The 115343-nt window shown below is 62.8% G+C and carries 80 protein-coding genes and 1 CRISPR repeat array (1 of these 81 running past the window's edge); of the genes, 55 read left to right on the top strand and 25 right to left on the bottom strand.

The window, feature by feature from the left end:
• A partial coding sequence (locus VNN55_01770) for a redoxin domain-containing protein (GenBank protein ID HWO56271.1) occupies positions 1 to 610 on the top strand: 610 nt, incomplete at its 5' end.
• Here VNN55_01770 and VNN55_01775 read toward each other — a convergent pair.
• Positions 597 to 1853: an alginate export family protein gene (locus tag VNN55_01775; GenBank protein HWO56272.1), complete on the bottom strand. Its 1257-nt coding sequence runs from the start codon at positions 1851 to 1853 to the stop codon at positions 597 to 599. The genes VNN55_01770 and VNN55_01775 overlap by 14 nt on opposite strands.
• A 355-nt stretch (positions 1854 to 2208) precedes the next feature.
• On the opposite strand from VNN55_01775, the gene VNN55_01780 reads away from it, so the two are divergent.
• Complete coding sequence (locus VNN55_01780) at positions 2209 to 2907, top strand: peroxiredoxin (GenBank protein ID HWO56273.1); 699 nt, start codon at positions 2209 to 2211, stop codon at positions 2905 to 2907.
• A 38-nt stretch (positions 2908 to 2945) separates the two neighbouring features.
• Here VNN55_01780 and VNN55_01785 read toward each other — a convergent pair whose 3' ends face one another.
• A complete protein-coding gene (locus VNN55_01785) occupies positions 2946 to 4478 on the bottom strand; it encodes a glycosyltransferase family 39 protein (GenBank protein HWO56274.1) in 1533 nt (510 codons plus the stop codon).
• A 14-nt stretch (positions 4479 to 4492) separates the two neighbouring features.
• Complete coding sequence (locus tag VNN55_01790) at positions 4493 to 4972, bottom strand: GNAT family N-acetyltransferase (GenBank protein ID HWO56275.1); 480 nt, start codon at positions 4970 to 4972, stop codon at positions 4493 to 4495.
• Positions 4973 to 5223: 251 nt separating this feature from the next.
• On the opposite strand from VNN55_01790, the gene ndhC reads away from it, so the two are divergent.
• From ndhC to VNN55_01825, 7 genes are all read left to right on the top strand, one after another.
• The gene (gene ndhC, locus VNN55_01795; protein HWO56276.1) at positions 5224 to 5580 is read left to right on the top strand and encodes an NADH-quinone oxidoreductase subunit A; all 357 of its coding nucleotides are present in this window, start codon (positions 5224 to 5226) and stop codon (positions 5578 to 5580) included.
• Between the two features lie 15 nt (positions 5581 to 5595).
• Complete coding sequence (gene nuoH, locus VNN55_01800; GenBank protein HWO56277.1) at positions 5596 to 6636, top strand: NADH-quinone oxidoreductase subunit NuoH; 1041 nt, start codon at positions 5596 to 5598, stop codon at positions 6634 to 6636.
• A gap of 3 nt (positions 6637 to 6639) precedes the next feature.
• Positions 6640 to 7197: an NADH-quinone oxidoreductase subunit J gene (locus tag VNN55_01805; GenBank protein ID HWO56278.1), complete on the top strand. Its 558-nt coding sequence runs from the start codon at positions 6640 to 6642 to the stop codon at positions 7195 to 7197.
• A 15-nt stretch (positions 7198 to 7212) separates the two neighbouring features.
• Complete coding sequence (gene nuoK, locus VNN55_01810) at positions 7213 to 7527, top strand: NADH-quinone oxidoreductase subunit NuoK (GenBank protein ID HWO56279.1); 315 nt, start codon at positions 7213 to 7215, stop codon at positions 7525 to 7527.
• A gap of 20 nt (positions 7528 to 7547) precedes the next feature.
• Positions 7548 to 9464, top strand: a complete 1917-nt coding sequence (gene nuoL, locus VNN55_01815; GenBank protein HWO56280.1) for an NADH-quinone oxidoreductase subunit L — start codon at positions 7548 to 7550, stop codon at positions 9462 to 9464.
• 70 nt (positions 9465 to 9534) lie between these two features.
• Positions 9535 to 11007 carry an NADH-quinone oxidoreductase subunit M gene (locus tag VNN55_01820; GenBank protein ID HWO56281.1) on the top strand — a complete coding sequence of 491 codons (1473 nt, stop codon included), beginning with the start codon at positions 9535 to 9537 and terminating at the stop codon, positions 11005 to 11007.
• A gap of 101 nt (positions 11008 to 11108) precedes the next feature.
• Positions 11109 to 12587 (top strand): NADH-quinone oxidoreductase subunit N, encoded by a 1479-nt coding sequence (locus tag VNN55_01825; GenBank protein HWO56282.1) that lies wholly within the window; start codon positions 11109 to 11111, stop codon positions 12585 to 12587.
• A 230-nt stretch (positions 12588 to 12817) separates the two neighbouring features.
• Here the strand turns inward: VNN55_01825 and VNN55_01830 are convergent, their stop codons facing one another.
• Together VNN55_01830 and htpX are read right to left on the bottom strand one after the other, a co-directional pair.
• Positions 12818 to 14188: a hemolysin family protein gene (locus VNN55_01830; protein ID HWO56283.1), complete on the bottom strand. Its 1371-nt coding sequence runs from the start codon at positions 14186 to 14188 to the stop codon at positions 12818 to 12820.
• Between the two features lie 104 nt (positions 14189 to 14292).
• Positions 14293 to 15147 carry a zinc metalloprotease HtpX gene (gene htpX / locus VNN55_01835; GenBank protein ID HWO56284.1) on the bottom strand — a complete coding sequence of 285 codons (855 nt, stop codon included), beginning with the start codon at positions 15145 to 15147 and terminating at the stop codon, positions 14293 to 14295.
• A gap of 342 nt (positions 15148 to 15489) precedes the next feature.
• Here htpX and amrB point away from each other — a divergent pair, with 342 nt between their 5' ends.
• Genes amrB through VNN55_01850 form a run of 3 tightly spaced genes read left to right on the top strand, consistent with a single transcriptional unit; the run spans position 15490 to position 18490 of the window.
• Positions 15490 to 16977, top strand: coding sequence for an AmmeMemoRadiSam system protein B (gene amrB / locus VNN55_01840; protein ID HWO56285.1), 1488 nt, complete (start codon positions 15490 to 15492; stop codon positions 16975 to 16977).
• Positions 16978 to 16983: 6 nt separating this feature from the next.
• Complete coding sequence (locus tag VNN55_01845; protein ID HWO56286.1) at positions 16984 to 17607, top strand: hypothetical protein; 624 nt, start codon at positions 16984 to 16986, stop codon at positions 17605 to 17607.
• A 4-nt stretch (positions 17608 to 17611) separates the two neighbouring features.
• Positions 17612 to 18490 carry a DNA-processing protein DprA gene (locus tag VNN55_01850; GenBank protein ID HWO56287.1) on the top strand — a complete coding sequence of 293 codons (879 nt, stop codon included), beginning with the start codon at positions 17612 to 17614 and terminating at the stop codon, positions 18488 to 18490.
• Between the two features lie 6 nt (positions 18491 to 18496).
• Here VNN55_01850 and VNN55_01855 read toward each other — a convergent pair whose 3' ends face one another.
• Complete coding sequence (locus VNN55_01855) at positions 18497 to 20542, bottom strand: VCBS repeat-containing protein (GenBank protein ID HWO56288.1); 2046 nt, start codon at positions 20540 to 20542, stop codon at positions 18497 to 18499.
• 229 nt (positions 20543 to 20771) lie between these two features.
• On the opposite strand from VNN55_01855, the gene VNN55_01860 reads away from it, so the two are divergent.
• The 5 genes from VNN55_01860 to VNN55_01880 are packed head-to-tail and all read left to right on the top strand — an operon-like array spanning position 20772 to position 25432.
• Complete coding sequence (locus VNN55_01860; protein HWO56289.1) at positions 20772 to 22103, top strand: cytochrome ubiquinol oxidase subunit I; 1332 nt, start codon at positions 20772 to 20774, stop codon at positions 22101 to 22103.
• Entirely contained in the window at positions 22100 to 23104 is a 1005-nt protein-coding gene (locus tag VNN55_01865) for a hypothetical protein (protein HWO56290.1), read from the top strand. Before VNN55_01860 ends, VNN55_01865 begins: the two co-directional genes overlap by 4 nt.
• A gap of 39 nt (positions 23105 to 23143) precedes the next feature.
• Positions 23144 to 23788: a YigZ family protein gene (locus VNN55_01870; protein HWO56291.1), complete on the top strand. Its 645-nt coding sequence runs from the start codon at positions 23144 to 23146 to the stop codon at positions 23786 to 23788.
• Entirely contained in the window at positions 23785 to 24429 is a 645-nt protein-coding gene (locus VNN55_01875) for a phosphatase PAP2 family protein (protein HWO56292.1), read from the top strand. Before VNN55_01870 ends, VNN55_01875 begins: the two co-directional genes overlap by 4 nt.
• Positions 24386 to 25432 carry an SDR family NAD(P)-dependent oxidoreductase gene (locus VNN55_01880; protein ID HWO56293.1) on the top strand — a complete coding sequence of 349 codons (1047 nt, stop codon included), beginning with the start codon at positions 24386 to 24388 and terminating at the stop codon, positions 25430 to 25432. Before VNN55_01875 ends, VNN55_01880 begins: the two co-directional genes overlap by 44 nt.
• 16 nt (positions 25433 to 25448) lie before the next feature.
• On the opposite strand, the gene VNN55_01885 is transcribed toward VNN55_01880, so the two are convergent.
• Entirely contained in the window at positions 25449 to 26633 is a 1185-nt protein-coding gene (locus VNN55_01885) for a DUF819 family protein (GenBank protein ID HWO56294.1), read from the bottom strand.
• A gap of 239 nt (positions 26634 to 26872) precedes the next feature.
• Here VNN55_01885 and VNN55_01890 point away from each other — a divergent pair, with 239 nt between their 5' ends.
• From VNN55_01890 to dnaN, 4 genes are all read left to right on the top strand, one after another.
• The gene (locus VNN55_01890) at positions 26873 to 27574 is read left to right on the top strand and encodes a metal-dependent transcriptional regulator (GenBank protein ID HWO56295.1); all 702 of its coding nucleotides are present in this window, start codon (positions 26873 to 26875) and stop codon (positions 27572 to 27574) included.
• Positions 27575 to 27579: 5 nt separating this feature from the next.
• A complete protein-coding gene (locus VNN55_01895; protein HWO56296.1) occupies positions 27580 to 29487 on the top strand; it encodes a heavy metal translocating P-type ATPase in 1908 nt (635 codons plus the stop codon).
• Positions 29488 to 29943: 456 nt separating this feature from the next.
• A complete protein-coding gene (gene dnaA, locus VNN55_01900; GenBank protein HWO56297.1) occupies positions 29944 to 31362 on the top strand; it encodes a chromosomal replication initiator protein DnaA in 1419 nt (472 codons plus the stop codon).
• A gap of 273 nt (positions 31363 to 31635) precedes the next feature.
• On the top strand, positions 31636 to 32751 hold the full coding sequence (dnaN, locus tag VNN55_01905; GenBank protein HWO56298.1) for a DNA polymerase III subunit beta: 1116 nt from the start codon (positions 31636 to 31638) through the stop codon (positions 32749 to 32751).
• A gap of 75 nt (positions 32752 to 32826) precedes the next feature.
• Positions 32827 to 33852: direct repeats of the CRISPR family, unit length 36 nt; unit sequence GCTGGGGATTGACGACAATCGTCGCTTGAGTACATT.
• 51 nt (positions 33853 to 33903) lie between these two features.
• On the opposite strand, the gene cas2 is transcribed toward dnaN, so the two are convergent.
• The 3 genes from cas2 to cas9 are packed head-to-tail and all read right to left on the bottom strand — an operon-like array spanning position 33904 to position 38243.
• Positions 33904 to 34248 carry a CRISPR-associated endonuclease Cas2 gene (gene cas2 / locus VNN55_01910; GenBank protein HWO56299.1) on the bottom strand — a complete coding sequence of 115 codons (345 nt, stop codon included), beginning with the start codon at positions 34246 to 34248 and terminating at the stop codon, positions 33904 to 33906.
• Between the two features lie 23 nt (positions 34249 to 34271).
• Positions 34272 to 35162: a type II CRISPR-associated endonuclease Cas1 gene (cas1, locus tag VNN55_01915; protein HWO56300.1), complete on the bottom strand. Its 891-nt coding sequence runs from the start codon at positions 35160 to 35162 to the stop codon at positions 34272 to 34274.
• Between the two features lie 45 nt (positions 35163 to 35207).
• Complete coding sequence (cas9, locus tag VNN55_01920; GenBank protein HWO56301.1) at positions 35208 to 38243, bottom strand: type II CRISPR RNA-guided endonuclease Cas9; 3036 nt, start codon at positions 38241 to 38243, stop codon at positions 35208 to 35210.
• Between the two features lie 329 nt (positions 38244 to 38572).
• On the opposite strand from cas9, the gene VNN55_01925 reads away from it, so the two are divergent.
• The 3 genes from VNN55_01925 (at position 38573) to VNN55_01935 (ending at position 42621) form a co-directional block, all read left to right on the top strand.
• Positions 38573 to 38869, top strand: a complete 297-nt coding sequence (locus VNN55_01925) for a DUF721 domain-containing protein (GenBank protein HWO56302.1) — start codon at positions 38573 to 38575, stop codon at positions 38867 to 38869.
• Between the two features lie 337 nt (positions 38870 to 39206).
• A complete protein-coding gene (gene gyrB, locus VNN55_01930; protein HWO56303.1) occupies positions 39207 to 41150 on the top strand; it encodes a DNA topoisomerase (ATP-hydrolyzing) subunit B in 1944 nt (647 codons plus the stop codon).
• 163 nt (positions 41151 to 41313) lie between these two features.
• Positions 41314 to 42621, top strand: a complete 1308-nt coding sequence (locus tag VNN55_01935) for a YihY/virulence factor BrkB family protein (GenBank protein HWO56304.1) — start codon at positions 41314 to 41316, stop codon at positions 42619 to 42621.
• A 230-nt stretch (positions 42622 to 42851) separates the two neighbouring features.
• Here VNN55_01935 and VNN55_01940 read toward each other — a convergent pair whose 3' ends face one another.
• The gene (locus VNN55_01940; GenBank protein ID HWO56305.1) at positions 42852 to 43877 is read right to left on the bottom strand and encodes a hypothetical protein; all 1026 of its coding nucleotides are present in this window, start codon (positions 43875 to 43877) and stop codon (positions 42852 to 42854) included.
• Positions 43843 to 44451: an RNA polymerase sigma factor gene (locus tag VNN55_01945; GenBank protein HWO56306.1), complete on the bottom strand. Its 609-nt coding sequence runs from the start codon at positions 44449 to 44451 to the stop codon at positions 43843 to 43845. Before VNN55_01945 ends, VNN55_01940 begins: the two co-directional genes overlap by 35 nt.
• 820 nt (positions 44452 to 45271) lie before the next feature.
• Between VNN55_01945 and VNN55_01950 the strand changes: the two genes are divergently transcribed.
• Complete coding sequence (locus VNN55_01950; protein HWO56307.1) at positions 45272 to 45541, top strand: thermonuclease family protein; 270 nt, start codon at positions 45272 to 45274, stop codon at positions 45539 to 45541.
• Positions 45542 to 45605: 64 nt separating this feature from the next.
• On the opposite strand, the gene VNN55_01955 is transcribed toward VNN55_01950, so the two are convergent.
• From VNN55_01955 to VNN55_01980, 6 genes are all read right to left on the bottom strand, one after another.
• Positions 45606 to 46097, bottom strand: coding sequence for a hypothetical protein (locus tag VNN55_01955; GenBank protein HWO56308.1), 492 nt, complete (start codon positions 46095 to 46097; stop codon positions 45606 to 45608).
• A 268-nt stretch (positions 46098 to 46365) separates the two neighbouring features.
• Positions 46366 to 46527 carry a hypothetical protein gene (locus VNN55_01960; GenBank protein ID HWO56309.1) on the bottom strand — a complete coding sequence of 54 codons (162 nt, stop codon included), beginning with the start codon at positions 46525 to 46527 and terminating at the stop codon, positions 46366 to 46368.
• A 242-nt stretch (positions 46528 to 46769) separates the two neighbouring features.
• The gene (gene lon / locus VNN55_01965) at positions 46770 to 49175 is read right to left on the bottom strand and encodes an endopeptidase La (GenBank protein ID HWO56310.1); all 2406 of its coding nucleotides are present in this window, start codon (positions 49173 to 49175) and stop codon (positions 46770 to 46772) included.
• 121 nt (positions 49176 to 49296) lie between these two features.
• Positions 49297 to 51318: a tetratricopeptide repeat protein gene (locus VNN55_01970; protein HWO56311.1), complete on the bottom strand. Its 2022-nt coding sequence runs from the start codon at positions 51316 to 51318 to the stop codon at positions 49297 to 49299.
• Between the two features lie 20 nt (positions 51319 to 51338).
• The gene (locus VNN55_01975) at positions 51339 to 52388 is read right to left on the bottom strand and encodes a DUF933 domain-containing protein (protein ID HWO56312.1); all 1050 of its coding nucleotides are present in this window, start codon (positions 52386 to 52388) and stop codon (positions 51339 to 51341) included.
• Positions 52389 to 52394: 6 nt separating this feature from the next.
• The gene (locus tag VNN55_01980) at positions 52395 to 52799 is read right to left on the bottom strand and encodes a hypothetical protein (protein ID HWO56313.1); all 405 of its coding nucleotides are present in this window, start codon (positions 52797 to 52799) and stop codon (positions 52395 to 52397) included.
• Between the two features lie 140 nt (positions 52800 to 52939).
• Here VNN55_01980 and VNN55_01985 point away from each other — a divergent pair, with 140 nt between their 5' ends.
• From VNN55_01985 to mnmE, 7 genes are all read left to right on the top strand, one after another.
• The gene (locus VNN55_01985; protein ID HWO56314.1) at positions 52940 to 54277 is read left to right on the top strand and encodes a TIGR00366 family protein; all 1338 of its coding nucleotides are present in this window, start codon (positions 52940 to 52942) and stop codon (positions 54275 to 54277) included.
• A 59-nt stretch (positions 54278 to 54336) separates the two neighbouring features.
• On the top strand, positions 54337 to 55083 hold the full coding sequence (locus tag VNN55_01990; protein ID HWO56315.1) for a hypothetical protein: 747 nt from the start codon (positions 54337 to 54339) through the stop codon (positions 55081 to 55083).
• A gap of 181 nt (positions 55084 to 55264) precedes the next feature.
• Positions 55265 to 55414 (top strand): 50S ribosomal protein L34, encoded by a 150-nt coding sequence (gene rpmH / locus VNN55_01995; protein ID HWO56316.1) that lies wholly within the window; start codon positions 55265 to 55267, stop codon positions 55412 to 55414.
• Positions 55414 to 55836, top strand: coding sequence for a ribonuclease P protein component (gene rnpA, locus VNN55_02000; GenBank protein HWO56317.1), 423 nt, complete (start codon positions 55414 to 55416; stop codon positions 55834 to 55836). The genes rpmH and rnpA overlap by 1 nt, the downstream gene beginning before the upstream one ends.
• Before the next feature lies 1 nt (position 55837).
• A complete protein-coding gene (gene yidD / locus VNN55_02005) occupies positions 55838 to 56092 on the top strand; it encodes a membrane protein insertion efficiency factor YidD (protein HWO56318.1) in 255 nt (84 codons plus the stop codon).
• A gap of 15 nt (positions 56093 to 56107) precedes the next feature.
• Positions 56108 to 57874: a membrane protein insertase YidC gene (yidC, locus tag VNN55_02010; protein HWO56319.1), complete on the top strand. Its 1767-nt coding sequence runs from the start codon at positions 56108 to 56110 to the stop codon at positions 57872 to 57874.
• A 206-nt stretch (positions 57875 to 58080) separates the two neighbouring features.
• The gene (gene mnmE, locus VNN55_02015; protein HWO56320.1) at positions 58081 to 59505 is read left to right on the top strand and encodes a tRNA uridine-5-carboxymethylaminomethyl(34) synthesis GTPase MnmE; all 1425 of its coding nucleotides are present in this window, start codon (positions 58081 to 58083) and stop codon (positions 59503 to 59505) included.
• A 2-nt stretch (positions 59506 to 59507) separates the two neighbouring features.
• On the opposite strand, the gene VNN55_02020 is transcribed toward mnmE, so the two are convergent.
• On the bottom strand, positions 59508 to 60971 hold the full coding sequence (locus VNN55_02020) for a hypothetical protein (protein ID HWO56321.1): 1464 nt from the start codon (positions 60969 to 60971) through the stop codon (positions 59508 to 59510).
• A gap of 31 nt (positions 60972 to 61002) precedes the next feature.
• Positions 61003 to 62676 carry a hypothetical protein gene (locus VNN55_02025; protein ID HWO56322.1) on the bottom strand — a complete coding sequence of 558 codons (1674 nt, stop codon included), beginning with the start codon at positions 62674 to 62676 and terminating at the stop codon, positions 61003 to 61005.
• A gap of 142 nt (positions 62677 to 62818) precedes the next feature.
• On the opposite strand from VNN55_02025, the gene VNN55_02030 reads away from it, so the two are divergent.
• From VNN55_02030 to VNN55_02060, 7 genes are all read left to right on the top strand, one after another.
• The gene (locus tag VNN55_02030) at positions 62819 to 63388 is read left to right on the top strand and encodes a GNAT family N-acetyltransferase (protein ID HWO56323.1); all 570 of its coding nucleotides are present in this window, start codon (positions 62819 to 62821) and stop codon (positions 63386 to 63388) included.
• 172 nt (positions 63389 to 63560) lie between these two features.
• Positions 63561 to 66317: a hypothetical protein gene (locus tag VNN55_02035; protein HWO56324.1), complete on the top strand. Its 2757-nt coding sequence runs from the start codon at positions 63561 to 63563 to the stop codon at positions 66315 to 66317.
• Between the two features lie 244 nt (positions 66318 to 66561).
• Positions 66562 to 68682: a hypothetical protein gene (locus VNN55_02040; protein ID HWO56325.1), complete on the top strand. Its 2121-nt coding sequence runs from the start codon at positions 66562 to 66564 to the stop codon at positions 68680 to 68682.
• A 173-nt stretch (positions 68683 to 68855) separates the two neighbouring features.
• Positions 68856 to 70715, top strand: coding sequence for a tRNA uridine-5-carboxymethylaminomethyl(34) synthesis enzyme MnmG (gene mnmG, locus VNN55_02045; protein HWO56326.1), 1860 nt, complete (start codon positions 68856 to 68858; stop codon positions 70713 to 70715).
• Between the two features lie 109 nt (positions 70716 to 70824).
• Positions 70825 to 71463 (top strand): 16S rRNA (guanine(527)-N(7))-methyltransferase RsmG, encoded by a 639-nt coding sequence (rsmG, locus tag VNN55_02050; protein HWO56327.1) that lies wholly within the window; start codon positions 70825 to 70827, stop codon positions 71461 to 71463.
• A 58-nt stretch (positions 71464 to 71521) separates the two neighbouring features.
• Positions 71522 to 72286, top strand: coding sequence for an AAA family ATPase (locus VNN55_02055; protein HWO56328.1), 765 nt, complete (start codon positions 71522 to 71524; stop codon positions 72284 to 72286).
• A complete protein-coding gene (locus VNN55_02060; GenBank protein HWO56329.1) occupies positions 72283 to 73128 on the top strand; it encodes a ParB/RepB/Spo0J family partition protein in 846 nt (281 codons plus the stop codon). The genes VNN55_02055 and VNN55_02060 overlap by 4 nt, the downstream gene beginning before the upstream one ends.
• 102 nt (positions 73129 to 73230) lie before the next feature.
• Here the strand turns inward: VNN55_02060 and VNN55_02065 are convergent, their stop codons facing one another.
• A complete protein-coding gene (locus VNN55_02065) occupies positions 73231 to 74082 on the bottom strand; it encodes a hypothetical protein (GenBank protein ID HWO56330.1) in 852 nt (283 codons plus the stop codon).
• A 117-nt stretch (positions 74083 to 74199) separates the two neighbouring features.
• On the bottom strand, positions 74200 to 75396 hold the full coding sequence (locus VNN55_02070; protein ID HWO56331.1) for a class I SAM-dependent rRNA methyltransferase: 1197 nt from the start codon (positions 75394 to 75396) through the stop codon (positions 74200 to 74202).
• A 68-nt stretch (positions 75397 to 75464) separates the two neighbouring features.
• Here VNN55_02070 and VNN55_02075 point away from each other — a divergent pair, with 68 nt between their 5' ends.
• Entirely contained in the window at positions 75465 to 76121 is a 657-nt protein-coding gene (locus VNN55_02075; protein ID HWO56332.1) for an MBL fold metallo-hydrolase, read from the top strand.
• Here the strand turns inward: VNN55_02075 and VNN55_02080 are convergent.
• The gene (locus VNN55_02080) at positions 76111 to 77760 is read right to left on the bottom strand and encodes an SBBP repeat-containing protein (GenBank protein ID HWO56333.1); all 1650 of its coding nucleotides are present in this window, start codon (positions 77758 to 77760) and stop codon (positions 76111 to 76113) included. The genes VNN55_02075 and VNN55_02080 overlap by 11 nt on opposite strands.
• 576 nt (positions 77761 to 78336) lie before the next feature.
• Here VNN55_02080 and VNN55_02085 point away from each other — a divergent pair.
• The 10 genes from VNN55_02085 to VNN55_02130 all read left to right on the top strand — a co-directional run bounded on the left by VNN55_02085 (position 78337) and on the right by VNN55_02130 (position 103791).
• Positions 78337 to 78903: a sigma-70 family RNA polymerase sigma factor gene (locus tag VNN55_02085; GenBank protein HWO56334.1), complete on the top strand. Its 567-nt coding sequence runs from the start codon at positions 78337 to 78339 to the stop codon at positions 78901 to 78903.
• A gap of 182 nt (positions 78904 to 79085) precedes the next feature.
• Positions 79086 to 79967: a zf-HC2 domain-containing protein gene (locus VNN55_02090; protein ID HWO56335.1), complete on the top strand. Its 882-nt coding sequence runs from the start codon at positions 79086 to 79088 to the stop codon at positions 79965 to 79967.
• Between the two features lie 1068 nt (positions 79968 to 81035).
• Complete coding sequence (locus tag VNN55_02095) at positions 81036 to 91196, top strand: VWA domain-containing protein (GenBank protein ID HWO56336.1); 10161 nt, start codon at positions 81036 to 81038, stop codon at positions 91194 to 91196.
• Between the two features lie 98 nt (positions 91197 to 91294).
• Positions 91295 to 92185, top strand: coding sequence for a hypothetical protein (locus VNN55_02100; GenBank protein HWO56337.1), 891 nt, complete (start codon positions 91295 to 91297; stop codon positions 92183 to 92185).
• A 178-nt stretch (positions 92186 to 92363) separates the two neighbouring features.
• Positions 92364 to 93782, top strand: a complete 1419-nt coding sequence (locus tag VNN55_02105; protein ID HWO56338.1) for an aminotransferase class V-fold PLP-dependent enzyme — start codon at positions 92364 to 92366, stop codon at positions 93780 to 93782.
• A gap of 222 nt (positions 93783 to 94004) precedes the next feature.
• On the top strand, positions 94005 to 94874 hold the full coding sequence (locus VNN55_02110; protein HWO56339.1) for a DUF3473 domain-containing protein: 870 nt from the start codon (positions 94005 to 94007) through the stop codon (positions 94872 to 94874).
• Between the two features lie 2 nt (positions 94875 to 94876).
• Positions 94877 to 95647 (top strand): methyltransferase domain-containing protein, encoded by a 771-nt coding sequence (locus tag VNN55_02115; GenBank protein ID HWO56340.1) that lies wholly within the window; start codon positions 94877 to 94879, stop codon positions 95645 to 95647.
• Between the two features lie 8 nt (positions 95648 to 95655).
• Positions 95656 to 96333, top strand: a complete 678-nt coding sequence (locus VNN55_02120; protein ID HWO56341.1) for a class I SAM-dependent methyltransferase — start codon at positions 95656 to 95658, stop codon at positions 96331 to 96333.
• A gap of 623 nt (positions 96334 to 96956) precedes the next feature.
• Positions 96957 to 100142 (top strand): hypothetical protein, encoded by a 3186-nt coding sequence (locus tag VNN55_02125; GenBank protein HWO56342.1) that lies wholly within the window; start codon positions 96957 to 96959, stop codon positions 100140 to 100142.
• A gap of 487 nt (positions 100143 to 100629) precedes the next feature.
• Positions 100630 to 103791 (top strand): hypothetical protein, encoded by a 3162-nt coding sequence (locus tag VNN55_02130; GenBank protein ID HWO56343.1) that lies wholly within the window; start codon positions 100630 to 100632, stop codon positions 103789 to 103791.
• 582 nt (positions 103792 to 104373) lie between these two features.
• Here VNN55_02130 and VNN55_02135 read toward each other — a convergent pair.
• Both VNN55_02135 and VNN55_02140 read right to left on the bottom strand, forming a co-directional pair.
• Entirely contained in the window at positions 104374 to 104724 is a 351-nt protein-coding gene (locus tag VNN55_02135; GenBank protein HWO56344.1) for a carboxymuconolactone decarboxylase family protein, read from the bottom strand.
• 1901 nt (positions 104725 to 106625) lie between these two features.
• Positions 106626 to 108143: a carboxypeptidase M32 gene (locus tag VNN55_02140; protein ID HWO56345.1), complete on the bottom strand. Its 1518-nt coding sequence runs from the start codon at positions 108141 to 108143 to the stop codon at positions 106626 to 106628.
• Between the two features lie 297 nt (positions 108144 to 108440).
• On the opposite strand from VNN55_02140, the gene malQ reads away from it, so the two are divergent.
• The 5 genes from malQ to VNN55_02165 all read left to right on the top strand — a co-directional run.
• The gene (gene malQ / locus VNN55_02145) at positions 108441 to 110579 is read left to right on the top strand and encodes a 4-alpha-glucanotransferase (GenBank protein HWO56346.1); all 2139 of its coding nucleotides are present in this window, start codon (positions 108441 to 108443) and stop codon (positions 110577 to 110579) included.
• 85 nt (positions 110580 to 110664) lie between these two features.
• On the top strand, positions 110665 to 112542 hold the full coding sequence (glgB, locus tag VNN55_02150) for a 1,4-alpha-glucan branching protein GlgB (GenBank protein ID HWO56347.1): 1878 nt from the start codon (positions 110665 to 110667) through the stop codon (positions 112540 to 112542).
• A gap of 19 nt (positions 112543 to 112561) precedes the next feature.
• A complete protein-coding gene (locus VNN55_02155; protein HWO56348.1) occupies positions 112562 to 114076 on the top strand; it encodes a DUF3536 domain-containing protein in 1515 nt (504 codons plus the stop codon).
• 129 nt (positions 114077 to 114205) lie between these two features.
• A complete protein-coding gene (locus VNN55_02160) occupies positions 114206 to 114820 on the top strand; it encodes a DUF1579 domain-containing protein (GenBank protein ID HWO56349.1) in 615 nt (204 codons plus the stop codon).
• A 53-nt stretch (positions 114821 to 114873) separates the two neighbouring features.
• Positions 114874 to 115343, top strand: partial view of a DUF1579 domain-containing protein gene (locus VNN55_02165; GenBank protein ID HWO56350.1) — the 5' portion only. 136 nt of this gene lie beyond the right edge of the window; 470 of the gene's 606 nt are visible here — the first part of the coding sequence; it begins with the start codon at positions 114874 to 114876; the stop codon falls past the right edge of the window.

Consider the following 115343-nt stretch of genomic DNA (forward strand, 5'->3'; position numbering starts at 1 on the left):
CGTTCCCGCCGAACCTTTTGGCTTTGCGATGAATCGTTACCTGCTCAACATCCTGCTCGTGCTGGCGGTGGTCGCCGCCGCCGGCAGCGGTCTTTATCTCGGCCTGGGCATGCGCGAGAAATTCCAGACGCCGACGCCGGTCTATGAGTCTTACACGCCCAATCCACTGATGGCGGAAGGCGAGGAATTCCCCGACGTGCCGGTCATGCGCGCCGACAGCAGCGTGCGTCCAACCTCGGACCTGTTGGCCGGGGGCGGTGTGGTGATCTTCATGGAGTTGGGTTGCCCGCCGTGCAGCGTCATGGCCCTGCAATGGAACGAGGCCTTGCGGGGCTGGAGCGATCCGCCGCCGGTCTTCGGCATCGCGGCCGCGTCGCTGGAACGCATCGCCGCCTACCGCGACAAACTGGGGCTCGCCTTCCCGGTGTACAGCGACACCGGCGACGTCTACGCCACCGCTTACCAGGTGGTCGATTATCCGATGCGGTTGGTCATCGACGCCGATCGGATCATCCGCGCGCGCTCCTATGACGCGCGCGCGCCGATCGACACCGCGCAGGTGTCCGCGCTGGTCCGCGGCGACACCACCATTGCCGTCACGGAATATTGAAATCGAGCATCGTCCACAGCCAGTGCCCGGCGTCGTCGGCGGTCACGGTTGATTTGAGTTCCTTGAGCGTCTCTGACGGCAGCACCAGCGAGTAGCCGCATTGGACGTTGAGCGCGTGGCGCAGGGGGATCGACACCATCGCGTCGGCCTCAAAGCCGAGTTTCGCGCTCTCAAATTCACCGCGTCGGGCCAACCAGAAGTAGTGCAGATCGATCTGCGCGCTCGCGGACCGCGGCGCATCCATGGTCAACTTCAGCGCCAGATCCTGCAGACCCAGCCCGCGCGTGTCGCCCGGAATGCTGATGAAATAGTCGGCCCAGCCGTAGAAGCGGTGGAAGGTGCCATAGAGCGGGTTAAACGCCGCGAAGCGGTCATCGTGCCGCTGGTCGTCGCCGGAGATATGGTCGTACCAGCCGGTCACGCGGACCGCGCCCAGGTCGCGTCCGACGCTCGCGCCGAACATGAATGCGTCGATGTCGTGGCGGGATCCGGTCGGGACATCCACCGAGGGTCCGATCTCATACTTGCCGGTCTGGTAGTATCCTTCACCACGCCAGTCGAGCCCGAGCAGACGTTGCTTGACATAGAGACCGCCGGTCCAGCGGTTCGGCGGCAGGCCGTTGACGCGGTATCGATCCGCGTCGGGCAACGCGGCTCGGTCGTAGGAATCGAATATGATCAGGATGTTGCCGCCGCCATCCTGCCATGTCTGCTCCACACGGCCAAACAGCAGGTCCTGGTAGTTTTGATCACCAGGGTACGCGCTCCAGACTGTCGGCTCGCCCTTTTCGTGGTGCGCCCAGGCCAGATGCGCCGAGCGGGCCCCTTTGCGCCACATCAGACGGATCGCATTGTGCGCGCGGCCTGGTTGATTCCAGTTGCCGTTGCCCAGCAGACGGTCCTCATCATACTGGATCTCCTGACGACCGATGCGCAGCGTCCACTGCGCGTTCGGCAGCCAATCGAGATAGCCCTGATGCAGGTCGAACTTGTCGGCGGTGGCGTCGGCGGAGGTGCTGGTCTCATCTCCCCAGGTGCGCACATCCTGCAGTTGGAGGAAGGCCTTGATCTTCGGATCGCCATTGTAAAGCACTCCCACCCGCGCGCGTTGCGAGAAGAAGATGACGCCGCCGGCCTGTTCGGACAGCAACGTACGGTAGCCATGACGGAATTCCATCCGCGGGCGCAGTTGGGCGGAGAGTTTCCAATCGCTCGATTGCGCCGCCGCCGTCGCGGGAAGCATCGCACGACTCAGGATCATGGCTGTCAGGGTGAAAGGCACAAGGTGTCGCATCGCATCCTCCCGGGGTTGAGCCCGTAATACTGCGCGTCGCGACAAGAAAGGCACAAGCCAGTTTGCGTCCGCGGTGTCAAAAGTCGACAGGGTACATCCGGATTCACCGACCGGTCGCCATCCCCGACCGCGCACGGCAATGTGTTGCCGGCCAACGACATCCGTGACAGGCGCCGCCGCCGGGCTGGCCGGCGACTGACGAATCCAATTTTGACAAAAATTGTATATATTGCCCCTGCAGGGTTCAGGCAGACTGTGTCGTTGTAGACTGACTTCTAACTGTCTCATGAAGTAAGGAGAAACTATGCCTGGAGCATTTGGCGCCGCCACGTATGGCACGCAGACATTGCGCATCGGCGATGTCGCCCCCGATTTCGAAGCCGAGACCACCGAAGGACGGATCCGGTTCCATGAGTGGATCGGCAATTCCTGGGCGGTCCTGTTTTCGCATCCGAAGGACTTCACGCCGGTTTGCACCACGGAGTTGGGCTACATGGCCAAGCTCAAACCGGAGTTCGACAAACGCAACACCAAGATCATCGGACTGAGTGTCGACCGCGTCGACGACCACGCCAAGTGGGCGCGCGACATCGCCGAGACGCAGGGCCATGCCCCGAACTACCCGATGATCGGCGACAGCGACCTGACCGTCTCCAAGCTGTACGGCATGTTGCCGGCAGATCTGGAGGGGTCGTGCGTGGGACGCACCGCCGCCGACAACCAGACGGTCCGCAACGTGTTCGTCATCGGCCCGGATAAGAAGATCAAGCTGCTGATTGCCTATCCGATGACCACCGGACGCAATTTCGACGAAGTGTTGCGTGTGCTCGACTCGCTGCAATTGACCGCCAAGCACAAGGTCTCCACGCCGGTCAACTGGCAGCCGGGCGACGATGTGATCATCGCCGGGTCGGTCTCTGACGACGAGGCGCGCACGATCTACCCGCAGGGGTGGAAAGCGCCGCGGCCCTACCTACGCATCGTGCCGCAGCCGCAGCAGTAGCGCGTACGCCGCAACAACGCACACCCATCCGTGATTCCTCACTCCGCCGCTCCCTGGCGGAGTGAGGAATCTTGTTTTCGCCGGCCGGTGATCCGGCAGAGCCACGATTCGCGCGAGTGGGTGTATTTCGGATTGAGCCAGAGTAACGCGCGTTCGACCAGGGTCGGGCCGGTGTGCCGAACAATCGTCAATGGGACACCGTAACGCTGGGTCAACCGCGCGTCGCCTTGGGAGGAACGGCCGAAATAGATCACATAGCTCCACTGCTCGGACGCCGTCAACAGACTGTCGACTTGGTCGATGTTCACCGCCTGGACAACGGCGGGCATCTCCCGCACGCCCCCGCCGTCGAGATAGAAAAGCGGTAGGTCGGTCCGACGGCCCCGCTCGCTGACATCCACGATGACACCCGTGGCATCGCCTTGCTCGTAGGCGCCGATCAGCGGCTCGATCTTACCGCGCTGGCCGTAGTGCGTCAGCGCCCCGACCAGCAGCACCGTGTTCACCGCCCAGAACCATCGCCAGCCGTGGTTGATCCAACGGGCCCAGGCCGGGCTGTGCTCACGCTCCCAGTGCCAGAGCGCGATTACAAACATCAGCGCCAGCTCGGGGAAGATCGGCAGCAGGAATCGCTCCTGCTTGCCGGGCACCAGGGAGTGCACGACAAAGAACGGGAGCGTTGCCCAGGCCAGAATCCCCAGCCGCCGCCAGTAGCGGACGCCAGCATAAAGACACAGCAGCGAGAACGGCGGAATGAAGATCCCCAGCACCAACAGCAGGTAGCGGTACCAGGGACCGACGACATAGTCATAGGCGTGGATGGCGTTGTGTTCGATGTAGCGCCACAGCGAGCCGAGAAAGACCCCATGGGTCTGCCAGTCCCACCAACCCTCCGCAAGCAACGGGACGATCGCCGCGCCCGTGAGGATGAAAAGCCCTCGCCATTGCCGACGCACGATCAAGTAGACCCCGACGCCGGCGGCGGCGCTGGCCACCTGCCAGCGAATCAGAAACGCCAGACCGAACGCCAGACCGGCCCAGAGCCAGTGTCGCGGGGCGAAACGGGCCTCCTGCACCGCGGCGACGGTCTCATCCAATCCCCAGAGCAGGAATGGAATCGCGACCGCCTCGATGAGGTTGCGCACCGCGACATAGGGCATGACCGCGTGCGCGGCCACCATCAACCCCGCGGTGAACGCCACCCTCTTGTCGGCCAGCCGCAGTCCCAGCCGATAGGTGAGCGCGATGGTCCACAGCGAGAACAACGCATGCAGCAGTCGATTGACCAGCATGACGCTGTCGGGGTGAGTGATGCCGACCAGATGGCAGCCGGCGATCTGCAGATAGTTGAGCCCGGGATAGAGCAGCGAACGGTAGAACTGTCGGTCGCCTGAGAGGTAATCGTTCTCGCCGCGCAGCCATGCGGCCGCCAGTTCGATCACCTGATTATGATCGTCGGTGGCCATGTAGCCGCGCGCCAGGACGGCGGCCACCAGACGCAGGAGCAACCCGATGGCCAAAAGCAGCCGGAGCGGATGCTCCTCGATCTCCCGTCGCAGGCGGGATCGCATCGCCGGAGGACCTGTCACACCGCGGCCGGGGTCGGCGGCCGGACCATTTCCACGTGCGGGATACCGTCTTCGTCGAACGGATCGCCGACCGGCTCGAAGCCGAACTCGCTATAGAAACGGACCAAATAGACCTGCGCCGAAATCCGGATCGGTTCACCGGGAAAGAGATTGACCGTCTGCCGGATGGCCTCGCGCATCAGTTCCCGCCCCATGCCGGTGCCGCGCACCTTGGGATGGGTGACCACACGGCCGATGGCCGGCTCGGTGTAGCGCACGCCGGGCGGCACAATGCGGCTGTAGGCGGTCAGGGTGGCATGCTCATCCCGGCCCAACAGATGCCAGCTGCTGGGGTCGATGCCATCCACATCCAAGTAAGGGCAGTTCTGTTCGACGATGAAGACCCGCTGGCGCAACTCCAGCAGGTCATAGAGATCATCGAGGCGCAATTCCGGATAGGGCACAAGGTGCCAGCGCAATTGGGCAGGTGTGGTCATACGCTTAGTCTAAGCGGTGGGGACATGTCGCGCCACATTCTATATATGTGGTGGCCGTCGCTGTCAAAACCGCGGCGCGGCGCGGTTTGTGCCACGCAACTCCATGACATCGTTGCCATTAAACCTGACACGCGCGGGGCAATTCCGCTTGACAGGCCTTCGGCGAATTGGGTAATCTCAACGACTCAATGCCGAGCGCCGGTGCGTTGCGTCGGGCGGCGGTATTGGGACCTTCAACGGTGGATGGGGTCATGGTTTCGCAGTTTGCGGCGGTCGCCATTTTCCTCGCGGTCGGTGTGGGGTTCGTCCTCATCACCTTCCTGTTGTCCCGGTTGATCCGTCCCTCGGCCCCCAACCCGGTCAAGCTGTCCACCTACGAGTGCGGCGAATCCACCATCGGCCCGTCGTGGATTCAGTTCAACGTCCGCTTCTACATCTTCTGCCTGATCTTCGTCATCTTCGACGTGGAAGTGGTCTTTCTGTTCCCGTGGGCGCTGGTCTTCCAGCCATTGGGGATGGTTGGCTTCATGGAGATGGTGGTCTTTATCGCGATTTTGATGTTCGGGCTCTTTTACGCTTGGCGCAAGGGACTGCTGCGCTGGTACTAAGCGGCCGTATCACCCATGCTGGAACTGGATAAACTTATCAAGGTCATCGGTGATCTGATCGCCACAGCGGTGACCGCTATGGGGTTGGGTCCGGCGTGGGTGACCACCGTGCAGCTGGTCATCGCCGCCTTGGCGGTGGTGCTTTTCGTCTCGCTGGTCGTGCTCTTCCTCGTTTGGTGGGAACGGAAAGTGTCGGCGCACATCCAGATGCGTCTGGGGCCGATGCGGGTGGGTCCGCATGGGTTGTTGCAGACGGTCGCCGACGCGATAAAATTACTGCAGAAGGAAGACATCACCCCGGCCAACGTCGACCGCGGCATCTACTTTTGGGCGCCGGTGGTCACCTTCGTCACCGCCCTGGCCGTTTATGTCGCCATCCCTTTCGGCAAGGGGCTGTTGATTTCCGACCTGAACATCGGCATCCTCTACATCCTCTCGATCACCACCTTCACCGTCATCGGCCTGCTGATGGCCGGCTGGTCGTCCAACAACAAGTACTCGCTTTTGGGCGGGTTCCGTTCGGCGGCGCAGGTGGTCTCCTACGAGGTGCCGATGGCGCTGGCGGTCTTGGGCGTGATCCTGTTTACCCAGACGCTGTCGATGGGCGAGATCGTTTCGCAGCAGTCGAAGTTCTATGAGTGGTACATCTGGCGACAGCCGATCGGCTTTCTGATCTACCTCGTGGCCGCCACCGCCGAGTGCAACCGGACCCCGTTCGATCTGCCCGAGGCCGACTCGGAGCTGGTCGCCGGCTTCGTCACCGAGTATTCGGGAATGAAGTTCGCGATGTTCTTCCTCGCCGAGTTCCTCAACATGTTCACGGTGGCCGCGATCGCGACGACGCTGTTCTTCGGCGGCTGGAACGGTCCCTTCCTGCCGTCGTGGATGTGGTTTATGATCAAGACCCTGATCGGCGTGTTCGTGCTGATGTGGTTCCGCTGGACTTATCCCCGGCTCCGCGTCGATCAGCTGATGGGCTTTGCCTGGAAGTTCCTGCTGCCGCTGGCGTTTCTGAACCTGTTGGTCACGGGATTCATCATCCTGCTGGTGAAATAGCCGATGGACGCCGTCACGCTCACATTCTTCTGCCTGGCCTTCATGACCATCGTGTCGTCGTTGATGGTGGTCAGCTCGAAGAACATCTTCCATTCGGCGATCTATCTGATTCTGGCGTTCTTCGGCGTGGCCGGTCTCTTTGTCCTCCTCGAGGCGCCCTTTCTCGCCGCCGCGCAGGTGCTCATCTATGTGGGCGCCATCGCCATCCTGCTCATCTTCGGCGTGATGCTGACCGCGCGCATCGCCGATGCCCGGCTGCGGCACGTCAACGAACAGGTCCCGACCGGGCTGGCGATCTCGCTGGGGCTTTTGGTCATCATGCTCTACTCGTTGTGGAACACGCCGATTCCGGTGAGTTCCGGCGCCCCGACCGGCGTCGCCGGCCACACACTCGGCCGGTTGTTTCTGACCACCTTCGTCCTGCCCTTTGAAATCGTCTCGGTGCTGTTGCTGGCGGCGTTGATCGCCGCGCTGGTCATCGCCAAGAAGGATGGCCCGTATCAACCGTCGGACGAGTCGGCGCCGGCGGAGAAACCGGATCTGGAGAAGGTGGCGCGTTAGGCGCGGACGGACCTCATGGCACCCATCGGCCTCCATCATTTTCTCGCGTTGTCAGCGGTGGTCTTCTGCATCGGCGTCTACGGGATGCTCACCCGCCGCAACGCCATCGGCGTTTTGATGGCGGTCGAGTTGATGTTCAACGCCGTCAACATCGCGCTGGTCGCCTTCGGGCGCTATGTCACGCCGGAGACGGTCACCGGGCAGGTGGTCGCGGCCTTCACCATCGCCGTCGCCGCCGCCGAAACCACCGTCGCGCTGGCCATCGTCCTGCTCATCTACCAGCACCACCGCGGGATCGATATCGACAAGATCAATTTCATGAAGTGGTGATCGCACCCAAGTAGCGTCGCATGTTAGAGAACGCCTGGCTCATACCGGTCTTCCCGCTCGTTGCGATGGCGGCCATCATGCTGGTCACCCACCGCAGCCGCATGCTGTCGGCCGGGCTGTCGATCGGCGCGATGGCGATCGCCTTTGTCTGGTCGTGGGCCATCGCCGTCACGGTCTGGAACAACCCGCAAACCCTGCGTTTCGCCTTCGACTGGCTCAACCTGGGCCCGTCGATGCACATCGTGCTCGGCATTCAGATCGACGGCCTCACCGCGATGATGTTGATCGTGGTCTCGACCGTCGCGCTGATGGTCAACATCTATTCGCTGGGGTACATGCACGGCGACCCGAAGTTCGCCCGCTTCTACGGTTTCCTGTCGCTGTTCGGCATGGCGATGCTCACCCTGGTATTGGCCGACAACTTCTTCCTGATGTTTGTCTCCTGGGAACTGGTCGGACTGGCGTCGTACCTGCTGATCGGTTTCTGGTTTGAGAAGAAGTCGGCCTCCGACGCCGGCAAGAAGGCGTTCATCACCACCCGGTTGGGCGACCTCGGTTTTATCATCGGCCTGCTGATGCTTTATAACGCGGTCGGCTCGTTCACCTTCGCCGACGTCAACAACGCGGTGCAGGCGGGCGCCCTGGCCGGCGGCTACCTGACCGTCGCCGCCCTCTGTCTGTTTGCCGGCGCGGTGGGCAAATCGGCGCAGGTGCCATTGCATGTCTGGCTCCCCGACGCGATGGAAGGCCCGACACCGGTGTCGGCGTTGATCCATGCCGCCACCATGGTGGTGGCCGGCGTGTACCTCGTGGCGCGTTCGCTCACGCTCTTTGCCGCCGCGCCCGACGCCGCGATGACCGTCGCCTGGATCGGCATGATCACCTCGCTTATGGCGGCGACCATCGGCCTGGTGCAAAACGACATCAAGCGCGTCCTGGCCTACTCGACCGTCTCGCAACTGGGCTATATGATCATGGCCCTGGGGCTGGGCGGTTTCACCGCCTCGATGTTCCATCTGATGACCCACGCCTTCTTCAAGGCGCTGCTGTTCCTCGGCGCCGGATCGGTCATCCACGCGGTGCACACCAACGACATTCAGGAAATGGGCGGGCTGCACGCCAAGATGAAGAAGACTTCCTGGACCTTCCTCATTGCGGCGTTGGCGATCGCCGGTGTGCCGCCGCTGTCGGGATTCTGGTCGAAGGACGAAATCGTGGCGGCCACCGCCGGGCATCCGGTCTTCACCGTGCTCACGCTCCTGGTCGCTTTCATGACCGCGTTCTACATGTTCCGTCTCTATTTCCTGACCTTCACCGGCCGTCCGCGCGACCAGCACAAGTTCGATCACGCTCATGAGTCGCCGGGCGTGATGACCGGCCCGCTCATCTTCCTGGCGGTGCTGTCGGTGATTTCGGGGTTTGTCGGGATGCCGTGGCTGCATTACAATTTCGCCGCCGTGGTCTTTCGCGGCGAGCCGCACCACGCCGAGTTCCATCTGTCGACCGCGGTGATCGCCACGCTCGTCGGGCTCTCCGGCATCGGGCTGGCGTACCTGATGTACTTCAAGCGCTCAATCGATCCGGACAGGATCGCCGCCTCGTTCCAGGGCCTCTATCGCACGCTGTTCAACAAGTATTACTTCGACGAGGCCTACGACGCGCTCTTCATCCGGCCCTACTATAAGATCTGCAACGGCTGGTTTGTGTTCGATCAGAAGATTATCGATGGGTTGGTCAACGGCTTGGGCGATCTCGGCTTGCTCTGGTCGAGGATCAACACCTGGTTTGACACCTATATCGTCGACGGCGCGGTCAACGGCGCCGGCATTGTCACGCGCGGCTTTGGCCTGACCATTCGCCATCTGCAGACCGGGCGGGTGCAGAACTACGCGTTCATCGTCTTTGCGGCGCTGGTGATTATCTGGCTGCTCCAATAGGAAGAAGACGGCGCGGCCCCCGGGGGGACGCGCCCCCGACAGACTGGACATAGCGAAGGACGGTTGCGACATGATATCGGGCATTCTCTCGTGGATGATCTTCATTCCGCTCATCGGCATGGCGGTGATCATGTTCCTGCCCAAGGACAATCACCGCGCCATCCGCGGCGTGACGATGGCCGCCACCATCATTCCGCTGTTGCTGTCGTTGATGATGTTGTTCTCCTACGACCCCAGCACGCATGAGTTCCAGTTTGTCGAAAAGGCCGCCTGGATCCCGGCGCTCAACGTCAACTACCACCTCGGCGTCGACGGGCTCTCGGTGCCGATGGTCGTCCTGACCACGCTGTTGTGCTTTCTGGCCGCGCTCGTCTCGTTTAACATCACCAACCGCGTCAAAGAGTATTTCGCCTTCTACCTGCTTTTGGAAGCGGGCATGATCGGCGTCTTTTGCGCCCTCGACTTCTTCCTCTTTTATGTGTTCTGGGAGATCATGCTGGTGCCGATGTACTTTCTGATCGGCATCTGGGGCGGGCCGCGCAAGGAGTACGCGGCCATCAAGTTCTTCCTCTACACGCTCTTCGGCTCGATCTTCATGCTGGTCGCCATCCTGGCGCTCTATTTCACCTCGACGCCGCATACGCTCTCGATCGCCGAGCACATCCAGCGCGCGCCGGCGATGACGCACGGCTTCCAGATTTTCGCCTTCGTCTTCTTCTTTATCGCCTTTGCGATCAAGATTCCCACGCTGCCGTTCCACACCTGGTTGCCCGATGCGCATGTCGAGGCCCCGACGGCGGTTTCGGTCTTGCTGGCCGGCGTGCTGCTGAAGATGGGGACCTATGGCCTTCTGCGGATATCGTTCCCGATGTTCCCCGAGGCGACCAAGTACTTCGCCTGGCCGATGGCGATCCTCGGCGTGGCCGGGATCATCTATGGCGCCTTTGTCTGCATGGCGCAGAAGGATTTGAAGAAGCTGGTCGCCTACTCTTCAGTCTCGCACATGGGCTACTGCCTGTTGGGCATGGCCGCGGTCGGATCGGTGGCCGGCATCTCCGGCTGCATGTTCCAGATGGTCTCCCACGGGCTGATCACGGGGGCGCTGTTTATCCTGGTGGGCGTGATTTACGACCGCGCCCACACGCGCGACATCGACGCCTATGGCGGCATGTGGCTGAAGGTCCCGGTCTATTCCGGCGTGATGATCCTGTTTGTCCTCGGCTCGCTCGGGTTGCCGGGGCTGTCGGGATTTGTGAGCGAGTTCATGGTCTTTCTGGGCGCCTTCCCGTATTTCAACGTGACGGTGGCCCTGGGCGTGATCGGCGTGCTTCTGACCGCCGCCTACTTCCTGCGCATGATCCAGCGCATGTTCCTGGGCACGATCGCCGGACACACCGAGCATCTGACCGAGATCAATGCCCGCGAACTGTGGAGCGTGATTCCGCTGGCGGCGCTGATGATCGCGCTGGGCGTCTATCCGGCGCTGCTGTCGGATTACATCAAGGCCACGATCGAAAACCTTGTGCGCGTGATCGGCGCATGAACAAAACGGGGAGCAACTGAAGCTCTATTTCCCCTCTCCCCTGCAAGGGGAGGGGGTAGGGTGAGGGGAAACCCGACACACGACAAGTCAGCGACTCAGCGATGAACCTTAACTTCGACTTCGCCAGCTTCTACGCCGACTGGGCGGTCATCCTGCCCGAGTGCTTCTTGTTTATCTGGGGCGCGTTGATCCTTGCCTGGGCGACCGGCAAGCGCGATGAGGCGCCGGGCGGGTCGGGTGTCTTTGCCATCGCCACACTGCTGGGCGTTTTAGCCACCGCGGTCTGGGTGGCGATCACCCCCGACGGCGCCGCGTTTGGCGGGACCTTTGTCTTCGACCGCATGTCGGTGGTCTTCAAGGAGATTGTGCTCGGCGCGGTCCTGCTGGCGGTCATTTCCTCGATCGGCACGGTGGGCCGTCTCCGCGCGCATCGCGGCGAATACTACGGCCTCATCCTGATGTCCGCCGTCGGCATGATGCTGATGGTCTCGGCCACCGAACTGCTGACGCTTTATGTCTCGCTCGAACTGTCGACCATCGTCCTCTATGCCCTGGCCGCCTTTGACAAGACCAACCGCCGCTCCGGCGAGGCGGGTCTGAAGTATGTAATCCTCGGCGGGATTTCGTCGGCGATCCTGCTGTATGGCATCGCGCTGCTTTATGGCCTCACGCAGAGCACCGATCTGCAGACGATCAAGACGGCGGTCTGGGGGATGTACATGGATGGCCCCTTCCCGCCCGGGATGACGCTGGCGTTGATCTTCATTCTGGCGGGATTCGGCTTCAAGTTGGCGCTGGCGCCGTTCCACATGTGGGTGCCGGATGTGTACGAGGGCGCGCCGACGCCGATCACCGCCTATTTGTCGGTGGCCTCCAAGGCCGCGGCCCTGGCCGCCTTTGTGCGCGTCTTCTTTGTCGGGCTCGAATCGGCCGAGGGGATCTGGGGACATGCGATCGCCGCGCTGGCGGCGCTGGCGATGATCGTCGGCAACGTCACCGCGATCGTGCAGACCAACATCAAGCGCATGCTCGCCTACTCGTCGGTGGCGCAGATCGGCTATGTGATGGTCGGCGCGGTGGCGCTGGACGCCTACGGCGCGACCGCCATGGCCTATTACATGCTCGCGTATCTGTTCACCAACATGGGCGCCTTCATCTGCGTGATCGCCTTCTCCGAGCGCACCGGCTCCGACGAGATCATGGACTACTCCGGTCTGGCGCGCCGTTCGCCGATGCTGGCCGCCTTCTTCACGCTCTTCCTCATCTCTCTCACCGGGATTCCCCCAACCGCGGGCTTCCTGGCCAAGTACTATGTCTTCCTCGCCGGCATCAATGCCGGTTACATGTGGCTGGTGATCGTCGGCCTGCTCACGTCGGTCATCGCGCTGTACTATTACGCGACGGTGATCCGCCGGATGTACTTTCCCTCCGATCTGGGCGACATGCCCTTCCCGGTCTCGCGCAGTCTGGTGACCGCGTTGACGATCGCGGCCTTGGGTGTTCTCTACTTCGGCATTTTCCCGGGCGCGTTTGTCGCGTTCGTGCAGGACGCCGCCCGTCAGTTGCTCGCCGCCTTGTAATCCGCGAACGGACATAATTCCGGGCACACACTGCTGCAGGTCAGGAGCGCCGCTCCTGCGAGCAAATGCGATCCTGTAGAAGTGTCCGCGGCGCAGCGCCCCTGATCTACAAACTTGTGGTCGCAACGACAGTGCTTGAAAGCAGGCTCGGCGGTGGCCTCGCCCTCCCGTGTCAGATCACGTCCGTTGGGCAAATCGCAGAGTGTGTAGCCGGCGCCCCTCCGCTCCGGTCAATCCGGCGACGGGGACAACTTTCGTGCGCGCAGCAGGATGATCCGCCGCCCCCTGAGCGTGGCGACATCAAGGCGCACGCCGGCGATCTCGATGTGGTCGCCCTTGCGGGGCAGACGGTCGATGGTGGTGGTGAACAGCCCGGCGAGGGTGTCGGCGATGTCGGTGGGCAGGTGGACGCCGTATTCCTCGTTGAAGTCGATGATCGGCATGCCGCCGGCGGCCAGCGCGGTGCCGTCGGGCAGAAGCCGGAACTCCGCCTGCTCGTCGGCGTCGTACTCGTCGCGGATGTCGCCGACAATCTCCTCGATCACATCTTCCAGCGTGATCAGCCCGGCCGTGCCGCCGAACTCGTCGAGGACCACCGCCATGTGGCGGCGCCCCTTCTGGAACTTGGCGAGCACCTGCGAGATCGGCATCGAATCGGGCACGAACATCACCGGACGGATGAGGTCGCGCAGGATGACCGGCGTGCCTTCCGCCAGCAGGTGGATCACGTCCTTGGTGTAGATCACGCCGACGATCCGGTCGATCGTGCCGTCATAGACCGGAAAGCGCGAATACCCCTCCTCGCGGATGGTCTGCAGCACATCCTCGATGGCCGCGTCGGCGGCGATCCCGACCACATCGGGACGCGGGGTCATGACCTGCCGCGCGGTGGTGTCGGAGAAGTCGAGCGCCTGGTGGATCAACTCGCGCTCGACATCGTCGATGGTGCCGTGCAGCGATCCCTCGACCGCCAGCATGCGGATCTCCTGATCGGAGACCGGCTGCTCGTGTTCGGAGGGATGCACGCCCAGCAGGCGGGCGATGAAGCGCGACACGTTGGTCAGGATCGCGACCAGGGGCTTGTTGATCGCGGCAAACCAGGTGATCGGACGCGCCGCCACCAACGCGATCCGGTCCGGACGCGCCAGCGCCAGATACTTGGGCACCAATTCGCCGAAGACAAGCGACGCGAAGGCGATGATGATCACGACCACGGCGATCGCGATCTGCACCGCCCAGCGTTGCGCAAACAGCCAGGGCAGGGCGGCGATCCGGGGCGTGAGCGCCTCGACCACGGTCGCTCCCGAAACCACCGAGGCCAGCGTGCCGACCACGGTCACCCCCACCTGCACCGTGGCCAGAAACGACTCCGGCTTTTCCTTGAGCGCCTTGACCGCGCGTCCGGCCGCGCCGCGGGTGCGCGCCAGCTCGTTGACCCGCGAACGGCGCACCGCGATCAACGCCGCCTCGGCGCCCGCAAAGAAGCCGTTGAGCACGATCAGCACGGCAATGAGCAGGACCTCGACGCCAATCTGGGTCAGCATAAACGGGTCACCGGCGGTAATGTCGTAAGAGGCACGATTGCTCGCCAGCGCATTCATGGGTTCGGTGCGGCCCCGGCGCGCCGGATATCCGTCTGTGCCGCGCGCAAAAACGCAGGAGCCCGCAAAGCCGGGCTCCTGCGCTATGGATTAGTCGAAAGGGATTAGACCTGGTACACCAACGCTTCGAGCCGGGCGATCCGTTCCTCGACCGGCGGATGGGTCGAGAACAGACTCATCATCGAGCGCCCGGAGAGCGGATTGACGATGAACATGTGCGCGGTGGCCGGGTTGGCGTCCATCGGACGGCGCTCGGCGCCGGCGTGGAGCTTGCGCAGCGCGTTGGCCAGCGAGAGCGGTTTGCCGGAAATCTGCGCGCCGGTGGCGTCGGCGGCATACTCGCGCGTGCGCGAAATCGCCATCTGCACAAACATCGCCGCGATCGGCGCGACAATCGCCATCACCAGCAGGCCAATGATCCCGCCGCCGTTGTCACGGTCGTCGCGTCCGCCCATCCCGCCAAAGATCGCGCCCCACTTGGCCATGCTGGCCAGCATGCCGATCGCCCCGGCGATCGTGGCGGCGATGGTCTGCGTGAGGATGTCGCGGTTTTTGATGTGCGCCAGCTCGTGCGCGGTCACGCCCTCCAGCTCATCCTCGGAGAGCATGTCGAGAATGCCCTGTGTGTAGGCGATCACGCCGTTGGAGGGGTTGCGTCCGGTGGCAAAAGCGTTCGGCGAACCGCTGGGAATGATATACACCTTCGGCATCGGCAACCCCGCCTGGGTCGCCAGACGACGGACCATCGAGTACAGACGCGGCGCGTCGGTCTCCTGCACCTCCTGCGCCCGGTACATCGACAGCACGATCTTGTGCGAGAACCAATACGAGATGAAGTTCATGATCACCGCGAATCCAAAGGCGATGATCATACCGCCCTGTCCGCCAAGCAGATAGCCGATGGCGACAAACAACACCGTCAGCGCGGTCAGAAGCATCAATGTTTTCATGCCATTCACTGCTATCATCCTCCCGTTGTGTCCGGCGTAGTCCCTAACGGATATGGCGCTCCGCGGTTCCCGCCGGTCGATCTGCTGTTCCGAACCAACCGCCGCCCTGCCGGCGGACACGTCATCCTGATGCGTGATGTCACGTGGTTCGGTTCGCAGAATGATACGCAATCCGTCGTGTGGAGTTGACGAAATCGGAAAGCCCCATGCCGATTTCAGCGGCACGTGCAATCTGTTGTGGCACAGCGGCTTATTGACGCGCTCCCTGTCGGCGGCCCCACCCGGTGCCGTTCGCGTTGGCGGCATTCTCTGCGTATATTCTCTGCCCGGTTCACTGAAGAAGGCAGGACTATGCGAGTCGTATCCGATCCGAAACGTGTGCGCAACTTCCGGGTGGCCGGCGAGGATGGCTTTTATCCCGACAACCCGGTGATCCTGACACAGAAGATCGCCCACTATTTCAGCGAGGCCAAACGCGAGACTTTCCCCGGACCGATTGCCGCCCTGGTTTGCCCGCATGCGGGGTATGATTACTCCGGCGCGATTGCCGCCGCCGGCTACAAGCAACTGCAGGGATTGTCCTACAGCACCGTGGTGGTGATCTCGCCGTCGCATCGCGCTTTCTTCCGCGGCTGTTCGGTCTACTCCGGCGGCGCCTACCGCACACCGCTGGGTGAAATACCCCTCGATCTGGAGTTCTGCGCCCGGTTGACCGAGACCGATCCGCTGGTCGCGCTATCCGATATTGGCCACGAGGCGGTCGGCGGCGGGTATGAGCATGCGCTCGAGGTGCATCTGCCGTTCCTGCAGGTGGTCCTCGGGCAATTCTCGCTGGTTCCCATCGTCATGGGCGATCAGGAATACCAGACCGCGAAGCGGCTCGGCGAATTGATCGGCGCGCACGCGAAGTTGGGCAAGACCCTCGTGGTCGCCTCCTCCGATCTCGCGCACGGGCACGATTACGCGACCACGCGCCGTCTGGACGCCACCGCCGCCGAAGCAATCCGCGCCTTTGCGCCGGACAAGTTCTATGATCTCTTCGCGGACGGCGCCTGTGAGGCCTGCGGCGGCGGGCCGATCGTCGCGGCGATGATCGCCGCGCGCGCCATGGGCGCCGACAGCGCCAAGGTGCTGGCGCAGGCCAATTCGGGGGATGTCACCGGCGAGAAACGCGGCTACATCGTCGGCTACCTCTCGGCGGTCTTCTACCGCGGCGACGGCGGGTCGGGACGGGAGTATGTCTTGTCAGCGGACGAACCGGAGACGCACGACATCACCGATCATCGCACCATCGACGCCGATCAGACGCTAAGCGCCGGCGAACGCGAACTGTTGCGCAACACCGCGCGGCGGTCGTTGGAGCACGCGGTCAAGGGAGCGCACGTGACGTGTCCGGAGGCCGCCACGCCCCGTCTGCGCGAAAAACGCGGCGTCTTTGTCACGCTCAAGCGGCGCGGCGAACTGCGCGGCTGCGTCGGCTATGTCCGTCCCTTCAAACCGCTCATCGAAGCAGTCTGGGAGATGGCCGAGTCGGCGGCGCTGCGCGACGGCCGCTTCAGGCCGGTCGAGCCCAAGGAAGTCGACGAGCTCGAAATCGAGATCACCGTCCTTTCACCCCTGAAACGCATCTCCGACCCCAACCAAGTGTTGGTGGGACGTCATGGCCTTCTGGTCTCGCGCGGACATCTCTCCGGCGTGCTTTTGCCGCAGGTTCCGGTCGAGCATGACTGGGATCGCGAGACATTCCTGGCGGAGGCCTGCCTCAAGGCCGGGCTGGATCCCGATGCCTGGCGCGATCCAGCCACCACGCTTGAGGTCTTCTCGGCTGAAATCTTTTAGGGCCCTGTGAATCTGCGGACGCTTCTCTACCGGCATGTGCTCGGTCAGGTCCCCGATCCGGAAACCTGGCCGCCGCCGCCTGATGTCTCTTCTCTTCCATTGCCCTCTGGCCGGGAGCGCACCGACGAGACCTTGCGCGGCTGGGCGATGTCGCCGGAATTTGCGCCCGGCTGGCCGAAGCGACGCACCGCGATCGGCGCGCAGGCCTATCGCTTCACGACCAATGGCGAGTACGACTGCGGTTGGCGGCTTTGCGATCTGGCAACGCGGTTTCTCGCAACCACACTACCGGAAAAGTGCGATCTGGTGATTCCGGTTCCGCCGCCGCCGATCTTCACACCGGTGGAGCCGATCGAGTGGCTGGGGCAGCGATTGGCAAAGTCGCTGGCGGCGACCTTTCGCCCCGATTTGGTCGCGCTGTCGGCGCCGTTGGCCGACCACGCCGACCGCTTGCGCCATCCCCCTCTGCCATGGGGTGACCTGTTCCGGCTAACCCGTCCCGAATCGGTGTTCCATCGGCGGGTGCTTCTGATCGACTGGCGTTGGGAACGGGGGCGGTCGCTGAAAGCGATCGAGAAGTTATTGCGCCATGCCGGGGCCGAGGTGGTATGCTTCAGTTGGCTGGAGTGATTCGATGACGACCGTCACGCGCGATTTGTCCATCCTCTATGCCCTCACCACCGAGGCCCGTCTCGGCGCCAAGGCGGTGGCGGCGTTGATCGCGCATTTCGGCGAGCCCGAGGCGATCTGGGAGGCGGGGACGGCGCAGATCGCCGAGGTCGCCCATGTCGCCGACGAGGACCTCGAGCGTCTCGAGGGCGCGCGCAACCTGACCGACGCGTTGACCGAAGACCTGGAACTGATGATCCAGCAGGGAACGCGTCCGATTCCGATCACCAGCGCCGACTACCCGCACCGCCTCCTCAATCTCGATGACCCGCCGACCATCCTCTATGTGCGCGGGGAGTTGCCCGCGGCCGACACGCGTTGTGTCGCGGTGGTCGGCACGCATCAGGCCGACAACGAGGGCATCGCCGACGCGGTCGCCTGGGGCAAGGGGCTGGCCGAGCGCGGTGTGACGGTCATCTCGGGCCTGGCGCGCGGCATCGACGGCGGCGCGCACACCGGCGCGCTGGCCGGCGGCGGCAAGACCTGCGCCGTGCTCGGCGCCGGGTTCGACAACATCTACCCGCCCGAGCATCGTGCCCTCGCCGAATCGATCGAACAATCGGGCGCGCTCATCGCCGAATACTCGCCGCGCACCCCGCTCACCAAACCGCGCCTGGTCTTCCGCAACCGGCTGATCGTCGCGCTCTCCGATGCGGTGATCGTCGTGCGGCTGCATGCCGACACGCGCGGTTCAATGGAGGCGATCCGTCGCGCCCGCGACCTGGCCGTGCCCACCTTCCTGGTCGCCGTCGATACCGAGAAGCCGTCGATCGATGCGGTCGCCGAAGGGGCCATCCCGATTCCCCGCGCGCCGGACTTCGATCTGGTGCTCAATTATCTCTGAGTTGGATCAACGCGGACATTGATTGCCCGCCGCGCAGGGATCGCAGGGCGGCGGTCCGCCGCGGAAGGCGGCGTTGACGATCACCACCACATCCAGGACGCTGACCACGCAATCGCAGGTGTGGTCCAGGCGGCTGGTGTGCGGGCAGCATTCGGCGTCGGCGACATCGTTCCCGCCGCGAAATGCCACATTCACCGTCATCACCACATCGACCACCGACGGCACACCATCGCCGTTGGGATCGCCATGGGTTTTGCAGAGACAGCCGTCCAGCTGCCGTCGGTAGAAATTGATTCCACCGTCTTCCTCGCCGACAAACGCGTCGCGCAAGAGGTCGCCGTCAATGTCGGCGAAACACACCCGCAGCCGGTGGCCGTCGTCGTCCCACGGCAACGTGTCGGATTGCGCAATCAAGGTCAGTGAGTCGGGGAATGTTCCCGATGGTGCGGTGTTGCGATACAGAACCGTGCCAAACGACCGTCCGCCGACCAGCAGGTCCCTGGACCCATCGCAGTCCCAATCGTAGACCACCGGCAGCGTGATGTCGCGCGGCTGGCGTTTGATCAGGCGGTTGGTGACCAGTGACAGCGCCGGAGAGCCCGGCGACCCGACGTTTTCGTAGAGCAGGACATTCGCCGAACCGTTGAAGTCCCACTCGCCGACCACCAGGTCGGTCAGGCCATCGCCATCCCAATCCACCGGACAGACCGACGCCTGCAAGTCGACCTGGATGCCTCCGAGTTGGCCGGTGACTTTCACCGGGGCGAAGTTGGCCGGTCCGCCGTCGTTGCGCCAGTACTCGATCGTGCCGGCTTCGTTGCCGATCAGCAGATCGAGGTCGCCATCGCTGTCCCAATCGACCAGCGCCGGCGCCGCGGTCAGACCGACATCGATGCCTTTGTAGAAATGGCCGGAGAGCAGGAAGCTGGGGCTGCCGGTTGAGCCGACATTCTCAAAGTGCGACAGACGTCCATCGCCGCGTCCGATCAATAAATCGAGATCGCCGTCGCCGTCCAGGTCCCCCGCCGCCGGAATGGCGTAGCTGCCGACATCGATGTTGGCAATCAGGTTGGAATCTTCGACGGCATAGACCGGCAACGTCGGTGTCCCGGTGTTGCGCAGGAGGAGGAGGTTGTTGAGGTCGTTGCCGTTGGCGGCGCCGACCAGCATATCGAGGTCACCGTCATCGTCCAGATCGGCAAACGCCGTGTGGTTGAGCCCGAAGGTGTTGACCGGCAGATACGCTTCGCTCTGCTCGGTCAAATCGGAGACCGATGCGGTCCCCAGGTTGGCGAACAGGTAGGCGTTGTTGTTGTTGATGTCGCCCCAGAACAAGTCCTGATCCCCGTCGGCGTCGTGGTCGGCAAAGGTGATCGTCGAAAAGCCATGCTGCGGCTCGGTCACCGACTGCGCCAGTGCCCCGGGGAAGGCGTAGACGCTGTCGTAGAAGAATGACCCCAGGACATACACCGGATCGGTCGAGTCGCCGTCGTTGCGGTACTGCCATAACTCGCCGGTCACCGAACCGAGGAAGAAGTCGTAGTCGTTGTCGTTGTCGAGATCGGCGAAATCGCCAGTGTTGTTCAATCCGGTCTCGAAGTCGCCGAACATATCCTTGACGAGTTCGAAAACGATGTTGCCGCCGCTGGAGAGGTTCTGGTAGTAGGCGGTCATCCCGTTGCCGGCGTCGCAGAACAAATCGAGATCGCCATCGGCATCGATGTCGCAGAATCGGTGCCAGGTTCGGGTGTTGACGCCGCCGATCCGTTCGGTCACCGGCGTCCAGACGGGAACGGCTTCAGTCCCCGCGTTGCGCAGGTAGGCCACCTTGCCGCGGGTCTCACCGAGCATCAGGTCGGTGCGTCCGTCACCGTCGAAATCCACCAGCGACGGTTTCGGGCTGTTGACCCCGCCCCAGAACGGCAACGCCAGCGTATCCCCGCCGGCCACCACCGGCCAGGGGGCATACTCCTTTACAAAGCCCGCCCCCGACACCGGGATCGGGCGCAGGATTAGCAGCGAGGCAATGAGAGCAAGGATTCGTTGTCGCATGAGCAACCGCGCGGCGGGTACGCGCCGATAATCTAACGCTTTACTCCCGTATGTCAATGTGCCCCAAACCGCCCCGGTCTTCCCTCTCCGGTAGTATCGGCGGCGCGTCCCGCCCATCCAGCGTGTTGGTGAAGCAGGAAACTTGGCCGCGAACCGCGCTTTTGACACACAAAAAAGTCATCCTCGTGTTCTGAGACTGTAGTTTTGTGGAACACTGGACGGAGAGGCCATGGATTACCCCATCCTCGACACCGGCCCGCTGGGGCCCTCGACCTTGATCGCCGCCGTGGCGATCATCCATGTGCTGATCGCGCAGTTTGCCGTCGGCGCCGGCATCGCCACGCCGTGGCTGGAAGCGCGGGCGCTGCGGCGCAACGATTCGGTGCTGCTCAACTTCCTGTCCCGCTATGCCCGCTTCCTGATCCTGCTGTCGTTTGTCGGCGGCGCGGTCACCGGCGTCGGCATCTGGTTTGTCGTCGGGCTGATCTCGCCGGAGACTATCTCGCTTCTGTTGCGGCAGTTTGTCTGGGGTTGGGCGACCGAGTGGGTCTTCTTCCTGGTTGAGATCGTCTCCGGCTATGTCTACTACTTCTACTGGGGCCGGATGGACCCGAAGACGCATGTGAAGGTGGGCTGGGTCTATGCCGCCTCGGCATGGGGATCGCTTTTCATCATCAACGGCATCCTCACCTTCATGCTCACGCCCGGCGACTGGCTGGCCAACGGCTCCTTCTGGAGCGGGTGGCTCAACCCGACATCGTGGCCGTCGCTGGTTCTGCGCACCATTTCCAGTCTCTCTCTGGCCGGGTTGTTCATCGCCGTGGTCGCCAATCTGCAGAAGGACATGACCGGCGAGGACCGGCGCCACATCATCAATGAGGGGTCGGTCTTCCTCGTGCCGCTGGCGCTGATGATCCCGGTGTCGCTGTGGTACTTCGCCGCCGCTCCGGCCACATCGTCGCAACTGGTGGTCGGCGGCGCGGTGGCCATGTCGCTCTTTTTCGCCTTTGGCATCATCGCCTCCACGTTGATCGGCGTCTACGCCTATTGGGGCCTGCTGAAGAACAGACGCTCGGTGCATCTGGAAACCGCGCTTCTGCTCACCGGTATCGCGCTCATCGCCACCGGCTCGATGGAATATGTGCGCGAGGGCATCCGCAAACCGTACACGGTCTACCATTACCTCTACGCCAACGGTCTGACCACCGAGCGGATCGCCGCGATCAATCAGCATGGCTTTTTCGCCGCCCCGCCGGTGATTGCGCAGGGGAAAAACCCCGACGCGCTCACCCCAATCGAGCGCGGCCGCATCATCTACGACGTCCAATGCCAGCGTTGCCATGCGGTCGACGGCTACAACGCGATCCGTCCGCTGGTCGCTAACTGGACGGTCGAAATGATTCGCGACAACACGCGCCAACTGCACCGTCTGCGCGGGTACATGCCCCCCTTTGCCGGCACCGAGCGGGACCTCGAGGATCTGGTGGCTTTCCTCGCTTCGTTGCGATCCGACGAATGGGAGCAGATTCACCGCCCGCCGAATCCGGAGGGACAGCGATGATCGGCGGACACGATCCGATGGCGATGCCGGCCCCGCCCCAGATGCTGTTGTTTCTCCTGGGATTGACCTTCGTGCTGCATCTGGCGATGCTCGGCCTCCTGTTCGCTTCGCTGTGGGCGCGCGCCGGCGCCGAATGGGGACGCGCGGCGGGTTATGACACCCAGCGCGTGCACCGCGCCGGCGTGGTCGGCATGTCGATGACCATCACCATGGGTGTGCCGCCGCTGTTGTTCGTGCAGGTGCTTTACGGAAAACATTTCTACGCCTCTTCCATCAGCATTGGCTTCCCCTGGCTGGCAATTGTCGGCTACCTCCTAGTGGGCTTTTATGCGATGTACTGGGCGCAGTGGGCGTGGATGCGTCATCAGGGACCATCGTGGGCGGGCAAGTTGTCCTGGCTTCTGACCGTCCTGTGCGTGATCGCCATCGGCTTTACCTATTCATGGAATCATCTGAAGTCGCTGTCGGCGACGCCCTGGACCAATGTTGTCTTCCACCCCGATGCGCTGCTGCGTTTGAGCGGCTACTTCGGCGCCGCGTCGATCGGCTCGGCCGCCTGGGCCTCATGGGTGGGAGGCAATTGGCGCGTCGATCACCGTCTGCCGCGCGGGACCGGAATCGCGGCGTTGGTCGGCGGCGCGGGGCTTCTGATCTGGACGCTGATTTCCGACTACGCGTCATCCGGCACCACTGTCGTCGATCGTCCCCTGCAAATGATCGCGGCGCTCACTTCACTGTTGGCCGGCGCGTTGGTGCTGGCCAACCGCGGCGGAGGCCTGACCCGCTGGCTGCTGACCATCGCGGCGCCGCTGGGCATGCTCGGTCTATTGGTTCAGCGCGAGACCTGGCGTCTGGCCGCCCTCGGACCCCTCCACTCTCCGTTTGCCGAAACCGTGCGCACGCAATGGAGCGCGGTGGCCCTCTTTGCCGCGACCTTCATCGTCGGCCTCGGCGTGCTGCTCTGGCTGGTCCTGCAGATTCGCCGCCTGCGGACGCGATAGGCCGCTGACGATCCCGTTCGGCGGTGTTATCATGGGACTGTGGCCAGCGCATCCCATGACAGCGGCGACCGTCTGCGCACACCGGCCGCGCCGGCGACGGCGTCGATTCTGGTCCTCGGCTCCAAATTCCTCGCCGTGCTTGCCCCCGCCGCTTCCGAGGAGGAGGCGATGGGGGCGCTGAAAGAACGCTCGCGCCGCTACCCCGACGCGTCGCATCATTGCTGGGGACTGCGGGTGGGGCGTCCCGCCGCCCTCGTCGAGCGCTCCAGCGACGCGGGCGAACCAAACGGCACCGCCGGGCGTCCCATCCTCGATGCCTTGCGTCACGCGCAGTTGGAGAATGCCGTCTGCGTCGTGACCCGTTACTTTGGCGGGACGAAGCTGGGAACCGGCGGACTGGCGCGCGCCTATGGCGACGCCGCCAACGCCGCGATTGCCGCCGCCACGATGATCGAACAACAGGTGATGCGGGTGGTCCGCATCGATTTTGAGCACGAGCGGACCGGCGCGGTCTACCGGGCGCTGGAAGAATTCGGCGTGATCCTGCGCGAAGGGCGTTATGATGAACGCGCCCATGGCGTTCTGCACGTGCCGGTGTCGAAGGCCCACGCCCTGCGCGCGCGAATCGCCGAACTGGCCCACTCCGGCATCGGCTGGCAGGAAGGGGAGTTGATCCTGGTATGATCGAGACGCTTCAGCAAATTGATGTCCGGCTGCTGCATGCGCTCAACAGCGGCGTGGCCAACACCGTCTTCGATTGGCTCATGCCCTGGGCCACCGAACTGCGCCACTGGGCGCCCTTCATTATCGGAGGGCTGTTGGCGCTGGCCATCTTCGGCGGCGGCAAGGGACGCGGCGCGGTGCTGATGGCGATCATCCTGATCACCGCCACCGATCAACTCTCCTCGCACCTGATCAAGCCGCTGGTCGCGCGTCCCCGGCCCTGCCACGATGTCGAAGGGTTGCGCGTGATCTACCGTTGCGGCCGGACTTTCGCCTTCCCTTCCGGCCACGCCAGCAACTCGATGGCGGCGGCCATCTTTTTCGGCCTCTTGTACCGGCGCTGGCTGTGGCCGTTGGTCGGCCTGTCGGCGCTGGTCTCGTACTCGCGGATTTACCTGGGAATCCACTATCCGTCCGACATACTTGGCGGCTGGATTCTCGGCGGCGGGTTGGCGGTGGCGGCGTATTGCCTGTACCAAAAGCCGGTCCGCGTCTGGCTGAATCGCTATCGCCTCTTTCGGCAGACACTGACCGTTCCCGGTGGAGAGGAAACTCCGGTTGAACCGATTCACCGGAAGCGGCCGGCTGCCGACATGGAATGATATGGGGTACTTTTCCGACCGTCCGGTTCTCGTCACCGGCGCCGCCGGCTTCATCGGCTCGCACCTGACGCAACGTCTCGCGCAGGAAGGCGCCAAAGTCCGCGCGTTGCTGCGCTACGATTCGCAGAACCGGATCGGCCATCTGGCGGAACTGATCGAGTCCGAGCGCGGTCGTGTCGAGATCATCCGCGGCGACCTGAAGGACCCCGAGGCCGTGGCGCAGGCGGTCGCCGGCTGCGACACGGTCTTCCATCTCGGCGCCCTCATTGCGATTCCGTTTTCGTACCAGAATCCGACCGATTACGTGCAGACCAACACGCTGGGCACCTTGCATGTCCTCAACGCCTGCCGTCGCCAGGGCGTGCGCCGGCTCGTTCACACCTCGACGTCGGAAGTCTACGGCACCGCGCGACGTGTCCCGATCACGCTGGACCACCCGCGTCAGGCGCAGTCCCCCTACTCGGCCTCGAAGATCGCCGCCGACGCGCTGGCGGTCTCCTACGCCTGCTCCTTCGATCTGCCCGTGGTGATTCTGCGGCCGTTCAACACCTACGGTCCGCGGCAATCGCCGCGCGCGGTCATCCCGACGATCGTGCGTCAGGCGCTGGCCGGCGAGGTCGTGCGTCTGGGGGCCACCCATCCTACCCGCGACTTCCTATTTGTCGGCGACACGGTGGCCGGCTTCCTCGCCGCGGCCGCCGCGGATCTGGCGCCGGGCACAGAGCTGCAGATCGGCACCGGTGTCGAGACCGGTATCGCCGATGTGGTCGCGCTGGTTGGCCGATTGCTGAACAAGTCGCTGCGCATCACGACCGAGGAGAAACGTCTGCGGCCGGAGGCCTCGGAGGTCGAGCGGCTGGTGTGCGATTTCACGGTCGCGCGCGCGGCGACCGGCTGGGAACCGCGTGTGGCGCTCGCCGACGGCCTGGCACAAGTCATCGCATGGATGCGCGCGCATCAGAGCGACACATCCGCTCCCGCGATTCATCAATACACGGTTTGATGTCGCGTCGGCGCGGTCAGGCAATCGCCTGCAACAGCCCGGCGCAGACCAGGCCGCCGTAGATTCCGAGGATATTCCCCAGCACGCCCAACAGCAGTCCCACCGGCGCCAGCGACGGCTGGTAGAGCGAGGCGACAATCGGCGCCGAGACCACGCCGCCGATGTTGGCCTGCGATCCGGTGGCGATCAGGAACATTGGCGCCTTCAGCAGACGGCCGCCGAGGAAGATGACCGCGCCATGGATGGCCACCCAGACACAGCCAAGCAGGAGGAACAACGGCGCCTGCACCACGGCGCGCAGATCGGCCTGCGCGCCGATCGTGGTCAACAGCAGGTAGAGAAAGAAGTTGCCGATGTGCGAGGCGCCCACCGACTCCAGTCGCGCCAGACGGGTCAATGAGAGCAGGATGCCCGCGGTCGAGGAGACAATGATCGCCCAGCCGAAGGCATTGATGATTTTCCCGATCGGAGGCAGCCATGCGCCCAGTTTGAGCGAGGCCAGACCGATGGCGAACCCCAGCGACAGGATGATCGCCAAGTCGACAAACTCGATGGGACGGCGCTGCGACGACTGGAAATCCGCCAGCCGCTGGTTGAGTTGATCGACAATGGTGCGGTCCACCCGGAAGCGGCGGTCGATCCGGTCCTGAAAGGCGGACGCGGTCATCACCAGTCCCATCCAGCCATAACCCACGATCGTGTCGACCACAATCATGATTCCGAAAATTCCCTCGGGGCAATTGATCGATTCCTTGATCGCCACCATGTTCGAGGAGCCGCCGATCCACGATCCCGACAGCGCCGCCATGCCCATCCAGGTGTCATCTAGCAGCCAGGCCTTGAACAACAGCAAGGCGATCGGCGCGCCGATGATCACGCCGGCCGTCCCGAAAAGAAACGTGCCAATCGCCTTGGGCCCCAGACGCGCCAGCGATTTCAAATCCACCGACAGCAGCAACAGGACCAGCGCGGTCGGCAACAGCAGGTTCTTGACCCAATCGTACAGCGGCGATGATTTCGGAAAGAGCCCCAACGAGGTGCCCAGCATCGGCAGGAAGTAGAGCCAGATGATCGGCGGCAGATAGTTGAACAGCCGCCCCAGCGGCGTATGGGCTTTGATCGCGTAGATGCCGCCGACAATCAGCATGAACACAGCCAGCAGAACCGGCCAGTCGGTGATCAGCGCCGGGTGAGTTTCCATGCGACAATTAAGAGAGATTCTGTCGCCATGCCCACGGGAATCGCGCCAAGGAGACGATAATACCTTGGTGTAATCCAACTTAAACCACAGATTAGAAACTTTTTCCGGCCCATTTCCGGCATTGCCCGTACAACATCAGGTGAGAAAACAAGTTATAATATTGGTCATTGAGGACAAACTTACGAACGGACAAAGCGTATTCCTATCAGCGTAGTTAATTACAATGAAAGGATGGTTTAGTGGAAGTTAAATTGTCGCCGACGCTGCGAGGGTACGTGACGGCCATCTATAAGCTGCAGCGGAAGACCGGCTGGGCCTCGACTGGTGAAGTCGCCCGCCATCTCGGCGTGACCGACGCGGCCGTCACCCAAATGGTGCGGCGCATGGGACACAGCCACCTGGTGCGTCATCGCGCCTACCGCGGCGTCTGCCTGACCGAAAAAGGTCAGCGGATTGCCATTGAAATGATCCGTCACCACCGCCTGTTGGAAACCTTCTTCTACAAGATCGTCGGGATGCCCTGGGACCAGGTCCACGCCGAAGCGGAGCGGCTGCAGGCCTACATCTCGCCGGAATTGGAAAGCCGCATCGATGCCCTGCTGGGCTTTCCGCAGTTTGATCCGCATGGCAGCCCGATTCCCTCGGCCGACGGCGTCATGCCCGAGGTGACCTACCACCCGTTGCATGACGTGGCGGCGGTCGGGGAGCGGTTCATCTTCGCCCGCGTCTCGGACCTCGACCCGCGTTTGTTGCGCTACCTCGATTCACTGCCGCTTAAACTGGGCACGGAGCTGACGGTCGAGGAGATGATGCCGTTTGACGGGCCGATCACGGTCTCCGACGGCGCGCGTCGCTTCGCGCTCAGCCGCGAAGTGGCGCGGCACTTGTTTGTCGTCAACGCCAAACCCGAGCCGGCCGCGGCGCCCACATCGACCGCGTGACCGTCATGGCGACCCGCGCAACATCGCTGCGCCAACTGTGGACGCGGCACCATCTGGTCTTCTGGACCGCGCTGGGCGGCGCGCTCATCCTCTCGGGGTGGATGGTCGAGGACGCCGGCCGGCGCGATCTGGGGCATGTGCTGTTTGCGCTGGGCTACCTGGCCGGGGGCTGGATGGCGGCCAAGGAGAGTTTCGATGGCCTGCGCGAGTACCGTCTCGACGTCAACCTGCTGATGACGCTGGCGGCGGTCGGAGCGGCCATCATCGGACGCTGGGCCGAAGGCGGCACGCTGATCTTCCTGTTCTCCCTGTCCAACACCCTGGAGCATTACGCCCTCGAGCGGACCAAGGACGCGGTGCGTTCGCTGATGGACCTGCGGCCGGCAGAAGCGCGGCTGTGGCGCGACGGCGCCACACGCCAGGTGCCGGTCGAAGACCTGGAAGTTGGCGATCTGATCCTGGTCAAGCCCGGCGAGAAGATCCCCGCCGACGGCACGATCGTCGAAGGACGCACCTCACTGGACCGTTCGACCTTCACCGGCGAATCGCTGCCGGTCGATGCGGACATCGATGACACCGTTCTGGCCGGCTCGCTGAACCTCACCGGACAGATCAAGGTCCGTGTGAGCGCGCGCGCCGCCGACACCGCGCTGGCCGCGATTATCCACCGTGTCGAACAGGCGCAGTCGGGACGGGTCCCGACCAATTCATTCGTGCAGTGGTTCGGCCAACGCTACACCATCGGTGTCCTGGCGGGAGCGCTGCTGCTGACGCTGGTCACCGCGGCGGTCTCGGATTTGAGTTGGCGGGCCAACCTCTATCGGTCTTTGACGCTTCTGGTGGTGGCGTCGCCCTGCGCGCTGATCATCAGCACTCCGGCGGCGGTGCTGTCGGCGATCGGACGCGCAGCCCGCAAGGGCGTGTTGTTCAAGGGGGGCGCGCACCTGCTCAACCTGGGGAGCATTCGGGCGGTCGCCTTTGACAAGACCGGCACGCTGACCCAGGGACGCGCGGTGGTCACCGATGTCATCCCGCTTAATGGCACCACTTCGGGGGTGCTGGTCACGTTGGCGGCTTCTATAGAGGCCGGTTCGACTCATCCGCTGGCGCAGGCCATCGTCAATGCCGCCCACCAGGAGGGGCTGGTAATCCCGCCGGTCGACAATGCCGAATCGCTGGCCGGTCTGGGCGCCATCGGCGTGGTGCGGCTCAACGGTACACCGCAACGAGTCCTGGTCGGCAATCGACGGCTCTTGGTAGCCAATGAGTTGGCGCCCGATGAACAGGCCGAAGCCGAGATGCTACGGTTGGAAGAAAACGGCAAGACCGCCATCCTGGTGGCGACCAATCGGGTTCTGGGGATCATCGCGTTGGCCGACATCCCACGGCCGACCTCGGAGGCGATCGCCCGGCAATTACATGAGACCGGCGTGGAGTCGGTCGGTATCCTCACCGGCGACAACCACCGTGTCGCTATGGCGATGGCCCAACGACTCGGCATCGATGAGGTGCGGGCGGAGCTGATGCCCGCCGAGAAAGCAGACGCCGTCGCCGGATTGCTCGCCAGTCACCGCACAGTCGCCGTTGTCGGCGATGGAGTTAACGATGCGCCCGCGCTGGCGACCGCCACGGTCGGCATCGCCATGGGCGGGGCGAAAAATGATGTCGTGCTTGAATCCGCCGATGTGGTGTTGATGGGCGATGATCTCTCACGCCTTCCCTTTGCGATTCGACTCTCAAAGAGCACCAAGCGTGTGATCATCCAGAACCTGACTTTCGCCTTGATCGTCATCACCGCACTCCTGACTGGCACTCTCCTGGGCCAGATCCCGCTGACTCTGGGCGTTGTGGGCCACGAAGGCTCGACGCTGCTGGTGGTGCTCAACAGTCTGCGGCTTTTGTGGTACGAGTGAGCGACCGCGCATCCATCGACCAATAAACTGATTAGCACGGTGGCGGTTTTTGAACGCGCCGATGGAATCGCTGCGACCACCGGCGTTCGGCGCAGTTAAAGTAGATTGTTAGCCGCGCAACTTGTTGATAACAAAGCCCACGTCCGTCACGCGAAAATCCCCCAACAAAACCGCTTGACTTGCCCTGCCCGTCGGAGCCAATCTCTGCTCGTCGAACTTGTTGTCCTGTAATGCGTTATCGGAATGTGGGTAAGGTGGACGACGGATTGGAGCATCTTGTCTTTCAACAACCTAGGACGATCCGTTGATGTGAACAGTGTGTTGGTAAGCAAGGCAGTGCTCGCAAGTAATCGTTTGGACTAATTAGAGTTACAAATCTCACGCCCATGTGGACAAGCATGTGGGCAAATCTGGGGCTGTCTGAAGTCTGAAGATGGCCAGGGGCCGACGCACTCTATGGAACAAGCGAAAGATGACATCTGGCAGGCCTGCCTGAATTACATCGGCAACCGCCTGCCCGCCGAGAATTTCCTCACCTGGCTGGCGCCGACGCATGTCGTTGACGTGCAAGAAGGTCTGCTGATCATCGGCGCTCCGAACAAGTTCGTCGTCGATTGGATCCGCTCCCACTACGCATCGCTGATTGATGAGGCGATCTGCGTGACACTGGGACGGCCGGCGACACACCGGCTGGAAGTGCACTCCAACGGCAACGGCAGCGGGCACAAGGCAATCCTCGAGGCGCTCGAGGACGAAGCGACGCCGTCGAACGGCAACGGCGACCACGGGCCCATCGGAGAGCAGGAGCGCAATCGGCAGACCGCCGATGCCCGCGGGCGGGCGCAGTTGAATCCGAAGTTCACCTTCGACAACTTTGTCGTCGGCGACTCCAACCACCTCGCCCATGGCGCGGCGCAGGCGGTCGCCGAAATGCCCGGCTCTACCAAGTTCAATCCGCTCTTTATCTACGGATCGGTGGGCCTGGGCAAGACCCACCTGGCGCAGGCGATCGGCAACATGGTGCTGGAGAACAACCCCGACGCCAATGTCATCTATGTGACTTCGGAAAAGTTCACCAACGAGTTCATCGATTCGCTCTCGCGCAAGACCACCAGCGCCTTCGCCTCGCATTACCGCTCGGTCGATGTGCTCATCATCGATGACATCCAGTTCTTCTCCGGCAAGGAGTCGACCCAGGAGCAGTTCTTCCACACGTTCAACACCTTGCACCAGAACGGGAAGCAGATCGTGCTCACCGCCGACCGTGCGCCGCGCGACATCAAGGGGCTGGAGGCACGCCTCCTCTCCCGCTTCCAGTGGGGGCTGACCGCCGACATTCGGCCGCCGGATTTCGAGACCCGGATGGCAATCCTCAAAAAGAAGCTGGAAGGGGAGGATATCATCCTGCCGCCTGATGTGTTGGCGTTCATCGCCCGCGGCGCCCATTCCAGCATCAGGGAACTGGAAGGCGCGCTGGTCCGTCTGATTGCCGTCAGCTCGTTGAACAAGACCCCGATCAGTCTGGAGCTGGCCCAACAGGTGCTGCGCGATACCTTCTCACCGACCCGCAAGCCGATCACCGTGGCCGCGATTAACATCGTGGTGGGAAACACCTTCGGCATTCCGGAGTCGGTCCTCCTGTCAAAACGGCGGACCCAGGATGTCGCGATGGCGCGTCAGGTGGCCATGTACCTCGCCCGGACGCTGACCAGCATGTCGCTGAAGACGATCGGCGCTGAGTATGGCGGTCGCGATCATTCAACCGTGATTCATGCCGTCAATGTCGTGCGCGATCAACTGAAAGTTGATCCGGATTTGAAACTGCGGGTAGATCAGGCCATCAGCGCACTGTTTGCCGGCAACAGCAACAATTAGGGACCTGTCGATGGGTTGTGGAAGAGGGAGGGATAAGATACGGACTTCTTGTGGGTGAATGGCTGTTGTCCAGATCGGGTGATGGCATATGTGGAACAGAAACCGTACTACCCACATCAACCGATGCTTTTCTTCACTCCGGCGACCATCTTATCCAATCATAACTTGCAGATCGTAATTCCAGGTTATCCCGATCATCCACACCCTTGTTTTTATTCTGAGTAGTTTATATCAAGGGAAAGACAACAAGCTCTACGTGTGGAGAATCCAACCATGAAGTTCACGACCAAGCGCGATGACCTAAGCTCCCGTCTGCAGGCGGTGCTGGGAGTGATCTCCAGCCGTACCACCCTACCTATTCTCGGGAATGTCCTGCTGACGGCCACCAACGATGGAATCACTGTGGCGGCGACCGATCTTGACCTGTCGATGACCGCGACGGTGGCGGCCAAGGTGAGCAAAACCGGATCAACGACCGTGCCGGCGCGCACCTTTGCCGAAGTAGTACGCGAATTGCCCGATGAGGATGTCCATGTCACGGTGGCCAACCACCGCATGGAAGTGAAGTCGGGGCAGGGTGTTTACAAGATGAGCGGGATGTCCCCCGAGGAATTCCCGCGTCTGCCCGGAATCCCCGAAGGCGGCGCGGTCACCATTCCCATCGACCAGCTGCGCAGCATGGTCCACCGCACGATCTATGCGGTCTCCACCGATGAGACCCGTCCGGCGCTCAACGGCATCCTCTGGCAATCCAACGGCGAGAAGATGCACATGGTGGCCACCGATGGGCATCGTCTGGCGCGCGTGTCGGTGGCCGACAATCGCCTAGCCGGCCTGAAGAACGAGCTGATCGTGCCGCCCAAGGCGCTGTCGCTGGTGCTGAAGATGGCGACCGATGACACCAGCGAAGTCGCGGTGATGTTCGGCGAGAAGAACATCGTCTTCAAGGTCGGCGATGTGATCATCACCAGCCGTCTGATCGAGGGGCCGTATCCGAACTACAACCAGGTCATCCCCAAGGGGAACGACAAGTTTCTCACCGTCGACGGGGCGACCTTGGCCGCGGCGGTGCGTCGCGTGGCGGTGCTGTCCAACTCACTCACCAAGCAGGTGAAGTTCGCGTTGTCGGGCAACACGATCGAGCTGTCGGCGACCAACCAGGATGTCGGCGGCGAGGCCCGTGAGACCATCCCCTGCGAGTACAAGGGTGAGGATCTGGAGATCGGCTACAACGCCAACTACGTGCTCGACATGCTGAAGAACTTCGACGCCGGCAACGTGGTCTTCGAGCTGGCCACGTCGATCTCGGCCGGCCTGGTCCGCGCCGCCGACGATCCGGACAAGGAAAAGTACCTCTGTCTGGTGATGCCGCTGCGCCTGGCGGATTGAAGACTCCACGAACGCGCAGACAACCGTCATTCCAAGCCCGCGGCTTTATGCGGGCTTGGAATCTTTGTAGATGCTGTGGACCTTCACCGACAATCGTCGCTTGAGTACATTTTCCCGCTTGGCGATGACCATTAACTCCTGGCTGGGGATTGACGACAATCGTCGCTTGAGTACATTGATCCCGGCGAAACTGATGTCGATGTTGTTGCTGGGGATTGACGACAATCGTCGCTTGAGTACATTACGGAAGAGCGCAAACTGGATGTGGACAGTGCTGGGGATTGACGACAATCGTCGCTTGAGTACATTCCGGTTGTGGCCGCGACGCAGATGGCGGTTGCTGGGGATTGACGACAATCGTCGCTTGAGTACATTCCACCGCGGATTCGCAGGACGCGATTGTGGGCTGGGGATTGACGACAATCGTCGCTTGAGTACATTAGAACACGACAAACTTCCTGCGCGTCGGCGAGCTGGGGATTGACGACAATCGTCGCTTGAGTACATTCGGAGCCGGAGCCGGAAACGAAGTAACTTGCTGGGGATTGACGACAATCGTCGCTTGAGTACATTGAGGTAGGGGCAGTAGAAGGCGCGGCGGTCGCTGGGGATTGACGACAATCGTCGCTTGAGTACATTTGAACGGCGCCACGGACGGCTATACCGCCAGCTGGGGATTGACGACAATCGTCGCTTGAGTACATTGCTTGAGGTGAGCGCCCCCGGTCAGGACCCGCTGGGGATTGACGACAATCGTCGCTTGAGTACATTCCAGATTGACGAAGGCGACGCGGGGGACCCGCTGGGGATTGACGACAATCGTCGCTTGAGTACATTCGCGGTATCGTTGTCTGTCGCCAGGATGAAGCTGGGGATTGACGACAATCGTCGCTTGAGTACATTTCAAGATCGGGACATTCGTCCTGATCATCGGCTGGGGATTGACGACAATCGTCGCTTGAGTACATTCCACAGCGTCAGACGTACGTAGTCAACCTGGCTGGGGATTGACGACAATCGTCGCTTGAGTACATTGAAAACGATAGCGATGATACTCTATCTCATGCTGGGGATTGACGACAATCGTCGCTTGAGTACATTCTAACCCCGCGTAAGCACCTGCCTTACGCGGGGTTAGCCCCATTATTCGGGCTAAAAAAGCAGCAGTTGGCGAGGTGGCTCCTCTGTCCTGGCCCGTTTTTTCCCGCAATAGACTTCCATCTTGCCGAACTGATGATCCGTCACCATCAGAAAGCGCACCTCGCCGTCGCCGGGCAATTGGTCGCGGACCCGGCTGCAGATCAGGTCGGCCTTCTGCTCGCTCCCGCAGAACCGGGCATAGACGGAGAATTGCAGCATCATGAAACCCTGCCGCAGCAGGACCTTGCGGAACCGGGTGTATGCCCGCCTCGCCGCGGCGTCATCAACAGGAAGATCGAACAGGGCACAAAGCCACATGGCGCGATAGGGGGATGGCGCGGAGCGCTTCGTTTTCACTTCACAGACCCCTGATGGCCCGCCTACCAGGAGGGCACGAGGAGCCGGCGGGTTTGGCCTGACAACACGCCGGCCAATGAGGCCGACATCCGCGTCGTCGCATCAAACAGCGACCTTTCCTCGCCGCCGATCACCACGCGCCCATTCAACAGGGCGCCAATCAGTGTTTCCTTTGTGCTGCGGTCCAAAGGCGGCTCCGGGCCGCACCTGTCGAGGATCCCGCGCACCTGCCGGTCGACAAGCGGGCGGAACGGCTCCATGAGATCGTCGGCCAGACAATACGGGTTGTAGCGATTGTGATGGTGAATGCCCAGCGAAGGATGCAGTCCGGCCCCGCAAAGTCCCCGGGCGACAATGGCCCGCAAGATGGCGTACCCGTAATTCAGGAGCCGATTGATCGGGTCGTCGGCGCCGGGCACCCGGGCGAAGGCAGCCCCGAAGACCAGCGGCCAATAACGCCGCGCCGCCTGCGCTTCGAGATTGTCCGGATCGCCGGAGCGGACGCCCCGCGCAAGCGCCACCAACCCCGCGTTACCGGCGCCAAGATCCATGAGTAAGCGCGCCTGGGACAGAATCTTTGAGCGGACAACCTGCTTCCAGGCGAACTTCCGCGCGGGCAGGGTGGACTCCGCCTGGGCCGCCAATCGCTCGGCCTGCACATAGTGCCCGACCAGCGGCACCAGCATCCCGACGGGCAGACGCTTCTCATTGCAGACGATGAGGGGCGCGCCCGCCGCGCACAGCCCGGAGAGTGTGGCGTGTGTGTAGTGAACGGCCGGATGCGAGACGACAACGGCGGTCACTTCCTCCAGCGGAACGGAAACCTCGCCGTCGTCGCTCTTGAGGCGCAACTGGTCCAGCCGCGCGGACAGCGCCACCTGCTTGTCGGCGATGTCGATAATCTTCTCGTCCATTGCCGATAGGGATTATCGGCAACTAAGACGCTCATTCAAGCCCGGTTAGTCGCTTACGTGTTTGAGTTCCCCCAAGGGGGTAACGGCGACTTTGCGGCAGTGGCGTTTGCGCAGAGTATCGGCATTGGCGGTCAAGCCGGCGAAGGTATCCTCCTCTTTCACTCTCTTTTTCGGCCGGGCGTCGGCGGCTCGGAGAAAGAACAGACGCTCTGAAATCGTACGGATGCGATAGAGCGCGCGCTTTCCGTCTGGTTCGTCCAATTCAATCATTTCGCCGCCCGAGAGCGTGAAAAGAAACTCGGTCCGCGGGCCATAGTCGGTTCGGATGATCGGCTCGCCCGCGCGCTTGCGCCGGTGCGCCTCGAGCAATGAGACGATTTCCGACTTCCACGTCTTGTCCTCAATCGATGCATAGATCGCCATGTGGTGATTCCGCTCGGTCTCGGCCCAGCGCAGTCGATGGCCCTCGCCAATCGGATAGACCGTCAGTTTATCTTCGATGCGCACACGACGGATGGGACGCCCAGCCGGGTCAAGCGGCAGATTCTCATAGTCTTTGAATGCATCCTTGGGGCTCTCTTTCCCCAATTCCGCAAGTTTGGCCACAACCGCCGCCCGGATGGCCGGATCGACAATGGCGGAGACTTTCTTGGCGTCGAGGGAAGCCAGCGGCTTGCGCACATGCACCGCGCCGTTGCCCTGCGGGCTGTAAAAGGTCGCGGCATGCAGAGGACCCCGCACCCGTCGTGATGAGCGATGCGACACGACGACCGCGCTCACGGTCTTGGCAACGTCGGCGCGGAGGGTATCCCAGGGAGGCGTCAGCGGGGCGAATCGGCGGCCCACTTCTAGGCCGCGGCGCGCCGCGTCGGCGAGGGCCTTGATGCGGCCGTCATCGGTCAACGCCACGACGATGGCGTCGACGGTGTGGTGCCGGTGGTCGTCGCGCGACTTGCTCGTGCCGTCTCCGAGGATGGAGTCCAATCCCCACTCATGGCGGAACATCGCCGTGACGCCGCCGCTGGAGGCGAACACCCGACGTGTCCCGAAGGCGTCGATGCCGTCATCATTGAGCCCGCCGTAAAGCAACCCGAGGTACTTCTTGGCCCAGCGCGAGGCCCAACCGGTGTCGTTCAATTGCCGCGCCGTGAAGGCGTCGAGGAGTCGGGCGGTTTCCTTCTCGTCCATTCGGAAGCGACGGGCTTTGGCGTATGAGAGTTTCGCCGCGCGCCGGGAAATCTCCTCCCACCGGGCGGTCCCGGAATAGGCCTCAAATGGCGTGCGGTTGTGCTTCCGTTCGCGGTTTTCGCGCACGTCGCAGAGCGTTTTGTTCATGAACGAATCATCCAGCGAGCGCGGCAGGGGGATGATGTGCTCGATGTCAAACTGCGGCTGGACGCCGAAGAGATCGGCGGCGCTGATCATCTTGCCGGTGTAGGGACACTGCTGCCCGCATTCCTCCCAGAGCAGGTACTTTTCTATGTTGCGACCGTTGGGCACGTATCCTTGCTCTTCCAGCCACTTGGCTGCCTTCTCGCGCGCCTTGCGATTCTTATTCTGCCGCTTGTGGGTCTCTTCCCGCTGTTTGGGTGTCTGGCGCACATCGCGAGCCAGTTCAATTCGGATGCGGTCGGGTTTGCCATACTTGGCTACGATCGCATTGACAACTCGCCGCAACTCAGTGAGGGAGCGTTGCACGACAGGATTGCGCAACGCCGGAAGCCCCGACTCGGCTAGGGGCGGCAGACTGTCCCAGGGATCGCTCGATCCGCCCTCGGTGTATCCCGCCTTCTGCTTGGCATCCGGCAATGTGCAACCCGCCTCGAGGTGAGGCAGCAGTTTGTCCAGGGCAGGGCGCGAGTATGCAGAATATCCCTCATCCAGACGGAGAGCGCCGAATTGCCGGGCGGCCTCCTCGCTTAGCCGCCATTTGACGACTCCCCGCCGGGCCAGCGCCTCCTCTTTGGTGATGGAAATCCAGTCTTCGAGAACCTGCTGCCGCTCGGAATCGGGCATGGCGCCCCAGCGTTCGGCGCCGAAGATGTCTCTGAGTTTGGCGTTTGTCTTGTTGCCGGGGATTTTCTCCTGCTTGGCGCGTTCGAGGTTGATTTCGATGTTCTTGCCCAGCTTCAAGGTCGTTCGAATCTTCCCGTAGCTCATGGCCTGCTGGGTCTCAAGCTTGTCGGCCAGCAGACGACGCTCGGAATCTGTGAGCGCGCGCAGTTCGCCGGTCTCGTGGTCGAGCAGGCGGATATTGTTGATCGTCTGCCAGATTCGGAATCGCTGCGCCGAGAACAGGCACATCGGGGCCCGGCGGCGATTCGGCTCCAGCTCGCAGTAACCGACCAGGTGCTTCACGCTGGCCAGCGGCCGCTGATAAAAGATGGAGCGGTATATGCGCTTACGGAGCGCGTCGGAGAGAAGGTCGGCATGAAATCGCTTCTGGTTCTCCCAGATGGCGTCAAACTCCTGAGTTGTCATGTCACGGCCGAGGTACTGTCCGCGCACACGCCTGGCCGCCATCGCCGAACGTGACAGCAACGCTCCCAGTGTCGGCGCGCCTTCTGTCTGCATCTCCTCCCGTAGTTTTGCGAGGTGCTCGGCCACTTTCCCTTTGGCCTCATCCTCGCTTTGCTTCGATTTGCGATTGCTCACGAAGCCGCGTCGTTGCGCGAGATGATAGAGCGCGCGTCCGAGCGCGTACGGTTCGAGGCGCCCAGACAGAGCACGGGCTCGGAGCTCGTAAGGGGACGGAAGTTCCTTGTCCAGGTTCTGCAAAATCTGATGACGTTCGAGCGAATCGCGATAATTCCCCTTCGGGAGAAGTCCCGCCGAAGCCAGCAAATCGCCCAGTCGACTAAGGCGCTGCGTCAGGCGCTGAAGTCGTCGCCGTACAGAACGCGCCTCCCGTCTGGCGGCGTTGCGTGAGATGCCTTTGCCGTCGGCTTCGAGGTCTTCCAACCCTGCGTCGAAAACACGGACCCCAGCCGCGACAATTCGATCGGACTGCACCAGTGCCCAGCCCAGAGACTCCGGGCCCAAATCGATTCCAAGCACCGTTTCCACTGTCATGCTGTTCATAATTCCTATTGACCTCCGGCAGGAATCATTCTACACTATGTCCTGTATGTACTCAAGCGGCGGTTGTCTCGCTTCCCAGTAAGACAACAGTCGAGGGTCTGAAAGCCCGGCTCCCGTGCATCACGGGAGCCATTTTTTTCGCGCACGAATAGCGCGGTGATCCCACAGGAAGCGCGTCTGCAGGCGTCGGCATAACCAATAGAAGATCAACGGGTTGCGGAGGTGTTCCCTATGAAAAACCCATTGCCCATCCTGCAATCTCCTTGTAAATTGATGACTTAGCGCGATCCGCCGCTTGGGTTTGCGGGGGTGCGTCTTGGGGGCAGTTCTTGTCGAAGCCGTCCGCGATCGGCGAGTTAATTCGTGGCCGTTTGGCCACGCTGGGCCTGGCCCGGAAAATCAAGGAAGCGGGAGTCGCTGTCGCCTGGCCCGAACTGGTCGGACCGGACATCGCCGCGCATACGCAGGTCATCAAGCTGGAGCGCGGGAAGTTGTTTGTCGCTGTGGATGAGCCGGCCTGGCGGCAGGAGTTGATCTACCAGAAGCAGGCGATCTGCAAGTTGATCAACACGGCGCTGGGTGATGGGGAGACGCTGGTGAGCGACATTATGTTCACCGGGCCGTGAGTGGCGGGGGGAAACAAAGATTGCTTCGTCGTCGTCCGCCTTCGGCGGACTCCTCCTCGCAATGACGGGGATGTTGGTGGGATGAGGGGAAACAAAGATTCCAAGCCCGCAAAAAGCCGCGGGCTTGGAATGATGATAGTAGGGTTGCTGCGGGCTTGGAGTGACGATGGTAGAGTTGCCGCGGGCTTGGAATGACGATGGTAGAGTTGCCGCGGGCTTGAAATGACGGATGTCGCAGGGCTTTTCAGACAATGACGCAGGGCGGGTTGCCCGCCGGCGCGTCATCGACGAGTGACAGCGCGGAGGATTCCGCGCCCAACTGAGGTTGCACACGACCATGGCCAAGACGATCGAAGACGAAGCGTTGGAAGTGGCGAAAGCCAACAGCCGCGATTACGCCGCCAAGGATATCACCGTCCTCAAAGGTCTGGAGGCGGTGCGCCGGCGTCCGGCGATGTACATCGGCGATGTCGGCCCGCGCGGGCTGCATCACCTTGTGCACGAGGTGGTCGATAACTCGATCGACGAGGCGATGGCCGGGTTCTGCGATCACATCAAGGTGACGTTGAAATCCGACGGCGCGGTGGAGGTGGTCGATAACGGCCGCGGCATTCCGGTTGACATGCACCCGACACAGAAGAAGTCGGCGCTCGAAGTCGTGATGACCGTCCTGCACGCCGGCGGCAAGTTCGACCATGAGTCGTACAAGGTCTCCGGCGGTCTGCACGGAGTCGGTGTGTCGGTGGTCAATGCGCTGTCCTCCGAGTGCACCGTCGAGGTGATGCGCGAAGGCGCCATCTGGCGGCAATCGTACCACCGCGGCGACCCGACCGGCCCGGTGGAGAAAGTCGGCAAGGCGACGAAGACCGGAACGAAAACCACCTTCAGGCCCGATCCGGAGATCTTTGCCAAGACGCAGTTTTCCTTCGATGTCCTGGCGGCGCGTCTGCGCGAGCTGGCCTTCCTCAACCGCGGCATCCGCATCGATCTGATCGACGAGGCCGCCGACAAGAAGGCGACCTTCGAATACAAGGGCGGGCTGGCGGCGTTTGTCGAGTACCTTAACGAGAACAAGACGCCCCTGTTTAAAAAGCCGGTCTATGTCGAACGCACCCGTGAGAACGTGCAGATCGAGGTGGCGCTGCAGTACAACGACACCTACCAGGAGAACATCTTCTCCTACGTCAACAACATCAACACGATCGAGGGCGGGACGCACCTGGTGGGCTTCAAGACCGCCCTCACCCGTTCGATCAACAACTACGGATCGAAAAACAACCTGCTGAAGAACGTCAGCTTCACGATCCAGGGCGAGGACACCCGCGAGGGGCTGACCGCGGTGATCGCGGTGCGGGTGGCCGATCCGCAGTTCGAGGGGCAGACCAAGACCAAGCTGGGCAATTCGGAGGTGAAGGGGATTGTCGAGTCGGCGGTGGGCGAGGCGCTGGCGGAGTTCTTCGAGGAGAATCCGCCGATCGCGCGGCGCATTGTCGAGAAGGTGATCTCGGCCGGGCAGGCGCGCGAGGCGGCGCGCAAGGCGCGCGATCTGACCCGCCGCAAGTCGGCGCTCGACTCGGGCGGGCTGCCGGGCAAGCTGGCCGACTGCGCCCTCTCCGACCCGGAATCGTGCGAAATCTTCATCGTCGAAGGCGACTCGGCCGGCGGCAACGCCAAGCAGGGACGCGACCGGCGCTTCCAGGCCATCCTGCCGCTCAAGGGCAAGATCCTCAACGTGGAAAAGGCGCGCGAGGACAAGATCCTCTCCAACGAGGAAATCCGCACGATGATCACCGCGCTCGGCGCCGGCTTCGGCGAGACCTTCGATTCGTCGAAGGCGCGCTACGGCAAGATCATCCTCATGACCGACGCCGACGTCGACGGCTCGCACATCCGCACATTGCTTTTGACTTTCTTCTTCCGGCACATGCGGTCGCTGGTCGAGCAGGGACGGGTCTACATTGCCCAGCCGCCGCTGTTCCGTCTCAAGAAGGGGCAGAAGGAAGTCTACGCCTACTCCGATGAGGAGCGCGATCGCCTGATGAAGGAAATGGGCGGCGAGAAGGGCATCGGTGTGCAGCGCTACAAGGGTCTGGGCGAGATGAACCCGGAGCAGTTGTGGAAGACCACGATGGACCCGGAGACGCGCACGCTGCTTCTGGTCTCGCTGGAGGACGCCGCCGAGGCCGACCATGTCTTCACGATGCTGATGGGCGACGAGGTCGAACCGCGCCGCAAATTCATCGAGGAGAACGCCAAGTACGTGCGGAATCTGGATATCTGAGCCGCGTTCGAAGCGCCGCTCACGATCGTCATCATTCCTGAGATAGTCATTGGCAGAGCTCCTGTCCCCTCTCGCCTGAACAGGGAGAGGGGGAACGATGTTCGTCCGACGCGGCGGGAAATCATAGGGGCGTGGGCGGCCGTGCCCCTGTTTATTTGTGGCCATGACCCTCGACGCCGCCTATCTGCGCTGGCTGGAAAGGGTGGAGGCGCGGGCCTGGCAGATGTCGCCCGATGTGGGCGGACTGCCTGCATCAATCTGGCGCTGCCTCCTGATTGTCCTGCGCGGGATCGTCACCGACCGTGTCTTCGAACGGGCCGGGTATCTCACCTACTTCTCGCTGCTCTACGCCGTGCCGTTGCTCGCGTTGATGCTGGCTTTGGCCGAGGCGTTGGGATGGGGGCGTTCCGCGCTGGAGTTTGTCGCCGAGAAACTGGCGGTGACCGCGCCGGAATTGGCCGAGAGTCTGGTGGAGACGGTGGCGCGTCTCGATTTTGTCGCGATCGGTCTGGTCGCCTTCGCCGCGATTGTGGTCGCCGGCTTTGCCGCGTTGATCAAGTTCGAGGCGATTGTCGATGACATCTGGGTGGCGCGCGAGCATCGTCCGCTGTGGCGCACGCTGGCGCTCTACCCGCTCCTGATTGTCGCGGCGCCGACGGTGGCGGCGCTGGTTCTGGCCATTGCCGCCGCCGGCAGGACGCAGGCCTCGGCGCTGATGGTGTCGCTGCCGCAGGCCACGCTCTTCGGCGAATTGCTTTACAACCGGCTCTATGAACTGAGCTTCCTCATGCGCCTGGCGCCGGTGGCGTTGATTGTCGGACTGCTGACGCTGGTTTACTACATGGTCCCATCGGGACGGGTCCGCTGGCAGGCGGCGCTGCTTGGCGGCGTGGCCGCCGGGCTGCTGTGGCATCTGGCGCAGGGATTCTACCTCAACTTCCAGTTCGCCACCGGGACCTTCCGCGCGGTCTGGGGACTTCTGGCGCAGATCCCCCTGCTGCTTCTGTGGGTGTTTGTCTGCTGGGTGATTCTGATTGTCGGCGTGGAACTCAGCTTTGCCTGGCAGCATCGACACACCTACCTGCCAAAAGCCCCGATCGACCGGCTGGCGCCGTATGTCTGGGAGCATGCGGTGTTGGAGATCGCGCGGCTGCTGGTGGAAACCCAAGGGGTGCGTCCCGAGGGGTTAAGTTCGGCGGAAATCTCCAACCGGCTGCGCATTCCCTGGTCGCTGGTGCGCCGGCATCTGTCGTCGCTTCTGGCGCTGGGCGCGGTGCATGCGGTGCGGGTACGGTCGGAGTCGAGTTATTTCGCCGCCGGCGATCTCGGTCGCTGGACCATCGGCGATCTGCTCGACCGCTGGCGCCGTCACGGCGATCTCCTCGCCGACATGAAGGGGCACGCGCACCATTGGCCTGACAGCATCACCATCGCCGAAACGATTCCCGCCGCGAGCAGGGAATCATCGTAACCGGGTCCAGACGGGCAAAACGAAGAGCGCGGGTCGCTTCACCCGCCCTGTCGCTGATTTGGCGTCGGAATCCTATGGTTGCTCGACGGGCGGCAGGCCATGCAGTGCCAGAGCGCATCGCGAATCGCGCGCGACATCTGTTTGTCGACGGCCAGGGCCTCCGCGTATAGAAGACAACGGCGCGCTTGTCCGCAAACAAGCGCGCCGCGTTGCGTGCGATGGTGCCGATCTCAGCGCCGGATCACGTCTTCCTGCCTGGCCTCGACCACAATCTTGCCGTCGACCACCTTCACGTCGACGTTGGTGATCCCGTTGGCGGCCAACTGCGCCTTGATCTGTTCGACCTGCTCTTCGACCGGCAGGGACTTGTCAACCTGCGGCATGAAGACCTTGCCCTCGATGGCCGGCGCGGCCGCCTCATCGCCATGGATGACCTGATGGATCACCGCCTGGCCTTCGCCGGTTGTGCCGTTGGGCGTAAAGGTCATGTTCATTGTGGCCGAGGTGTCATCGCGGGAGACCGACAGGTTCTGAATCTGCATGCCCTGCGATTCCAGCTGCGAACGAATCTCCTGCGCGATCTCGGCGTCGGATTTGCCGGCCGTGGCGACATTGAAGTCGTAGGAGCCGCCGGTGATCTGCGCCAGGAGCGTCCCCGATTCCCTGACCGTCCAGGCGGCAAAGCGGATTTCGCCTTTGGCGGCCGCGGATGGCACCAGATCGCGGGTCGCCTCGAAGGCGGCCTGCGCATCGGACGGGGACCCCGGGACATAGTAGGTCAGTGTGTGCGCGCTCCCCGCGACCTCATCGACCACCTTCACGCCATGCAGGCCGCGTTCGGCCAGACGCTCGGACAGCGAAGCGGTGTTGATCCGGGCCATGGCCGGATCAGCGGAGGTGATGCTGAGCATCGTGCCAACGGTGCGATCATACGGCAGCGGCATGAGCACGAAAAACGCGAGCGCGGCCGCCACCAGGCCAACGCCCCAGCGGCGCGCGGGTGTGCCCAACGGGCTGGTAATGAAAGACGGCATGATCTTCCTCTCTTTGACGGTGACACGGTCGATCCACTGCGCGGCGGTGCCGTAGTCGGAGGCCGGAACGCGTCTGCGTTCGGCGCTCAGGCTGTCGCGAAGCACGGACTCGGCCTCGTAGACGGCGCGGCAGTCGGCGCAGACGCGGATGTGCGCCTGCACATCCAGCGCGTGGAAGGCGACCGGATCACTCAGTCGGTTGCGGATCTGGGTGCAATCCATAGTTCACCTCGGATTGGCGCGAGGAGTCCGTAGCGGACCCCGCGCGCCGTTGCATGATGGCGTCGCGCATCTTCGCACGCGCCCGGGACAGACGCGACTTGATCGTGCCCTCCGGACAGTTCCAGATGCGCGCCAGTTCGGCGACCGTGTGTCCCTCCAGCTCAAACAGCACCACCAGCGAGCGGTCATCGGGCGAGAGGGCCGCCCACCCGACTTGCAGCCAGCGCCGCGCGTCGAGATGCCCCCGCGGATCGACCGACAGCGAGGGCGTCGCCTCCGGCGGATCGTCATTGCCCGTCCACGGCAGCCACTGCCGCCCCCACGAGGGGAGCTTCGACCAGCGCTGGCGGCGTGTGCGGTTGCGGAAGGTGTTGACGATGATCTGGAAAAACCACGGACGGAAACGTCCGGCATCCTTCAGGCCGCCCAGCCCCTTCCACGCCGCAAGAATCGCATCATGATAGAGATCCTCCGCATCGGCCCGTGCCGTGCACAGGCGCAGGCAGAAACGGAAGGCCGCCTCGTGGACCGGTCCCAGGAGGCGCTCAAATTGTTCGCGATCGGGCATGGACATGGGGCATAAGGTCGGCGATTTGGGTGCCAGCCGTCAGGGATTGAGACACCCGAGGAGCGAAATTGGTTGCAGTGCGCTTGTGAATTTACAGCAACTTATCGTGCACAGTTTGGTGCCGCACAATGCTCTGCCGGACAACGACTTAGGCTGAAATGCGACATCTGCAGAAAAGTGTTTGACATGAGTCAGCGGGATTTGTATTACGGTTGGCACGGGGGTGGAGGCGAGGTTTGTCATGGGTTTTGAGCGGTTTACACGATTCGGGACAACATTTAGTCCAAAGATAACAATTAGGTCTAATGGGCAAATTGGTTTCACTACGGGAGCGGTGGAAAAGTTTGGGATCAGGAACTATGACTTTTGCAGCCTTCACTATGATCGAGAGAGAAGACTTGTTGGTTTCCAGTTTTCCAACACAGAGGAATCAGGCGTAACTGTAAGAATCACAAAAAAATCGCAGAATTTCTTCGTGTTCGCAAAGCCTTTCCTAGAGTACTTCGACATCGATTTTTCCCGGACCACGGTCTACGCGGCCAAGTTGCAGGGTACCGGTGATCTCGTCGTGATTGATCTCAATAATCCGATCGGAACCAGAACTCGGACAAGGGGTGGAAAGGAGGCGTAATTGAGCAAAAAATGAGAGCGGGCAAGATTGTAGCAGCAATCTTGCCCGCAAGAGAATCGGACCGCTGAACCGGTATTCAATTAAACGGTCGACTCGCAGGACAAAAAGACGGGACGCCCTGCTGTCTATCAATGTAGGGACCAGCTCCTGTGAGTCAAGGCCATTAGACTTCTAACCTCACTCAAAGGAGTGAACGTGTTCAAAGTGACGAATGTGTGGGATGGGGACTCGTTCGAAGTCACACCTAAGTGGTCATCGAATGGCAACTCGGGCAATGGCGTGCGGCTGGCGGATTACAACGCCCCGGAAAAAGGGCAGCCAGGCTACGAAGGATCAAAGCGCAAGCTGGAGGGGATGATCCTAGGCAAGCTCGTGGAGTTGAAGAAGCCGCGGGCAACCGACAAATTCGGTCGCTTGGTCTGTGACGTCTTTGTCGACGGGAAGCAGATCCTGATGGCGGCGTAGCTGAGTCGAGGTCAGCGCTGGGGCGGGAATGCAAGTACGGCTCTCGCCCCAGTATCCGTTCAGCTCACTCGGTGATGCTTCTGAGAATGGCTCCCATGTCACGCTTCGTCACGAGACGGAAAAGGCAACGTCCATTGCTTCTGCTCTCCCACAACTCTCCGATGGTTTGCTTTTGCTTCGTATCCGGAGTTGCGAGGAGCATCTCTCCCTTGTACTCAACTGCCAGGCATCTCCCGTCGAGTAGCTTCGCAACGAAGTCGGGATAGAATTCGCCCGCCGGTGTTGGGAGCCAGAACGCATATTTGTCACGCTCCAGGTTCCTGACCCAGTATTCTGCGATCGGCAGCTCGTCGAGGATTCTCGCACAAGCCGCTTCTTCACCATTCTTCTCCGCTGGCCTGCCTAGATAGTGGTGTCTAGTAAATCGGATTGGTCCCTCGTAGAACTTAGACGCAGGATACTCCTCGAAGGGGAAGCTAAAACACATTTCCGGTGACACTTCCAGGTACGAATCGCTCTCGGCAAGCAACAGCTCTTGAAACTTCTGTGAGGTCAAACGTGCGCGTGATGTGCTGCAATGACTTGAGCGTCGGCTCTTCGATACCCAGAGTATTGGAGCTTTGGACTTTTTGGGGGAGAGACGCTGCCTCCGGCGTAGATAAGTTGTCTCTCAAGGACGCATCCGGCTTGTCGCAACCCCCAGAGTCATGTCGAAGGATCTGCGGCCTGTCACGCGCAGACAACAGCAGATGCCTCGCTGCGCTCGGCATGACATGAGCGGGAGAGCAGCGTGCCTTGATCACGAAGGAGCAGCGGCGTCCTGGCTACTTTTTCAATTCTGCCCGCAATCCCATCAGCATGCAGGCCAGGCCCCAGATTCCGACGATGACGCCGTAGGTCTGGCTTTTGGGGTAGTTCAGGAACACCACCTCGATGAACGCGAGGACCAGGAGCACCATCCCGATCCCGTACCAGTTCTTTCCCATTGCCCACCTCCGTGTTGTGGCCGTTTGGGTCCAGTGATGCGGAAACCTCGGAGTGCGCGGGCAACTCGGCAAGAGGAAAAACGGGCGGCCGTCGTCACAATGAGCGGCGATATGGCAGTGAATATGTCCGGTATATGGGGGTGGGAACAAAGATTCCAGGTCCCGCCAAGAGCGCGGGACCTGGAATGACGACGGTGTGGGTGTGGCGCGAGACCGGGAATGACGTGCTGGTTGCCGGGGCGCTAACGGCGGGCGCGCTTCTTCGCTCGTTTGGGCGCCGGTTTCTGCTTTACTGGCTCTAAGGCGTGACGCATCACATCGGCGACATTGGCCACCGGGATAAAGGTCACCTTCTCCTTCACTTCAGACGGTATCTCCACCAGGTCCTTCTCGTTGTCCTTTGGAATCAGGACCGTGGTGATGCCGGCGCGATAGGCCGCCAGCGATTTCTCTTTCAGTCCGCCGATCGGCTCGACCAGCCCCCTTAATGTGATCTCACCGGTCATAGACAGTCGGGGTTTTACGGGTCGTTCGGTGAACATCGATGCGATCGCCGTGGCCATGGTGATCCCGGCCGAGGGGCCATCCTTGGGGGTGGCGGCCGACGGCACATGGACATGGACGTCGTACTCATCGAACGTCTTCGGATCGATGCCTAACAGCTTGTAGTTCGAACGCACCCAGGAGAACGCGGTCTGCACCGACTCGCGCATGACCTCGCCGAGATGGCCGGTGTAGGTCAGGTTCTTCTTGCCGGGCATCTTGGTGGCCTCAACCCAGATGATGTCGCCGCCGGCCGAGGTCCAGGCCAGCCCCGGGACCACCCCGATCTGGCCGGTGCGCGAGACAAACTCGGGGATGTACTTCACCGGGCCGAGGTAGTTGGGCAGATCCTTGCCGTGGACGGTGGTCTTGCCGCGTTTGCCGGTGGCCACCTTGCGCGCCACCTTGCGGCAGACCGTGGCGATCTCGCGGTTGAGATTGCGCACGCCCGATTCGCGGGTGTAGTCGCGCAGGATGCGCGCCAGCGCCTCGTCGGTGATCGACAGGTGCGAGGGCTTCAGGCCGTGGTTCTCGCGCTCGCGCGCCAACAGGTAGCGTTTGGCGATCTGAATCTTCTCCAGATCGGTGTACCCCGGCATCTCGATGACTTCCATGCGGTCGCGCAGGACCGAGGGAATCGGGTAGAGCAAATTGGCGGTGGTGATGAACATCACCGACGACAGATCGAAGCCGACGTCGAGGTAGTGATCCGAGAACATGTTGTTCTGTTCCGGATCGAGCACTTCGAGCAGCGCCGAGGCCGGGTCGCCGCGGAAATCGGCGCCCAGCTTATCGATCTCATCGAGCATGAAGACCGGGTTCCTCGAGCCGGCGCGTCGCAGACCCTGGATGATCCGTCCGGGGAGCGCGCCGATGTAGGTGCGCCGGTGCCCGCGGATTTCGGCCTCGTCGCGCATGCCACCCAGCGAGACGCGCTCGAATTTGCGGCCCATGGCGCGGGCGATCGAACGCCCCAGCGAGGTCTTGCCGACACCCGGCGGGCCGACGAAGCAGAGGATCGGGCCTTTCACCGAGTCCTTCAGTTTGCGCACCGCGAGGAATTCGAGGATGCGGTCCTTGACCTTCTCGAGGCCGTAATGGTCCTCGTCGAGCACCGCCTGCGCGTGCTTAATGTCGAGGTTGTCGTCGGTCCGCTTGTCCCAGGGCAGCGAGACCAGCCAGTCGATGTAGGTGCGGGTGACGGTGTACTCGGCCGAGGCGGTGTTCATGCGTTCGAGGCGATCGAGCTCCTTTTCGGCCGCCTCGCGCGCCTGGTCGGTCATGTGCGCGTCGATGATCTTCTGACGGAACTCCTCGACATCGCGCGCATGGTCGTCCTGCTCGCCCAACTCCTTCTGGATCGCCTTCAATTGTTCGCGCAGGATGTATTCCTTCTGCATCTTCCCCATCTCGGAGGCGGCCTGCGACTGGATCTTGCGCGACAGTTCGAGGACCTCGATCTCCTTGTTCAGATGGGCGGTGACCTTCTCGAGGCGGGACAGGATGTCGAGCGTCTCGAGGATTTCCTGCTTCTGCGCGGTGTTGATGTTGATGTTGGCGGCGATCAAGTCGGCGAGTTTCCCCGGCTCCTCGGTGTTCATCGCCGTGACCTGCAACTCCTCCGACAGGTTGGGCGACAGATCGACCGCCTTCTTCACCAACTCGACGGTGTTGCGCATGGCGGCCTCGATCGGCACGCCGCGGCTGGTGTCGTCGTCATGGGTGATGATGCGCGCGACGATGAACGGCGACTCGCGCACCACTTCGGTGATCGAGAACCGCGTCATCCCCTGCACCAGGCAGCGCACCGAACCGTCGGGGAAACGCAGCATCTTCAGGATCGAACCGACCGTACCGAAGCGATAGAGCCCGTCGACATCAGGGTCATTCTGATCGGGATTGCGCTGCGCCATCAGGCCGATGAGACGGCCGCGCATCAGGGTCTGGTCGATGAGACGGGCATATTTCTGCTCGGTGATCAGAAGCGGTGACACCATGCCGGGAAAGACCACCGTGCCCTTGGTGGGCAGAATCGGCAGTTGATCGAGTTCGGCGGTGGGCACGCCGCCATTTTTGGGTGGTGCTTCGGTGGCGATAATGGCCATGGATTTGTCCCTCGCAGGCGTCGGCCGTCGTCCCCGTCGTGGCGGGGTCCGCATATACATTATATGTCGGACTGGCCGGTCTGTGCGTTTAACAACCGGGCAGACGTCGGGTTCCCCCGCCTCATGGCACTGTGTCAGACATCCGGCTGAGAGAATCAAGCAGCATTTGTGCCGCCGGGTGGCGATCGCCCGGGGCAGTCAGCGCTTCATACCGCTCCAGGCAGCGACGCGCGTCGGCCAGTTTATGCCCATTGAGGGCGACTCGGGCGGCATTCAGCCAGGCCACCGGCTCATCGGGGGTCAGCCGCAAGGCCAGCGTGATGGCGGACTCGGCTTCCGTCTGCTGATTCAACTCCAAGGCGCAGACGGCGATGGCGTTGAGGATGCCGGCGTCGTTCGGGTTCAGTTGCGCGGCGCGACGCAGAACCGGCAACGCCTCGGCGGGTTTGCCGGAGGCCAAAAGCGCGGCGCCATAACGGTAGAGGTAGGTTGGGTTGGCGGCATCCAAACGTGCCGCCGCCTCGGCGTGCGGCAACGCCTCGGCATGCTGTCCGATGTCGCCATATGTCAAGGAGAGCCCATAGTGGGCGGCGGCATTAACCGAGTCGTGCTCGAGCACGGTGGTGTACCAGTGAATCGCCTCGGTGTATCGCCGCAGGTTGTAGTAGGCGGCGGCGATGTTGAGCCGGTAGCGGGTGTTCTCGCTTACGGCCAGCGCGGCGCGGTAGTGACGCAGCGCGCCCTCGTAGTCGCCGGCACGCCGGTAATGCTGCGCGAGAATCTCGTGGCCGTAGTCGGAGCGCGAGTCATCCAACTCGAGGAGCGCCTCAAATCGGCGCCGTTCGGCGTTGCCGTCGGCCGAGAATGACAGCCACAACGACGCCGAGACGATTGCGATCACCATGGCGCCGTGACGCAAGGGGCCGGACAGACGGTTAAATGCCAGCGCGATTCCTGTCAGCGCCGGCGCGCAGAGAAGCGCATAGAGGTCCCAGTCACGCGCCCAGCCCAGTTTCGGATCGATCACGAATCCGGCCAGGATCGGCAACCCGGCGGCCAGCAGCCAGAAGCCGAGCGCGCTTGTGGATGGACGCGCCGCGCGCTGCCGCGCCGCGCCGCCATGGCGCAGGAGCCACGCCGGGCCAACCACCAGAAACGCCGGAGCCAGGAGAAACCAGGCGTTGAGTGTGTCGAGCAGATGCGCGGCGGAAAACAGCCCATACTCGTGCGGCGGTTCGGAGACCAGGGTCATGAAGAAATGCCCGCCGGAGACTCCGGTCAGCTCCACCTGGAACCAATAGAACGCGCCGATCACTCCGCCGCCGAACAGCAACGCGATCGCGGCAAACGCCCAGGCGGCGCGTTGTCCCCAGCGGATTGCCCCTGCGTCATCGCGCAGCAAGACCCACAAAGTCGCCGGAATCAGCAGGACCGCCGTCACATGCGACAGGACGGCGAGTATCCAGAATGCGATCACCCATCCGGCGCCGAGGCGACGATGCCAATACCCCCAGGCGGCCAATGTCCAGGCGACAAAGAAGACGAACGCCGGGGTGTAGGTTTCGATGTAGCCGGCGAACAGACGCACCGCGCCGAAACTCAACAGCCAGAAAATCACGCCGCGCTGCTGTTCGCCGAGCGCGCGCGGGATCAGCCGCCACAGAAGCGCAACGAAGGCGATGGCGGAGATGACTGACACCAAACGCAACGCGTCGTAGCCATCAAGCCCCCACGACGGCGGCAGGAAACGCACCATGGCGCCGGCCAACGCGGTCGGCAGGATCTCCGACGGCAACGCCCGGACGGCCTTCATCGCATCCATCGCGCGCAGGGTGCCATCGCCGAGAAAGGCTTCCTCGGCGCGCAAAAGCCAGGCGCCGGCGGCGGTGAGGAACAAGGCCGCGGCAAACGGGACGCGAGGTTCGCTGGTCGATGGACGGGTGATGGCTACAAAGGCGATGCCCGCCAGCAGCAGGATGAAGAAGCCGATGCGGATTTCCGGGGCCGCAAAGGCCAGCAGATTGACTCCCCACCAGCGCTCATAGGGCGCCGAACCGGCCAGGAGCATGAGGACACCCCAGACGACCAGCGCCACCAGGGCGGCGCGGCGATCACGGGCGAACTCGGAGATGGGGCCGGACATCGGGGTCGATCAGCGGAAGCTCAGACGTTGAATCGGAAGAGGATGTAGTCGCCATCGACCACGACATACTCCTTGCCTTCCAGGCGCGACTTCCCGGCCTTCTTCGCCGCGGCCAGCGAGCCGAGCGCGAGCAGATCGTCGACCGGGGTCACTTCGGCGCGAATGAAGCCCTGCTCAAAATCAGAGTGGATAACGCCGGCCGCCTCGGGCGCGGTCGCGCCGCGACGCACCGTCCAGGCGTGCACATCCTTCTCCGACCCGCCGGTGAAGAATGTGATGAGGCCCAGCAGTGAATAACAGGCGGCGATCATGCCATTGAGCGCCGAGACCGAGAGTTGATAGTCGGACATGAAAGCGGCGCGGTCGGCGGGATCGAGGGTGGCGAGCTCGGCTTCGAGTTTGCCGCGGACGATGTGCACCGCCGCGTGCGGCCCAAGCTGAAGCGCGGCGGCCCACTCCTCGGCCGTCTTCGCCGAGCCATCGTCGCCGGCGTTAATCAGCGCCATCACCGGCATGCCGGAGACAAAACCGAAACCGCGGATGAGCTTGTTCTCGGCGGCGGAGACGGGCACCATGCGAATCGGCTGCCCCTCCTCGAGCGCCTTCTGGCAGCGCAACAGCACATCGTACTCGAGCTTGTTGTCCATCCGTCCCGACTCGATTTCCTTGGCCAGACGCGCCGTTCGCTTTTCGACCACGGCCAGATCGGCGAGGATCAGCTCGTCGGCGATTGTGTGCCAGTCCCTCACCGGATCGGCCTTGTCGCCGAACTCGCGCAGCACGACCACTAGCATGTCGAGGTCGCGGATCGCCGGCGGCAACAACTGCACTTCACTGGCGTCGCCGGTGAGCGCCGGGAAATCGATGTATTCGATCTCGGCGCTGACCTTCTTCGGCGGCTGGAAGAGGGCAAAGAGGCGGTCAAGCCGCTCGTCGGGGACCTTGACCATGATGCGACGGACGTCCTCGCGCCCGAGGTAGGCGTCGACATCGGCGTTGGCGCCGGCGACGGCGTTGTAGATGGTCGTCTTGCCCGACTTGCTGTGTCCGATGATGCCGACTTTGAGCATGGTGTCCTACTGGGTCTTTTCCTCGGCGGTGGGATAGAAGCGTCGCGCGGGGATGGTCGGGTCGATGTTGTAGATTTTGCACTGCCGTTGAATCACGGCCAGATGCCCCAGGCCCGCCTCGAGGGCGCGGCGGAGTGTGCGGCGGATCTGCTCGGAGATGTTTCCCAGTTTATACCGCTCCTTGATCGTGATCAACGCCAGCACCTCCGGGTCCTCGTGCAGGCCGCTGGGAGTGGCTTTGGGTTGGAAGCCCATCTGCTTCTGCGAGGCGACGATTTGCGCGGTGAAATCGTCGATGGCGCGCGAAACCTTCAGTTTCTTGGCCGCCAATTCGCCCAGATCCTGCAGGATGGTCATCTGTTCGTCGGTCAGACCGGCGATCACCTCATCAGTGAGTTGGAGATTCTCCATGGCGTGCTCCCTTCGGCTCCGACGTGCCCCGTCAAGATACGCCAGCGCCGCGGTCGAATCCAACGCGGCCGCGAGATTTTTCGGTCGGCGGCGCGGCGATTGGCGGTTGCGAAGCGACGCGGGGGCGCCATCTTTCCGGCATGTCGATTCTGGAGCGCGCCGCCGAAGGATTGACCCGCTGGTCGATCCGCTGGATCCCCAACTCGTTTATCATTGCCTGTCTGCTGACGCTGATTGTCCTGGCCGCGGCGATGGCCCTGACGGGCGCGTCGCTGCCCGCCTGCATCGGCTACTGGGGCGACGGCTTCTGGTCGCTATTGTCGTTCGGCATGCAGATGTGCCTGGTGGTGTTCACCGGGTACGTGGTGGCGGTCTCCCCGCCGGTGCGCCGGCTCTTGCGGATGGTGGCGCGGATTCCCCGCGGTCCGAAATCGGCGATCGCGGCGATGACGGTGATCTCGCTTCTGCTCTCTTGGTTTCATTGGGGACTGTCGATCGTCGGCGCGGCGTTGATGGTGCGGTTCATCGCCGCCGAACGCCGCGATGTCGACTATCGTCTGCTGGTGGCCTGCGCCTATCTCGGCATGGGCTGCACCTGGCACGCTGGCTTGTCCGCATCGGCGCCGCTTCTGGTCGCCACCCCGGGGCACTTTCTAGAACAGCAGATGGGGCTCATCCCGGTCACCGAGACCATCTTCTCGCCGTTCAACCTGATCCTGGTGGGGGTGGTCTTTCTGTTTCTGACGGTGTTTACGCCGCTGCTGCACCCCCGTCGGGAGAGGACGGTCGCGATCGATCCGCAACTGCTGGCGGGGTTCGAGGACTTCGGGACACCGGCGCGTCCGCAGACGCCGACGCCGTCGGAGCGGCTGGAGCACTCCTACTTGATGAACGCGATCTTCGGGCTGCTCGGGCTGGCGTGGGTGATCGGGCATTTCGTCGTCCGCCGCGGGGCGCTGACGCTCGACGCCTTCAACTTCATCGCGTTGTTTGTCGGGATTCTGTTGCATCCGAGCACGGCCTCGTTTCTGCGCGCGGCCGCCGAGGGCGGCAAACTGCTCTGGGGGATTGTGGCGCAGTTTCCCTTCTATGCCGGCATGTACGGCATCATCAAGTCGTCCGGGTTGACCGAGACATTGGCCAACGCGCTGGTCGCGGTGGCCAGCGAGCGGACCTATCCGGCAATCGTTTATTGGTACTCGGGGATCGTGAATTACTTCGTCCCGTCGGGGGGGTCGAAGTGGGCGATCGAAGCGCCCTACATCATGGAGGCGGCCAAAACGCTGCATGTGGCGGCGCCCAAGGCCGTGGTCGCCTACGCCTGGGGGGACATGGCCACCGATCTGATCCAACCCTTCTGGGCCTTGCCGCTTCTGTCGGTTGCCAAACTCGACTTCAAGGACATCATGGGGTATGAGATCATCATCTTTGGCGCCTATGCGTTGATCGTGACCTGCGCCTTCCTGTTCTTCATTTAAGCGTCGGCCGCATGCACAGCCGCCGCTGATTTCCGGCCGGCAATGCGTATCATAGGCGTATGCGACGCGGTCCCTCCCGTGATCCCGCCGACCAGCGGGGGCAACACACCGGCAGTTCGCTTCTGCATCCGGGGCCGGATGTCGTGCCGCTGAAGAAAGACTGGGTGGCGCGCACGGTCCTGCTGCTGGCGCTGGCGCTCCTGGCGCTGTCGGCCTTCGGCGTCTGGCTGCGGTTTCGTCCGGTGCCCTATGAGACCAGTCGCTGGCTGCGCTCGAACAGTTTCGACCGCGGACGGATGCTCTCCTCGCTTCTGGGCCAGACCAATTTTGTCGGATTCCCGCGTGCCGATGTCGAGCACTACATCGGCCCGGCCGATTACGATGAACGTCAGATCTGGTATGACCTCGGCCCGGCCGACACCGGCGCGACACGGGAGGCGCGCGCCGCGGTCGGCGACCCGTCGCGATTGTATGCCGTCTTCCGCCATGATCCGGTCGGGGGCGTGATCGAACTCAACTACAGTTATCGCCGTCCCACCCTGGGCTCGGCGCCGTTTGATTCGACCGTCTGGTTTGGCGACGACCGGGCGGCGCGGCGTGCGATTTTCACCCGCGCGCTCGCGCGGCTGCGCGGCATGGGATTTACGATCGACGCGATCGAGTCTCTATTGGGTCCGCCTGATGGATCCCGCGTGCGCGGACACTACCAAGTGGGACTGGGTGGGGCGCTGATCGGCTCACAAAAAGCGCTGGTTCTCGATTATGATGCCAGCGATCGCGTGGTGACATCGGCCGTCGTTGATTAGTGTGTATGTAGCACGCTAAATCATTAGTGGATAGTGTATTGCGATTAGCAGGCGAATCCATGTGGCCTCAGGGCGATCGCAGGCATTTGGATTGTCCGATTGGATTCGGCAGTTGCGACTTGATCCGTGAGGAAAAAGGCCTATCTTAGCAAATCTTGGCTTTGCTTGATGAAAGGATCAGATGAAGCGGACATTTCAACCATCGAATCGGAAGAAGCTCAACGACCACGGGTTCCGTAAGCGCATGTCGACCCGCGATGGTCGCGAGGTTTTGAAGCGTCGTCGCGCCAAGGGCCGCAAGCGTTTGACCGTGCAAGCCTCCGGCAAGTAATGGTCGATCCATTGAACGCAGCGTTCCCCACCAGCGGCCACCCGTTTCGCTTCCCTCGTCAGTTTCGGCTGAAAAGCCCCCACATCATCCGTGCGATCATGCAAGATGGCACGTCGCACCGGCGGCGGTGGGATGCTTTTCGTCTGATCTGGCCGTCGCGGAGCGAGGCAACGGCCGATGCCACGCCGCGTTTTGCCTTTGTCATTTCACGCGACGCCGGTCCGGCGGTGGTGCGCAATCGCATCAAGCGCCGTCTGCGTGAGGCGGTGCGTCTGGCGAAGTCCTCCTGGCCTGCTGCGTCGGTGCCGATCATCCTGCGCATTAACAGCGATCGCGCCGCGCAACTTCCCTTCGCCGCATTGCAGTCACAAGTTCATCAGGCGTTGGCGGACGTCAAACGACATCTGCCCGGGAGCGGCTGAGATGACCGCTTCCCGCCGCCGGCTGGCCGAGCGCGCGCTGGTCGGCATTCTGATCTTCATGGTGCGCGCCTATCAACTGCTGATCGCGCCGTTGTGGGTCGGCGGGTGCCGTCATTATCCTTCCTGCTCGGCCTACGCGGTTGAAGCATTGCAAGCGCATGGGGCAAAACGTGGTACGCGGATGGCCATCGGACGGCTCCTCCGCTGCCGGCCGGGCGGCACCTATGGCTACGATCCGGTGGAGCATGTTAAGTAACTGAATGGAAACAGGATGAGTCAGCAAACCCAGCCATTCGACTCCAAGTCATTCCTCGCCTTTGGCGTGCTTCTGGCCTTGGTGCTCCTGCTACCGATCTACTGGGAGTGGATCGGATACAACCCGGCTTCCGCCCCGCCGAAGCAGGAAGCCACCGATTCATCTTTAGTTGCCGAGCCGGTCGCTGGGACAGACAAGTCAATATCAATAGATTCAGCAAGTTATGGTGCTACCGATACGGCGATTGTCGGGCGATTTGCCGTGCCGGAGGGCTGGACGGAGCAGTTTGTCGTTGTCTCGACGCCCAAGTATGATGCCATCTTCTCGACCCGCGGCGCACGCCTGGTCAACTTGGTGCTGAAGAACTTCACCTACACCGACGCGGCACGCCGCGGCCAGCCCTTGGTCCTGCTCGATTCGATCGATGCGGCGGCGGGCATCGGCCCGCGTTTCCGTTTTGCCAACGAACAAATCGACCTGTCGCAGTCGGCCTTCACCGCCGATCAGAATGCGATCACCCTCTCCGGAGCCGATTCGGCGACGGTGCGGTTTACCGCGCAGTCTCCCGCCGGCGCCGTCTGGACCATCGCCTACACGTTCTTTGCCGATCGGTATGACTTCACCACCCGCCTGGCGATTCCCGAGCCGTGGAAGGATGGTGTCGAGCGCGAGTTGTATTTCGGCTGGCAGGGCGGCCTCTGGCCGACCGAGCCCGATGTCGAGGGGGACAACGCCGACTTCGCCGCCATCGCGCTCATGGGCGACAAGGATCTCGAGAAGGTCGGCGGGGTCGATCGCGAAAATCCGGTGACCAATTTCGGCGGATTGACCCGCTGGGCGGCGGTGCGCACCAAGTATTTCGTCAGCGCCACCATCCCGCGTTCGCATGAAGGCGAGGCCTTCCGGGTCGAGGCGACGGAGCGTCCCTTCTTCTTCGACGGGGTCCGTCACACGATCAAGGCCTTCTCCGCCTCGGTGCGCACGCAACTGCGCGCCGGCGAGCCGATCGATCAGACCTTCTCGGTCTACATCGGCCCGATCGACTACGACCTGCTGAAGTCCTACAAACTCGGGCTGGAGGAGATGGTCGATCTTGGCTGGCGCTGGATCGTGCGGCCCTTCTCGCTGCTGTTCCTCTGGCTCTTCCAGATGCTCTACGCGGTCTTTTCCAATTACGGCGTGGTCATCATCGTCTTCGCCCTCATCATCAAGGCGATCTTCCATCCGCTGACCAAAAAGCAGGTCCTCTCGATGCGGAAGATGCAGGCGCTGGCGCCGAAGATGGAGAAGCTCAAGGAGCGCTTCAAATCCGATCCGGCGCGGATGAACCAGGAGATGATGAAGCTCTACAAGGAGGCCGGGATCAATCCGCTGTCCGGCTGCCTGCCGCTATTGCCGCAGTTGCCGATCTTCTATGCCCTCTTCCAGGTCTTCCGCACCACCATCGAGCTGCGCGGGGCGCCGTTTGCCGGCTGGCTCACCGATCTGTCGCAGAAGGATCCATACTACATCCTGCCGATCATCATGACCGTCAGCATGTTCGTGCAGCAGAAACTCTCCAGCAGCGATCCGAAGCAGAAGATGCTTTTGTATCTCATGCCGCTGATCTTCGGCTTCATGTTCCGCAACTTCCCGGCGGGGCTCACGCTCTACTGGACGATGTTCAACATTTTCTCGATCGTCGAGCAGGTCTGGCTGATCGGCCACCCGTCGAAAGACAACGGCATCTCCGCCGATGGCGAAGTCGGCACCGGGAAGATCATCAGCGCGAAGACGACCTGAAGTGACAGCCTGCCCTGACCACGGTCACGGCAGGCTCACTCCGACATCGGAACGCGCGCCGTAGGCGGTGGGCGCGTGTGTCCTTGTTAGACAGCTGCATAATGGCTGCCCGTTTGTGCGAGCCCTGACCGAGGTTAAGGGCCACGCCTCGCGACGGTGTCCTCCCGGACACGAAATCGGGTGTTAGCTTTGCGTATATTCCCCGTATGTCAGTCCCAACGCGCATCGATCTGGCCGCGACCATTGTCGCCATCGCCACGCCCATCGGACGGGGCGGACTGGGAGTGATCCGGCTTTCGGGCAATGACGCACTGACGATTGCCGATCGGGTGTTTCGCGCCACGACCGGAACGCGTCTGCTCGATGCGGCCGGGTATACGGTTCACTACGGGCGGGCGGTCGATCCAGGGTCCGGCATTGTCATCGACGAAGCATTGGCCACGGTCTTCCGCAAGCCGCACTCCTACACCGGCGAAGACTCTGTCGAATTCTCCACCCATGGCGGGCCGGTGGTGATGCGCCGGCTGCTGGCCGTGCTGCTTTCGCATGGCGCGGTGATGGCCCAGCCGGGGGAGTTCACCCTGCGCGCCTTCCTCAATGGCCGCATCGATTTGACCGAGGCCGAAGCGGTCGCCGATCTGATCGATGCCAAGACCAGCGAGTCGGCCGCCGCCGCGCTGGCGCAATTGCAGGGGGCATTGCACGAGGAGATTGCCGCGCTGCGCGCCGAACTGGTGGCGGCGCTGGCGCGTCTGGAGATGGGCATCGACTTCACCGAAGAGGACCTGCCGCCGGAGGAATTGGCGTCGGTTCGGCAGCGTCTGCATCGCGTCGACGAGCGCATCGTCCATCTGCTGGCCGGCTACCAACGCGGGCGCATTCTGCGCGATGGATTTGTAGTCGTGCTGGCCGGTCCGCCGAATGTCGGCAAGTCGACGTTGTTCAACCGGCTGGCGCAGGACGAGCGCGCCATCGTCACCGACATCCCCGGCACCACCCGCGACATCCTGCGCGAATACATCAATCTTGATGGCTGGCCGGTCTGTCTGGTCGACACCGCCGGCATCCGTGAAGCGACCGATCTGGTCGAGAAGATCGGCGTGGAGCGCTCGGAAGGGGCCATCCGTTCGGCCGATGCGGTGATCTGGCTGGTGGACGCCGGCGTCGATTGGGCTGCGCAGAAGCCGCCGGCCTCGTTCCATGATCTTCCCATTCCCTGGCTGGTGGCGGTGAACAAGCTGGACACCGCCGTCGATCCGGATGGCGCGGTGCGCGAGATCGCGGCGCATCACGCGCCGACCTTCCGACGGATTCCCGCAGTCAGCGGCCTGTCGGCGCGCTCTGGCGACGGGCTGGATCAGTTGATCGCGGTGATCAAGCAATGGATCGACCAGCGCGGCATCGGCGGCAATGAGGCGGCGATAGCGATCAACGACCGCCACCGCGCCGCGCTCCTGCGCGCCCGGGACTGCGTCCAACAATCGTTGCAGGCCATCGAGACCGACGGCACCCCCGAGCTGGCCGCCTTCGAAACCCGCAACGCCGCGGTCGCCCTGGGCGAGATCATCGGCGAGACGACCAGCGAAGATGTGCTGGCGCACATCTTCGCCGGTTTCTGCATTGGAAAATAGCGCTAGTCCTGCGGCGGCATCGCCGGCTCGGGCGACGGTCCTTCCTCGATGGAATTCGGGCCGGGGGTGACGCCGATGGCCACGGTCCCCACCGGCGCCTGCACGAGCATCGCCTTGGTGATGGTGATGACATCGGAGTAAGTGCCGCGCACCACGCTCAACACGCCGTTGGCCGGGACCAACGTGACCCCCGACGTCACATTGTTGGTCGGGAAGAACATCGAGCCGACCAGGTTGCTGGGCTCGGGGTGGCCGATGTCGACGTAGATCGTGTTGACGCTCGGGAAGTCGTTGACGAACTGCTCAAACTCATCGCGCTCAAACGAAGTCCCGGAATTGGCGCCGGAACCATCGGACTGGCAGCCGCCGTTGGTGTGCACGCCGATGGCCAGGTTGTTGCTTTCGCGAATGACCGGGCTGCCGGAGTTGGCCGGCTCGGTGTCGGTCTGGTAGGAGTGCCACCAGGCCGATCCACTGGACCCTTCGCCCTGATAGGGTCCGGTCGCGGTCTGCAGTGTTCCGTGGTTGCTGTTGCGGTTGCCGGTGGTTCCGGGTGGGGTGTTGTCGCGTCCGCAGCCGGTGATGCGAATCGTGGCGCCGTCGGCCGGTGTCGCGCGCGAGAGCCGGAAGAACGCGTTCTGCGCCAACGCCGGCATCAGCCCGGTGTTGGCGTTGGCGCCGACGGCGAAGACGCACCAGTCATCGCCCAACGGCCCCACGCCCTCGCCGGGGAATTGCCAGGCGGTGTAGGCGCCGGTGATCGGGTACTGATCCTCGGGCGCGGCGGCCACCGGCGTGCCGCTGGGTGTCGATTGCGGAATGTTGAATTCGACCACGCCGCTGATGTCGGCGACGCCATCGGGCACCATCGGTCCGCTGTCATCGGGATCGAAATCGCAGCAATGCCCCGCGGTGATGAAGGACGCGTTGGCCGTGATCCAGGCGGTGCACCCGTAGAAGAACAACCGCCCGACGCGCGCGTCGGTGGAGGCCACCCGGCTGTCGCTGCCGCAGAGCGTCTTGATTGTCTTTAAGTCATCGTTGCCGAAAAACTCCCCCACGATCGCTTGTGTGACATCGACAAAGACACCGGTGTCTCCGACCGCGGTGTACAGTGTCAGCTCCACCGCATCGCCGTTGAAGACCGCGCTCTGGAGGCCCCATTCCTTTAATGTGGCGGCGTTGTGCCGCTGGACGGCGCCGTCGAGCAGGGACCGCAGCGTGATGTGGCTGCGTTCGCCGAGGTGCGCGGCGCCGATACGCAATTGCAGCCACGCGGCGCCTTTGATTTGAATCGTCTCGCGAAAAGCGACCTGTTCCTCCCCGCCCTTGTTGGAGATTGTCCCGGAGTAGACCGCCAGATCCTGTTTGTGATACTTCGGCGGATCGAGGATCTCCGCCCGCACCGCCGGCGCCGAAAGCAGCATCGCTGCCAGCGCCATGGTGGCCGCGCGCCTTGTCCGCATCGATGGTCTCATTGTCGGCCTCCCGTTGCTCCTACTGCAGGTTGACGAGGACCAGGACCAGCCCTTGTCCCGATGAGAGCCGTGTCATCGCCTTGCCGATGATGGCGCCGTGCGCGCGGTCATAATCGTCGGCGCACATGGCATGGCCGGGGCGATCGGCGGTGGTGAGCAAATCGCCGATCTCGATCGGGCCGACGTCGGCGTCGGCGAGGACGTAAACACGACCAGTCAACGCCACCGGATGATGGCCGTCGGCGCTGGTGCCCTCCTGGCGCATCAGCATGCCGGGGATGACGCCGCCCGCGCCGCTGATGATGCCGGCGACCGCACGGCAGTATCCGCCTTCGGAGACGGCCAGCTCGCCGGGGTGATTTGGATCGATGCAGACCACTGCGCCGGGCACCGGCGCCATCCCCGACGGGCTCGGGTTGATGTCGAATTGCTCGGAGAGATCGGCGCCGCCGGTGATTTCCAGCACCTGTGTGGTTACGCGTCCCGGGCCGTTGCCGGGGGAGGCATCCATGTTAATGGTCACGTTGCCGGCGCCGTCGCGCAGTTCGATCTGCGCGCCGTTGCCCGCCGCCTCGGCGGCGATGATATCGACCGTGCGGGTGCCGTCATCGTCATACAAGGACAAACGCCCGGCGCCGACCGTGCCGTTGAACAGGCCGTCGGTGGTCAGGATGGCGCGCGTGGACTGGGTGGAATCGTAGAGCCGGATGGTGCCGTGGTTGTTTTCGTCGGCGTCCAGTTCGATCGTCTGGCGACCGTTGCTGTTGTAGAAATTCGCGCCACCACCCCCGCCGCCGCCGAAGGCGTCGAGCATGACCGTATTGCGCGTCCCGTCGCCGAGCGTGAACACTGCCCCGCCGTCGCCGGCGTCGGCGTCGAGATCGATGTTGACCCGCGAGGGCGTGTTCAGTTGGAGCATGCCGCTGTTGCCGTCATTGGCGTCGACCACCACGCCCAGCGTGGCGCCGCTGTAGTACATCTGGATAAACCCGCCATTGCCGGTGGCGGTGCTGCCGAGAGTCGTGGTCGGGTTGCCGAGTTCGTCGTAGGTGCGCAGAATGCCGCCGCCGGAACCGTTGCGAACCAGACTGACGAAGACATCGCCGTCGATGTTCTCGACCAGTTCGATGGCGTTATACGCTTCGACCTGTCCGATCTCGCCGTTGAGTTTGACACGCGGGAAGGTGGTGCCGTCGCGGACGATGACGTTGCCCGGGTCGCCGAGATCGCCGATGTAGACGTCGCTGTGCACGCGAATGTCGCCGAAGATGTCGCCGCCGCTGGCGTTGTCGACGGTCGTGATGCGATGGGAGTAGGGCGTCGTGATCATCTGCACCCGCGGCAGGACCACCCCCGACTCGACATGCTGCACCTCCAGCCACTGCTCGCCGGCCGAGAACACCGACTCACCCAAGGGGTGGGTTTCGCCCAGTCGCGCGTTCCAGAGGCCGTTGGCATCGAGCGTGACCACATGCTGTTCCTGTCCCACCACCTGCGGCCAGATTTCACGCGTGTCGGTCGGAGAAGGAAAGATCTTGAAGATGAGCGTGGCGGTTCCCGCCGCCAACGGCGCGCCGTTGGCGTCGGTCAGACGACCCTGCACATGAATCAGGGTGGGCACTGCGGCTTGGACGCCGGCTGTCATCGGCAGGCCGACGAGCCCCAGGACAACGAGCAGGAATTTGGGACGCATGGACAGACTCCTCCGCAGGGGGTGCGCGTGCTAAATTGTCAGAATCTTCGGGGCAGGACCCTCGAAGCGAGAACAGGATCAACATACAGGATGGATTTTCTCCGGAAAACAGAAATCGCATCCCCGGACGGGGAGGAGCGCCATGGGGCTATCGATCCGGACTTTGCCTGAAGGGTTCCCGCGGCTGGAGACCACGCGCCTGTTGTTGCGCGCCTTCGAGTTGGCCGATGCGTCCCGCGTGAAACTGCTGGCCGGCGACCGGGCCGTGGCTGCCACCACCGCCCGCATTCCGCACCCCTATCCCGACGGTGAAGCCGAGCGCTGGATCGCCACGCATGCCATCGCATTCGCCGAGGGGCGGGGGGTGAACCTGGCGATTGTGCGCCGTGGGGACGATCTGCTGGTGGGCAGCATCGGGCTTGAGATCCAGCCGTGGCATGGGCGCGCGGAAGTCGGTTATTGGATCGGCCGTGAGTTCTGGGGGCAGGGGTATGCCACCGAGGCGTTGCGCGCGGTGCTTGACTATGGGTTTGGACGCGGACTGCGCCGCATCTGGGCGGAGCATTTCGCCACCAATCCGGCCTCGGGACGAGTCCTGCAAAAGGCGGGGATGCGCCACGAGGGCACGCTGCGTCAGCACATGCTCAAGTGGGGCGAGCCGATGGACTGCGAAGTCTATGGTCTGCTGGCGGAGGAGTTTCGTCGGGAGTAATCGACCTTCCCCGCCTCACCTGTCGGCGCGCGGTTGGGGATTCCCATCCACAATCGCTGATTTCCTCAGCCTGACAATACTTTTATTCCTGGTCAAATCCGACTTGAGAAGCGGGATTTGCGCGCTATCTTGGAGTGGTCCGCAGTTCCTCACCCTGCTTGTGGAGGTTGAGATGAAAGCCGTCGGGTTTCCCGCCGTGGCCGTGCTGGCATTCGGCCTGACAGCCGTTGCCTCGGCCACTGTCCGTCATGTGCCGGCCGATTTCGCCGCGATCCAGGCGGCGATCGATGCGTCCGGCAGCGGCGACACGGTGCTCGTTGCGCCCGGTGTCTACACTGAAAACCTGGACCTGCGCGGCCGCGCGTTGCGGCTGCTATCGTCCGGCGGGGCGGAGGCGACCGCGCTGACGCCGACTTTTCCTGAGGCCACACTCATCCTGGTCAGCGGGGTCGGGGCGGGCGCCGAGCTGGCCGGATTCACGCTCGCCGGCGGCAGCATGAAGCATGTCATCCAGATAGACGGCGGCAGCGCGATTCGCATCCATCACAACGTGATCCGGAATCATGTTTCCTACCAGTCCAATGCGACGGAGATCGGATCCTACTCCGGCGCGTCGGTGATCGACCACAATCTGTTCATCCACAATCGATCGATCGGAGGCGTGGGCATATTCGCCGGCGGCGGGCAGATCCTTCACAATACCTTCCATGACAACTCGCGCGGGTTCTGGTCTCAGGGGAGCGGTGTGGTGGCCAAGAACAACGTCGTCACCAACTCGGTACAGTTTGGCATCGGCGACAACCGCTTTGCGTTTCTGGATTACAACTGCGTCTTCGGCAACAGTCCCGATTACGGCTACGGCGCCGCGCCGGGCACACACGACATTGTCGCCTGGCCTGAGTACTGCGACACCGCCATGGGTAACTTTGGGCTCGATGTCATTTCGCCTTGTCTGGCCACGGGGGAGGGCGGCGTCGACCGCGGCGCTTACGGGCTCGCGTGCGGGGCCGACGGCGGGCCGCGTGTCACCGGGTTGACCGTCTCGGGAGAGATGGCCAACCACGTTCTCGACCACACACCCGACATCAAGTGGGTGTACTTTGATCTGGCCAACCTGCCGCAACTGGAGTCCGAAATCGAAGTCGGTGTGGACGCTGACTGGACGGTCGCCGAAATGTGGAACCCGCCGGCTTTTCCCGGCGCATCCAACATCCAAACCTACGCCGGCGCGGAGTTGCTGGACGGCACCACCTATCATGTTCGCGTGCGTGTCAGCAACGGCGCGCAGTGGGGATTGTGGACCAGCCGCACATTCCACATGAACGCGCCGCCGCCACCGCCCGTGCTGGAAGCGCCCATTGATGGCGGCGCGGTGACGACGGCTGAGCCGGTCCTCTATCTTGCGCGCGCGACCGACCCGGAGGGCGACGCGCAGACGTTTGGCTACGAGGTTTATGCCGACGCGGCGCTTACCGTGTTGGTGGCTGGTTCGACCAACCAACCCGAGGCCTGGCGCATCTCGCCGCCGCTGCCGCGGGAGAATCAGACCTATTGGTGGCGGGCGCGCGCCAGAGACATGTACGAGACGGGGGGCTGGTCGGAGGCGGAGTTCTTCGTCCTCGATGAAATCAACTCGCCGCCCGTGGCGGGTGCGCTCCTCGAGCCAGTCGGCAATGTCCCGGTCCCCAGCCGGCCGCCTTATTTTGACTGGGAAGATCCGTTCGATCCCGACCCGTCGCCGGGCGTCATCATCCAGACATTGATCATTGCCACCGACAGCCAGTTTACCTTTGCGACGCAGTTTTCCAACCTGCCACAATCGAACTTCACACTCGGCGGGCTGGGAGTCGCGCAACGGTACTGGTGGAAGGTACGCGTTGCGGATCAGGCGGGGCTCTGGTCCGAAACGCCGGCGGCGCGGTTCTTCATCCCCGGGCCGGGGGATATGAACATGAACCAGGCCCTCGATCTGGTTGATGTGGTCATGGTGATCGACGTTGTCTTCCGCGCCGCCGCCGGACCGGCCGCGTTCTATCTGGCCGATGTCAACGGCGATTGCGTGATCGACGTTCGCGATGTCGTGCGCATTATCGAGCACTCCTTCCGCGGCGGCCCCCTGCCGCTCTCGTTGTGCGCAACGGGTGCCTCCCACAGACGTGTTGTGCCAATCGACTACGCCACCATCACCAGCGCGATGTTGGCGGCGGCCGACGATGACACAATTCTCGTGATGCCGGGAATCTATCGCGAGAACATTCGATTCTACGGCAAACGGGTTCACGTGGTGGGCGAAGGCGGCCCCGGCGTCACAACGCTTAAGCCGGCGATCCTCGGCGAGCCCACGGTGCGGTTCGACACGGGAGAGCCATCGGGCGCATCCCTCTCAGGATTCACCCTCACGGGAGGCGATGGCAAGCACGCCATTCTCGTTTCAAACGGCGCCAGTCCGCACATTCATCACAACATCATCCGCGACCACATCTCCTACGAGCACAACGCCACCGCGATCGGATCGTATGACGCCAACCCGGCGATCGAATACAATCTCTTCTTGCACACGCGGTCCTTGGGCGGCGTCGGGATCTTTTCCGGAGGCGGAACCATCAGCAACAATACCTTCGACGACAATTCGCGCGGCTACTGGTCGCAGGGTGTCGGGGTGGTGGCGCGCAACAACATCGTTACCAACTCCGTGCAATTCGGCATCGGCGACGATGGATTTGCCGTCAACGACTACAACTGCCTGTTCAACAATGTCGTGGAGTATTGTTGCGGCGCCGTGGCCGGCCCCAACGATATGCTGCTTGATCCTCTCTATTGCGACCGCGCTGTCGAGGACTTCCGTCTCGGCCCGGGGTCGCCGTCCCTGGGCAGCGGCGCGGACGGTCGTGATCGCGGCGCATTCCCGGCAGGGTGCAGTGGAAACTAATAGCAATCGCTTGTGGCGGTTGGCCGCACAGCGGGGCCGACCGGCGGTCACTGTGCACTGAAGTCATCTGATATCATCGTATTTGCGTCTCTCGCAGTTCAGGCAGGCTAAGTTGGCGCCATAACCGCTTGACCCGATCGCCGCGGGCGGATAAGTTTGATCCCGTTGCTGGGCAATCCAGGAAGCGCCTACCGATCCTGGGATGGAACCTATACCGGGTAGCAAGCGAAAGGAGCGTTGGGGCATGCGTGTGTCCACTTGGAGTGCGATTATCCTTGCGAGTTTGTTGCTATGGGTCGTGGCCGGCTGCGGCGACGATGAGGATAAGAACCTGGTGGTGCGCAATGTCTCGGTGGCGCCGGCGTTGCTGACCGAAGGGGATGTCGGCGTGATCGAGGTGCTGGTGACCAACCGCTCCGGCGCCGCCCAGGATGACGAGACCGTCTACCTGTCGGCGATCCCGGCCACCTCGGTGACCTTCACCGCCGCCGCGGTGACCACCAACGCGCTTGGCATCGCCGCGACCACCTTCACCGCAGCCGAACCGGGCAGCGTCCTGATCGGCGCGCGCGTGGGCAACAACCCGAGCACCGAATATCTGACCATCGTGATCGAAGAGAGCGACGATGACGGCGGCGGCGGCGGCACCAACGGGCAGGTGATCTTGACGATCACCCCGCCGGTGCTGGTGGCCGACGGGCAAGCGACGGCGGCGGTGCATGCGGTCATCGCCGACAACGCCGGCGATCCGATTCCCGACAACACGCCGGTCAAGTTTGTCGCGGGCGAGAAGTTCACCGACGTCGACGGCGATGGGGCCTGGACGCCCAATGTCGACGCGCTGGTGTATGACGCCGACGCCGACGGGGAATGGGACGCGCTCGGTGTGATCGACCGGTTGCGCTACGCGGCCAACGGCCAGGCCAACGTCACGTTTACCGCCGGCTTCATCGCCGGACCGGTGCACATCAAGGTGACCGCCGGCACCGGACCGCAGCGCATCACCGGCGAGGCCATCCTCTCGCTGGTTGCGGGCAATCCGGTGCACACGATCGCGCTCACACCCGAATGGCAACGGATCCAGGTGCGCGGCACCGGCGGCATTGAGTGGACGCGCATTGTGGCGGAGGCCTACGATGAGCATGGCAATCCCGCCGACGAGGGGCTGCCGATCGAATTCCTGATCACCGCGGGCCCGGGCGGCGGCGAGACGGTCAACGGCGAGGCGGTCGGGCCGGTCACGGCGCGCACCAATGCGCTGGGGCAGGCGACGGTCACGCTCAACGCCGGCACGCTGCCCGGCACGGTCCGTCTGCGCGCCCGCGCCGGCACAGTCCTGTCCACCGCGACACAAGTCACGATTCGCAGCGGCCCGCCGGCGGCGATCTCCTGCGGGGTGGAAGACTGCAATGTCCCCTCGTGGGGCCAGACCGGACACAACAACCGCGTGCTGGCGGTGGTGGTCGATCAGTGGGGTAATGAGGTTCCCGATTCGACCGCCGTCTACTTCGGCACCGAGCAGGGTTTGATCGAAGGCGCCGCGGAAACGATGATCGAGCAGACGGTGCGCGGGAAGGCCGAAACCTTCTGGAACTCCGGCGAGCCGCGCAACGATCCGTATGTGTACATCTGGTGCGAGACCGCCGGAGGCACGGTTCGGGACACCTGTGTTTTCCTTGAGTCGGGCGCGCCATCCACCGGCACGTTTGTGACCTGGCCGCAGACCATGGTCGCCTCCGGGGACAGTCTCGGGCGCGTGGAGATTGAAGTGCTGGATATCAACGGCGTGTTCGTCGATTCCGATACGCCCATCGAGCTGCTGACCGACTTCGGGTCGATCCAGTCCGGCCTGCTCAAGGACGGATGCAATTCCGCCACCTATGTCGGTTACTACCGTCCGCCGGTTCTGGACCAGGACTACAGCTACACGGTTCCGGGCGATGGCATCGGCGTAGTGGCCACCATCCGGGCCAATGCCGGCGGACCGACCGGATATCACGGCAGCGCGAATGTGACGTTATTGACCGGCAAGTCGGACTCGCGCTTCTCGCAGGTGAATATGGCCGCTCAGGTTCATGCTGGCGCATTTGTCCCGGTCGAAGTGGTTGTTCGTGACTACGATGGCAATCCGCTTGGCGGCCACGAGATCGAAATCACGGTGCAGTCCACCAACGAGGGAGTCAGCGGCAGCATCTCCGGCTCGACGCAGATCACCGATAAGTACGGGATCGCGCGTGGATTCATCTTTACCGCCGACAATCCCCTGTTCCCTTGTGATCACACCGGCTACCTGACCATCCGCGATGTTGATCCGCAGTTCGGCGGCCTGCTCATGGTTCAGACGGTTGTGATAACCTGTCAGTAGCCGGCGGGGTGTGGCTCACCTCGGTGAGTCCTCGTCGAAAGTCAACGGGTGGGCGCGGATGACGCGCCCACCCTCTTTGCTTCTGCCGGGATGTGGTTTCGGCGCCGGTTTCACGGCAAACACATCCGCGATGAACGCGCAATCCCGCCGGAAAACTGCTACATTAGATGACGATGAACTTGACGCCACGCATCATCGTCATTGGCGGGGGGCATGCCGGCATCGAGGCGGCGGCCGCGGCGGCGACCATGGGCGCCCAGGTGCTGTTCATCACCCAGGATCCGGCGGCGATCGGACGCATGTCCTGCAATCCCGCCATCGGCGGCATCGGCAAGGGACAGATCGTCCGCGAGATCGATGCCCTCGGTGGACGGATGGGGTACCTGGCCGACTGTGCCGGGATTCAGTTCAAGGTCCTCAATCGCCGCAAAGGTCCGGCGGTACAGTCCTCCCGCTGTCAGTGCGATCGACGTTTGTATCAGCAAGCGGCACAAGAAGATATATCGCAGAAAGCGAATGTCGTTGTCCGTCGCGGCGGTGTGAAATCATTCCTCATTAAAGCCGGTCGGATCGCCGGCGTTGTCGATCAGGACGGTGAGCAGCATGCGGCGGATGCCGTCGTGCTTTGCGCCGGCACCTTCCTGGAGGCCGTCACCCACGTCGGCAGCAAGATCGAGAAAGCGGGACGTTATGGCGAGCCGCCCGCCGAGGGACTTTCGGGACAGCTGCGCGATCTCGGTTTTGCAGTGGGACGTCTGAAGACTGGTACCCCGCCGCGGTTGGCGGGATCGACCATCGATTACTCGCTCTGCGAGATTCAGCCCGGCGATGAGCCGCCACGGGGATTCTCGCGACGTCGGCCGGTGACGATTCGCAATCAGGTGGTTTGCTGGCTGACCTACACTACAATGGCGACGCACGAGGTGATCGGCGCCAACTTCGACCGCTCGCCGCTGTTCAACGGTCAGATCTCCGGAATTGGGCCGCGTTATTGTCCATCGATTGAAGACAAGGTCAAGAAGTTCGCCGAGAAGCCGCGTCACCAACTCTTCCTCGAGCCGGAGGGGATGGGGACCGATGAGATCTACATCAACGGTTTCTCGACTTCGCTGCCGGCAGACGTTCAGCTGGAGGCGTTGCGGACCATCCCCGCTCTGCGCCGGGTGGAGATGACTCGACCCGGGTACGCGGTCGAATACGACTTTTTTCCGCCGACGCAACTGAAGCTGTCGCTTGAGACTAAGATCATTTACGGCCTCTTCTTCGCCGGGCAGATCAATGGGACATCCGGCTATGAGGAAGCGGCCGGCCAGGGGTTGGTGGCCGGGATCAATGCGGTGCTTTACTGCCGGGCCGAAACGCCGTTTGTTCTCAATCGTGCCGAGTCCTACATCGGCGTCATGATCGATGACCTGGTCACACTGGGAGTTGATGAGCCATACCGCATGTTCACCTCGCGCGCCGAGCATCGTCTGCATCTGCGCGAGGACAACGCCGAACGGCGTCTGACCTATCACGCGGTGCGTCTGGGGCTGCGTTCGCAGCGGGAATTTGATGCGTTGCGTCGACGCTGGGACCAGATCGACCGCGCGATCGCCGCATTCGGCAGGACCACCGTCCCGGGAGAGTCACTCCCTTATGCGGGGTTGCGTCGCCAGGGAGGCGCAACGCTGGATCAACTGCTGCGGATTCCGGAGGTGCGTCTGTCCGATCTGCGCCGGTATCATCCGGAGCTGGAAGACTACGATCCGGATGCGGCGGAGGAGATTGAGGTGGCGATCAAGTACCGCGGCTACATCGAGCGCCAGCAACGTCAGATCGAACAGTTCCAACGCATGGAGTCGCAGCGCATTCCGGAGACGTTGTCCTATGCATCGCTGCCCGGTCTGCGTCGCGAGTCGGTCGAGAAGTTCGCGCGGATCCGTCCGGCGACGCTTGGCCAGGCGTCGCGCATTCCCGGCATCACCTCGGCCGACCTCAACCTCCTGATGATTCATCTCAAGGCGGGCAATGGCCGTAGCGAAGGCGACTGACGGCCGTTTCACGTGGAACATCCCTGGACCCCGACTAATTCCCACGAAAGTCGATTGACATCGTCATCCGTTCGATCGCTCATTGAGTGAGTGAACGGGGGCGTTTCACGTGAAACTGAATCCGGTCCTGCTGGCGAAAGCCGCCGGCGTTAACTCCATTGATCCTGATGCCTTGGTGCGATTGGAGCAGTATGCCGATCTGCTGGCCGCGGCCAACCGACGGATCAATCTGATTTCCCGGTCCAGCGAGCTTGAGCAGGAGATCAAGCGGCAGATTGTCATCTCGCTTCTGCCGCTGCGAGTGGACCGCACCAATCCCTGCCGCTGGATCGACATTGGCTCCGGCGGCGGATTCCCGGTGGTCCCGCTGGCAATCATTGAGACGGGCGTCGAGTTTATTGCCGTCGAAGCGGTGGCGAAGAAGGCCTACTTTATCGAGCGCACAGCCCAGGAACTTGGCCTCGCCAATCTGCGGGTGATCGCCGATGGCATCGAGCGGGTGATAGCGAAAGATCCGCGTCCCGAATGCCAGGTAGTCAGTATCAAAGCCGTGGCGGACTTGCCGCAGAGTCTTGCGTGGGCCGGGGAGTTGCTCGTCCATGGCGGGCTACTTTTCACATACAAGCCAAGCGATTCGGTCCCCATCGCAACTGTACACAATGAGAAATTCGAACAATTGATGGTTATTGATGTTAAAGAAGTCATTGACATCACGAGCCTATCCTTCGTAGTCTACAAGAAACGATGATTGACCACTACGCTGTCAGGCATGGAGTTATAAAGGCAATTAATCGCAGGGGGAAGCAGTGACGGCACGGCGCATCATATCGGTGGCCAACCAGAAGGGCGGGGTGGGCAAGACAACCACTGCTGTCAATCTGGCAAGTTGTTTGGCGATAAGCGGTAAACGCACATTGCTTGTGGACCTCGATCCGCAGGCCAACTCGACATCATTCCTGGGCATCGACAAGTCAACAGTCACCACTTCGACTTATGAAGTGGTCATCAATGGAGTTCCGGTGCGTGAAGCGGCCATCCCCACCGGGGTGGATCGTCTCGACATTCTCCCCTCGGCGATTCGGCTGGTCGGAGCCGAGGTCGAGATGGTGGAAATGTCCGGACGTGAAAGCCGCCTGAAGGATGCCCTCGCCGACAGCAATCTCCCCTATGAGTTCATCATCATCGACTGCCCGCCATCGCTTAACATATTGACGTTGAATGCCTTAGTTGCGTCGGGATCGGTTCTGATTCCGGTGCAGACCGAGTATTTCGCCCTCGAGGGATTGGGCCTTTTGCTGGACACCATCAACCGGATCAAGGGGTCGCTTAATCCGGAACTGGAGATCGAGGGAGTGCTTTTGACCATGTACGATTCCCGTTTGAATCTTTCGCGCCAGGTCGAGGCGGAGGCGCGGAAGTTTTTTGCCGGGAAGGTTTATCAGACGGTGATCCAGCGGAATGTGCGGTTGGCGGAGGCGCCGGGGTTCGGCAAGCCGATTGTCCTGTACGACATGCTGTCGGCGGGAGCGGAGAATTACGTTTCGTTGGCCAAGGAGGTCATTGCGTCATGAATCGGGTCGCGTTGGGACGGGGGTTGGAGGCGTTGATACCGACGGCGCCGGCGGCGGAGAAGCCGGGCGCGGGCGTTGTCACTATACCGATTGATAAGGTTGTTCCCAATCCGCATCAGCCGCGCACGCAGCTGGACGGGATCAAGCTGCACGAGCTGGCCGACTCGATCCGTGCGCATGGCGTGCTGCAGCCGATCATCGTCAAGCAGGTCGGCGAGCACTATCAACTGATCGCCGGCGAGCGTCGCTGGACGGCGGCGAAGACCGCGGGGCTTGTCGAGATTCCCGCGATCATCCCCGAGGCCTCGACCCCCGAAGCCGAACTTGAATGGGCGCTGATCGAAAACCTCCAGCGCGAGGACTTAAGCGTGCTCGATGAGGCGGCCGGCTACCAGAAGCTCTCGCACTTGTTCGGCTACACGCAGGAGGAGATCGCCCAACGGGTAGGCAAGGACCGTTCGACGGTGGCCAACACCCTGCGTCTGCTCTCGCTGCCGGAGGCGGTGCGTGAGAAGATCGGCGGCGGCAAGCTGACCGCGGGGCATGCGCGCGCGCTGTTGGCGCTGCCGTCGGCGGCCGAGCAGATCAAGCTGGCCAACCGTGTGGTCTCCGAGTCGCTCTCGGTGCGCAAGACCGAGGAAATCGTCTACGGCCGTCCCAAGCGCATGCTCTCGCGGGCGAAGAAACGCTCTCCCGAGCTGGAGGCGGTCGAGCAGACGCTGCGCCGCCGTCTGGGCGCCACGGTGCACATCCTCGAGTCGAAAAAGCGCGGCCGTATTGTGATCGATTACTATGGCCATGATGATCTCAATCGCATCCTCGATGTGATGGGCCTGTCGTAGACCGTCCGTCGTACGTCACTGGACAGTGTATCCAAATGCGCGACGCCCGGAGCCGATTGGCTCCGGGCGTTTTGTGTCGGTTGGCCGGTCGGTGCGCGGAACTCAGCGCCGGTCGCCGGCCAGGACATCCCCGCCGTTGCGGGCGCGTTCGCGCACACGGTCCAGCGGCAGGGGTTGCCAGCGGTCGGTGGTGATCGAGTTGCCGAGCAGGTAACCGGTCAGGCCGCCGATGATCGCCCCGGCGAAGGCATCAAAGGCGCGTTTGGTCTCCTTGGACATCGACAGATCGTCTTCCTCGCCGGAGCCCATGGCATAGCCGAAGGCGGCGCCCAGGATCACGCCGGAGAGGAATCCCACTTCGCCATGGCGGCGGAAGCGGGTGCTGATGTCGAGGGCATCGATCGAGTCGAAGGCGAAGCGGTTGACCAGGCCCGGGGTGCGGGCATCCAGCAGTTCGATCTGGCTGCCGGTCATCGACAGGAGGATGCCGACCGCCGATTTCTGCGGAGCGGAACGTCCCAGCCGCACGCGGGTGCCGGCGGCGACGGTGGGCAGGCCGGCGGTGCTCAAACGCACCGGCGCGCAGTAGATCTCGCCGGAGGGCGCCATGCGCAGAAAGGGACTGCGCGGGGAGATTTCGTTCTCGCCGGGAAACTGAAACGAGAGAGATTTCTGCGTCGAAAACAACTCGCGGGTCAGGACATCATACGGCCCGAGATGGATCTGAAACCTCCCATGCACGACCGGTAACTGCACCGTGTCGACCTTGAGGATCGGAGTGCTGCCGCCGTTCCACAGCCGCACGGTCACCGAATAAACGCCATCGTAGGTGGGCTGGCCTCCCGGGCCCGTTAAGGTGCCTTCCACGTGAATCTTAACCGGTCCGGCGAGAGCCTCGGTGGCGACGAAAGCGACGATCGCGAGCGCCCAGCGAACAAGCCTTGGTGAGTTCATGGCCCCTCCCTGGTGTATGGATCGACTTTCACAGGATATACGAAAGCCAAAAGGCGAATGCCGCGTCGGATCGCGCAAAACTCTGACAATTAGGTCGGACCGAAATGGTCGGGAATATCAGTCGACGCGGGCGATGAGGCCCTTGAGATACTCCGATTCGGGGAATGAGATCAGTAGCGGGTGATCCTCGCCCTGCCCCAATTGTTCGAGGATGCGGACCGACCGTCCCGCATCGGTGGACGCCCAGGCGACCGCCTCCTGAAACGCGGCCCGTGTCACCGTGCCGGAGCAAGAGAAACTGGCGAGGATGCCGCCCGGGGTCAGAAGCTTTAAGGCCAAGAGGTTCAAATCCTTATACGCGCGAAGCGCCTTGGTGACCTGCGTCTGCGCCGCCGCCAGCTTGGGAGGATCGAGGACGATCAAATCGAATTGGCGTGCCTGATCACGGAACTTGCGCAGCACCTCGAAGACGTTGCCGCAAATTGTCTCGACCGAATGCGCCTTCTCCCCCAGCGCGGAGACATTGGCCGTCAGCATCTGCAGGGCGGGCGCGGAGGAGTCGACGCAGGTGGCCGCGGCGGCGCCGGCGGCAAGCGCCGGGACGGTGAACCCGCCGGTGTAGCAGAAACAGTCGAGGATCGCGCGTCCTGAGGCATGGCGGGCAACGCGGGCGCGGTTGGTGCGTTGGTCGAGATAGAATCCGGTTTTCTGTCCCGAACGGAAATCGACCCGGTAGCTGAAACCGTTCTCGCGAATCGCGATCGACTCCGATGGCGCCTCTCCCCTGAGCGCGCCGGAGGCGGGCGGCAGGCCTTCGACCTGACGGATCTCGTTGTCGCTTTGGTCGAGAATCGCCCGCGGGCGAAGGAGAGCGGCCAGGGCCTCGACGATAACGGGACGGGCGCGTTCGATGCCGGCGGTGAGGAACTGACAAACCAGAATGTCATCGTAGCGATCGACGATCAGCCCCGGCAGGCCATCGGCCTCGGCGTAGACCAGGCGGTAGGCGTTGGTGTCATCGGACCGGGCCAGGGCGGAACGTCGCGCCACCGACTCGGCAATCATCCGTCCCCACCAGGCGTCATCGATCGTTGCCGCCGGGTCCCAGGCCAGGAGTCGCACGACAATCTGCGAGTGGGGGTTGTAGTACCCAACGGCGAGGGGCTCGCCATTTGCGGCGCGGACTTGTACCATATCCCCCGGCTCGGCCTGGCCGCGCAGTCCGGCGATCGCTCCGGAGAAGATCCACGGATGGCGGTGGCGGACCGGTTTGTCCCGTCCGGGTTTGAGCGTCAAATCGGCAACGGCGGTCATGGCCGCCGGAATAAACGGACCAATGCCGGCGGGCCAAAGCCCGTTGTTGCGCCCAGCGGAACCTCGCGATGATCATCGACAAAGTCACCGTCAGTCCGCTTCTGGAGAATTGCTACATCGTCGGCGACGAAACCACCGGCCAGGGGATTGTGATCGACCCCGGCGACGAGGCCGAACGCATCCTGCGCAAAGTGGCCGAGTTGGGACTGGCGATCGACAAGATCGTCAACACCCACGCGCACGTTGACCACGTCGCCGCGGTGCAGGCACTCAAGGAGGCGCTGGGAGCGAAGTTTTACCTGCACCCGGCGGAGACCATGCATTTTGCGCGGTTGGTCGAGAGCGCGGCGTTGTTTGGCATCTTCGGGGCGAAGGTGCCGGAGGTTGATGTCGAGCTGGCCCACGGCGACATCATCCCGGTCGGGTCGTTGTCGTTGCGGGTGGCGCACACACCGGGGCACACCCCCGGCCACTGCCTGTTGGTCTTTCCCGGCGATGTCTTCTGCGGCGATCTGATCTTTTCCGGTTCGATCGGTCGGACCGATTTTCCCGGCGGCGATTACGCCACGATCGTGCGCTCGCTGGAGACCGAAATCCTCACCCTGCCGCCCGAGACGCGCCTGCATCCGGGGCATGGTCCGGGCACCACGGTGGCGATCGAGAGGGACTTCAATCCGTTTCTGCGCGGTCTGTCGGCGAAGCCGGCGGCGCCGCCTACTTCATGAGCACCATCTTGCGCGCCAGCTTCCCGGCCGGTGTGCGCAGTTGATAGAGATAGACGCCGCTGCCCACCGCCCCTCCGCGGTCATCGACGCCATCCCATTCGAAGGCGTAGGAGCCCGGCGCGAGGCCGGTCTCGCGGTGGCTGAGCACGGTCTGGCCGAGGAGATTGTAGATCGATAGTTCGGCGTCGCCGCCGGTTTCCAGGTCGAAGCGGATGGTGGTGGCGGCGTTGAACGGGTTGGGGCTGTTCTGGTGGAGCGCGAAGTCGCGCGGCGGATCATTGGTCACCGGTTCGAAGACCGCGGCGCTGACCGGCTCGTAGGCGATGATCACGATGTCTAGGTTGGTCTCCGGTTCGCCCGGTGGATTGCCATAGCCGGCGACATAGACATGGTCCTCGGCTTCCACGCAAATCCGGGTGGCGCGATCATACCCGCCCGCATCGCGTGTCATCTCCCAGACCTTGGCGCCGGTGGCGCCGTTGAACTTCATGGTGAGACAGTCGTAGTCCGTCGTCCCCGCGCCGTGACCGGTGATGTACATGTTGCCGGCGGCGTCCAGCGCCATGGCATAGGCCTCTTCGTATCCGTTCCGTCCGGAGGGCGACACCCAGAGCGAATCCCCGTCGGCGCTGAGCTTGTAAAAGCTGAAATCGAATCCCGTGGCCCATCCGCTTGAGTGCGCGCCGACACAGACATTGCCCGCGGGATCAAGCGCGATGCCGGCGGTGTTGTGGATTGAGCTCGATCCGACGCCGCAGGTCCAATCCCAGAGCAACGATCCGTTGGGATCGTATTTGAGGATGACCAGGTCGGAATTCCCGGTGGAGTCCTTGATCTTGCCGGTCACATAGGCGTTGCCGGCGTTGTCGACGGCGATATCGATGCCTTCGTCGTAGCGGTGCAGCGGGCCGTCGTAGGCGCGTCCCCAGAGCGTGTCGCCGTCGGCGCTGAACTTCACGACGAGGATGTCGTCGAGGTTGCCCGTGGACTTGGTGGCGGTGCCGGCGATGTAGACGCTGCCATCAGAGCCGCAGGCCACGCTCTGCGCGTTGCCGCCGGTGGCGCCGGTCCAGCGGTAGAAGGTCGCCCAGAGCGAATCCCCGGTCTGCGGATCAACTTTCATTACGACGGAGTGGTATCCGCTACTGTAACCCAAGGCGGAGATGATGATGTTACCCGCCGGATCAAAGGTCATTTCGCGGGGTGCCATCTGATTTACGTTGTGGGGCCGTGCCCATTCGACCGTACCGGACGGAGTGGTTTTGCAGATCAGGAGCCCCGACCCGAACACGCCCTTGGCTGTTGTCCAACCGGAGACATAGCAGTTGCCGGCATCATCGGCGACCATGGCCATGGCGTAGTCGGAGGAGTCACCGGGGCCATTGACTGGGATCTCCCAGGCCACTCCCCCGCCCGGATTGTATTTGCCGACAAGGAAGTCCCAGTCAGCCGCGCCCGTGCTGCCGCCGGCAACGTAGCAGTTGCCGCCGGCGTCGACACCGATACCGCGGGCTTCGTTGTCATTATCGCCGGGGCCGGGATAGATGTGCCACCAGTCTTCCTGCACCTGGGCGTGGAGATTGCCGGCGCTCAGAACGAGCGCGACCACTACGGTCAGCCAGAACCGGGAACGTGACATTGCCGCCTCCGAGGTTGTCAAAGCAAGAAAGCGTTGGCACCGTCACACCCCCTCGGGCATGAGCGGCCGGGTCGGAAATGGCCCTACGACAACTGCTGGTTAGACATGCGCGCCCGGACTGTCAAGCCGACAGGGCATATAGAGAATCAGGGGATGATGTTTTTGACGTCTGCTAAGACCAGAGGAATACAAGAGTTATGGCCTCTGCTTTTCGGGAAAAGCCACGCCTACGCAAGAGGCAGGGCACTGCTTGGCGACTTCAGCCATGCCCGTCGCCATGGGCGCCGGTGAGCAGACACCATATTTTGTTCTGCTCCATGCGTACACCCACTAAATCCTGTAGCAAAGTCTTGATTAAGGCGGTTTTTGTTGGGACTGTACGCTAACATATATAGGGCGAGGGGGTTCGGCGGCTCATTAAATGGCATGGAGAGTCGCTGGCGATTTGTGTAGTTTCGCCAACCACGCTGCGCTGACAAAGAGCGGACAATTCGCCGGCGGCGCACGAGAAACGACGGAACATGCGGATTCTCTTGGTGTTGTCAGGGGTGGAGCGTCGCCGGACGGGGTCTGCCCGTGGGTGATCGCTCACAGTTTGAGGCCCTGATCAAGGGGCACCTTGATGCGCTGTACCGGACGGCGTTGCGGATGACGAAGAACGCCGCCGACGCCGAAGACCTGGTCCAGGAGACGGCGCTCAAAGCCTACCGGTACTTTGACCGGTTTGAGGAAGGTTCCAACATCCGGGCGTGGTTGTTCAAGATCCTGACCAACCTGTTTATCAACCGCTACCGGAAGGAATCGAAGGCGCCGACCCAGGTCGATTTTGATGATGTCGAGGACTTCCAACTGTATGGACGCATGGTCGAGGGCGGGATGGTCACGCCCGGGCAGACGCCCGAGCGGGAATTGTTCAACCGCGTCCTCGGCGAGGATATCGAGAAGGCCATCGAATCGCTGCCGGAGGATTTCCGGCTGGTGGTGGTGATGGCGTTTGTGGAAGGGCTGTCGTACGAGGAGATCGCGCTGGCGCTGAATGTGCCGATGGGAACGGTGAAGTCGCGGTTGTTCCGCGGGCGGAAACTGCTCCAGAAGGCGCTTCTGTCCCAGGCGCAGAAGGCGGGAGTGGTCGGGCCGAAGTAGACGGATCGCTTCGGGCCAACGCGCACTGGCGAACGGTTCCGACAACGGCAGAGCGCCCGACGATGACGGCCGCGGGAGGACGGCGGCCGCGACGATGTCAATGAGCGCCGGCTTGGCCTGGGTGGGGCGAAGGCGGCATGGTGTGAGAAACGGTGTGATGAGCAACGCTTGTGAGATGACGCATGGTGTGTGATTGTCGCAAGGCCCTGGCCAGACTCTACGAATATCTCGACGGTGAAATCGGCGAGGCCGAGCGCGCGGCGATCGCCGCCCATGTGCAGGCCTGCCGTCACTGCTTCGAGCATTACGAGGCCGAACGCATTTTCCATGAATTCGTGACACACGCGGCGCCGCGTCCGGCGGCCCGCGCCGAGTTCAAGGCGCACCTGCTCTCCCGTCTGGCCGAGGAGGACTCTCTCCCCCGTCCGGTGGCCGCGCCGGTGAATGTCGTGTCGATGTTGACGCGCTTTGCCGTGGCGGCGGGGCTTTTGCTGGCGGTGGGGCTGGGCGGCGCCTGGGTGGGACGCGAGGCCGGGCCGGATCGCACGCCGTGGGTCACGTTGGCCTACTATCACCACGACATGCTGCCGGTCGAAGAGGTCGGCATCGAGACACAGGATTACTCGCAGGCCAAGGCCTTCCTCGCGGCGCAGATGAACCCCGGGGTGGCGACGCTTATTCCCGATGCGCCGCCTTCGGGGCTGGGTCTGCATGAGTGTTGTGTGATGCCGTGGAAGGACAGCAAGCTTGGACGTTTCGAATTCGCCGGCGGCACCACCGAGCCGGTCTCGCTGTTTCTCATTCCCGCCTCGGCGTTCCGGGTCGAAAGCGGCCCGCACTATCAAGTGGGCGAACGCGAGTATCGCAGCGTGAAGCTGGGGTGTTGCCGCGCGGTGCTCTGGCAGGAGTGCCAAGACTATGTCTGCGTGATGCTCTCCGATTGCAATGCCAACGATCTGCTGGCTTATGCGCAGGCTTGGCAGCCGGCGGTATCATCGCCGGGTTCGCAGGGAGCGGAAGCGCCGGGCGGGTACTCGCGGGCGGTGCAACGGTCACCGCGCTGAAGCGTCGGGAGCAAGATCAGTTCGCCTGAATTTGTCGGCTCAGCAGAAAAACGGACTTTGGCGGTTTCTGGGCCACCAACCTTGGGGTTGGTGGCCCTGTCATTTGGGGGCGGGGCGTAAGTGCCGCTGCGGCAATCGCCTATGTGAAAAAATGCGCGAAGTGACAGAGTGGATTCCGGCCAACCTGTCGCTGGACTTGGTAGTAGCATGGCCGCCTTAAAGCCACGCTTCGGAGGGATGATCCTAACCGGAAACAGGGTCTTGGGTTGAGTGACGGAAATCTTCGGCGTGGGCCAAAAAAAGTCTTGCAGGGGTATTGTACCCCTATGATATTTGGCGGCCAAGTTGGGGTCCGCCGCAAGCGGATCGGGGGAGGGTCGGGTTATCCAAAACATTGCTAAACCTCGGATCATTGGGGTCCGATAATCCCGATTGACCCTTGCCCACAGGCTGTGGGCCGGTTCCCATAAGCAGTATGGGAACAATTGACTTGACAACGAATGCGCGCGGTGCATTCCGTTGGCGGCATTCATACCCGAATCTGTGGGGGCACAGAGGCGGGCGGGATTTGGGGTCCTGATTTTTGCTGTGGTCGATTGGCTGAGCGTGGGTTAACGTTGGGCGGTCGACCGCGGATGTTGGGATAAAGCGAGGGTCTAAAGAGCGCGGCGGGAGTTGTTGGGCGGCCGCGCACCATGGGAGGGTCAGATTCAGGTTGGGGAGTTTCACCAGGCGCATCGATTCGGCGTCGGGCGGGTGACCGCTTGACGGCGTCCGTTTCTTTTTAATGGGCGCCCGATCCGGCTGATGCGGCGGCCGGTCGGCAGGAGCGAGGCCTCCCCAATTTCAGTCCAGAAAGCGCTCGCACAAAGGGGGGGATCAATGCACGAAGCAACGGCGTCACGCTGGTTGTCGTTTTTTGTTTCCCGGAGATTTAAGCGCAAAGAAGCAAAGTGTATGTCATATCCAGGAGGAGGAAGAGGAAAGGACATGTATCGAAACAACACTAATGCGCGGTCGTCCCGCTCGGGCAGTGGGGCGAACTCACCTCAGGAAGGGGGAGCGCGGATGAAACCGTGGAGATGGAGTCTCTGGGCGGCGTTGATCGCCCTGACGCTCGTCGGTTTGTCGGCGATGCCGGCGCAGGCGGCATTCAGTGATGGCACGACCATCTCAGTGTCGCAGCTGCAAGCCGCGCCGGCGGACTGCAACAACCTGGTCTGGCGGACCTCCGACGTCGCCGGCGGCTTGGACTCGCTGGCCTACAAGCGCCGCTGGTTCAATTATGCCGGGCCGACCAGCACCAACGTGCCGATTCTCAGCTTCCGCATCGACAACGGTGACGGAACGGCGGACACGCTGTATTCGATGTATGTCCACTCGATCGCCGAGCGGACCAACACGATTTCGCAGATCCGTCTGTACTGGGATTCGACCGTGGCGGGCATGTCCGACACCAACGCCTTCTATGGCGGCGGCAACGACGTGTTTGTCGGATCGGCGAACCCGGGCGCGTTCCAAACGAACGACTCGGTGTTCATTAATCTGACCCGTCCGATCATCGTGCCGGGCGGCGGCACGGCCTGGTTCAACATGGTCGTCGACATCAACGGGATCGGCAACAACCCGACCTATGACATGACCGGCGTGGGCGTCGAGCTGCGCCCCGAACGCGTCTGCATGGGCGCCATCGGTTGCGGTCCGGCTCCGGGCGACACCGTCGATCTGGATTGCATCCCGCAGTCGCCGGCCAACAACGCCTACTCGATTATCATCGATAATCAGGGCCCGGCCTGTGACAGCGTGTTCCTGACGAACTACAACATCAACAACTGCCTCTACGGCGGCTGCGACCCGAGCGATGTGATCAATCTCGGCGACTCGCTGCTGATCCAGGTGGACCTGGATATTGTGAACGTCCCCAACGACACCTGCAAGACGGGGTGGCCGAAGGTTTTCGTCCGGGAGTTCACCAACAACGCCGGCGCCGTTACGATGGCGCGGTTCAAGGGGTTCGCTGGGTATCAGTATTTCGCGTATGTCAATGAGTATGACAGCTCCAACATTGGCAGCGCGCCGGCCGTGGGCCCGTTTGACCTGATGAACGTCGGCCCGACGGTGAACCTGCCGGTCGATATACCGGGCGGCACGCACTGGATCGTCGCGGAGTTCCAAGACGCCTACGGCAACACCAGCCGCTGCTCGACTCTGGTGGCTGAGCCGATCGACACCAAGAAGCCCGCGGTGGCGGCGCGTCCGGCGTCGTGGACCCTGCATTGGGACGCCAACGGCAACGGCATCGTGAATCCGGGCGACACGGTTCGCTTCTTTATCGACATGTCGAACGAGCCGTTCGGTGAAGTGTGCGCGGTGTTCACAACGATCTACGACTTCTATGCGGCCCCGGTCGGCATCACGCTGTATGACGATGCCGGCGACCGCCGCTTCGAGGCCAAGCATGAGGTTCTGCCGGGCGTGCTCGACGGCGCGGCGGAGAGCGCCTGGCTGCACGTGGTCGACAACGCCTGCAACGAGGATTCGCTGTCGGTGACGCTGGCGGCCTCTGTTGACAACGTCGGCCCGTCGATCCCGCCGGGCGAATTCCTGCGTCTGTCGGACACCGACCTGAACGGCTGCCTGAAGATCGGCGAGAGCGTTCGCATCCGGGTGCAGGGTGTCACGGACACCGACCTGGTCGCGATCTACGCCAATGTGATGCAGGCCGGCCTGGGCGACCTGAACAATGTGGCCTACTCCCAGTACCCGCTGAACAATCTGGGCGGCGGCAACTGGCAGTTGGACTGGGTGCTCGGCGATCTGCCGCAGGATTCGGCGATTGACTACGGTCCGCTGGATCCGAACGCGATCGTGGCCCTCTACATTGTAGACAACGCGCAGAACTGGGACACGGTCTACACGACGGTCCTGGACGCGGGGACGGGCGGCTACAGCATCGACACCGACTATCCTGAGCCGGTGGTGGATCTGGCCTGTTACAGCCGCGCCTTTGGCGTGATTGATCTGGAATGGAACTGGGGCGACCAGTATCCGAACGGCAACAACGACATCGCCCTCGTCCGCATCTACTACGACAACGGCACCGGCGGCGACCCGAACATCCTGGTCGCGGAAGTCGGCGCCACCACGAACTGGACGACGGACGGCACGGTCGTTCTGACCGACGGCGTCGTCTATAAGTGGCGTGTCGAAGTGATCGACGACTGCGGCAACGTGGAAGTCGAGCATGTGCTGCCGGTGGCCTGCGAGTCCGACGCTTCGGCGCCGATCACCTGCGTCTACCAGCCCGAAGAGGGCCAGCAGTACAGTTGCAGCTACTGCGAGTTCCTGAACAACGGTCCGCAGATGGGCGGCTTCTTCATCTATGTGAAGGCCGACCTTCCGGGCAGCGACGACCTGACCGACATTGACACCGTGTTGGTGCGCCTGAAGGATCAGGGCGACGGCAACCCCGGCCCGTGGACGCCGATGAGCTTTGACTACAGCTTCCAGGGCCCGTCGGACAACCTGATCGCGGTGTGGATCTACGCCTGCGAGCAGTTGGACGCGATGGTGGGCGACGGCGACGTCGAGGATCTCGAGATCATCGTGATCGGTTCCGACGAAGCCGGCAACGTGATGACGCGCAACGAGGTGATCGCGGCGTGCGGCACGTGGGAGTTCACCTGGGCCAATACCGACGGGACCTTTGACCTGCAGGTGACCGAGGTCAACGGCCAGTTGGAGATGTACCAGAACTACTGCGACATCACCGGGTTCTCGGTCTGGGGACCGAGCAACACCGTGGAGGTCTGCTTCTCTGGCGGTCTGCCTCCGTACAAGATTCGCATGGAGGTCGGCCAGGAGTGGGCGGCTCCGGATAACGAGGTCGTCTACGTCGAGAACGTGTACGCCGCGTGCACGACGCTGACCTTCAGCGCCGAGGGCTTCTGGAAGGGCGTGGGCGAGATCGACCTGTATGCCTGCGACGCCGCCGGCGCCAATGTGGGCGAAGTCGAGTACTACTTCTGTGTGGCCGATTCGATCCCGCCGTGCGCGTTGATCTCCAACCCGGTGGACGGCAAGTGCATCCGCCGTTCGCGCTCGATGCTCGATCCGGTGGAGATCTGCGTGGTGATCGATCCGATGCAAAACTGTCTCGACCCGGACGAAGTGGTCAAGATTGACTACGAGTGGTCGAAGCAGTGCTGCCAGGGTCTGATCATCGACACGACCTGGATCGGCACGTGGTACAGCTGCGACGACACGTCCGGCAACGGCGAGAATCTCGTTTGCGACACGGTGTTCGATTACTACGGCCCCGGCCGCGACTCGATCACCTGCCGTGACACGACGATCACCCCGGCCTGCTCGACTCTGGTGTGGACGCCGGAGATCGACACCGTGCCGTGCGAAGATCTGTATGTCTGGAACAACATCGCCGTCCAGGCGGGTCCGGGCATCCTGCAGCCGAAGGAGGGCGGTCCGAACGGCTTCCTGATGTACGGTTGTGTGGACTGGTGGAACACCGAAGACCTGTCCTGGATCACCGAGTCGGGCACGATCATCTATCTGCGCGCCCGTCTCTTTGACGATCAGGGCAACGAATACATCACCCCGTGCGTCCAGGTCTGCGTCGACATCGACACGCCGCCGCTGTGCCTGGAGACGCCGGACTTCTGCTACAGCGACGGCAAGATGGCGCTGTCGGCCCCGTACCTGGGCATCGAGGAGTACCCGGGCAAGGGCCTGATGAACGATCCGTGCATGAAGACCTTCTACGCGGATCTCGACCTGGCGCAGGACAACATCGACGACCTCGATGACGTGTTCCTCTATTACAAGAAGTCGTCGGATCCGGACCAGTACGACTACTGGTACAACCTCGGTTCGGGCTTGCCGGGTGTGAACTCCAGCCCGGGCGGCACGAATTCGACGGTCTGGCGCTGGGACATCAATCTCTGCGAGCTGGAGCTGACGCCGAACGTGGACTACGACTTCCGCGTGATCGCCCGGACGGTTTGGGGCACGTGGTCGCACGACATGAACGGCGACGGCTGGTTTGACGCCAACACCTTCGATTCGTCGGCGTGCGACATGGCCACCTTCTTCATCGATGCGTGGGCCCCGAACGCGGCGATCGACACGGTGTGGACGGAGATCAACGGCCAGCTGGTCGTGCAGCCGAACGTCTCGTGCGTGCTGTCCGATCCGCGCGGCTGGGCGTTCACGCAGTGGGGCAACACCCTGACGGTGCAGCCGAACGTGTGGCCGTGGTTTGACACCGACGGCAACGACACGCGCGACGACGTCAAGCGCGTCGAGTGGACGCTGTTCACCGGCGAGGCCAACTGCGACTGTGACGAGCAGGGCCGTTCGCCGTATCCGTCCGGTTCGCTGTTCGGCGACGTGTACAATCTCTCCGGCTACCAGTCGTGGACGGTCCAGGTGAACGAAGGCGCCAACGTCTTCAACAACCTGGTCTTCGACCCGACCGACGCGCCGTGGTATCAGGACATGACCTCGCCGCCGAGCGGTTACGAGCAGGTGGTTCTGCTCATGACCGTCTGGGACGGTTGCGGCAACATGACGCAGGATTGCATCACGATCTACCTGCTGGACATCGATCCGACGGACGCGATCATCGTCGAGCCGGATAACGACGAGGTGTTCTGCACCGCGCCGGGCAACTATGATGAGAACGGCATCTACATCGAAGCGCGTTCGATCCTCGAAGAGGGTTGGAACAAGGCGGTCTTCGCTTATCGTCCGCTGGGCGCGACGGAGTGGGTCGAGTTCGATTCGGTCGGCGTCTCCGCCGCTCCGGATGTGTACTGGCAGTGGTTCTCGACCTACTGGAATCCGACGGCCTTCGGCCTGGCGGATGGCACGTATGAACTGACGGTCTGGGCGGTGGACAACGCGCTCAACCGCTCGGAGAACCTGTACATCACGACCGTGCACCTCTCGTGCGCGCTGCCGACGGTGGCGGTGGTCTACCCGACCACGACCGACCCGGCGTTCATCGGTTGCGATATCGAGTTGGAGGCGGTGGCCGAAAGCACCGATCCGCGCAACCCGATCACGGAGGTCGCGTTCTACTATGTCCGGGTGATCGACGATATTCCGGAGGAGGAGTACTACATCGGCTCCGACTACGAGAGCATCGACGGTCGCTGGGGCTACAACTGGATCGATCCGGACTTCGAGGGTCCGCACTTCATCTTCGCCCGCGCGTGGAACAAGTCGGGCCAGATGGTGCAGTCCGACCTGGTCTGGGTCCGCGGTGACGACACCGATCCGTACGGCATCGTGGCCCAGGTGGGCGACGACCTGTCGAACGGCGGTTACAACGATCCGACGATCGTCCAGGCCGGTTCCGTGGTTGACATCTGGGGTTATGCCCGTGACAACGACGGCGGCTGGGGCCAGGGCGAAGTCGACAACTGCGGCGTCGATTCGGTCATCTTCTACATTAAAGACGGTTACGAGAAGATGGACGGCTTCGTCATGACGCCGGACAACGTGATCGACTCCCTCTACACCGGTCAGTGGAACACGGCCAACTACGAGCCGGGCACCTACCGTGTGAAGATGAAGGTCTTCGACTGCGCCTGTAACGACTCGTGGTCGGAGAGCGAGTGGTACGTGCGCGTCGTCGGCCCGGATCAGGATCCGCAGCTGGCGGTCGACGGTCCGGAAGTCTGCGGCTACGTGAGCGTGGACCAGGAGTTCAATGCGACGGTGACGGTTAACAACCCGTCGTATGTCAGCTCGGTCTACCTGGCGTGGATCAGCGCCGACAAGTCGGACGTTGAGGACCAGTACTGGTGGAGCGGTGAGCTGTCGAATGACGGCGGCGGCTGGACCGGCACGGTGTACACCGACGGATTGGACGAAGGCCTCTATCGCCTGCGCGCCGTGGTGTACTACACCGACGGTTCGTCGACGGAGAACGGCTTCGACGACTTCACCTTCGACGAGACGAAGGGCCACCACATGTTCATCCGTGTGGACCATTCGGCCTCGGCGATCAGCGTGACGCACGAGGGTCCGACGTTCAAGGCGCATGAGGACATCTGCCTGACGACGGACGCGACCGAGGATTGCGACATCGAAGAAGTGCTCTATGGCGTGGGCGAGGGCGACGATACGTTCGGCGCCAGCGGCCTCGGCGAGTTCTGCTTCGATCCGCTGGATTCCTCGGGCGTGACGTTGAACAACTGCAATTCCTGGACCGGCGACGTGGTCGTGACCGCGGTGGACTACTTCGGTCATGTCACGACGCAGTCCCTGACGATCTGGATTCTGGATGTGAACGCCAATCAAGTGGCGATCACCAACCCGAGCTGGAGCGCCTACATCACGCCGAACTCGAATGCGATCGAGGCGCGTAAGCTCTCCTCGTCGGGCATCGACTCGGTGCAGTTCTTCGCGTCGACGTCGCAGACCAACGGCACCCTGCGCTACATCGGGTCGTCGGCGGCTTCGGGCGACGAGTTCTCGACGTCGTGGAACGTGGACAACGTGCCGGAAGGCCAGTACTGGCTGTTCGGCAAGGCGTTCGACAACGGCGTCGGCGTCGACGGACCGCGCTGCCCGGCCACCGTGGCCAAGGCCTGCTCGCCGTTCGCGCTGACCGCGCCGAGCCCGAGCTATCAGCGCACGGTCAACGGGACGACGTTCACCTTCGTGGGTGAGCACACCGACCTGTGCGTCGACCGCGCCACCATCAGCAACTACCAGACCATCGGCCTCGACTCGATCGTGTGGTACTTCCGCAACGCGGATGTGCCGGGCGTCGACATCGAGGACAACCTCGATCCGAACCTCGGCTGGGTGCGTATCGACGCCGACGTGTACGGATCCCTGTGCGTCGACTGGTTCACCAACTGGTGCGACGTGATTGCCGACTACGATCTCGAGGGCGAGTACGGCTACGAAGGCAATTGCTGCCCGGATGGCCGCTACACCATCGTCGCGCGGGTCTTTGACAAGGCCGGCAACGAGTGCCACTCGATCCCGATGAACGTGATGATCGACGTGACCGATCCGTATTCGGAGATCGTCGACATCGACGGCGACGAGACCTTCGGCACCTGCCACGAAGTCGTGCTTCCGGAAGACGACGTGGTGAAGCTGACGGCCAACGCCATCGATGACCACTCCTGCGTCGACATGGAGCCGTACAAGGCGTGGAACTCGGGCGCCAAGTACCTCCAGTTCTTCGTCGGCCGCGATTGCGCGGGCGGCGGCGGCGGGTGCGTGGACATCGTGTTCGTGCAGGACGGTTCGGGTTCGATGGCCGACGAGCAGCAGGCGATCGCGACCAACGCGCAGTTGTTCACCAGCGCGCTGGGCAACGTGGACTTCCGCCTCGGCGTCCTCGGGTACGACGGCGACTATGAGGTAATCAATCTCGACGGCTCGCGCACCACGGCCGCGCCGGGCAACGGCGTGTTCACGACCGACGTCTCCGCCTTCCAGACCATGATCACCGCAGTGGGCGATCAGATGGGCGGCACGGAGAACGGCCTGACCGCGCTCAACACGGCGCTGACCACCTACCCGTGGCGCTCCAACTGCACGAAGGTCATGATCCTGGTGACTGACGAGGACGCGGACGACTTCGCCGACTATGCGTCGTTGTTCCCGCCGATCGTCAATTCGGGCGCGGCGGTGTTCGGTGTGATCAACTTCGCCGACAGCGCGGGCTACTCGAACCTGGGCAGCGCCACCGGCGGCCAGCTGTTTGACATCACGGCCAACTGGGGCGCCAACCTCGCCGCGGTCGCTTCGGGCATCAGCGCCCTGGCCGGCGGCGCGGGCAACGACGTGGGCATCGTCTGGGGCCAGACGGTGACCCTCAACGACGGCCAGGACAACGCCTTCGCGCTGTGGAATCCGACCGGTCTCGAGCCGGGCAGCTACTGCGCGTGGACCGTGGTCGTTGACAACGTCGGCAACTCGTATGTCTCGGGTTCGCGCGAGATCTGCATCGTCGACCAGACCCCGCCGGTGGCCCACATCACGGGCTTCGGCAAATCGACCGACGAGCACATGGTTAACAAGTACACCATCTATGGCGCGACGTGGGACACCGACGTCGACTATGTCCAGTTCCAGTATCGTCCGACGGGTTCGACGAACGCGACGGATTGGACCGGAATCGGCATCTCGGCGAAGGTGAACGGCGACAGCACCTGCTGGATGACCACGTGGAACCCCTGCGTGCTCTCCGGCTCGTTCGATCTGCGTGTCGTCCCGACCGACAAGAATGGCAACCAGGACTTCGCCATCCAGCCGATCGCGACGGTCACGATCAACAACTGCAACATCACGCCGTCCGGCGCTTCGACCTCGGCCGCGACGATCTGGTTCGAGGATCGCACCTTCGAGGATCTGGGCCTGGTCCATGTCGATCAGGACAACACCTCCGACGACTACCACAACCTGATGATGGCCGTCTGGGCGGACCTGAAGGGCAGCCTCGATGTCGAAAAGATCGAGCTGTGGGCGCCGGATCCCGATATCCCGTCGTGGAAGTCGGGCTCATTCGAGGGCTCGCAGGCGATCAAGATGGGCGGCGAGGGCTGGTTCTGGCAGTCGTACACCGACGCGTCGAACCGCACGCACCTGAAGAAGGAAGTCATGACGGTGTGGCGCGTGAAGGCGGCGATCGGCGCCTGCAACAGCACGCATCCGACGCTCGGCGCGAAGGTCTGCATCGAGCCCGGCGCGCTGTCGGCGGACAACGGCATCGTGGTCTTCCCGGCGCGTGTGCCGACCCTGAACCTGTCGCAGCAGCACTTCCAGGCGTGGCCGGCCTACGAAGGCACCCGGTTCCCGCTGGTCACGGCGATCCGCCTGACCGATCCGGTCTGGGGCTTCAACGACGGCAAGTACGCGCAGATCACGTTGCGCTATGTGGAGCCGGAAGCCTATGACCCGGCCGACCTTGGCGTGGCGTGGTGGGATGAGGATCAGTGGAACACCAACGACGGCCTGATCGCCGCCGGCGAAATCGGCGACGGTTCGGCGACGTTCCACAGCGACAACCTCTACGGTCTCTACTCGGTGGTCTCGGCGGGCCGCAACTGCAATTCGGGTGCGATCACAGTTGAGAACGCCGGCGCTGAGTTCCATGTGGGCAACGTGCTCGGGCCGCGTCCGACGATCTACACGCGGGTGCGCTCGAACATCGAGTACAACAACCAGAACCGTGACATCAACGAAGACGAGATCACGGTTGTCCTGGATGGCAACATCACCGTGTACGCCAACGGTGACAATCCGGACAACGGCTGGTACGACAACGAATGGGACGAGGTCACCGGCATCCTGACAACGCACTGGGAGTCCGATGCGCCGGCCCTGGCGCCTGGTCCGCACACTCTGATGGTGCAGGCCTTCAACAAGTCAGGGTACTGCAAGTCGAACACCTACGCGTTCACGGTCGACGCCGCCAAGCCGGATGTTGAGATCACCGGCATGGAGGTCTGCCCGAACCCGACGTTCCACATCAAGATCACCGATGCGGGCGCCGGCGTGAACTGGGAGAAGGTCTTCGTCGACGTGTACGACATCACGGGTTCCGAGTTCTCCGAAGTGCCGAAGGCGGCGTGGATCCACACCGAAACCTTCGACGCGTTCAACGACGAGAACTTCAACCCGGCGACCGGCGAGTTCAGCTTCCAGCTGGTCGATCACATCGCCCAGGGTCGTCGCCTGCGGGCCATTGTCTACGCGGGTCCGGACTACCGTTGGGAGAAGTTCAACGAGTACTGCAACTGCATCATCTACGAGTACGACTGGGAGTTCGGCGGCGTCGCCGACATGGTCGAGAACTACACGCAGGTGGTGCAGGAAGACTTCACGGTCGCGGGTGGTTGCGACACCGATGGCGACGGCATCATCACCATCGTGGGCGGCGCCGGCTCGGGTTCGAGCAACCCGTTTGATCCGTGGGCCGGTGGCGCTGTCTCCTTCGCCCTGAACGGGTTCGACGGTGGCGGCGTGGTCACGGCGGAGATCTATGACCTGGCCGGCGAGAAGGTCGCGACCATCTTCAATGGTCAGATCACCTCGACGGTGGGCACCGTGACGTGGACCGGCACGAACGACGACGGCGAGTACGTGGCCGAGGGCGTGTACCTCGCGTACTTCAAGGCGACCGGAGCGGCCGAACAGGTCCTGAAGGTCGTGGTGAAGCGCGGAGTCGCCAGCAACTAGTCACTAATCAGTAGCGGTTCGCCCCGCCCTCGCAGGCGGGGCGAACCCTCAACCGATAACGAGGACAAAAACTTCGTATGTCAAAGGGAGAAGGAACAATGAACCACACGTGGGGCAAACGGTGGGCGATGGTCCTCGGCGCGGCGCTGATTCTCGTGACGGGACTTTCGGCCAACGCGCTGGCGATCGACGACAACCATGCGCTGCCGTTCTTGCGGACAGGCGTGGGCGCCCGCGCGTACGGTTTGGGCAACGCCTACACGGCGTTGGCCGGCGACGCGTCGGCCGGGTTCTTCAACCCGGCGGGACTTTCACGCATCAACAAGTGGAGCTTTTCCTCCATGCTGTCGGCGGACATGTTTGCCGATCGCAACTTCAACTACCTCGCGCTGGCCGGCTCGTTTAAGTGGGGCTCGGTGGGCGCGTCGTGGATTAACGCCGGCATCACCGATGTCGAGCTGACCAATGGCTCGACCGAGGATTACATGGACAACTACTTCCTGTTGTCCTATGCCAACTGCGCCAAGGCGTTCCACTGGGGCATGAACCTGGTGATCGCCAACAACAAGGTCTCGGAAGAGACCGGCGTGGGCGGCGATGTGGGCTTCCAGATCGACCTGCATGACGACGCGCGTCTGGGCCTGATGGCGCAGTCGCTCGGCCTGAAGGTCGGCGAGGACAAGGTGCCGTACAACATCCGCCTCGGCCTGGCCGTCACTCCGGGCCAGCTTTCGGGTTTCACCTTCCCGGTGGAAATCCAGAAGACGCAGGGTGTGGACGAGATCGCCTTCCGCATCGGCGGCGAGTACATGCACAAGTTTGAGAACACCGACTACGCGGCCGCTCTGCGCGGCGGCGTGGACGACGGTGCGTTCGCCATCGGCGCCGGGCTGTATTTCCGTCAGTTCGGCTTCGACTACGCCTATGTGACCGACAAGGAAGACTTCATGGGCGAGAACCACCGTTTCAGCCTGACCGGCAACTTCTAAGCCGCAGATCGACACGCACTTCGAGCCGCCCCGCACTTGCCCGTGCGGGGCGGTTTATTTTCCGGCCGAGGCCCCGGCTCCCCCGGAGGCCGGCGGTAGCGCATGCATGGGGCGAAGCGAAGTGGTATATTTTCGCCGAATGGGAGGAACGCCGATGTCGATAGCGGTCGGAGACACAGTGGAGCAGAAAAGCCGGGGGGCGGTCGATGAACTGGCCTGGCTGCGCCAGCAACTGATCGGTGTGGACGCCAAGGTGCCGATCCTGGGCGGACGCATGGTAACCTATGTGAACTTCGACAACGCCGCTTCGACGCCGACCTTCCGGCCAATCGCCGACAAGGTCGACCAATTCCTCACCTGGTATTCGAACGTGCATCGCGGCAACGGATTCAAGTCACAGTTGTCGTCGTGGGTGTTCGAAGAGGCGCGGGCGCGGATCATGGAGTTCGTCAAAGCGGATCTGGCTTCGCACATCGTGATCTTCACCAAGAACACGACCGAGGCGATCAACAAACTCTCCAACCGCATCCGCTTCGGTCCGCAGGACATCGTGCTCACCTCGCTCATGGAGCATCACTCCAACGAGCTGCCCTGGCGGAAGGTGGCGCGGGTGGAGCACATCGGGCTGGAGGCGGATGGGCGGCTCTCGCTTGAGGATTTCGAGACGAAGCTCAAGCAATTCGGGCGGCGGGTGCGTCTGGTGGCGATCACCGGGGCGTCGAATGTGTCGGGCTACATCAACGACACATCGTACTTCGCGCGACGGGCGCATGAGAGCGGCGCCGAGATCCTCGTCGACGCCGCGCAATTGGCGCCGCATCGTCCGTTGGCGATGGGCACGGCCCATGATCCGGCACACATCGACTACCTGGTCTTCTCGGCGCACAAGATGTACGCGCCGTACGGCGTCGGCATCCTGGTTGGGCGACGCCCCACCTTCGAGCAGGGGGAGCCGGATGTGGTCGGCGGCGGCACGGTCGACATCGTGAATCTGGAAGAGGCCTACTGGACCGACCTGCCCGAAAAAGAAGAGGCAGGGACGCCGGACATCGTCGGGGTGGTGGCGCTGGCGACGGCGATCCAGTTGCTGCACTCGGTGGGATGGGATGCGGTGATCGCGCACGAGGCGGAGTTGACGGCCTACGCGTTGCGCAAACTGGCGGAGATCCCGAAGGTGCGCATCTATGGCGATGCCGACCCGGCCAACGCCGCGCGGCGGTTGGGTGTGTTGTCGTTTTCGGTCGACGGCGTGCCGCACAGTCTGGTGGCGGCGGTGCTCAACTACGAGCACGGGATCGGCGTGCGGTCGGGATGCTTCTGCGCGCACACCTATGTGAAGTGTCTCCTCAATGTTCCGGATGAGGAGGCGCGTCAGATGGAACGGGAGATTCTCGCCCGGGACCGCAGCCGTCTGCCGGGCACGGTGCGCGCCAGCTTCGGCATCTACAACAATTTCGCCGAAGTCGACCGGCTGGCGGCGGCTCTGGCGGACATCGCCGCGGGACGTATCCAGGGCGACTATGTGCTGAATGCGGAGAAGGGCGAATACACGCCGCGGGGGTACGCGCCGGAGTTCGGGAAGTATTTCAGTCTCTAGCCGGTCGCTGACAAGGTCAGTTCCGACGCAAGACGCGGCCAATGTCATGCTGAGCGAAGCGAAGCACCTGCTGTTTCCACCGCCGGATCAGAAAAGCAGACCCATCGCTCCACTCAGGGTGACAACGGGAGACTTTGGGTTTTCCAGCAACCTGCCAGACCGTATTGACACTTCTGCGTTTGACAAGGGGCGTTGGCCCCTTGTTCGCTTTGCAGGGGATGTGTGTCGCAACCTGTCTGCGCCTTCACCATCGATGTCGAGGGGTTTGCCGAATCGCACGCGCAGAGCGTGACGGTCGATCCGGCGCTCCTGGATCCGGCGGCCATGGACCGGGAAATCGGCGCCAATCTCGATGTCGCGCTCGAACTGCTCGCCCGTCACCAGACCCGCGCCACCTTCTTTTTTCTGGGGCGCATAGCCATATCCGCTCCCCACTTGGTGCGACGGGTGGCGGAGGCGGGGCATGAAATCGGCTGCCATTCGCTGAACCATGTCCGGATCTTCGGCCAGACGCCGGAGGAGTTTCGAAGTGACCTGCGGACCGCCAAAACGGCGTTGGAAGACGCGGGCGGGCAGGCGGTGGCCGGGTTCCGGGCCCCGGATTTCTCCATCGGCCGCCGGAATCTCTGGGCGTTCGATGAATTGGCGGAGGCGGGCTTCCGGTATGACTCCAGCGTCGTGACGACGCGGATCCATGATGTTTATGGTATCACCGGCGTGCCCGAGACCCCCTACCAATGGAGCAACGGGCTGATGGAGTTTCCGCTGCCGGTGTTCGGGCTGGGCGGGTTCACGCTTCCGCTGGGGGGTGGGGGGTATTTCCGGCTTTTGCCGGTCGGCTGGGTGCGACGGTTCCTTCGCTCCCGGGCGCAACGGAACATTCCCACGGCTTTCTACATACACCCATATGAGATCGGGCCGGTGGCGCCGCGGCTTGAGGGTCTGTCGGCGCTCCGTCGGTTCCGTCACTATGTCCGTCTGTCCCAGGGCGTCCAGCGGCTCACCCCGCTTCTGGCGTCTGTCCCCTTCACCACCATGTCGTGTGTGTTGGCGGGCCGTTCTCGCGTTCCGACACAGATGTTAAGGAGCTGACCATGATGTCCCGGACTGTCCTGGACCGCCCCGACGCGGGCGTGACCGACGTGCGCGCTTATTTCGAGCGCGCCGCCGATTCCTTTGACCGGCTCTACAGCGAGGACGGGCAGGGGCCTTTCTGGCGCTGGGTGAATTCCCGCTTCCGCTCGGACATTATCGCGCGGTTTCTCCTTACCTGTGAGCATGTGAAACGGGCGCAGGCGCGCAGCGTGCTGGATGTGGGCTGCGGCTCGGGTCGATACCTGGCGGCGTTCGCGCAGCTGGGTGTCGAGCGTCTGGCCGGCATCGACATTTCCGCGCCGATGCTCGATCTGGCGCGGCGTCATCTGGCGGCGGCCGGACGCTCCGATGTCGAGTTGATCCGCGGCAACTTCGACGAGCACGTGACCGATCAGCGTTTCGATGTGGTGGTGGCGATGGGCTTCTTCGATTATCAGTCCGACCCGGTGGCGGTGCTCGCGCGCATGCGTGCGCTGGCCCGGCATTCGGTGATTGTCTCGTTCCCGAGCCGTCATTGGTTCCGCACGCCGCTGCGGCAGGCGCGCTACCGGATCAAGAAGTGCCCGGTTTACTTCTACGACCCGCGTCGGATCATGGAAATCGCCGAGCAGGCGGGGTACGCGTATGCCGAGACGGTCAAACTGCCCGGCGCGGGGATGGATTATGTCACGACCCTGCGGGTCGGCGTTCCCTTCCGCAACGAGGTGGCCAACACCCGTCGCGCGGGGGTCCATCGCGAGATTCTCGCCGGCGCGCTCCCGGTTGCGTAACTTCCGGCATGGTCAGCGACCAACTCCGGCGGCATTTCGATCGCCACGCCGACGATTTTGATCGCCTCTATTACGAGGGAAGACAGACCGCAATCCAGCGCTGGCTGAATCGCCGCTTCCGGTCGGACATCGTTGGACGGTATCGCGCGGCCTTGGCGCATGTCGCCTCGACTCAAGCGCGCAGCGTGCTGGATGTCGGGTGCGGCCCCGGGCATTACCTGAGCGCGCTGGCAACGATGGGCGTGCCGCGGCTGGTCGGCATCGATCTCTCTGAACGGATGCTGGAATTGGCGCGGCACAATCTCGCCGGCGAGGGGATTACCGGCGTCGAGTTAGTGCAGCGGGACTTCCTCGAGTGGGAGACAACTGAGCAGTTCGATGTCGTGCTGGCGCTTGGATACTTCGACTACTTCGACCATCCCGTCGAGCATCTGTCCCGGATGCGCGCGTTGGCGCGTCACTCGGTCTTCGCCTCGTTTCCTTCCCGGCATTGGTTCAGGACTCCGTTCCGTTGGACCAGACAACGGATTCACGGGACGAGGGTGTACTTCTACGACACGTCTCGGATTGAGGCCTTGGGGCGGGAAGCTGGCTTTCCCAGATGCACTGTCAGTAAACTGCCAGGGGCGGGAATGAATTTTGTGACGCTCTTCGAAGTGGGACCAAGCCATGGCCGCACCGATTAAATTTAGCAATATGTTGTCCCATAATGTGTTATGCGATTGCTGTGGGCGGTGCTCCGAGATTTAACTAAAAATTAATTGACTAACTTAGTCCTGCCTGTTAGCCTACCTGCAAGTACACGAGGCGAGAAACAAGGGTGCGGGCGGAGCGCTTCATTTCCGCACAGCCCTTGGCCAACAGTTTCCTGGTTAAGTAACAACTGAATAGTAGTTGCGGAGGTGACTCTATGGGACCGCGATTGCCCTGGAGCAGGGAGTCAACCACGTTCTTGGTTGCGAGCGCCGTCGTTGTATTCTCGGTCGCCACAGCAGTGAATCGGGGTGGCGCGGCAGAGGATCCGCTCCCCAGCCCCCTATATGGAACGGCGTTGAACGGAGTGATTGAGAGTTTCGCCACGGCGCCGGAGGGAAGCGACGCCATCCAGATGGCGCGCCGTCGCAATTCCTCCACAGAATCCGCCGTGGTGCGTGGCACCGGGACGCTGTCTCTGCGTCCTCGGTTACCGGACGACGCGACTGTCTCATACCCTGCGCGCAGCGCTTTCGGTGCGCCCCAGGAATATGATTGTTACGATGCTTTCGGGATCATCAGGTTTTCCCTGGATCCCAGCGATCAGTTTTGCCAGATGCCCCCTCCGCAGACGGACTTCGCTCAGGTTTTTGGCCCGACGATTGTGCGTCGCGATGCTGGTCCCTATTCCGACGGACAGATCATCCAGACGGAGATTGTCGCCATGGAATTGACCGGCAACACCGGCGCCAATGGTCCGGTGATTTTCCGTCAGAGCCCGGCCCAACCCTCGCTGGGCGGCGTTGTCAATGTGGTCACCGACGGGAGCGGAAACCTGGTCTCCGGCGATTCTTTCTTCGACATCGTCTTCGAGATCGAGTTCCCGATGCTGGGATTAACTGCGATTCCGGCAAGCCCGGTCCACATCAGGACATCGGTTGACAGCATGCCCCCGCGGCCGGGGACGACGCACCAGAGCCAGCCGGGGGCGTCAACGCCCTTGCTTAATAAGAACACCGGGAACCAGATCGGTTGGAGTTGCGCGACGACCCACTCAGTTAACACTTATACAAACTGTCAGAGGGTGTGTGTTTACGAGTTGACCTGCATCTCCGGTCATCCCAGCGATGTCGCGGGGCTTGGTCTGGCGGTTGGCGACCGTCGCCGCACCAATGACATGTGCGTGAACACGTGTCCGGACATCAAGACGCAATTGACGGCGGACAGCGGCACGGTGTGTATGTGGTGGCATTTTGTGGAGTGCGCGCCGAGCAACCTCCCCGTGGTTCCGGGAACCATCGTGAGCGACTGCCCGTGCGACAAGTACTGCGTCTACACCGTTCAGTGCATCTCCGGGCATCCGGACGACATCGCCGCCTTGGGCATTCCTCCGGGAAAGCGATTCAAGCAGGGGACGTGCGTCAACACCTGTCCCGAACTGAAGTCGATCGTTCCCGGTCGGCATGGCCCGGTCTGCATTCACTGGAAGTTGGAAGGGTGTCTGCCGGAGTCGGGGAATCCGGACGTGATCGGACGTCTGGTGTTTGAATGCGCCTGCACGCCCACCATGAACAGTGTGCCGAGTTGCGCCGGTTACTCGTCATGCCCGACATCGCCGTCGTGTCCGAATTATATCAGTTGCTACAACACTCCCACGTTCTGCATGGCATCCTGTCCGTGGTATGCCACCTGCGAACGGTACCCATCCTGTCCGGGCAATCCGAGTTGTCCGAACTATCCCAGTTGCGAGACCTATCCATCCTGTCCATACTACCCGAGTTGCTACTCCACGCCGACCTGCGAGGGCGCGGTCACCTGCACCGGTGCGCCGCCGGCTTTTGACTCCTCATATTACCCGGCAGTCTTCTCGGTGGACGGGCCGATCAACCCGGCGGAAGGGCTGCGGCAACCGGATGTTCCGGGTGGACACCCGGCTCCTAATGATGTCTTCGCCTTGGGCTTTGCCGGACCGTGGGCTTACTTCACGGAAGGTGAGATCTTCGAGTCCAAGCCGCCGGGTCCCGGAGTCCCGCCGGCGATGACGAACATCGACCGCATCTCGGCATCACTGGGAGTCGGGGTGGCTCCCGGCGGCCCGCCCTACACCGGGCCATTTGCCCCGAATCCGGGCGCGCCCGATCCGGCGCCGTCTTCGGCCACGCTCGGGATGGGCACGCTGGGCTTGGTCTCAACGGACAATATCGACGCACTATCGTTTGGCCGTGACGGAGGTAACGTGCTGCTGTTCAGCGTCGATCCCGAGGCGATTGGCACTGCGGGCACGGCCGTTTACGCCCAGTCAACGATGTCGCCGGCCGCCCCGCCAGTGGGAACGCCCCCGCCCAGCAATGGCGGCGGCGATCCCGGCAGTGAAGCCGCCGGCGACATCTACCGCTCGCCGCAGTACACATGGTTTGGCGGACCGGCCAACGTGGTCCTCTTGCCGGCTCCATCAGGGAACAACACGCTTGATCTCGATGAAGCGCAAGTCGGGTTGCAGGCGCCGGCGCACACCTACAACGCCCTGCCCGATTCGATCGAGGACGACCTCGACGCGCTGGAAGCGACCGATGCCTTAAGTGTCGACAGCGATGCGGACGGGCTGGTGGAGAATCCGGATTCGGCGATCTACTTCTCGCTGACGCTTTCGTCGCCGAGCGTCTTCACGTCGGCCGTCGTTTCCGAGGACGATATTCTCGTCTCGCCTGCCCCTGGCGGCGGAGCATTCACATTTGGCGTCTATGCCGATGGCGTCTCCGACCTCGGGCTTCTGGACGGTGACAACATAGATGGGATCGCGGTATGGGATGTCGTGCCGCGCGGAGTCTGGAGCGCCGATGACGAGATCCTGTTCAGTCTGTCCGCTGGGTCACCGTCACTTGATGCCGCCGCCAACCCGAACATGCCGGGACCGGGGCCGTTTGCGCCCGGGGATGTCTTCAGAAAAGGTTTCGCTCCGTCGCCCGGGCCGATCGCGATGTACGCGACGGCCGCGAGTCTCGGGCTTTTGGGGACGGACGAACTGGACGCGTTGGACATCGGGCGTTGCGACTGCCGCTGGGATTCGGATGAGTCCGGGCAGGGCGATGTCTGCGAGCCCGGGTTCACGGATGTCGGGGCCGGGGTGACGGTGACGCTCGCCCCGTGTGTTGTGATCACATTCGACTCGGTGTCCCTCTGGGGGGTCAGTGCGGTGACCATCTCGGCGACCGGACCGGCCGGTCCGTCCGGTTATTCCATCCTGCCGCTTTGTGCTCCGGCATCGGTCGGTGCACGCGCGAGCTCGACCCAAGGCGGCTACGCTGAGGTGACCACGAGCGCCGACTATGTCGTTGATCCCGGCCCGCCCAATATTGAAGTCTGCATCGCAGTTGAAACAACCGTTGTCAGCGGTCCCGCTCAGAACCTGAAGATGTTCCATTATGAGGAAGTCTCGCCGGGAAACTTCCAGTGGGTGGACATTACCACTGCGGTGACCACGGCCGGCAGCGCCTTCCAGGTGTGCGGGGCAGTTTCGGCCCTCTCGACCTTCATTGTCGCCGAGCCCGTGCTATGCGCGTGCAACTGCCACGCCGATCCGGTCTGCGACGGTGTGATCAACAACATCCAGGATGTTGTGGTGGCGGTGAACGTCGCCTTCCGCGGCGCGCCGGCGGTGCCCGATCCGAATCCGAGCTGTCCGTATGAGACGACGGATGTCAATTGCGACGGCGTCACCAGCGTCCTGGATGTCGTCAAGATCGTCAACGTGGCCTTCCGCGGATCGACACCGGCGACGGAGTACTGCGATCCGTGTCCGTAGGGGGTTCGGCTGTTTGACTCAAGCATGGGGCGCTCCGCTGTCACCGGAGCGCCCCAATGAAAAGTTGCATGTCATCTGTTCCGACGAGGAAGGTACCGATATAAGCCCCGATGGACTTGTCACCGAGGATCTTCGAATGCAAGTACTGTTCAGTCCTGAATGTGGGCGAATTCGCCGACTTTCGTTAATGCATTATTGTTCAACGCTTTGCGTCGTCGCAGCTTTAGCTACTTCGCTTCTTATCCCTGATCTCTATTGACACCTCGGGATTGTAGGCGATATTAAAATAGATCAGGTGGATTCCATCCGGATTCCACTTCAGCGATTTCGACACAACACGCAGGTCTGGGCGGGAGCAGTCCCGGCCGACAGAACTGGCGCAGGGAGTGGCCTTTTGAGTCGGGAGGTGGCCATGTTGCCGGTATTGTGTAGATGGACACGGTCCAGATTTGTTGTTGTCTGGATCGCGGCGCTGGGGGTGGCATGGATGTCGCACGCCGCGTTGGCGGGAACAGCCGACCCATTGCCGTCTCCGCTCTATCAGCATTCCCTCAAGACCTCCATCGAGAAATTCGACGGCGCCAGCGCACAGGCGACGGCGCCGAAGATCTCACGCGAGCGGGCTTATGCCGCTCAGGCGGGCGGCGGCGGAACAGGACGCCTCGCCGGTGTCGCGGCGGCCGTCGACGACTGCTGGTTGTCGCAGTCGGTCTGGGTTCTGTCGCTGGATCCCTCGCCAAATGGATGTGAGTCTGGAGAGGCGATCACGCTGTTGACCGCCGATCCGACATTTCCGGACATCGTGCGCCGCCAGGCGCCGCCGTACCTGCCGTCGCCGAACCCGCCCGACATTCCCATTGAGATGATCCAGATGGAACTGCGCGGCAACGGCTCCATGGGGCCCGTTCTTGTACGCTTGAGTCCGTCGATACCATCCACCGGACGGATCACCAATGTCACGAGCGATCCGGGCGGCAACTTCCAGTCGGGAACAGTTCAGTTGGATGTCACGATTGAAATTGAAATCGTGGCCTTAAGCCTCGTTTCGGTCAACCCGATTCCGGTGCGACTGGAAGGGGCGATCACCACACTGCCGCCGATTGGCTCGACCTGGTCGACGCCGCCCAGTTTCCCGCCGGTGCCGTTGCACGACATCAACAACGGCACACAGATTGGCTGGATTTGCGCGTTGCCGGGGTACACACCAGCCACTCCTCAGGAATGCCCGCCGGAGGAGCAACCAACGATGGTCGGGACGGCATCGTGCCATGGCACATCGACCTGCCCGGGGTCGTTCACCTGTCTGAACGCGACCTGCGCGGCGGCACAGACCTGCCGGTCGATGACCTGCACCGCCGAGCCGACCTGTGCCGGCTCGGAGGCGACCTGCTCGCCGAATCCAACTTGCCCGACGTATCCGTCGTGCGCCGAGACGCCGACCTGCCTCACTGAAACTTGCGTGGGTTACAGCACCTGCCGCGGCTCGACCACGTGTCAGAGCACCTACACCTGCGACCAGATTCCCTCGTACAACCCGACGCCCAGTTGCGCGCCGTACCCGTGCAATACGATGGTGGCGGGCCCGACCTGCCATGGCGCTTCGACCTGTCCGGGTTACTACACCTGCGTGGATGCCAGTTGCGCGGCGTTCCAGACCTGCCGCAACCCGACTTGCACCTCGGAGCCGACCTGCGGTCCGCGGTCATCGACCTGTTCGTACAGTGTGACCTGTCCGGAGTATCCGTCGTGCAACGGCACGGCGACCTGCGGGGCAACGAACAACACCTGCATTGGTTCGCCGACCTGTCGTGGGACATCGACCTGCGCAGGGGTGCCGACCTGCGAGCCGCCGGCGCCGACCATCGCGCCGTATGTCACCTGCGGCGACAATTTCGTCACCTGTCAGGGTGTCGTCACTTGCGACCGCTCGGTCTCGTGCGCGGGCAATCCGAGTTGCGATGGCGGCTACACTTGTCAGGGGACCGCGACGTGCGATGGCACGTCCTCGTGCGATGGGACGCTCACCTGCCACAATCAGGCGACCTGCCATTTTTCCTGCGAAGGACACCAGTGCGGTTACCCGACGATGCAGGGATACTACTCCTGCGACGGCGCCGCCTGCCCGACCTACATCTCGTCGGTCAGTTGCGCGAGCGGTTGGCTCTGCCCGACCTTCAGCGGCTACAACACCTGTCCGGTGGGCGCGTGTGTGACGATGGATGGCACGATCAGTTGCGAAGGGGGAGGCGCGTGCATCACGTGGTCTAATTACTACACCTGCCACATGATCCCGTGCGATCCGCCGCCGCCGCCGACCTATCAATCGTATGAAACCTGCCGTCCCGCGCAGTGCGTCACCTGGCTGGGGACGCCATCGTGTCCGGGGGATGCCAGTTGCATCCCGACGTCGCCGCCGATGGCCAGTTGTGGCGGGTTGCCGACCTGCGCGGCGGTAATCTGTGTTCCGACGATCCCGGGCAACCCGACCTGTGCCGGTGTGGCCTCGTGCGCGCCGAATCCGTCATGCAACGCCTTCGGCACCTGCGCCGGGTTTGCGACCTGCGCGCCGGCGGGGACCTGCGGCGCGAACACCTGCCCGAACTTTAACACCTGCGCCGGCTTTGCCAGTTGCGCCGGCACCGTGACCTGTCAGGGCGGGCACACCTGCGCGCCGAATGTGACTTGCGCAGGGAGTATTACTTGCACGCATTCGAACACCTGCACGGGCGCGGCAACCTGCGACATTTCTCCCACCTGTGGAGGGTGGCCGACTTGCGCGGGCGGACCGACCTGCGGTTTTGCCATTCCGACCTGCGGGCCGTTTGCCACCTGCGCCGCCGAGCAGACCTGTCCGGGCGCGCCGACCTGCGAGCAACAGGCAACCTGCAATGGTTCGCCGACATGCGCGTTGTCGTTCACCTGCGATGGCTGGCCGACCTGTCAGCCGCCGCCGTATGAGATACCGTGTGAACTGAAGCTCTGTCTCGACAGTCTGCGCCTCGGCTGGATCACCAATTCGATTCCGCCCGACTCGACCCAGGCGTTCGAATGGCATGACTGGCACGGCGGACCGATTCATCCGTTCCTGATCTGGGATGAAACGACGCCGAAGATTCCGGGCATCTTCGTGATCACCGAGTGGATCGCGCCGCCGCCGCAGGCGGGCATCGTCGACACTGAGTATGTCCGCTTCCCGTACTGGGTCGACTCGCTGCGCGCGCAGGATAACGACGGCGATGGCCAGGTGTCGGTCGGCGATCATCTGCTGCTGCAATTTGCCAACCCGGCGCCGATTGTCGGGCAGACCGCCTGGTTCCGGGTGGCGGAGATCGGCAAGAGCCGTCCGCAGGACAAGAAGTACATCCTGAAGATGAAGTGCGACCGCCCGCTGGCGATGGCGTGCGCGTGCAACTGCCACGCCGATCCGGTCTGCGACGGTGTGATCAACAACATCCAGGATGTTGTGGTGGCGGTGAACGTCGCCTTCCGCGGCGCGCCGGCGGTGCCCGATCCGAATCCGAGCTGTCCGCATGAGACGACGGATGTCAATTGCGACGGCGTCACCAGCGTCCTGGATGTCGTCAAGATCGTCAACGTGGCCTTCCGCGGATCGACACCGGCGGCGGAGTACTGCGATCCGTGTCCGTAACGGGCCGGGCAATGTGACCACAGACGGGGCATCTCGGTGAGATGCCCCGTTTGCTTTGTGGATGGCGGCGGGGTGTGCCCTCACCCGGTTCGCCTGCGGCGAACCGACCTCTCCCGGAGGGAGAGGTGAACGAGCGCTCTTGGGGGCGATGGGGTTTGGATGGGTGAATTCGGCGGATAGAGGGGGATTGCGTGGGAAGGTGTGCCCTTACCCGGTTCGCCTACGGCGAACCGAGCTCTCCCGGAGGGAGAGGTGAACGAGCGCTCTTGGGGCGATGGGGTTTGGATGGGTGAATTCGACGGATAGATCGGATTGCGGGGTGGGTGCCCTTACCCGGTTCATCTGCGGCGAACCGACCTCTCCTGGAGGGAGAGGTGAACAGACATCATTGGTGGCGATTGATTCCTGGCAGTTGAAGCGCACGGGTAGACTTTACAAGGCCGGTCCGTAGCGTCGGGACTCCGTTGTGAGAAACCCAAGGCAATATTGTTCACCCCCTTGGGGGGAGGTCGTCCCGTCGAAGACGGGACGGGTGAGGGGTGTCTGCCGTTTGGCGAGTCGTGGCGCTTTGTGCGCGCGCGTTTACTGCATGTTGCGCATCTCCTCGCGCGCGGCGGCGGCGCGTCGCAAATGCGGGATGGTGATCGAGCCGCCGACCACCAACGCCACCGCAAAGATCTCATCGAACTCGGCGTCGGTGATGCCCTGTTCGGCGCATTGGATCATGTGGTAGGTGATACAGTCGTCGCAGCGCAGCACAATCGAGGCGACCAGCCCGAGCATCTCCTTGGTCCGGGCGGGCAGGGCGCCGTCTTTGTAGACGTTGGTGTCGATGTTGAAGAAACGTCCGATCTGCTGGTGCTTGGAGCGCAGGAGGATCTCGTTGAGGGCGCTCCGTTCCTCTTTGAATTCGGCGATGGTCTTGCGGGGCATTGGTCCTCCGGTCGGCCGCGCGGCCTGTGCGTAACGGTTTGCGGCGGAAGATAGCGGATCGGGGCGATCAGAGCACCGATGAGAAGGCAGGTCAGGAGCACCGCGCGCGGGAGGTAATCGGCATCGTCGGATGCTCGAAGCGCGGGGCTCCTGACAGGACGCTGGCGACAGATGTGTCAGGAGCCCGGCGCCGCCGGCACTTGGGCGCGATTCGACATCATTGATGGCGCCGTGCTCCTGACCTACGCCGGTGCGAAAAGTAGTGCGTGCAAAGAGCGCACGCGCCCGACAAATTCTGGGACTGATGGGTGGCGGGAAGAATGCAGATGTGTCTTGGGTGGTTTCGGTCCCAGGGGCGACCTGCGGGATAGGCGATCCATATCCCGTTGTGACAGAAGCATTTTTCAAGGGCTTCCATGGACGCGACGGGCTGTCTGCGGTGCCGATTGGCTGACTCGGCGTTCGGACAGGAGTCAGCGCTTTCTGTTTGAATGGGACAGATGGCGATTTAGATTGAGATGGTTCGCTCAGCTGTGCGCGTGGTTGGGATTGGGGATGCCGGTTGTGGCGGGCTACGTTGCGATGGCAGCCGCAAACCCCTCCCCGTCGTGGGCGTCACGCAGCCGCACCGACTGAGATTAGCTCACGGCGATGATGATGCTTAAGAGTATTCATCATAGATTCCTTGCCCCGTCAAATGATACGCGCAGAAGCGCAGTCCTGCGGCTGGCCGTGTGCGCCTTGGCGGTTATGACTGTGGGGCCGCTCCTATTGACCGGATGCAGCGGGCGCGGGACTGATCCAAAGGCGACGAAGACGTATCTGTACGCGGCGCGTTCCGATCCCTACCACGGAAGCGTGGACGTGTTCGATTATGAGTCGGATTCGCCCCTCCGGACGATCACGGACACTGCATTTCGCGAGATACCCAGGGCCTTTTCCCCGCCCGAGGGGAACTACCTGTTGATCAGCGGATACGGCGGCCCTGTGATTTGGGATGTGCGAACAGATCAAGCGATGTCGCAATTGTCGAACGACGTACTAACTATATGGGGTCTTCGTTCCGCGCAAGAACATGTTAATCGGTTTGGGTTAGGACAAGACGTTTCTCTACACCGTGCCAACTGGGCAACTGATCAACCAGTGTGACGTCGAGCTACTGCACGGGGTCCTGGTGTTCGGCGACACTCGCCTGGTCGGGCTCACGGTGGGTAGTGGAGCGGACCTTACAACAACGCTGAAGTTCAATTTGGAGACCGGGGATATCGAAGATACGATATCTCTCCATCTGGAGGGGAAGCGTGGGTTCGGTTGATAGCAACAGATCTCGCTGCTTCACCGGATGGTAGATGGATCTACGGCCCGGTGAGCATTGCGGATCACGGCCTGGCCGTTCTCTGTTATGATCTCATCGGAGATTCAATCCGCTTCCTGGTTGAGACAGCGGTCGTGGGCGCTTGTGCCATCTCGCCGGATGGTTCGGAGCTCTGGTTTTCGGAGTTCGCGATCGCACCAATCGGGTCAATGCGTATCTGCGATGCGCGGACAGGGGCAGTCATTTCCCAGTTTGCCACGGAAGAGTTTGGTCGATGGCCGGCCTCAAACATTGCTTTCTGTGAGGAATTCGGGAAGGTGTACCTGCGATCGAGTAAGGGCGCCCCAATTCTGGTTGTAGACGCAGCATCGCATGCAATCGTGGGGAAGATTGCCCATAACCCGGGCCGCCCATATGAATCGATCGTTACGATGAAAACGTCGTACTAAGAACAACCACGCGGCTCTGACGGGTCATCTGTCAAAAGCGGTGCGCGCGGAGAGCGCAGGCACCCTACCGGTATAATCACAACGGGAATGTGGGAGGGCGGCTCGGCGGGAGCTTAGCCCTCCCCGAAATGGCGAGATCAGAATCCGTACAGCGCGCCGAACTTGGCGTTCATGTAGCTCATCAGCGCCTCGTGCGAGAGCGGCTTGCCGGTGACCTTCTTGACCAGGTCGGCGGCGAGGTAGCGGCGGCCGTGGGCGTGGATTTTATCGTTGAGCCACTTCTTCAGACGGCCGAACTCGCCTTTGGCGAAGTCGGCGTCGAGGTCGCCCAGGTCCTTTTTCGCCTGCGCGAAGAACTGGGCGGCGTAGAGGTTGCCCAGCGAGTAGGTCGGGAAGTAGCCGATCAGGCCGGCGCTCCAGTGGACATCCTGCATGCAGCCGATCGCGTCGTCGGGCGGGGTGATCCCCAGGTACTCGCGGTACTTCTGATTCCAGGCGGCCGGGACATCGTCGACGGTCAACTGCCCGGCGAAGAAGGCGCGCTCCAGCTCAAAGCGGATCAGGATGTGCAGGTTGTAGGTGCCCTCGTCGGATTCGGTGCGAATGAACGACGGCTTCACGTCGTTGATGGCGAAGTAGAAGTCATCGAGCGAGACATCGGCGAGCGCCTCGGCGAAATACTGCTGGGCCTTGGGATAAAAGAAGGTCCAGAAGGCCCTGGAGCGTCCCACCTGGTTTTCCCACATGCGCGACTGCGATTCATGGATGCCCAGCGAGATCGAGTCGCCCAGCGGCGTGCCGAAGTGATCCTCGGGCAGCCCCTGATCGTAGATGCCGTGGCCGGATTCATGCAGGGTGCCGAAGAAGGCGTTGGCGAAATCGTGCTCGTCGTAGCGCGTGGTCAGCCGCGTGTCGCCGGGGCCGATGCCGGTGCAGAAGGGATGCACGGTGACATCGAGACGGCCGCGTTTGTAGTCGAAGCCGATGCGGTCGGAGGCCTCGCGTCCGAACTTCTCCTGCATCTCGCGCGGGAAGCGGCGATGGAGGATGTCGGACTTCGGACGGCGCGATGAACCCTGGATCTTGTCGAGCAGTTTCACCAGTTCGACGCGCAGATCGTTGAGCGTCTTCTCGATGTCCTTGACCGTGGCGCCGGGTTCGTAGTCGTCCAGCAGGGCGTTGTAGGGATCATCCTTGTAGCCGACCGCCATCGCCTCCTGTTTCTTCAGGTCGATCATCTTGGCCAGCCAGGGCTTGAAGATCTTGAAGTCCTTCTTGGCGCGCGCCTCTTCCCAGGCGGCCTGGGCCAGCGAGGCGGTACGGCTGAGTTCCTCGACCAGCGCCTGCGGCATCTTGGTGGCGCGTTCATAGAAACGGCCGACTTCGCGCACGATCACTTCGGCGTCGCCCGTGCCGCCGTTGGTGGAGCCGGAACTGCGCAGGATGTCGAGTAGCTCGCCGATCTTCGGGTCGATCGTGCGTTCGTGGGTCATCCCGGCCAGCATTGCCAGTTGCTCGGCGCGGTGCTTGACGCCGCCATGGGGCATGTAAGTGCGCTCATCCCAACCCAGAAGCGAGGCACAGGAGTTGAGCATGTAGATGGCGCGGGTTTTCTGATTGAGTTCCTGCAGGGCGGCTTGCGGCGTGACTGCCATATCGCAACTCCTTGTGTATCAGTATGATAAATCAGTTGTTTGCGCGCCAGTCCGGGACGGCCGGCCAATTTTCAGAAGAACAAAGGTCCGCCAATATCCGCCAGAAATCAAGGGGCGGCGCTCTCTTTCCCGGGCGCGGTGTCGAGGTTGATGGGGTCTTGTCCGCATCGCACCAATACCATACGGATTGCGATGACATTTGATTCGGCGGCAATACAGGCGGATGTGGGTTTTGTTATCTTGTGCGGCTTCGCGCCCTACGGCATCTGCCGATAAAAGGAGCGTGGGACGCAAACAATGACGATGGCCGCCAACGAGATACGACAACTCCGCCGTCTGGCCGCCCTGCACCGCATCCAGACATCCTACCTGGACATGCATGGCCAGCGCCGTTATGCCGCGCCGGAATCGCTGTTGGGGACTCTGCAGGCGGTGGGCGCGTCGGTCGATGGACTGGCCGATGCGACGGAGGCGATTCGACATCGACGCGAGGAATTGCTGGCGCGTTGGGTGGCGCCCGTGATCGTGGCCTGGGATGGCGATCCCGGGCAGCTGGTCATCCGGCTGCCGCTGGAGCCGGGGACTTCGCATGCGATCGGCGCGCGTCTGCAGTACACGCTGCATTTGGAAAATGGCGACATCTGGTCGGGGCATCTGCCGGTCGAGCCGTTGCCGACCCAGCGGTTTGTGCGCTGGGGCGCGGGGATGGCGGCGGTCAAATCATTCATGCCGCCGCGCCGCTTGCCGCTGGGTTATCACCGGCTCACGGTGTTGATCGGGGCGCGCGCGTTTCAGGCGACCGTGATTGCCGCGCCCACACGCGCCTACCCGCATCCCGATGGGCGGCGCCGGTGGGGGATCTTCGCGCCGATCTATGCTCTGCATTCCGTCCGCGATTGGGGCGCCGGGGATTTCACCGATGCCGAGGCGCTGGTCGCCTGGGTGGGCGAGCAGGGCGGATCGCTTTTCGGTACGTTGCCGTTTCTGTCGTCGTATCTGGACACACCCTGTGATCCGAGCCCATACACGCCGATCTCGCGGCTTTTCTGGAATGAGTTCTTCGTCGACGTGACCCGTTTGCCGGAGCTGGGCCAGTCGCCCGCGGCACAGGAGCTGGCCGGGGCGGCCGAGTTTCGGCGCGCTTTGGAGGGTCTCAAGCGCGAGCGGCTGGTCGATTACCGTTCGACCATGCGGATGAAAAGCGCAGTGCTGCGGGTGCTGGCGCAGGAGGTGGCCGCGGCACAGGGGACCCGCTACGAGGCGGTGCGTTATCACGCCGAACGTCACCCGGAATTGGCGCGCTATGCCCGTTTCCGTGCCGCCACCGCGCGTCTGGGACGAGTCTGGACAGAATGGCCAGACAACCTCCGCGCCGGCGATATCCCCGATGGATTCAGCGACCCGGGCGAGGCGTTCTATCACCAGTACGTCCAATTGATCGCCGATGAACAGATCGAAGCGCTGGCGAAACGGTGCGTGTCCGACAGCGTCGAACTGTATCTCGACTATCCGCTGGGCACGCATCCGCAGGGATTCGACACTTGGCGCTTCCAGGGGTTGTTTGCGCACAAGGCCACGGTGGGCGCGCCGCCCGATCCGGTGTTTACCACCGGGCAGGATTGGGGCTTTCACCCTCTGCTGCCGGAGGCGCAGCGCCGCGACGGGTATCGCTACTTCGCCGCGGGATTGCGTCATCAGCTGCGGCACGCCGGCATCCTGCGCATCGACCACGTCATGGGGTTGCATCGGATGTACTGGATTCCCAAGGGCGCGCACAAGTCCGAGGGCGTGTACGTGCATTCGCCGGCGGCGGAACTGTATGCCGTCCTGACGTTGGAATCGCATCGGGCGCAATGCGCGCTGGTCGGCGAGAACCTTGGGATTGTGCCGGGGTATGTGAATGATGGCATGACGCGTCATGGACTGATCGGCATGAATGTCGCGTATTGGGAGATCGCCGCCGATCCGGAGGGAGCGTTGCAGCGGATGGCGGCGCGTCCGAACACGGTGGCCAGTCTCAACACGCACGACATGTTTCCGTTTGCGGCGTTCTGGCACGGGCTGGATGCCGACCGTCGGGCGGAGCTGGGAATGATCAGCGCCGACCAGGCCGACCTCGAGCGCTGGCTGCGGGGCGAGCTGCGCGGGCGTCTCACCGGTTACCTGCGCGAGCATGGTTTTGCCATCAAGGGCGAGGAGGATACCGACGGGGCGTTGCGCGGCATCCTGACCCTGCTGTCGCGCAGCCGGGCGGAATGGGTGCTCCTGAACCTGGAGGATCTGTGGCTGGAAACCTCGCCGCAAAACATCCCCGACACGGTGAATGAGCATCCCAATTGGCGGCAAAAAGCGCGTTATTCCATCGAGGAGATCCTCCGCGATGAGCGGATCGCCGCCATCCTGAAGTTGGTGCGCGATGCGCGCGGCGGGGGGTGACGCAACGATGACGATCGCGACGGAAAAGCCGACCGCTGTGGGGGTGTCACGCGCCTTGCCGCCGGGCACATCGCCCCTGGGGGCGATGGACCTGCACTTGATCAACGAGGGGACGCACGAGCGGCTCTACGAGAAACTCGGCGCGCATCCGGTGGTGATCGACGGGACCGCGGGTGTGCACTTTGCGGTCTGGGCGCCCGATGCGATCTCGGTCAGCGTCATCGGCGACTTCAACGGCTGGGACAACCGGCGCCACCCGCTTTATCCGCGCGAGCAATCGGGCGTCTGGGAGGGGTTCATCCCCGGCCTCGGGCATGGCACGCTGTACAAGTACCACATCGTGTCGCGTTATCACGGGTACCGGAAGGATAAGAGCGATCCGTTCGCGCGGTTCTGCGAAGTGCCGCCGCGCACGGCGTCGATTGTCTGGAACCTTGACTACGAGTGGCACGACGCCGACTGGATGCTCGAGCGCGGGAACCGTCAGTCGCTGCGTTCGCCGATTTCGATCTATGAAGTGCACCTGGGGTCGTGGCAGCGGCGTCCCGAGGACGGCGGCCGGTCGCTCGGCTACCGCGAGATCGCCGAGCCGCTGGCCAATCATGTCGCCAAGCTCGGCTTTACGCATGTCGAGTTCCTGCCGTTGATGGAGCACCCGTTCTACGGCTCCTGGGGGTATCAGATCACCGGCTACTTCGCCCCGACGTCGCGTTACGGCACGCCGCAGGATTTCATGTACCTGATCGATTATCTGCACCAGCGCGGGATCGGCGTCATTCTTGACTGGGTGCCGTCGCATTTTCCCGGCGACGATCACGGGCTGGCGTATTTTGACGGCACGCATCTGTTCGAGCACGCCTACCCGCAGAAGGGATTTCATCCCGACTGGAAAAGCTGGATTTTCAACTACGGCCGTCATGAGGTGGCCGCCTTTCTCATTTCGAGCGCGCTGTTCTGGCTGGACAAGTATCACATCGACGGGCTACGGGTGGACGCGGTGGCCTCGATGCTGTATCTGGACTATTCGCGCAAGGAGGGCGAGTGGATGCCCAACGAGTTCGGCGGGCGCGAGAACCTCGAGGCGATCCGGTTTCTGCGGCGGTTCAACGAGGCGGTCTACCGCAACTTCCCCGACGTCCAGACCTTCGCGGAGGAATCGACCGCCTGGCCGTCGGTGTCGCGTCCGACCTACCTGGGCGGGCTGGGATTCGGCATGAAGTGGGACATGGGGTGGATGCACGACACCCTGACCTACTTCACCAAGGATCCGATCCACCGCAAGTACCATCACAACGAGCTGACCTTCCGCATGGTGTACGCGTTCACCGAGAATTTCGTGCTGCCGCTGTCGCACGATGAGGTGACGCACGGCAAGGGATCGCTGCTGTCGAAGATGCCGGGGGCCGACGACTGGCAGAAGTTCGCCGAGTTGCGCCTGCTCTACGGCTACATGTTTTCCCAGCCGGGGAAGAAGCTGCTGTTCATGGGAGCGGAGATCGGCCAGTGGAGCGAGTGGAATCACGACAGCAGTCTGGACTGGCATCTGCTGCAGTATCCGCCGCATCAGGGGATCGAGCGGTGGCTGGCCGATTTGAACCGTCTGTACCGTTCGCATCCGGCGTTGCACGAGCGCGAGTTTGACGACCAGGGATTCTCCTGGATCGACTGCAACGACGCGGCCTCGAGCATTCTGTCGTTTTTCCGCCATGGATCTCCCGGCGCTAAGCCGATCCTGGTGCTGGCCAATTTCACGCCGGTGCCGCGGACCGACTACCGTGTGGGTGTCCCCGCCGGCGGGGCCTGGCGCGAATTGCTCAACAGCGACGCGCAGGTTTACGGCGGCAGCGGCATGGGCAACCTTGGCGTGGTGCAGGCGCGTTCGGAGCCGTCGCACGAGCGTCCGTATTCACTGGTTTTGACACTCCCGCCTTTGGGCATCGTTTTTCTTACCCCCGCCGATTGACGGCCAGGGATCGTCTGCCATGTCGACGCAACGCTTTGTCTGCATCCACGGGCACTTCTATCAACCGGCGCGGGAGAATCCGTGGACCGGCACGGTGCCGCTGGCGCCGGACGCGTACCCGTTCCACGACTGGAACGCGCGGATCACGGCGGAATCGTACGGCCCCAATGGCTGGTCGCAGGTCCGCGACGCGATGGGGCGGGTCGCCGAGGTCGTCAACAACTACGAGCGGATCAACTTCAACTTCGGGCCGACGTTGCTGTCCTGGCTGGCCACGAACAGCCGCGAGGTGTATGAAGCGATTCTCGCCGCCGACCGTGCGAGCGCGGCGCGTTTTGGCGGGCACGGCTCGGCGATCGCGCAGGGGTACAATCACCTGATCCTGCCGCTGGCGAATCGGCGCGACAAGCGGACGCAGGTCCTCTGGGGGATTGGCGATTTCGTCCACCGCTTTGGACGACAGCCCGAAGGGATGTGGCTGCCGGAGACGGCGGTCGATCTGGAGACGCTCGACATCCTCGCGCAGCAGGGAATCGCCTACACGATCCTCGCGCCGCGGCAGATTGCGGCAACACGGGCGCCAGGCGAATCGGCCTGGGTTGAGAATGTCAACGAGAGCGTCGATCCCCGACACCCCTACCGTGTCGAGTTGCCGTCGGGACGCAGCATTGCAGTGTTCGTCTATCATGGCGCGCTGGCGCGGGCGGTGGCCTTCGAGCGATTGCTTGCCAACGGCGAGCATTTCGCGGCGGCGCTGCTGGGCGTGTTTCTGCCGGGACGGCCCCAGCCGCAATTGGCGCACATCGCCACCGACGGCGAGACCTACGGCCACCATCACACCTTCGGCGACATGGCGCTGGCGTATGCGTTGCGGACGATCGAGCGGGAGGGGGGCGTCCGTCTGACCAACTACGGCGAGTTCCTTCGGTTGCATCCGCCGACGCACACCGCGCGCATTCTCGAGAACACCTCTTGGAGCTGCGCCCACGGCGTGGAGCGCTGGCGCAGCGACTGCGGCTGCGCCTCGGGCGCGCATCCCGACTGGAACCAGGCCTGGCGGGCGCCATTGCGCGAGGCGCTCGACTGGCTGCGCGATGAGATTGCGCCGCGTTTCGAAGCCGAATTGGCGGGTGTGGTCCGTGACCCGTGGGAGGCGCGCGATGAATACATCGCGCTCATTCTGCGTCCGGAGCCGGCAGCCGAGAAAGAGTACCTAACCCGGCATCAGGCGCGGCGGCTGACGACCACACTGCGGCGTCGCATCCTCGGTAGCATGCGGATGCAGCGGCATCTGATGCTGATGTATTCCAGTTGCGGCTGGTTCTTCGATGACATCGCCGGGGTCGAGGCCACGATGATCCTAAGGCAGGCCGGGTGGGTGATCCAGCAGGCGCGCGCGCACTACCAGATCGACCTGCTTCCCGGTGTGCTGGAACGGTTGCGTCCGGCAGTGAGCAACGATCCCGACGCGGGTGATGGCGCCAAGGTCTTCCTGCGGGCCTGTCCGGAATTGCAGCAGACGGCGTTGATTTAAGCCCTTCGTTTGCAATAAGTTCCGCTTCAATTCGAGAATTCGGATAAAGTGATTTTCTCATCGGCAGGCGTCCTGCATCTTGGGCCGGCTTTTAGATTTCATTAAACACTACCAAAGAAGGAGAGATTAATGACGGGTCGTACGGGATTGGGGTGTTTGCTGGTCGTGACGGCGTTGATATCGATCCGCCCGGCTTTGGCGCAATCGGACAAGGCCCCGGCGCAGGATGCCGACATGGCGGCCATGATGCAGGAATTTCACAAGTGGGCCGATCCGGGCGCGATGCACAAGCACTTGGAGAAACTGGCGGGCACGTGGACGGTGGTGATGAAGATGACCATGGACCCGAGCGCGCCGCCGGTGGAGTCGAAGGGGACCTGTTCGAGCGCCTTTGTGATCGGTGGACGGTGGTTGCGTCAGGAGTTTAAGGGCGAGATGATGGGGATGCCATACGAGGGCATCGGGATGATCGGCTACGACAATTTCCGTCAGGAATATGTCTGCACTTGGGCGGACAACATGACCACGGCGATGCTGCGGCTGACCGGGACCTGCAATGAAGCGGGCACGGAATTCACGCTGAGCGGGACCATGGATCAACCGATGACCGGCGAACGCGACAAGAAGTTCCGTCATGTCTGGAAGTTCACCGGGACTGACACCTATACGATGGACATGTACGACACCATCCCGGGCAAAGGTGAAGTGATGGTCATGGCACTGGAGTTTACCCGCGTGAAGTAATTGGCCGCGTCGCTCCCGAAAGATGGAGTGACCAACAGAAGAAGGGATTCCCGATGAAACGAGCAGTGTTCACAGCCGTCGTGATGGCGCTGTTGTTGGCGCCCGGACTGGCTGCCGCGCAGGAGAGCAAGGCCCCGGAGATGGACTCCGCGATGGCCGCGATGTGGGCCGAGTGGGCCAAGTATGCCAATCCCGTCGCCGAGCACAAGTTGATGGAAAAGCAGGTCGGCCAGTGGACCTATGTGTCCAGGATGTGGATGGACCCAAACGCCCCGGCCACCGAGTCGAAGGGCACCTGCGAGGTGACGCCGCTTCTCGGCGGACGGTTCTTTCGGACCGACTATCACGGCAACATGATGGGCGAGCCGTTCGAAGGGATCGCCATTGTCGGCTACGACATCGCCAAGAAGATGTACACCGGGGTCTGGATGGACAACTTTGGCACCATGATGATGACCTATTCCGGGACCTGCAACGCCGATGGTTCGGAGTGCGTCTACAAGGCGACCCTCGACGATCCGGT

The organism is bacterium, from assembly GCA_035559435.1.
GTDB lineage: Bacteria > Zixibacteria > MSB-5A5 > WJJR01 > WJJR01 > JACQFV01.

What these genes read in the sequence shown, in the direction of transcription:
- VNN55_02070 (HWO56331.1), bottom strand. Translation starts at nt 75,396, where the DNA reads ATGACCGCCGTTGCCGATTTGACGCTCAAACCCGGACGGGACAAACCG.
- cas9 (HWO56301.1), bottom strand. Translation starts at nt 38,243, where the DNA reads ATGAACAGCATGACAGTGGAAACGGTGCTTGGAATCGATTTGGGCCCG.
- cas1 (HWO56300.1), bottom strand. Translation starts at nt 35,162, where the DNA reads ATGGACGAGAAGATTATCGACATCGCCGACAAGCAGGTGGCGCTGTCC.
- yidC (HWO56319.1), top strand. Translation starts at nt 56,108, where the DNA reads ATGAGTCAGCAAACCCAGCCATTCGACTCCAAGTCATTCCTCGCCTTT.
- VNN55_02125 (HWO56342.1), top strand. Translation starts at nt 96,957, where the DNA reads ATGCCCCCTCCGCAGACGGACTTCGCTCAGGTTTTTGGCCCGACGATT.
- VNN55_01885 (HWO56294.1), bottom strand. Translation starts at nt 26,633, where the DNA reads ATGGAAACTCACCCGGCGCTGATCACCGACTGGCCGGTTCTGCTGGCT.
- dnaN (HWO56298.1), top strand. Translation starts at nt 31,636, where the DNA reads ATGAAGTTCACGACCAAGCGCGATGACCTAAGCTCCCGTCTGCAGGCG.
- VNN55_01850 (HWO56287.1), top strand. Translation starts at nt 17,612, where the DNA reads ATGACGACCGTCACGCGCGATTTGTCCATCCTCTATGCCCTCACCACC.
- VNN55_02075 (HWO56332.1), top strand. Translation starts at nt 75,465, where the DNA reads ATGATCATCGACAAAGTCACCGTCAGTCCGCTTCTGGAGAATTGCTAC.
- nuoH (HWO56277.1), top strand. Translation starts at nt 5,596, where the DNA reads ATGCTGGAACTGGATAAACTTATCAAGGTCATCGGTGATCTGATCGCC.
- VNN55_01980 (HWO56313.1), bottom strand. Translation starts at nt 52,799, where the DNA reads ATGGAGAATCTCCAACTCACTGATGAGGTGATCGCCGGTCTGACCGAC.
- mnmG (HWO56326.1), top strand. Translation starts at nt 68,856, where the DNA reads ATGAACTTGACGCCACGCATCATCGTCATTGGCGGGGGGCATGCCGGC.
- VNN55_01790 (HWO56275.1), bottom strand. Translation starts at nt 4,972, where the DNA reads ATGACCACACCTGCCCAATTGCGCTGGCACCTTGTGCCCTATCCGGAA.
- VNN55_02095 (HWO56336.1), top strand. Translation starts at nt 81,036, where the DNA reads ATGAAACCGTGGAGATGGAGTCTCTGGGCGGCGTTGATCGCCCTGACG.
- VNN55_01825 (HWO56282.1), top strand. Translation starts at nt 11,109, where the DNA reads ATGAACCTTAACTTCGACTTCGCCAGCTTCTACGCCGACTGGGCGGTC.
- VNN55_01865 (HWO56290.1), top strand. Translation starts at nt 22,100, where the DNA reads ATGATCGGCGGACACGATCCGATGGCGATGCCGGCCCCGCCCCAGATG.
- VNN55_02155 (HWO56348.1), top strand. Translation starts at nt 112,562, where the DNA reads ATGTCGACGCAACGCTTTGTCTGCATCCACGGGCACTTCTATCAACCG.
- VNN55_02020 (HWO56321.1), bottom strand. Translation starts at nt 60,971, where the DNA reads ATGCGGACAAGGCGCGCGGCCACCATGGCGCTGGCAGCGATGCTGCTT.
- dnaA (HWO56297.1), top strand. Translation starts at nt 29,944, where the DNA reads ATGGAACAAGCGAAAGATGACATCTGGCAGGCCTGCCTGAATTACATC.
- amrB (HWO56285.1), top strand. Translation starts at nt 15,490, where the DNA reads ATGCGAGTCGTATCCGATCCGAAACGTGTGCGCAACTTCCGGGTGGCC.
- VNN55_01990 (HWO56315.1), top strand. Translation starts at nt 54,337, where the DNA reads ATGCGACGCGGTCCCTCCCGTGATCCCGCCGACCAGCGGGGGCAACAC.
- VNN55_02025 (HWO56322.1), bottom strand. Translation starts at nt 62,676, where the DNA reads ATGCGTCCCAAATTCCTGCTCGTTGTCCTGGGGCTCGTCGGCCTGCCG.
- VNN55_01830 (HWO56283.1), bottom strand. Translation starts at nt 14,188, where the DNA reads ATGAATGCGCTGGCGAGCAATCGTGCCTCTTACGACATTACCGCCGGT.
- VNN55_02120 (HWO56341.1), top strand. Translation starts at nt 95,656, where the DNA reads ATGGTCAGCGACCAACTCCGGCGGCATTTCGATCGCCACGCCGACGAT.
- VNN55_02065 (HWO56330.1), bottom strand. Translation starts at nt 74,082, where the DNA reads ATGAACTCACCAAGGCTTGTTCGCTGGGCGCTCGCGATCGTCGCTTTC.
- VNN55_01895 (HWO56296.1), top strand. Translation starts at nt 27,580, where the DNA reads ATGGCGACCCGCGCAACATCGCTGCGCCAACTGTGGACGCGGCACCAT.
- VNN55_01785 (HWO56274.1), bottom strand. Translation starts at nt 4,478, where the DNA reads ATGCGATCCCGCCTGCGACGGGAGATCGAGGAGCATCCGCTCCGGCTG.
- VNN55_01985 (HWO56314.1), top strand. Translation starts at nt 52,940, where the DNA reads ATGTCGATTCTGGAGCGCGCCGCCGAAGGATTGACCCGCTGGTCGATC.
- VNN55_01780 (HWO56273.1), top strand. Translation starts at nt 2,209, where the DNA reads ATGCCTGGAGCATTTGGCGCCGCCACGTATGGCACGCAGACATTGCGC.
- malQ (HWO56346.1), top strand. Translation starts at nt 108,441, where the DNA reads ATGACGATGGCCGCCAACGAGATACGACAACTCCGCCGTCTGGCCGCC.
- VNN55_02030 (HWO56323.1), top strand. Translation starts at nt 62,819, where the DNA reads ATGGGGCTATCGATCCGGACTTTGCCTGAAGGGTTCCCGCGGCTGGAG.
- VNN55_01855 (HWO56288.1), bottom strand. Translation starts at nt 20,542, where the DNA reads ATGCGACAACGAATCCTTGCTCTCATTGCCTCGCTGCTAATCCTGCGC.
- lon (HWO56310.1), bottom strand. Translation starts at nt 49,175, where the DNA reads ATGGCCATTATCGCCACCGAAGCACCACCCAAAAATGGCGGCGTGCCC.
- VNN55_02135 (HWO56344.1), bottom strand. Translation starts at nt 104,724, where the DNA reads ATGCCCCGCAAGACCATCGCCGAATTCAAAGAGGAACGGAGCGCCCTC.
- VNN55_01935 (HWO56304.1), top strand. Translation starts at nt 41,314, where the DNA reads ATGACCCTCGACGCCGCCTATCTGCGCTGGCTGGAAAGGGTGGAGGCG.
- VNN55_01775 (HWO56272.1), bottom strand. Translation starts at nt 1,853, where the DNA reads ATGCTTCCCGCGACGGCGGCGGCGCAATCGAGCGATTGGAAACTCTCC.
- VNN55_02090 (HWO56335.1), top strand. Translation starts at nt 79,086, where the DNA reads ATGGTGTGTGATTGTCGCAAGGCCCTGGCCAGACTCTACGAATATCTC.
- gyrB (HWO56303.1), top strand. Translation starts at nt 39,207, where the DNA reads ATGGCCAAGACGATCGAAGACGAAGCGTTGGAAGTGGCGAAAGCCAAC.
- VNN55_01860 (HWO56289.1), top strand. Translation starts at nt 20,772, where the DNA reads ATGGATTACCCCATCCTCGACACCGGCCCGCTGGGGCCCTCGACCTTG.
- VNN55_02035 (HWO56324.1), top strand. Translation starts at nt 63,561, where the DNA reads ATGAAAGCCGTCGGGTTTCCCGCCGTGGCCGTGCTGGCATTCGGCCTG.
- VNN55_01805 (HWO56278.1), top strand. Translation starts at nt 6,640, where the DNA reads ATGGACGCCGTCACGCTCACATTCTTCTGCCTGGCCTTCATGACCATC.
- VNN55_01945 (HWO56306.1), bottom strand. Translation starts at nt 44,451, where the DNA reads ATGTCCATGCCCGATCGCGAACAATTTGAGCGCCTCCTGGGACCGGTC.
- VNN55_02160 (HWO56349.1), top strand. Translation starts at nt 114,206, where the DNA reads ATGACGGGTCGTACGGGATTGGGGTGTTTGCTGGTCGTGACGGCGTTG.
- VNN55_01970 (HWO56311.1), bottom strand. Translation starts at nt 51,318, where the DNA reads ATGTCCGGCCCCATCTCCGAGTTCGCCCGTGATCGCCGCGCCGCCCTG.
- VNN55_01940 (HWO56305.1), bottom strand. Translation starts at nt 43,877, where the DNA reads ATGGATTGCACCCAGATCCGCAACCGACTGAGTGATCCGGTCGCCTTC.
- rnpA (HWO56317.1), top strand. Translation starts at nt 55,414, where the DNA reads ATGGTCGATCCATTGAACGCAGCGTTCCCCACCAGCGGCCACCCGTTT.
- ndhC (HWO56276.1), top strand. Translation starts at nt 5,224, where the DNA reads ATGGTTTCGCAGTTTGCGGCGGTCGCCATTTTCCTCGCGGTCGGTGTG.
- VNN55_01875 (HWO56292.1), top strand. Translation starts at nt 23,785, where the DNA reads ATGATCGAGACGCTTCAGCAAATTGATGTCCGGCTGCTGCATGCGCTC.
- mnmE (HWO56320.1), top strand. Translation starts at nt 58,081, where the DNA reads ATGTCAGTCCCAACGCGCATCGATCTGGCCGCGACCATTGTCGCCATC.
- VNN55_02060 (HWO56329.1), top strand. Translation starts at nt 72,283, where the DNA reads ATGAATCGGGTCGCGTTGGGACGGGGGTTGGAGGCGTTGATACCGACG.
- VNN55_02115 (HWO56340.1), top strand. Translation starts at nt 94,877, where the DNA reads ATGATGTCCCGGACTGTCCTGGACCGCCCCGACGCGGGCGTGACCGAC.
- VNN55_02080 (HWO56333.1), bottom strand. Translation starts at nt 77,760, where the DNA reads ATGTCACGTTCCCGGTTCTGGCTGACCGTAGTGGTCGCGCTCGTTCTG.
- VNN55_02130 (HWO56343.1), top strand. Translation starts at nt 100,630, where the DNA reads ATGTCGCACGCCGCGTTGGCGGGAACAGCCGACCCATTGCCGTCTCCG.
- VNN55_01975 (HWO56312.1), bottom strand. Translation starts at nt 52,388, where the DNA reads ATGCTCAAAGTCGGCATCATCGGACACAGCAAGTCGGGCAAGACGACC.
- VNN55_02040 (HWO56325.1), top strand. Translation starts at nt 66,562, where the DNA reads ATGCGTGTGTCCACTTGGAGTGCGATTATCCTTGCGAGTTTGTTGCTA.
- rpmH (HWO56316.1), top strand. Translation starts at nt 55,265, where the DNA reads ATGAAGCGGACATTTCAACCATCGAATCGGAAGAAGCTCAACGACCAC.
- VNN55_01820 (HWO56281.1), top strand. Translation starts at nt 9,535, where the DNA reads ATGATATCGGGCATTCTCTCGTGGATGATCTTCATTCCGCTCATCGGC.
- nuoK (HWO56279.1), top strand. Translation starts at nt 7,213, where the DNA reads ATGGCACCCATCGGCCTCCATCATTTTCTCGCGTTGTCAGCGGTGGTC.
- VNN55_01960 (HWO56309.1), bottom strand. Translation starts at nt 46,527, where the DNA reads ATGGGAAAGAACTGGTACGGGATCGGGATGGTGCTCCTGGTCCTCGCG.
- nuoL (HWO56280.1), top strand. Translation starts at nt 7,548, where the DNA reads ATGTTAGAGAACGCCTGGCTCATACCGGTCTTCCCGCTCGTTGCGATG.
- VNN55_02100 (HWO56337.1), top strand. Translation starts at nt 91,295, where the DNA reads ATGAACCACACGTGGGGCAAACGGTGGGCGATGGTCCTCGGCGCGGCG.
- VNN55_02140 (HWO56345.1), bottom strand. Translation starts at nt 108,143, where the DNA reads ATGGCAGTCACGCCGCAAGCCGCCCTGCAGGAACTCAATCAGAAAACC.
- yidD (HWO56318.1), top strand. Translation starts at nt 55,838, where the DNA reads ATGACCGCTTCCCGCCGCCGGCTGGCCGAGCGCGCGCTGGTCGGCATT.
- glgB (HWO56347.1), top strand. Translation starts at nt 110,665, where the DNA reads ATGGACCTGCACTTGATCAACGAGGGGACGCACGAGCGGCTCTACGAG.